The sequence below is a fragment of the Georgenia sp. Z1491 genome (assembly GCF_057652395.1).
Genome location: NZ_CM172729.1, coordinates 911285 through 1022103, shown reverse-complemented (window position 1 = coordinate 1022103; position 110819 = coordinate 911285). Strand labels below are relative to the sequence as shown.

General features: G+C 72.0%; 114 protein-coding genes, 2 tRNA genes, 8 pseudogenes and 1 other annotated feature (2 of these 125 running past the window's edge). Of the genes and pseudogenes, 61 read left to right on the top strand and 63 right to left on the bottom strand.

Translation table 11 applies throughout. The features are described 5' to 3' along the window. A protein-coding gene (locus AC24HA_RS04835; protein WP_425709760.1) for a GNAT family N-acetyltransferase crosses the window boundary here: on the top strand, nt 1-366 show its 3' portion. The gene continues 51 nt to the left of window position 1, outside the view; only the last 366 of its 417 coding nucleotides appear in the window; its start codon lies beyond the left edge, outside the window; its stop codon occupies nt 364-366. A 63-nt stretch (nt 367-429) separates the two neighbouring features. On the opposite strand, the gene AC24HA_RS04830 is transcribed toward AC24HA_RS04835, so the two are convergent. The 7 genes from AC24HA_RS04830 to cmtR form a co-directional block, all read right to left on the bottom strand. Next, nucleotides 430-1296 carry an AraC family transcriptional regulator gene (locus AC24HA_RS04830; RefSeq protein WP_425709759.1) on the bottom strand — a complete coding sequence of 289 codons (867 nt, stop codon included), beginning with the start codon at nt 1294-1296 and terminating at the stop codon, nt 430-432. Between the two features lie 76 nt (nt 1297-1372). Further along, nucleotides 1373-1834 (bottom strand): VOC family protein, encoded by a 462-nt coding sequence (locus tag AC24HA_RS04825; protein ID WP_425709758.1) that lies wholly within the window; start codon nt 1832-1834, stop codon nt 1373-1375. Between the two features lie 74 nt (nt 1835-1908). Then, nucleotides 1909-2298: a type II toxin-antitoxin system VapC family toxin gene (locus tag AC24HA_RS04820; protein ID WP_425709757.1), complete on the bottom strand. Its 390-nt coding sequence runs from the start codon at nt 2296-2298 to the stop codon at nt 1909-1911. Then, nucleotides 2295-2549, bottom strand: a complete 255-nt coding sequence (locus tag AC24HA_RS04815) for a type II toxin-antitoxin system Phd/YefM family antitoxin (RefSeq protein WP_425709756.1) — start codon at nt 2547-2549, stop codon at nt 2295-2297. The genes AC24HA_RS04820 and AC24HA_RS04815 overlap by 4 nt, the downstream gene beginning before the upstream one ends. A 217-nt stretch (nt 2550-2766) precedes the next feature. Beyond that, entirely contained in the window at nt 2767-3228 is a 462-nt protein-coding gene (locus AC24HA_RS04810) for a methyltransferase family protein (protein ID WP_425709755.1), read from the bottom strand. 22 nt (nt 3229-3250) lie between these two features. After that, the gene (locus tag AC24HA_RS04805; protein WP_425709754.1) at nt 3251-3958 is read right to left on the bottom strand and encodes a cation diffusion facilitator family transporter; all 708 of its coding nucleotides are present in this window, start codon (nt 3956-3958) and stop codon (nt 3251-3253) included. Continuing rightward, complete coding sequence (gene cmtR / locus AC24HA_RS04800; protein WP_425709753.1) at nt 3931-4290, bottom strand: Cd(II)/Pb(II)-sensing metalloregulatory transcriptional regulator CmtR; 360 nt, start codon at nt 4288-4290, stop codon at nt 3931-3933. Before cmtR ends, AC24HA_RS04805 begins: the two co-directional genes overlap by 28 nt. A gap of 64 nt (nt 4291-4354) precedes the next feature. Between cmtR and AC24HA_RS04795 the strand changes: the two genes are divergently transcribed. Then, complete coding sequence (locus AC24HA_RS04795) at nt 4355-4756, top strand: TraR/DksA family transcriptional regulator (RefSeq protein ID WP_425709752.1); 402 nt, start codon at nt 4355-4357, stop codon at nt 4754-4756. 37 nt (nt 4757-4793) lie between these two features. Here AC24HA_RS04795 and AC24HA_RS04790 read toward each other — a convergent pair whose 3' ends face one another. From AC24HA_RS04790 to AC24HA_RS04765, 6 genes are all read right to left on the bottom strand, one after another. Beyond that, nucleotides 4794-5189: a hypothetical protein gene (locus tag AC24HA_RS04790; protein WP_425709751.1), complete on the bottom strand. Its 396-nt coding sequence runs from the start codon at nt 5187-5189 to the stop codon at nt 4794-4796. Then, nucleotides 5182-5613 carry an SRPBCC family protein gene (locus AC24HA_RS04785; protein WP_425709750.1) on the bottom strand — a complete coding sequence of 144 codons (432 nt, stop codon included), beginning with the start codon at nt 5611-5613 and terminating at the stop codon, nt 5182-5184. Before AC24HA_RS04785 ends, AC24HA_RS04790 begins: the two co-directional genes overlap by 8 nt. Continuing rightward, nucleotides 5610-5948, bottom strand: a complete 339-nt coding sequence (locus tag AC24HA_RS04780) for an ArsR/SmtB family transcription factor (protein ID WP_425709749.1) — start codon at nt 5946-5948, stop codon at nt 5610-5612. Before AC24HA_RS04780 ends, AC24HA_RS04785 begins: the two co-directional genes overlap by 4 nt. A gap of 136 nt (nt 5949-6084) precedes the next feature. Further along, nucleotides 6085-7005 (bottom strand): alpha/beta fold hydrolase, encoded by a 921-nt coding sequence (locus AC24HA_RS04775; protein WP_425709748.1) that lies wholly within the window; start codon nt 7003-7005, stop codon nt 6085-6087. Between the two features lie 180 nt (nt 7006-7185). After that, complete coding sequence (locus tag AC24HA_RS04770) at nt 7186-7731, bottom strand: hypothetical protein (protein ID WP_425709747.1); 546 nt, start codon at nt 7729-7731, stop codon at nt 7186-7188. A 39-nt stretch (nt 7732-7770) separates the two neighbouring features. Beyond that, a complete protein-coding gene (locus AC24HA_RS04765) occupies nt 7771-8646 on the bottom strand; it encodes a LysR family transcriptional regulator (protein WP_463648579.1) in 876 nt (291 codons plus the stop codon). Nucleotides 8647-8715: 69 nt separating this feature from the next. Here AC24HA_RS04765 and AC24HA_RS04760 point away from each other — a divergent pair, with 69 nt between their 5' ends. Then, the gene (locus AC24HA_RS04760; RefSeq protein WP_425709745.1) at nt 8716-9636 is read left to right on the top strand and encodes an EamA family transporter; all 921 of its coding nucleotides are present in this window, start codon (nt 8716-8718) and stop codon (nt 9634-9636) included. Here the strand turns inward: AC24HA_RS04760 and AC24HA_RS04755 are convergent. Together AC24HA_RS04755 and AC24HA_RS04750 are read right to left on the bottom strand one after the other, a co-directional pair. Continuing rightward, nucleotides 9633-10454 (bottom strand): alpha/beta fold hydrolase, encoded by an 822-nt coding sequence (locus AC24HA_RS04755; RefSeq protein ID WP_425709744.1) that lies wholly within the window; start codon nt 10452-10454, stop codon nt 9633-9635. The genes AC24HA_RS04760 and AC24HA_RS04755 overlap by 4 nt on opposite strands. A 199-nt stretch (nt 10455-10653) precedes the next feature. Further along, nucleotides 10654-11724, bottom strand: coding sequence for an ankyrin repeat domain-containing protein (locus tag AC24HA_RS04750; RefSeq protein WP_425709743.1), 1071 nt, complete (start codon nt 11722-11724; stop codon nt 10654-10656). Between the two features lie 160 nt (nt 11725-11884). On the opposite strand from AC24HA_RS04750, the gene AC24HA_RS04745 reads away from it, so the two are divergent. Next, nucleotides 11885-12661: a DNA alkylation repair protein gene (locus tag AC24HA_RS04745; protein ID WP_425709742.1), complete on the top strand. Its 777-nt coding sequence runs from the start codon at nt 11885-11887 to the stop codon at nt 12659-12661. A gap of 34 nt (nt 12662-12695) precedes the next feature. Here AC24HA_RS04745 and AC24HA_RS04740 read toward each other — a convergent pair whose 3' ends face one another. Both AC24HA_RS04740 and AC24HA_RS04735 read right to left on the bottom strand, forming a co-directional pair. Further along, entirely contained in the window at nt 12696-13136 is a 441-nt protein-coding gene (locus tag AC24HA_RS04740; RefSeq protein ID WP_425709741.1) for a YtoQ family protein, read from the bottom strand. A gap of 120 nt (nt 13137-13256) precedes the next feature. Further along, nucleotides 13257-13403, bottom strand: a complete 147-nt coding sequence (locus AC24HA_RS04735) for a hypothetical protein (protein ID WP_425709740.1) — start codon at nt 13401-13403, stop codon at nt 13257-13259. Nucleotides 13404-13435: 32 nt separating this feature from the next. Here AC24HA_RS04735 and AC24HA_RS04730 point away from each other — a divergent pair, with 32 nt between their 5' ends. Beyond that, entirely contained in the window at nt 13436-13846 is a 411-nt protein-coding gene (locus tag AC24HA_RS04730; protein ID WP_425709739.1) for a hypothetical protein, read from the top strand. Between the two features lie 112 nt (nt 13847-13958). Here the strand turns inward: AC24HA_RS04730 and AC24HA_RS04725 are convergent, their stop codons facing one another. From AC24HA_RS04725 to AC24HA_RS04710, 4 genes are all read right to left on the bottom strand, one after another. Beyond that, nucleotides 13959-15275: a DUF6630 family protein gene (locus AC24HA_RS04725; protein WP_425709738.1), complete on the bottom strand. Its 1317-nt coding sequence runs from the start codon at nt 15273-15275 to the stop codon at nt 13959-13961. Between the two features lie 3 nt (nt 15276-15278). After that, entirely contained in the window at nt 15279-15860 is a 582-nt protein-coding gene (locus AC24HA_RS04720; RefSeq protein WP_425709737.1) for a DUF6357 family protein, read from the bottom strand. 201 nt (nt 15861-16061) lie between these two features. Beyond that, nucleotides 16062-16616: an aminoglycoside adenylyltransferase domain-containing protein gene (locus AC24HA_RS04715; protein WP_487563610.1), complete on the bottom strand. Its 555-nt coding sequence runs from the start codon at nt 16614-16616 to the stop codon at nt 16062-16064. A 363-nt stretch (nt 16617-16979) separates the two neighbouring features. Continuing rightward, nucleotides 16980-17327, bottom strand: coding sequence for a DUF1801 domain-containing protein (locus tag AC24HA_RS04710; RefSeq protein WP_425709735.1), 348 nt, complete (start codon nt 17325-17327; stop codon nt 16980-16982). Nucleotides 17328-17760: 433 nt separating this feature from the next. Between AC24HA_RS04710 and AC24HA_RS04705 the strand changes: the two are divergent. The 11 genes and pseudogenes from AC24HA_RS04705 to AC24HA_RS04655 all read left to right on the top strand — a co-directional run. Next, nucleotides 17761-18027: pseudogene (locus AC24HA_RS04705) on the top strand (transposase); the annotation flags it as partial. A gap of 142 nt (nt 18028-18169) precedes the next feature. Next, on the top strand, nt 18170-19477 hold the full coding sequence (locus tag AC24HA_RS04700) for an ISL3 family transposase (RefSeq protein WP_425709734.1): 1308 nt from the start codon (nt 18170-18172) through the stop codon (nt 19475-19477). A gap of 7 nt (nt 19478-19484) precedes the next feature. Continuing rightward, nucleotides 19485-19970, top strand: a pseudogene (locus AC24HA_RS04695) (IS3 family transposase); the annotation flags it as partial. Nucleotides 19971-20432: 462 nt separating this feature from the next. Further along, complete coding sequence (locus AC24HA_RS04690; protein WP_425709733.1) at nt 20433-20774, top strand: transposase; 342 nt, start codon at nt 20433-20435, stop codon at nt 20772-20774. A 681-nt stretch (nt 20775-21455) separates the two neighbouring features. Then, a complete protein-coding gene (locus AC24HA_RS04685) occupies nt 21456-21761 on the top strand; it encodes a helix-turn-helix domain-containing protein (RefSeq protein WP_242134952.1) in 306 nt (101 codons plus the stop codon). A gap of 359 nt (nt 21762-22120) precedes the next feature. Next, nucleotides 22121-24751 carry a DNA-directed DNA polymerase gene (locus AC24HA_RS04680; protein ID WP_487563585.1) on the top strand — a complete coding sequence of 877 codons (2631 nt, stop codon included), beginning with the start codon at nt 22121-22123 and terminating at the stop codon, nt 24749-24751. Nucleotides 24752-24779: 28 nt separating this feature from the next. Next, nucleotides 24780-25112 (top strand): hypothetical protein, encoded by a 333-nt coding sequence (locus AC24HA_RS04675; RefSeq protein WP_242134957.1) that lies wholly within the window; start codon nt 24780-24782, stop codon nt 25110-25112. 2 nt (nt 25113-25114) lie between these two features. Further along, entirely contained in the window at nt 25115-25438 is a 324-nt protein-coding gene (locus AC24HA_RS04670; protein ID WP_242134959.1) for a hypothetical protein, read from the top strand. 344 nt (nt 25439-25782) lie between these two features. After that, nucleotides 25783-26106, top strand: a complete 324-nt coding sequence (locus AC24HA_RS04665; RefSeq protein ID WP_487563584.1) for a hypothetical protein — start codon at nt 25783-25785, stop codon at nt 26104-26106. Further along, nucleotides 26103-26537: pseudogene (locus tag AC24HA_RS04660) on the top strand (relaxase/mobilization nuclease domain-containing protein); the annotation flags it as partial. The gene AC24HA_RS04665 and the pseudogene AC24HA_RS04660, both read left to right, overlap by 4 nt. Nucleotides 26538-26925: 388 nt before the next feature. Then, on the top strand, nt 26926-27870 hold the full coding sequence (locus tag AC24HA_RS04655; RefSeq protein WP_242134968.1) for a hypothetical protein: 945 nt from the start codon (nt 26926-26928) through the stop codon (nt 27868-27870). Nucleotides 27871-27919: 49 nt separating this feature from the next. Here AC24HA_RS04655 and AC24HA_RS04650 read toward each other — a convergent pair whose 3' ends face one another. From AC24HA_RS04650 to AC24HA_RS04620, 7 genes and pseudogenes are all read right to left on the bottom strand, one after another. Next, complete coding sequence (locus AC24HA_RS04650; RefSeq protein ID WP_242134969.1) at nt 27920-28126, bottom strand: hypothetical protein; 207 nt, start codon at nt 28124-28126, stop codon at nt 27920-27922. An 11-nt stretch (nt 28127-28137) separates the two neighbouring features. Beyond that, a complete protein-coding gene (locus tag AC24HA_RS04645) occupies nt 28138-28488 on the bottom strand; it encodes an antirestriction protein ArdA (RefSeq protein ID WP_242134972.1) in 351 nt (116 codons plus the stop codon). Continuing rightward, nucleotides 28485-29160 (bottom strand): annotated as a pseudogene (locus tag AC24HA_RS04640) (ISL3 family transposase); the annotation flags it as partial. The gene AC24HA_RS04645 and the pseudogene AC24HA_RS04640, both read right to left, overlap by 4 nt. Nucleotides 29161-29168: 8 nt before the next feature. Next, nucleotides 29169-30016, bottom strand: a pseudogene (locus tag AC24HA_RS04635) (IS30 family transposase); the annotation flags it as partial. A 34-nt stretch (nt 30017-30050) separates the two neighbouring features. Then, entirely contained in the window at nt 30051-31400 is a 1350-nt protein-coding gene (locus AC24HA_RS04630) for an IS256 family transposase (protein WP_463649307.1), read from the bottom strand. Between the two features lie 62 nt (nt 31401-31462). Continuing rightward, a pseudogene (locus AC24HA_RS04625) lies at nt 31463-31657 on the bottom strand (helix-turn-helix domain-containing protein); the annotation flags it as partial. Between the two features lie 141 nt (nt 31658-31798). Then, nucleotides 31799-32941: a calcium/sodium antiporter gene (locus tag AC24HA_RS04620; RefSeq protein WP_487563583.1), complete on the bottom strand. Its 1143-nt coding sequence runs from the start codon at nt 32939-32941 to the stop codon at nt 31799-31801. Between the two features lie 249 nt (nt 32942-33190). Here AC24HA_RS04620 and AC24HA_RS04615 point away from each other — a divergent pair, with 249 nt between their 5' ends. Then, nucleotides 33191-34498, top strand: coding sequence for an ISL3 family transposase (locus AC24HA_RS04615; RefSeq protein WP_425709734.1), 1308 nt, complete (start codon nt 33191-33193; stop codon nt 34496-34498). A 408-nt stretch (nt 34499-34906) separates the two neighbouring features. On the opposite strand, the gene AC24HA_RS04610 is transcribed toward AC24HA_RS04615, so the two are convergent. Then, nucleotides 34907-35941 carry a DNA modification methylase gene (locus tag AC24HA_RS04610; protein WP_487563582.1) on the bottom strand — a complete coding sequence of 345 codons (1035 nt, stop codon included), beginning with the start codon at nt 35939-35941 and terminating at the stop codon, nt 34907-34909. On the opposite strand from AC24HA_RS04610, the pseudogene AC24HA_RS04605 reads away from it, so the two are divergent. Then, a pseudogene (locus AC24HA_RS04605) lies at nt 35940-37188 on the top strand (IS3 family transposase). The gene AC24HA_RS04610 and the pseudogene AC24HA_RS04605 sit on opposite strands and share 2 nt — an antisense overlap. Beyond that, nucleotides 36218-36346, top strand: a sequence feature (AL1L pseudoknot). (Overlaps the previous pseudogene by 129 nt.) Nucleotides 37189-37203: 15 nt before the next feature. Here AC24HA_RS04605 and AC24HA_RS04600 read toward each other — a convergent pair. The 3 genes from AC24HA_RS04600 to AC24HA_RS04590 form a co-directional block, all read right to left on the bottom strand. Next, on the bottom strand, nt 37204-37359 hold the full coding sequence (locus tag AC24HA_RS04600; RefSeq protein ID WP_242134866.1) for a DNA methyltransferase: 156 nt from the start codon (nt 37357-37359) through the stop codon (nt 37204-37206). A 164-nt stretch (nt 37360-37523) separates the two neighbouring features. Next, the gene (ychF, locus tag AC24HA_RS04595) at nt 37524-38627 is read right to left on the bottom strand and encodes a redox-regulated ATPase YchF (RefSeq protein WP_425709417.1); all 1104 of its coding nucleotides are present in this window, start codon (nt 38625-38627) and stop codon (nt 37524-37526) included. A 46-nt stretch (nt 38628-38673) separates the two neighbouring features. After that, entirely contained in the window at nt 38674-39255 is a 582-nt protein-coding gene (locus AC24HA_RS04590; protein ID WP_425709416.1) for a DUF421 domain-containing protein, read from the bottom strand. A gap of 210 nt (nt 39256-39465) precedes the next feature. On the opposite strand from AC24HA_RS04590, the gene AC24HA_RS04585 reads away from it, so the two are divergent. Then, nucleotides 39466-40716, top strand: coding sequence for a DNA recombination protein RmuC (locus AC24HA_RS04585; protein ID WP_425709415.1), 1251 nt, complete (start codon nt 39466-39468; stop codon nt 40714-40716). A 9-nt stretch (nt 40717-40725) separates the two neighbouring features. Here AC24HA_RS04585 and AC24HA_RS04580 read toward each other — a convergent pair whose 3' ends face one another. The 4 genes from AC24HA_RS04580 to AC24HA_RS04565 all read right to left on the bottom strand — a co-directional run bounded on the left by AC24HA_RS04580 (nt 40726) and on the right by AC24HA_RS04565 (nt 44395). Continuing rightward, nucleotides 40726-41433, bottom strand: a complete 708-nt coding sequence (locus AC24HA_RS04580; RefSeq protein WP_425709414.1) for a hypothetical protein — start codon at nt 41431-41433, stop codon at nt 40726-40728. Nucleotides 41434-41652: 219 nt separating this feature from the next. Next, nucleotides 41653-41883 (bottom strand): hypothetical protein, encoded by a 231-nt coding sequence (locus tag AC24HA_RS04575; RefSeq protein ID WP_425709413.1) that lies wholly within the window; start codon nt 41881-41883, stop codon nt 41653-41655. Between the two features lie 229 nt (nt 41884-42112). Next, nucleotides 42113-43162, bottom strand: a complete 1050-nt coding sequence (locus AC24HA_RS04570) for a 4-hydroxy-3-methylbut-2-enyl diphosphate reductase (RefSeq protein WP_425709427.1) — start codon at nt 43160-43162, stop codon at nt 42113-42115. A 120-nt stretch (nt 43163-43282) separates the two neighbouring features. Then, nucleotides 43283-44395, bottom strand: coding sequence for a Pr6Pr family membrane protein (locus AC24HA_RS04565; RefSeq protein WP_425709412.1), 1113 nt, complete (start codon nt 44393-44395; stop codon nt 43283-43285). A 122-nt stretch (nt 44396-44517) separates the two neighbouring features. Between AC24HA_RS04565 and AC24HA_RS04560 the strand changes: the two genes are divergently transcribed. From AC24HA_RS04560 to AC24HA_RS04545, 4 genes are read left to right on the top strand one after another with little or no spacing between them, the layout of a single operon-like run. Beyond that, nucleotides 44518-44934 carry a DUF3151 domain-containing protein gene (locus tag AC24HA_RS04560; RefSeq protein ID WP_425709411.1) on the top strand — a complete coding sequence of 139 codons (417 nt, stop codon included), beginning with the start codon at nt 44518-44520 and terminating at the stop codon, nt 44932-44934. Beyond that, entirely contained in the window at nt 44931-46184 is a 1254-nt protein-coding gene (gene xseA / locus AC24HA_RS04555) for an exodeoxyribonuclease VII large subunit (protein ID WP_425709410.1), read from the top strand. Before AC24HA_RS04560 ends, xseA begins: the two co-directional genes overlap by 4 nt. Nucleotides 46185-46196: 12 nt before the next feature. Continuing rightward, nucleotides 46197-46568 carry an exodeoxyribonuclease VII small subunit gene (locus tag AC24HA_RS04550; RefSeq protein WP_425709409.1) on the top strand — a complete coding sequence of 124 codons (372 nt, stop codon included), beginning with the start codon at nt 46197-46199 and terminating at the stop codon, nt 46566-46568. Beyond that, a complete protein-coding gene (locus tag AC24HA_RS04545) occupies nt 46565-47290 on the top strand; it encodes a carbonic anhydrase (protein ID WP_425709408.1) in 726 nt (241 codons plus the stop codon). Before AC24HA_RS04550 ends, AC24HA_RS04545 begins: the two co-directional genes overlap by 4 nt. A gap of 21 nt (nt 47291-47311) precedes the next feature. Here AC24HA_RS04545 and phoH2 read toward each other — a convergent pair whose 3' ends face one another. Both phoH2 and AC24HA_RS04535 read right to left on the bottom strand, forming a co-directional pair. After that, nucleotides 47312-48565, bottom strand: coding sequence for an RNA 5'-3' helicase PhoH2 (gene phoH2, locus AC24HA_RS04540; RefSeq protein WP_425709426.1), 1254 nt, complete (start codon nt 48563-48565; stop codon nt 47312-47314). 471 nt (nt 48566-49036) lie between these two features. Next, the gene (locus AC24HA_RS04535; protein WP_487563609.1) at nt 49037-49792 is read right to left on the bottom strand and encodes an isoprenyl transferase; all 756 of its coding nucleotides are present in this window, start codon (nt 49790-49792) and stop codon (nt 49037-49039) included. Nucleotides 49793-49931: 139 nt separating this feature from the next. On the opposite strand from AC24HA_RS04535, the gene trhA reads away from it, so the two are divergent. From trhA to AC24HA_RS04520, 3 genes and pseudogenes are all read left to right on the top strand, one after another. After that, nucleotides 49932-50642 (top strand): PAQR family membrane homeostasis protein TrhA, encoded by a 711-nt coding sequence (trhA, locus tag AC24HA_RS04530; protein WP_425709406.1) that lies wholly within the window; start codon nt 49932-49934, stop codon nt 50640-50642. 32 nt (nt 50643-50674) lie between these two features. Beyond that, nucleotides 50675-51517, top strand: a pseudogene (locus AC24HA_RS04525) (PPK2 family polyphosphate kinase); the annotation flags it as partial. Nucleotides 51518-51948: 431 nt separating this feature from the next. After that, nucleotides 51949-52176 carry a hypothetical protein gene (locus tag AC24HA_RS04520; RefSeq protein ID WP_425709404.1) on the top strand — a complete coding sequence of 76 codons (228 nt, stop codon included), beginning with the start codon at nt 51949-51951 and terminating at the stop codon, nt 52174-52176. A 40-nt stretch (nt 52177-52216) separates the two neighbouring features. Here AC24HA_RS04520 and AC24HA_RS04515 read toward each other — a convergent pair whose 3' ends face one another. Next, entirely contained in the window at nt 52217-52561 is a 345-nt protein-coding gene (locus AC24HA_RS04515) for a hypothetical protein (protein WP_425709403.1), read from the bottom strand. Continuing rightward, nucleotides 52558-53532, bottom strand: a complete 975-nt coding sequence (gene mca / locus AC24HA_RS04510) for a mycothiol conjugate amidase Mca (RefSeq protein ID WP_425709425.1) — start codon at nt 53530-53532, stop codon at nt 52558-52560. The genes AC24HA_RS04515 and mca overlap by 4 nt, the downstream gene beginning before the upstream one ends. A 158-nt stretch (nt 53533-53690) precedes the next feature. Here mca and AC24HA_RS04505 point away from each other — a divergent pair, with 158 nt between their 5' ends. Together AC24HA_RS04505 and greA are read left to right on the top strand one after the other, a co-directional pair. Next, on the top strand, nt 53691-54161 hold the full coding sequence (locus AC24HA_RS04505; RefSeq protein WP_425709402.1) for a DUF4307 domain-containing protein: 471 nt from the start codon (nt 53691-53693) through the stop codon (nt 54159-54161). Between the two features lie 163 nt (nt 54162-54324). Next, a complete protein-coding gene (greA, locus tag AC24HA_RS04500) occupies nt 54325-54813 on the top strand; it encodes a transcription elongation factor GreA (protein ID WP_425709401.1) in 489 nt (162 codons plus the stop codon). Between the two features lie 90 nt (nt 54814-54903). On the opposite strand, the gene ilvA is transcribed toward greA, so the two are convergent. Further along, nucleotides 54904-56142: a threonine ammonia-lyase gene (ilvA, locus tag AC24HA_RS04495; RefSeq protein WP_425709400.1), complete on the bottom strand. Its 1239-nt coding sequence runs from the start codon at nt 56140-56142 to the stop codon at nt 54904-54906. 1 nt (nt 56143) lies between these two features. Beyond that, nucleotides 56144-57613, bottom strand: coding sequence for an AI-2E family transporter (locus AC24HA_RS04490; RefSeq protein WP_425709399.1), 1470 nt, complete (start codon nt 57611-57613; stop codon nt 56144-56146). Nucleotides 57614-57769: 156 nt separating this feature from the next. On the opposite strand from AC24HA_RS04490, the gene msrA reads away from it, so the two are divergent. Then, the gene (msrA, locus tag AC24HA_RS04485) at nt 57770-58417 is read left to right on the top strand and encodes a peptide-methionine (S)-S-oxide reductase MsrA (RefSeq protein WP_425709398.1); all 648 of its coding nucleotides are present in this window, start codon (nt 57770-57772) and stop codon (nt 58415-58417) included. A gap of 86 nt (nt 58418-58503) precedes the next feature. Here msrA and AC24HA_RS04480 read toward each other — a convergent pair whose 3' ends face one another. Then, nucleotides 58504-60714: an NADP-dependent isocitrate dehydrogenase gene (locus tag AC24HA_RS04480; RefSeq protein WP_425709397.1), complete on the bottom strand. Its 2211-nt coding sequence runs from the start codon at nt 60712-60714 to the stop codon at nt 58504-58506. 204 nt (nt 60715-60918) lie between these two features. Between AC24HA_RS04480 and AC24HA_RS04475 the strand changes: the two genes are divergently transcribed. Continuing rightward, complete coding sequence (locus AC24HA_RS04475; protein ID WP_425709396.1) at nt 60919-61155, top strand: type II toxin-antitoxin system Phd/YefM family antitoxin; 237 nt, start codon at nt 60919-60921, stop codon at nt 61153-61155. Beyond that, nucleotides 61152-61583 (top strand): type II toxin-antitoxin system VapC family toxin, encoded by a 432-nt coding sequence (locus AC24HA_RS04470; protein ID WP_425709395.1) that lies wholly within the window; start codon nt 61152-61154, stop codon nt 61581-61583. Before AC24HA_RS04475 ends, AC24HA_RS04470 begins: the two co-directional genes overlap by 4 nt. A gap of 24 nt (nt 61584-61607) precedes the next feature. Here AC24HA_RS04470 and AC24HA_RS04465 read toward each other — a convergent pair whose 3' ends face one another. Further along, nucleotides 61608-64115 (bottom strand): excinuclease ABC subunit UvrA, encoded by a 2508-nt coding sequence (locus tag AC24HA_RS04465; protein WP_425709424.1) that lies wholly within the window; start codon nt 64113-64115, stop codon nt 61608-61610. A gap of 147 nt (nt 64116-64262) precedes the next feature. Here AC24HA_RS04465 and AC24HA_RS04460 point away from each other — a divergent pair, with 147 nt between their 5' ends. Genes AC24HA_RS04460 through AC24HA_RS04445 form a run of 4 tightly spaced genes read left to right on the top strand, consistent with a single transcriptional unit; the run spans nt 64263 to nt 67756 of the window. Continuing rightward, entirely contained in the window at nt 64263-65528 is a 1266-nt protein-coding gene (locus tag AC24HA_RS04460) for an LURP-one-related/scramblase family protein (protein ID WP_425709394.1), read from the top strand. A 39-nt stretch (nt 65529-65567) separates the two neighbouring features. Then, nucleotides 65568-65786: a hypothetical protein gene (locus tag AC24HA_RS04455; RefSeq protein ID WP_425709393.1), complete on the top strand. Its 219-nt coding sequence runs from the start codon at nt 65568-65570 to the stop codon at nt 65784-65786. Next, a complete protein-coding gene (locus AC24HA_RS04450; protein WP_425709392.1) occupies nt 65762-66112 on the top strand; it encodes a type II toxin-antitoxin system PemK/MazF family toxin in 351 nt (116 codons plus the stop codon). The genes AC24HA_RS04455 and AC24HA_RS04450 overlap by 25 nt, the downstream gene beginning before the upstream one ends. 57 nt (nt 66113-66169) lie before the next feature. After that, a complete protein-coding gene (locus AC24HA_RS04445; protein WP_425709391.1) occupies nt 66170-67756 on the top strand; it encodes an aspartate:alanine exchanger family transporter in 1587 nt (528 codons plus the stop codon). A 28-nt stretch (nt 67757-67784) separates the two neighbouring features. On the opposite strand, the gene AC24HA_RS04440 is transcribed toward AC24HA_RS04445, so the two are convergent. Further along, nucleotides 67785-68246 (bottom strand): P-loop nucleotide/nucleoside kinase family protein, encoded by a 462-nt coding sequence (locus AC24HA_RS04440; RefSeq protein WP_425709390.1) that lies wholly within the window; start codon nt 68244-68246, stop codon nt 67785-67787. A 190-nt stretch (nt 68247-68436) separates the two neighbouring features. Between AC24HA_RS04440 and AC24HA_RS04435 the strand changes: the two genes are divergently transcribed. Both AC24HA_RS04435 and AC24HA_RS04430 read left to right on the top strand, forming a co-directional pair. Continuing rightward, a complete protein-coding gene (locus AC24HA_RS04435; protein WP_425709389.1) occupies nt 68437-69639 on the top strand; it encodes a GNAT family N-acetyltransferase in 1203 nt (400 codons plus the stop codon). 7 nt (nt 69640-69646) lie between these two features. Then, nucleotides 69647-70204, top strand: a complete 558-nt coding sequence (locus AC24HA_RS04430; protein ID WP_425709388.1) for a hypothetical protein — start codon at nt 69647-69649, stop codon at nt 70202-70204. A 49-nt stretch (nt 70205-70253) separates the two neighbouring features. Here AC24HA_RS04430 and AC24HA_RS04425 read toward each other — a convergent pair whose 3' ends face one another. Both AC24HA_RS04425 and AC24HA_RS04420 read right to left on the bottom strand, forming a co-directional pair. Beyond that, nucleotides 70254-70979, bottom strand: coding sequence for a M50 family metallopeptidase (locus AC24HA_RS04425; RefSeq protein WP_425709387.1), 726 nt, complete (start codon nt 70977-70979; stop codon nt 70254-70256). Nucleotides 70980-71078: 99 nt separating this feature from the next. Beyond that, nucleotides 71079-72050, bottom strand: a complete 972-nt coding sequence (locus tag AC24HA_RS04420) for a hypothetical protein (protein WP_425709386.1) — start codon at nt 72048-72050, stop codon at nt 71079-71081. 107 nt (nt 72051-72157) lie between these two features. Between AC24HA_RS04420 and AC24HA_RS04415 the strand changes: the two genes are divergently transcribed. The 3 genes from AC24HA_RS04415 to AC24HA_RS04405 all read left to right on the top strand — a co-directional run bounded on the left by AC24HA_RS04415 (nt 72158) and on the right by AC24HA_RS04405 (nt 74727). After that, complete coding sequence (locus AC24HA_RS04415; protein WP_425709385.1) at nt 72158-73510, top strand: sensor histidine kinase; 1353 nt, start codon at nt 72158-72160, stop codon at nt 73508-73510. Further along, nucleotides 73507-74136, top strand: coding sequence for a response regulator transcription factor (locus AC24HA_RS04410; RefSeq protein ID WP_425709384.1), 630 nt, complete (start codon nt 73507-73509; stop codon nt 74134-74136). Before AC24HA_RS04415 ends, AC24HA_RS04410 begins: the two co-directional genes overlap by 4 nt. A 180-nt stretch (nt 74137-74316) precedes the next feature. Beyond that, the gene (locus AC24HA_RS04405; protein WP_425709383.1) at nt 74317-74727 is read left to right on the top strand and encodes an FKBP-type peptidyl-prolyl cis-trans isomerase; all 411 of its coding nucleotides are present in this window, start codon (nt 74317-74319) and stop codon (nt 74725-74727) included. 94 nt (nt 74728-74821) lie between these two features. On the opposite strand, the gene AC24HA_RS04400 is transcribed toward AC24HA_RS04405, so the two are convergent. Next, nucleotides 74822-75724 (bottom strand): Bax inhibitor-1/YccA family protein, encoded by a 903-nt coding sequence (locus tag AC24HA_RS04400; RefSeq protein WP_425709382.1) that lies wholly within the window; start codon nt 75722-75724, stop codon nt 74822-74824. 347 nt (nt 75725-76071) lie between these two features. On the opposite strand from AC24HA_RS04400, the gene AC24HA_RS04395 reads away from it, so the two are divergent. The 5 genes from AC24HA_RS04395 (at nt 76072) to AC24HA_RS04375 (ending at nt 81527) form a co-directional block, all read left to right on the top strand. Then, a complete protein-coding gene (locus tag AC24HA_RS04395; RefSeq protein WP_425709381.1) occupies nt 76072-76998 on the top strand; it encodes an ABC transporter ATP-binding protein in 927 nt (308 codons plus the stop codon). Further along, complete coding sequence (locus AC24HA_RS04390) at nt 76995-77822, top strand: ABC-2 transporter permease (RefSeq protein WP_425709380.1); 828 nt, start codon at nt 76995-76997, stop codon at nt 77820-77822. Before AC24HA_RS04395 ends, AC24HA_RS04390 begins: the two co-directional genes overlap by 4 nt. An 8-nt stretch (nt 77823-77830) precedes the next feature. Further along, entirely contained in the window at nt 77831-79300 is a 1470-nt protein-coding gene (locus tag AC24HA_RS04385) for a sensor histidine kinase (protein WP_425709379.1), read from the top strand. Continuing rightward, complete coding sequence (locus AC24HA_RS04380; RefSeq protein ID WP_425709378.1) at nt 79297-80001, top strand: response regulator; 705 nt, start codon at nt 79297-79299, stop codon at nt 79999-80001. The genes AC24HA_RS04385 and AC24HA_RS04380 overlap by 4 nt, the downstream gene beginning before the upstream one ends. Nucleotides 80002-80405: 404 nt before the next feature. Further along, nucleotides 80406-81527 (top strand): type IV toxin-antitoxin system AbiEi family antitoxin, encoded by a 1122-nt coding sequence (locus tag AC24HA_RS04375; protein WP_425709377.1) that lies wholly within the window; start codon nt 80406-80408, stop codon nt 81525-81527. Between the two features lie 40 nt (nt 81528-81567). On the opposite strand, the gene AC24HA_RS04370 is transcribed toward AC24HA_RS04375, so the two are convergent. Next, a tRNA-Leu gene (locus AC24HA_RS04370) sits at nt 81568-81641 on the bottom strand. 268 nt (nt 81642-81909) lie between these two features. On the opposite strand from AC24HA_RS04370, the gene AC24HA_RS04365 reads away from it, so the two are divergent. The 7 genes from AC24HA_RS04365 (at nt 81910) to AC24HA_RS04335 (ending at nt 88098) form a co-directional block, all read left to right on the top strand. Next, nucleotides 81910-82038 (top strand): hypothetical protein, encoded by a 129-nt coding sequence (locus AC24HA_RS04365; RefSeq protein ID WP_425709376.1) that lies wholly within the window; start codon nt 81910-81912, stop codon nt 82036-82038. A gap of 80 nt (nt 82039-82118) precedes the next feature. Beyond that, nucleotides 82119-84962 (top strand): DUF4040 family protein, encoded by a 2844-nt coding sequence (locus tag AC24HA_RS04360; RefSeq protein ID WP_425709375.1) that lies wholly within the window; start codon nt 82119-82121, stop codon nt 84960-84962. Then, nucleotides 84959-85438: a cation:proton antiporter subunit C gene (locus tag AC24HA_RS04355; RefSeq protein ID WP_425709374.1), complete on the top strand. Its 480-nt coding sequence runs from the start codon at nt 84959-84961 to the stop codon at nt 85436-85438. The genes AC24HA_RS04360 and AC24HA_RS04355 overlap by 4 nt, the downstream gene beginning before the upstream one ends. Continuing rightward, on the top strand, nt 85435-87081 hold the full coding sequence (locus AC24HA_RS04350; RefSeq protein ID WP_425709373.1) for a monovalent cation/H+ antiporter subunit D family protein: 1647 nt from the start codon (nt 85435-85437) through the stop codon (nt 87079-87081). Before AC24HA_RS04355 ends, AC24HA_RS04350 begins: the two co-directional genes overlap by 4 nt. Next, nucleotides 87078-87440, top strand: a complete 363-nt coding sequence (locus tag AC24HA_RS04345) for a Na+/H+ antiporter subunit E (RefSeq protein WP_425709372.1) — start codon at nt 87078-87080, stop codon at nt 87438-87440. Before AC24HA_RS04350 ends, AC24HA_RS04345 begins: the two co-directional genes overlap by 4 nt. After that, complete coding sequence (locus tag AC24HA_RS04340; RefSeq protein ID WP_425709371.1) at nt 87437-87694, top strand: MrpF/PhaF family protein; 258 nt, start codon at nt 87437-87439, stop codon at nt 87692-87694. Before AC24HA_RS04345 ends, AC24HA_RS04340 begins: the two co-directional genes overlap by 4 nt. Further along, on the top strand, nt 87691-88098 hold the full coding sequence (locus AC24HA_RS04335; RefSeq protein ID WP_425709370.1) for a cation:proton antiporter: 408 nt from the start codon (nt 87691-87693) through the stop codon (nt 88096-88098). The genes AC24HA_RS04340 and AC24HA_RS04335 overlap by 4 nt, the downstream gene beginning before the upstream one ends. 35 nt (nt 88099-88133) lie before the next feature. Here AC24HA_RS04335 and AC24HA_RS04330 read toward each other — a convergent pair whose 3' ends face one another. The 10 genes from AC24HA_RS04330 to AC24HA_RS04285 all read right to left on the bottom strand — a co-directional run bounded on the left by AC24HA_RS04330 (nt 88134) and on the right by AC24HA_RS04285 (nt 98992). Next, on the bottom strand, nt 88134-88631 hold the full coding sequence (locus AC24HA_RS04330; RefSeq protein ID WP_425709369.1) for a hemerythrin domain-containing protein: 498 nt from the start codon (nt 88629-88631) through the stop codon (nt 88134-88136). A 186-nt stretch (nt 88632-88817) separates the two neighbouring features. Continuing rightward, the gene (locus AC24HA_RS04325) at nt 88818-89765 is read right to left on the bottom strand and encodes a Ppx/GppA phosphatase family protein (protein WP_425709368.1); all 948 of its coding nucleotides are present in this window, start codon (nt 89763-89765) and stop codon (nt 88818-88820) included. A gap of 34 nt (nt 89766-89799) precedes the next feature. Then, nucleotides 89800-90315 carry a DUF501 domain-containing protein gene (locus AC24HA_RS04320; RefSeq protein WP_425709367.1) on the bottom strand — a complete coding sequence of 172 codons (516 nt, stop codon included), beginning with the start codon at nt 90313-90315 and terminating at the stop codon, nt 89800-89802. 1 nt (nt 90316) lies between these two features. Then, the gene (locus AC24HA_RS04315; RefSeq protein WP_425709366.1) at nt 90317-91081 is read right to left on the bottom strand and encodes an FtsB family cell division protein; all 765 of its coding nucleotides are present in this window, start codon (nt 91079-91081) and stop codon (nt 90317-90319) included. Nucleotides 91082-91294: 213 nt separating this feature from the next. Then, nucleotides 91295-92575 carry a phosphopyruvate hydratase gene (gene eno / locus AC24HA_RS04310; RefSeq protein WP_425709365.1) on the bottom strand — a complete coding sequence of 427 codons (1281 nt, stop codon included), beginning with the start codon at nt 92573-92575 and terminating at the stop codon, nt 91295-91297. 217 nt (nt 92576-92792) lie between these two features. Continuing rightward, a complete protein-coding gene (locus AC24HA_RS04305; protein WP_425709364.1) occupies nt 92793-93329 on the bottom strand; it encodes a hypothetical protein in 537 nt (178 codons plus the stop codon). Between the two features lie 51 nt (nt 93330-93380). Further along, nucleotides 93381-93848: a hypothetical protein gene (locus tag AC24HA_RS04300; RefSeq protein ID WP_425709363.1), complete on the bottom strand. Its 468-nt coding sequence runs from the start codon at nt 93846-93848 to the stop codon at nt 93381-93383. Between the two features lie 26 nt (nt 93849-93874). Continuing rightward, a complete protein-coding gene (mfd, locus tag AC24HA_RS04295) occupies nt 93875-97534 on the bottom strand; it encodes a transcription-repair coupling factor (RefSeq protein ID WP_425709362.1) in 3660 nt (1219 codons plus the stop codon). Nucleotides 97535-97639: 105 nt separating this feature from the next. Then, entirely contained in the window at nt 97640-98242 is a 603-nt protein-coding gene (pth, locus tag AC24HA_RS04290) for an aminoacyl-tRNA hydrolase (RefSeq protein ID WP_425709361.1), read from the bottom strand. An 87-nt stretch (nt 98243-98329) separates the two neighbouring features. Beyond that, entirely contained in the window at nt 98330-98992 is a 663-nt protein-coding gene (locus tag AC24HA_RS04285; protein ID WP_425709360.1) for a 50S ribosomal protein L25/general stress protein Ctc, read from the bottom strand. Between the two features lie 307 nt (nt 98993-99299). On the opposite strand from AC24HA_RS04285, the gene AC24HA_RS04280 reads away from it, so the two are divergent. Beyond that, on the top strand, nt 99300-100058 hold the full coding sequence (locus AC24HA_RS04280; RefSeq protein ID WP_425709359.1) for a dienelactone hydrolase family protein: 759 nt from the start codon (nt 99300-99302) through the stop codon (nt 100056-100058). Between the two features lie 159 nt (nt 100059-100217). Here AC24HA_RS04280 and AC24HA_RS04275 read toward each other — a convergent pair whose 3' ends face one another. The 3 genes from AC24HA_RS04275 to AC24HA_RS04265 all read right to left on the bottom strand — a co-directional run bounded on the left by AC24HA_RS04275 (nt 100218) and on the right by AC24HA_RS04265 (nt 102894). After that, the gene (locus tag AC24HA_RS04275) at nt 100218-101192 is read right to left on the bottom strand and encodes a ribose-phosphate diphosphokinase (RefSeq protein ID WP_425709358.1); all 975 of its coding nucleotides are present in this window, start codon (nt 101190-101192) and stop codon (nt 100218-100220) included. Then, entirely contained in the window at nt 101189-102745 is a 1557-nt protein-coding gene (glmU, locus tag AC24HA_RS04270) for a bifunctional UDP-N-acetylglucosamine diphosphorylase/glucosamine-1-phosphate N-acetyltransferase GlmU (protein ID WP_425709357.1), read from the bottom strand. Before glmU ends, AC24HA_RS04275 begins: the two co-directional genes overlap by 4 nt. A 77-nt stretch (nt 102746-102822) precedes the next feature. Continuing rightward, nucleotides 102823-102894: transfer RNA gene (locus AC24HA_RS04265), tRNA-Gln, on the bottom strand. 80 nt (nt 102895-102974) lie between these two features. Here AC24HA_RS04265 and AC24HA_RS04260 point away from each other — a divergent pair. The 5 genes from AC24HA_RS04260 (at nt 102975) to AC24HA_RS04240 (ending at nt 108138) form a co-directional block, all read left to right on the top strand. Further along, on the top strand, nt 102975-103619 hold the full coding sequence (locus AC24HA_RS04260; RefSeq protein WP_463648548.1) for a TetR/AcrR family transcriptional regulator: 645 nt from the start codon (nt 102975-102977) through the stop codon (nt 103617-103619). A 173-nt stretch (nt 103620-103792) separates the two neighbouring features. Further along, nucleotides 103793-104845: an ABC transporter ATP-binding protein gene (locus AC24HA_RS04255; protein WP_487563608.1), complete on the top strand. Its 1053-nt coding sequence runs from the start codon at nt 103793-103795 to the stop codon at nt 104843-104845. Continuing rightward, nucleotides 104842-106044 (top strand): ABC transporter permease, encoded by a 1203-nt coding sequence (locus AC24HA_RS04250; RefSeq protein ID WP_425709355.1) that lies wholly within the window; start codon nt 104842-104844, stop codon nt 106042-106044. Before AC24HA_RS04255 ends, AC24HA_RS04250 begins: the two co-directional genes overlap by 4 nt. Before the next feature lie 360 nt (nt 106045-106404). After that, nucleotides 106405-106923 carry a MarR family winged helix-turn-helix transcriptional regulator gene (locus tag AC24HA_RS04245; RefSeq protein WP_425709354.1) on the top strand — a complete coding sequence of 173 codons (519 nt, stop codon included), beginning with the start codon at nt 106405-106407 and terminating at the stop codon, nt 106921-106923. Between the two features lie 144 nt (nt 106924-107067). Then, nucleotides 107068-108138 carry a tartrate dehydrogenase gene (locus tag AC24HA_RS04240; RefSeq protein ID WP_425709353.1) on the top strand — a complete coding sequence of 357 codons (1071 nt, stop codon included), beginning with the start codon at nt 107068-107070 and terminating at the stop codon, nt 108136-108138. Between the two features lie 88 nt (nt 108139-108226). Here the strand turns inward: AC24HA_RS04240 and AC24HA_RS04235 are convergent, their stop codons facing one another. Then, on the bottom strand, nt 108227-108865 hold the full coding sequence (locus AC24HA_RS04235) for an alpha/beta fold hydrolase (protein WP_487563581.1): 639 nt from the start codon (nt 108863-108865) through the stop codon (nt 108227-108229). Between the two features lie 196 nt (nt 108866-109061). On the opposite strand from AC24HA_RS04235, the gene AC24HA_RS04230 reads away from it, so the two are divergent. From AC24HA_RS04230 to AC24HA_RS04220, 3 genes are all read left to right on the top strand, one after another. Next, nucleotides 109062-109967 (top strand): LysR family transcriptional regulator, encoded by a 906-nt coding sequence (locus AC24HA_RS04230; RefSeq protein WP_425709351.1) that lies wholly within the window; start codon nt 109062-109064, stop codon nt 109965-109967. A gap of 130 nt (nt 109968-110097) precedes the next feature. Further along, nucleotides 110098-110661, top strand: coding sequence for a hypothetical protein (locus AC24HA_RS04225; protein WP_425709350.1), 564 nt, complete (start codon nt 110098-110100; stop codon nt 110659-110661). Beyond that, nucleotides 110658-110819, top strand: the 5' portion of a protein-coding gene (locus tag AC24HA_RS04220) for a hypothetical protein (protein WP_425709349.1). The gene runs 123 nt beyond the window's last position; the window shows 162 of its 285 coding nt (coding positions 1-162); the start codon lies at nt 110658-110660; its stop codon lies beyond the right edge, outside the window. The genes AC24HA_RS04225 and AC24HA_RS04220 overlap by 4 nt, the downstream gene beginning before the upstream one ends.

Genomic DNA, 110819 nt, shown 5'->3' with positions numbered 1-110819 from the left:
GAGCTGTACGACGCCGTCGGCTGGACCGCCTACACGAGGGAGCCCGACCGCCTTGCTGCCGCCGTCGCCGGCTCCGCCGCCGTGGCGACGGCCCGAGACTCCGGGCGTCTCGTCGGTCTCGCGAGGGTCGTCGGCGACGGGCACACGATCGCCTACCTGCAGGACATCCTCGTCGCCCCCAGCCACCGGCGCCGGGGCATCGCCGGGGAGCTGTTCCGCCGGGTCCTCGCCCCGTTCGCGCATGTGCGGCAGCAAGTCCTCATCACCGACGACGAGCCCGGACAGCGCGCCTTCTACGAGGCGATGGGATTTCGCGCAGCCCACGAGCTCGAGCACCCGGTCCGCGCGTTCGTCAGGTTCTCGTGACGGCCCCGCGCGGGGCCCAGCGCGACCCCGCGTGCGCGGCCGGGAACCCGGCGTAGCTCGCGGTCAGTCGCGCTCGACAGCCAGCCACAGCTGGCAGGTGGCCGTGCGGAAGTCGTCCGACCGCTCGAGGACCGCGACGATCGACGGTCCCGGCCGTAGGCGCCACGGGTTCGACGGGAACCACTCGGTGGCGGTCGCCGCCCAGACGTCCTGCAGCGCAGAGGGATGCTCGCCCGAGGTTCGGAAGACGGCCCACGCCCCGGCCGGCACCTCGATCGCGTCGAGGTCGTCCGGCACGCGCGCGTCGGCCCGGACCGCCACGCCGTGCAGGTAGGTCAGCGCGGTGCCCTCCGTGTAGTCGACGTCGACGTCGGCGCTGACCTGGAGCAGCCCCGGTGGTTCGGTCGAGCTCATCGCCTTGAGCCTGTCGTGCTCCTCGGCGGGGATCGCGGCGACGTGCTCCTGGATGTGCGGGTTGACGCCGACATGGATGAGTGGCACCCGGGCGGCGTGCCCGATCAGGCGGAAGGCGGGGCGGTCGGCGATGCGGACGTCCATGGGGATGCTCCCTTCGACGGTCAGGTGGAACCTGAGACGGACCTGGCTGCGAAGGGGGCCGCCGGCACGCCGGACCACGCTGTGGCTCACGCCGTGCACGGAGCGGAACGCCCGGCCGAACGCCTCGGTGGACCCGTAGCCGTGGCGCACCGCGATCGTCAGGACGTCGTCGTCACCGACCAGGTCGGCCGCGGCGAGAGTCATGCGCCGGCGCCGGACGTACTCCGAGACCGGCATCCCGGCCAACGACGAGAACATCCGGCGCAGGTGGTACCCGGTGGTCCCGAGTCCCCGGGCGCACCCGTCGAGGTCGACGCCGTCGCCGAGATGCGTCTCGATCTCGTCGACGAGGCGGTTGAGCTGATCGATCACTGCGGCTCCCTTCGGCCTCCAGCATCGTCACCCGGCACCCTGGCCGCCCGACCGTACGGGCCCGATCCGATCGTGCCTACCGACGAGCGGCGCGATCGTCGTCGGAGACGGTCGGCCCGCGCCACCCCGAGGCTGGTCGCTCGTGCTCGATCGGCGCCTTGAGGCCGACACGATGCCCGTCCGGGTCACGCACGATGGCGAAGCGCTGGCCCCACGGCATGTCGGTCGGCACCTTGATGACGTCGGCACCGACGCCGTCCGGCTCGGCGACGAGGTCGTCGAGCTGCCGCGCGGACCCGAGCTCCAGATCGATCTGAGGGCCGCCGGCTACTGGCCGTGGCGCCGTCTCGTCCCACCATGCGGCGAACGCGGTCGAGTGGATCACCATCGTCACGCCCGTGTTGGTGGCCACCCATGCTTCGGCAACGCCCTCCCCGTGCCGGTTCCGGCTACGGAACTCGACCCCGAGTCGTGCGTAGAAGGCGCGGCTAACCTCGATGTCCGCGACGATGAGGTTGATCTGGGCGACGACGACCATCTCTCCAACGTAGTCGGCGGCCGTGCGCCAGCCGGCGCGGTCCCGGCCCGGCCCGGCCCGGTGCGGCGCGGCAATCAGGGTGCCGGCGCACGGACCCGAATGCCCAGCTCCTCGGCCGCCTCTGCGAGGCGGATGTCATAGGTGACCAGGGCTTCGACGTCCAGGCGGATCGCGGCGGCCAGGTGCAGGGCGTCGAGAGAGCGCAGCGTCGCACCGGCCAGCAGCCCTGCCTCGCGGTAGAGGCTCGGCGGCAGATCGTGGAGGTCGACCCGGTCGAGGATCGATGACACTGCGGCCTGCGGCAGGTCGTGTCGGGTTGCGAACCGACGCAGCTCGGTCTCGAGGAGGTGCGTGGCTACCAGGCGGACCTCGGCATCGTCGGCCCACGCTGCAAGCGGGACGCTCTCGGGCTCCTCGACCAGCAGTTTGGCCGCTGCCGAGGTATCGAGATAGAACCTCGTCAACGCTCGCCCCGAAGGTCGTCGATCGAGTCGGCACTCGGGGTCGCGATCACGTGCCGGGGCAGGTGGGAGAACTCTCCGCGGATCGATGCCGGACGGTGCAGCGGCAGGGAGTCGGCGGCCTCGGCGATCGGGACCAGCCGCGCGACGGGCTTCCCCCGGTTCGTCACGGTGTACGACTCACCTGCCGCGACGGCATGCAGGACCTCGCCGCTGCGGTTGCGAAGGTCGCGGTGCGAGACGTTGGTGACCACAGGGAAAATGTAGCACCCGTAGCACCCGTAGCACCTTGCGCGTTCCTGTCGATCCCGCGTGCCGGTGAGCGGGCCGAGGCGGCCGGCGACACCGCGGCGCACCGCGACCGCGCCGCTCGACCGCCTCGACGCTGCGCTCGACGAGAAGGAGCGGGCCCTGACGCAGGGTCGTCACCAGCTGGTCGGTGATCGTGCCGGACAGGCCGTGCCGGACAGGTCACGCCGGGAGACGAGATATCAGCCAGCGCGGCGTCGCCCGGACGTAGGCGTCGTACTCGTCCCCGAAGAGCGACCGCAGCGCAGCCTCCTCGGCGGGGATCTGGACGCGGTCGATGACTGCCGTGAACAGACAGGCCGGTAGGACTGCCACCGGCGATCTCAGACTGAGCGCGTGAGCGACAAGGACTCCAGCCATGCCGAGGTACATGGGATTGCGGGTGAGACGGTTCGGTCCCGACGTGACCAACGAGCCGGCACCGATGGCGACCGGGTTGACTGTCGTGCGCCGGCGCCGGAACTCATGGATCGACCGGCCCATCAGCCAGGCCGATGCCGCCAGCAGAGCCGAAGCCCCGGCCCGCGTCGCTCCGGTCGCAACGCGCCTGCGAGCGATCAGCCGTTGCGCGCCGAACGCACCGATCATGAGCACGAGGGGCGGTATCCGGCCCTTCGGCGTCACCGGCACCTCGTCGGCACTCCCGTCAGCGCGCACAGCAGCCGTCCGTGCACGGGTCGGCCTCCTGCTCGCCGGACAGCACGGCGGCCGGCGCAGCGCAGCACGCGTTGCCCCGCCACGCCTCGACGCCCTCGCGGACGGCGACGGCGGCGATGACGAGCGCGACGACGGAGTCGGCCCAGGCCCAGCCGAGCAAGCTGTTGAGCACCAGTCCCACCAGGAGCGCCGCCGACAGGTACGTGCAGATCAGCGTCTGCTTGGAGTCGGCGACGGCGGAGGCCGACCCGAGCTCGCGTCCGGTGCGCCGCTCGAACCAGCTGAGGAACGGCATGACGGCGAGGCTGAGCGCCGCGATCGCGATACCGACCGGTGAGTGCTCCGGCTCGCGCGCCCCGAGCAGCGACAGTGCCGCATCGACCCCGACGTAGGCGGCCAGGGCGAAGAAGGACACGGCGATCACTCGCAGCGCGATCTTCTCGCGCCGCACGTGGTCCGGCACGGCGAACTGCCAGGCGACGGCCGCGGCGGAGAGCACCTCGACGAGAGAGTCGAGCCCGAACCCGATGAGCGCGGCCGACGAGGCCGCCCGACCGGCGAGCAGGGCGACGCCGGCCTCGATGACGTTCCAGCTGATCGTGATCGTGACGACGATCCGGATCCGCCGTCGCAGGATCTCGGTGCGGGCCGGGCTGAGCGCCGTGACCGTCACCGCGCCGCCTCGGGCTCGCAGCATCCCGGCACCGGGCACCGCGGGTCCACGCACGGGACACTCTCGTCGACGGCGAGTGTGACGTCGACCAGTGCCGTCAGCGCGGCGGCGATGTGCGGATCGGCGATCTCGTACCGGGTCTGCCGACCCTCGGGCTCGGCGACGACGATGCCGCAGCCGCGCAGGCAGGACAGGTGGTTCGACACGTTCGGACGCGTGAGGTCGAGGTCGCGGGCGAGGCGAGCCGGGTAGCCGGGCCCGTCGAGGAGCGCGAGCAGGATGCGGGACCGGGTCGGGTCCGCCATGGCCCGACCGAGCCGGTTCATCGCGTCCACCCGCGAAGCAATGGTCAGCATGCGCTGACCATACAGTGAGCGCTGACCTGAGGGGAAGAGGGCGACAACGGGGCAGACTGGGCCGATGAACGGGACATCGTCGTCGCGACCCACCGAACCGCGCAGGCCGGCCGCGGACGGCGCGCTCGAGGTCGCACCGACCGCGGGCGGACTCGACGCCCGCCGGGCGGAGGCGGCCGCGCGGCTCGCCGAGGTGGAGCAGGAGCTGGACGCCCTGCGCAGCGCACGCCGGGCAGGGTCCGACGACGACGAGCACGACCCGGAGGGCGAACCCCTGTCGGCGCAGTGGTCGCGGCTCGAGGGCCTGCGACGGATGCGGCTCGAGGCGCTGGCGGCGATCGACGACGCCCTCGCCCGCCGCGAGCGGGGCGAGGGCGGGCGGTGCACGGTCTGCGGGAACCCGATCCCGCCGGCACGGCTCGCGGTCCGGCCGGAGGCGACCACCTGCGTCGGGTGCGCGCGCTGAACCGAGAGCACGCCACCGGCGTCCTGGCCGGCTACTCCTAAGCCGTGCGCGGGACCTCCCCCTCGCGCAGCGGCCGCACACGCAGGGCCGATCGGGTGTCGGACCAGGAGACCTGGGAGACGGCGCGCCATCCGTACTCGGCCAGCTGGACCCACAGGGTGTCGCGGTTGACGTCGGTCCGGTTGCCCTTGGCGTAGACGATCCACACCGCGCCGACGTCGGTCAGCTCCTCGAGGTGGTCGGCGAGGACGGTGTCGACCGCCGCGCGGTCCTCGGTGAGCAGCACGGCGACGTCGGCCTCCGTCACCGGACCGGGCACGACCTCGTGGGCGCCGCGCAGCGCCTCGGGCAGGTCGTCCGACTCGGGCCAGGTCCACACGGTGGCGCCCGGCTTGGCCTGCAGCTTGCGCGCGAGCGCGGCGGCGTCAGTCATGGCTCGCCGCCGTCGTGCGCAGCGTGCGGGCGACCGCACGCAGGAGCGGCGTCGTCTTCTTCCAGCCGCCGCTGAGGAACACGCGGGCGAACTCGGCACCGAGGCCGGAGAAGCCCTCCTGGAGGAACTCGAAGCGGCAGGAGTCCGGCCCGGTCTCGACCACCTCGAACGTGACGATGGTGTCGATCGGCCCGCCCCGCCAGGACCAGCGCATGCGGTGCGGCGCCTCGATCTCGAGGACCTCGAGGTGGACGGTGCCGTCGAACATCGGCGCCGGCTCGGTCGTCATGGTGAACCGGTGGCCGACCTCGGGCCTGAAGTCGTTCGGCATCAGCCAGGTGGCCAGCAGCTCGGGCTCGGTCAGTGCGCGCCACAGCGTCGATGCCGGCACGTCGAAGTCCGCGGTCTTGTGGATGCGACTCATGTCTGGTCCTTCGTCTCGAGGTCGTCAAGGACGTGGCCGAGGAGGCTGATCCGCTCCGTCCAGAACCGGTCGAGCGAGGCGAGCCAGTCGGTCACCTCGCCCAACGGCCGGACCTGCAGGCTGTAGACGCGCTCCCGACCGTGCGTGCGGCTCACGACGAGCCCCACCTTCCGCAGCTCGCCGAGGTGCTCGGACACGGTGGACTGCGCCAGTCCGAGCGGCTCGACGAGGTCACGGACGGCCCGGTCCTCGGCGGCGAGCAGCGCGAGGATCTCGCGGCGCCGCGGGTGGGCGATCGCCGTGAACACGTCCGGCTGTGCCGTCGGCCTCCCCATGGCACGCATAATACATCGGTTGTTACCGATGAATCAAGGGTGCGCCGCATGGCCGTGCGGCGTGGCGGCCGAAACGTGCCGCACGGGGTGTCCTGCGCCGGACCCGGCACCGGCGCCAGGTCCGGAGCAGAGGCGGTCAATCGGCGCTACCGGCCAGCCAGTCGAGCACGTCGCGCGGGACCCGCGGGTCGCCGAAGAGCTGGACGTGCCCGACGCCGGGGTAGATCCGGTGGTCGGCCCCCGGGATGCCCTGGACTGTCGCCGTGAGCGCCTCGACGGGGAAGTAGCGGTCCGCCCCCCCGCCCAGGAGGAGGACGGGCGTGGCGATGCGGGCGAGCGTCTCGCGCGCGTCGTAGGCGACCTCCGCGGCGACCTCGACGAGAAGGTCGGACCTCGGGGTGCGCCCCCGCGCGAGCATCGCGCCCATCGCCCGCCCGGCGAGCGCGCGCACCCCGGGCAGGTCCGGGAGGTCGACGAGGAGCTCCACCAGCACCGCGTCGGCCTCGTGGGGATGTCCGGCACGATCGGCGGCGAGCAGCCGGCGGTCCAGGCTCTTCGCCCAGTCGCTCAGGGTGGCGGCGGCACCGACGACGACGAATCGATCGGCCACGCCCGGGTGGTCCGCCCCGAGGTGGAAGGCGATCATCCCGCCGAACGACTGCCCGAGGACGACGTCCGCGTGGCCCATCTCGTCGTCGATGAGACGCGCGTGGTCGGCGGCCATGTCCGCGACCGTGTGCCCGGGCGGCATGTGGCGCGGCCGGGTCGCCATCCACACCGTCCAGCCGGCCTCGACGTACGGCCACAGGCCCTTCTCCATCATCCGCCCGATGCCGCCGTCGGAGATCTCGCTGCCCGGGCCGCCCGGGATGACGAGCATCGTCCGCGGACCGTCGCCGAGGACGACGACGTCCATCCCGGTCGGAGTGGTGAAGGTCCGCCGCACGGCAGGCTCCGGCGGACCCGACCGCCGCCCGACCCGCGAGCGAGCCACGACTCCCCCGACGACGACGGCCGCGACGGCGGCTCCGATCAGCAGCGTGCGGCGGCTCGCCATGCGTGTCTCCTCAGGTCGGGTCCGGCCGGGTCGGCAGCGCCGTGGGGCACGGCGCGGACGGCACCCAGCGTGCGGCCCGGGGTCGGCACGGTCCACCGCAATTCCGACGGCGTCAGGGGTCGGGGCGGCCTCGCCACCCGTCCGACCCACCGGCGGGAGTGGGTATCCGGTGGGCACGCGTCACCAGGGCGAGCCGTACCTGACGAGGAGCACGACGGCGGACACCGCGGCAAGCAGGAGCAGGGTCACACCCATCGTCGGCCCGACGAGGCGGCTGGTCGCCACTGAGTCCCGGGCGAGCCGCGGGACGAGGACGGCGAGCGCCACCAGCTGGACGAGGCCGAGGACGGCGAGCGAGGCGTCGCCGAGGAAGAACGCGAGCGGGATGAAGTGCAGGGCGACGAAGACCGCCACCCACCAGGCCATCCAGCGCGTGCGGCGCACGCGCCAGAGCCACAGGCATCCGGCGCCCGCGAGGAGCACCTCGGCGGCGACGAGCGCCCCGAACCACGGGTATCGCCCCTCGAGCGCCGAGCCGCCGCCCCAGTGCACGGCGACGGACGCGCCGAAGGCGCCGGCCAGCACGAGGCCGAGCCCGGACCCGACGCCGAGGCGCCACCGCCAGCTCGCGGGCGGGTCCTCCTGGCCCCAGCCGAACCAGACGAAGGCCATGAGGCCGAACCAGGCGATCGTGAACGCGTGATCGCGCAGGTAGTCCGTCAGCATGCCCCTCCCCCGTCGGTGGTCGTGATCGCCCGAGGGTACTCAGGGCGCCGGAACGCGTCCGCCGGCGTAGAGCCGGGTCACCGCATCCACGAGCTCGGTGAGACCGCTCGGACGTGCATCGCGCCACCAGGCCAGGCGGACCGCTATTCGGGGCCCGTCCGTCACCGGCCGATAGGCGATGCCGGGCCGGGGATGGTGGTGCGCGGTGGCCTCGGCCGTGACGCCGACGGCGCGCCCGGCGGCGATCGTGTCGAGCCAGACGTCGACGTCGGACGTCTCGACGAGCTCGGGGCGGCCCCCTCCGTCGGGCCACAGGTCACGGGTCGTGGTACCGACGCGGGGGTCGACGGCCACCGTGCGTCCGGCGATCTCGGCCAGGGTCAGCCTGCGCCTCCTCGCCCAGCGCGCGTCGTCGTCCGCGTAGGCGACGAGGCGACGCTCCAGGCCGACGACGACGGACCCGAAGCGCTTCTCGTCGACGTCGCGGCGCACGACCGCGACGTCGCACAGCCCCTCGGCCAGTCCCGCCGTGGGCGACCTGTGGCGCACGAGCTCCAGCTCGATCTCTTGGTTCTCGCGAACCCAGGACCGCTGCAGCGTGGCCGTGTGGGCCCCGAGCGCGGCCCACGCGTACCCGAGGCGGAGCCGCTCGTGCCGCGTACGCAGGAGCTCCTCGAACCGGTCGGCCTCCGCGAGCACCCGGCGGGCGGGTGGGAGGAGCCGGCTGCCGGCCCCGGTCGGCTCGCAGCCCCGCGACACTCGGCGCAGCAGGCGGGTTCCCACGGTCCGTTCGAGGGAGGCGATCGTCCGGGAGACGGCGGCCTGGGACACGCCCAGCTCGATCGCGGCGTCCGTGAACGACCCCGCCTCGGCCGCGGCGACGAACACCCCCAGCTCGCGCAACGACCACTCCATGAGGAAAGCGTATGGCACGACCGCTCCATGCATGTGGTGGATCGGAACGGCCTTCCTAGCGTGACGGGCATGAGTCGGTCGTCGGTCGCAGATGCGCAGCAGGACCCCGCCCGCTCGTCAGCGACCGCGAGCCCGCGCCGGCGTGCGGCGGGGATCGCGACGATGCTCGGCAGCTCGGCCTCCAACCAGACGGGAGCCGCCCTCGGGGCGACGGCGTTCCCTGCGATCGGGCCCGTCGGGGTCGTCGCGGTTCGCCAGCTGGTCACGGCGGCGGTCCTGCTACCGACCGTCCGACCGCCGCTGCGCGGGCTGACGAGGGCCCAGTGGTCCCCGGTCCTCGGGCTCACGGTCGTGTTCAGCGTGATGAACCTCAGTCTGTACCTGGCCATCGAGCGCATCGGTCTGGGTCTGGCCGTCACGCTGGAGTTCCTCGGACCCCTGGCCGTGGCGATCGCCGGCTCGCGGCGGGCGCTCGACGTCGCCTGCGCGATCCTCGCGGGGGCGGGCGTCGTCGTACTCACGAGCCCGGGCCCGACGACGGACGTGCTCGGCATCGCGCTCGCTCTCGTCGCCGCCGTGGCGTGGGGGTCCTACATCCTGCTCAACCGCTCCGTGGGTCGGCGGCTGCCGGGACTCCACGGCACCGCGGTGGCAGCCGCCGTGACCGCGCTGGCGTGGCTCCCGGTGGCGGTGCTCTGGTTCGCCGCCCGTCCACCCACCGCGTCCGCGCTGCTGCTCGCGACCGCCTGCGGGCTGCTGTCGTCGATCGTCCCCTACGTCGCCGACCTGGAGGCCCTGCGCCGCGTCCCGGCGGCGCTGTTCGGGACGTTCACCTCGATCAACCCGGTCTGGGCGGCGCTCGCCGGGCTCGTCCTGCTGGGTGAGCAGCTCGCGGTGAACGAGTGGGCGGGTATCGCGCTCATCGTCCTCGGCAACGCGGTCGTCTCCGCACGTGGGCTGGGCCGATCGTCACGACGTCGGTGCGGCTAGCGCTGCCTGGCGACACCGGGGCCACGCGCAGCACCCCGGACCCGGCGCGACCACTCCCGGACCAGGGCCGAGACGACGTCCGGCTGTTCGAGGTGCACGTTGTGCCCGGCCCGGTCGAGAGTCGCGTAGGTCGCGGCCGCGTAGTGGTCGAGCAGCCCGAGCTGGTCGCGGTACCCGACCACGTGGTCCTGCCGGCCCGTGACGACGAGAGCGGGGCGGACGAACGGGGGTGACACCGCCTCCGGCACGTCGTCGAGGACGTACCGGGCCGCGAGCCGGGACATCGCCGTCGGGTCGGCGGACCGGATGCCCGGCAGCGCGTGGTCGCGGAACGCCAGCCACGACTCCGCCGTCTGGCGCGCGGCGATCCCGGTGAACTCTGCGCGGTCGTCAGCGGGCAGCGACGCGAGGAGCGCGTCGTCCCGTTCCACCACGAGACGGTCCGGCAGGGTGCGCCGGGCCGGGTCCGGGTCGACCACGGGCGCGATCAGCGCGATCCCGACCACCTGCTCGCCCAGCTGCGCAACGAGGTGCCGGGCGAGCAGCCCGCCGAGCGAGTTGGCGAGCAGGGCGAACGGAGCCGTCCCGACGAGCCCGCGGACCGCGTCGACGAGCCACCGCGCGAGGTCCGGCAGGTCGCCGTGGCCGGTCAGCGCGGGCGCGCCGCCGAACCCCGGGAGGTCGAGGTAGAGGCGTTCCCACCCGTCGTCGAAACACGGGTCGAGCGGCAGGAGCAGGCGATGATCCACGCCGTTGCCATGGATCGCCACCAACGGCATGCCGGTCCCGCGTCGCACCACGGACGCCTCGGGGTTCACGTGACTCCCTCCGGTCGGTGCGCGGCGGACGCCGGCACGGCGGGACGATACGCCGCGGCGTCGACATCGAGCAGCGACGCTCGCACTCCTGGCGGCCGGCGGCGGTCGCTCTGCGAGGTGGGTCGGCTCGGGCTCGCCACCGAGCGCAGCACGCGCGGTGTTCGGCGTCCGCCGCATCCGACGCCCTGACGGGGGCTGCTCAGCGGGCGTACGGCACGTCGCCGAGCGGGAGCGGCTCGGGGTTCCGCGTCACCCAATCGACCGCGAGCTCCGTGAGGCGCGCGAGGTCGGCGTCGGCGCCCCGGCCGGTGCGGGTCCGCTCGCCGAGGTCCCGCGCCTCGGCGAGGGCGTCCGGGGAGAGCGGTGCCTGAGTACCGATCGTGGTGACGACCGCATCGATCATCGCCCGGTAGTCGGGGCCCCAGTTCGCCCCACCGTTGCGGAACATCTCGTCGGCGACCTTGCCGGTGATGCGGATGACCTCCCCCTGACGGGTCGCCGCGGCCCCCGTCCCGGGCACGAGGAGCTCCCACAGCGCGGCGTGCTGCTCCCGCCAGCTGCCGGCCGGGACGACGATCGGGGAGGAGCCGTCGTGCATCACCCGCCTCGCGACGGGTTCGACGTCGAACATCGCGTACAGCTCACGCAGGGCCGCGTCGGTCTCGTCGACCTTGTCCGCGGCGAAGACATCGCGATAGTGCTCGAAGCTCGCGCCGATCCGCTCGACCCGGTCCCGCATCCCGTCAGTGACCGACGCCCCTCGTGCGACGAGCAGGCGGGCGATCGGCACGGCCTCGGTGACGGTCGCGTTCTCGACCCGACCGAGGGCCAGCTCCAGCAGCGTCGTCGGGTCCCAGCCGTCGCCGGAGACCGCCGCCCCGTACTCGGCGAGCAGCTCGGCGGCGCGGGCCCTCAGGAGGAGCACGGCATTCTGGAACGGGGTGCGGCCGTCCGTCCCGGTCGCCTCGATGTCCGCCCCGAGCGACAGCAGCAGCCCGATCTGCCGGACATGCCCCGGCATGGCGGACTGCGCCCGATCGGCCAGGGCCGTGCGACCCGCGGAGTCACGGGAGTCGACGTCGAGCCCCTGCTCGACGAGCCACACGATGAGCTCGTCGGGACAGTCCCGGAAGCCCAGGGCCGTCGACCTCCGGTACCCGCCGTACGCGTCGAGCTCGCAGGTGTCGTACACCGCGACGAGCTCCGTCAGCGATGCCGAGGTGAGCATCCGCTGGAAGTCCTTGGGGAGCGTCTTGCGCTTCCGTGCCATGCGCGTACACCTTTCCGTCGGCGGCTGTCGCAGGTCGTGGAGAGGCACGGTCCTCCAGCGACATGGTTCCCCCGCCCGACGCGCTCTCGCACGGAGTATCGCACCCGGTCATCGGTCCGGCAACGACGGCTCGGCCCGACACACTGGCTAGCCTCTCGGCATGGGTGACTCCCTGAGCACGGCGGACGACCTGGTCGACGCGCTGCACGGCGCGGCCGACGCCGGTGAGGTCTCTCGGATCCGCGCCCGCGTGGCCGACGACGAACCGGTCATCGGCGTCCGGATGGGCACGCTGTTCGACATCGCGAAGCGGGCCACCGACGTCCCGCGGACGGAGCTCGAGGCACTGTTTGCGCACCCTGCGTACGAGCCTCGCCTCGCCGCCTTCTGCATCCTGGACTTCCGCGCCCGACGACGCCTCGACGACGAGGGGCGGGCGGATCTCGCCGGCCTCTACCTCGACCACCACGATGCCGTCAGCACGTGGGACATGGTCGATCGCGCAGCGCCCCGCGTGCTCGGCTGGCCGGTCCTCGTCGGCGCGACCGCCTTCTCCGTCCTTCAGGACCTCACGCGATCGCGGGACCCCCTGAGGCGACGGTCGGCGATCACCGCCCCGCTGTGGTTCATCAAGAAGGGGTCCGATGCCGACGTCAGGCGCGGGCTCGAGATCGCCGACCGCCTCGCGGAGGACCGGCACCCACGCGTTGCCTCCGCCGTGACGATCTACCGCAAGCACGCGTCGGGTAAGAGGCGCGTCGTCGTCATGCGGTGCAAGCCGGTCGGCGTGTCCCTCGGCCTCGGCGGACCAGCCCTCGGCGCGCAACCACTCGCGCGGCTCGCGGGACGCTCCTACGAGAGCCTCGGCTTCGCCCGCATGGGGAAGCGCCAGGTCGGCGAGCTGTTCGAGGTCATCCTGTGGGAACGAGGCATCTAGAAGGTCCGACGCCGTGACCGTCGATACGGATCCTTCAGGGCCGGAGGACGTACCGCAGGGTCTCGACCACCTGGTCGGTGGTCGTGCACCAGGCCTGGGCCGCGGCGTCGACCTCCTTGAGCGCATGGATGATGTCCGCGTCGTGGAGCGTCACGTACGGCTTGCCGAGCGCGGCGCAGTAACCGGCGTCGAAGGCGGCGTTCCACTGCTTGTACTGATCCCCGAAGCGCACCACCACCAGGTCGCTCTGCTCGATGAGGGTGCGCGTGCGGATGGCGTTGACCTTGGCGGACCGGTGGTCGCGCCAGAACTGGCTGTCCGTCGGGCCCAGGTGGTCGCCGGCGGCGTCGCTCGCAGGGTGGTCGGTCACCGGGGCGGTGAAGGCGACGTCCAGGCCGGCGGCCTCCGCACCCCGCCGGATCTCATCACGCCACTCGGTGTGGATCTCGCCGGACAGGTAGACGGAAAAGCTCATCGTCGAAGACTCCTCGGGGGCGTGCGGTCGGGTGCGGCCCGCTCTCGTCCCCACCATGCCACGGGTTCGACACGAGGAGCCAACGCGGTCGATGCCCGGCTCTCCGCGCGGCGGTCCCACCTACGCCGCACGCGCGCCCCGACCCGTCAGCACCCGCACGGCACGGCACCAGATCACCGAGCCGACGAGCACCGGCACGAGCCAGGCCGCGAAGCACCAGATGACCACGACCGCACTGGTGACGAGGGGCGCGGATGTCGTGGGCACACCCCGATGTGGCGCTGGGTACGGTGCGGCCCATGGCGTGGACACGTGCTCAGGAGACCTTCATGAACGCCGCTCTGCGCAACCCGCAGCGCGGCGGGAAGCATGAGCTCGACGTCGCCACGAAGGTGCTGGAGCCCGACGAGGTCGTCTACGAGTACCTCCTCTGCGCACTCAAGGGCGACTCGTGGCCACTCCTGGTCGTCACCGACCGCCGCATCGTCCACACCGTCGACCGCATGGTCGCCTGGTGGCACGTGCGTGAGGAGGTGCCGGCCGCCCAGGTGGCCGGCGCCGAGCTCGAGCCCAAACTGCTCTCCTGGCGACTGCACGTGCACCGGCACGGCGGCGACCCGCTCACGGTCAAGGTCGCCGACCGCAAGTGGTCGGAGCACGTCGTCGCGCTCGTCAACCACCTCGCCGCCGGCGGTGCGCCGCCGCTGTGAGGCCTCAGGCACGACCGATGAGGCGGGCGACCGGGGCGACGGCGGACGGTGCGCGGTCTGCGGCCAGACCATCGCATCGGCCCGTCCCACAGGACATCGTCGACGCCGACAGCTATCTATGGTCGGCGACGAACTGTTCGACCGACCGCAGCCGGATCGTGTCGCTCGCCCGATCCGCGAAGCTCTCGTGATCCGCAACGAGCACGGGCGCCACGATCAGGTCGTCGGAGTCCAGGTCGAGCGTGACGAGTCGCGCGCCGTTGACGGTCAGCCACTCATCGAACTTCTGCACCCCGTCGGGCACGGTCATCGTGGCCTTCCACGGCACGCGACCCGGAACCGGGATGCCCAGATCGCGACACGCCGACTTCAGCAGCTCACCGGTCTCCTCGGGCACCACGCCCTTCCAGTCGATGACGAGCACGGTCCCCGCCTCGACCGCGGCATCGAGGAGCGCGTGGTCGGTCGTCGCGCCCAGCGGGCCACCGCCGACCGGCGTCAGCAGCGCGGCCAGGTCGTCGCGCGACACGGTCCCGGACAGCTCGACCGGCTCGCGGGCCACCTCCGGTTCGATGACTCTCGGCGGCTTGGGCTTCTTCCACGGACCGGGCAACCGGATGTCATCACCCAGACGCGGGAGCCCCGCCTCACGCGCGTGATCGGCGAGATCGACGGGGTACTCCGGCACGTCACGCACCGGCCCGTCGTCGAGCCCGTACGCCTGCGCCAGAACGACCGCCTCGAACACCCACTCACCGGTGAAGAACTCACTGGTGGGTGGAATCAGCCGGCGGACCTTCTCGTTGTCCGCGCGCCAACGTCGCACATAGCGCTCGAACGCGACCTGTCGGCGACCACGCGTCGCGCTTCCGACCTTCAACCACCCCTCGTACGCCCGCGACAGGGTGTCGTTCTCGCTCACCGGCCGCGGAACCCCCTGGATGACCGCGAGCGCATCGAGGACGCGCGAAGGCAGCGCCGCCACCGAGGGATGTGACAGCACGGTCGTCGCGACATCCGCGCGGCCGAGGCTCGTCGCGATCAGAGCACAATCAATCGCCCCCCGGTGTATGTCCCTGTCCTGGAACACCGCCCGGAGGTTCGGATCTGCCCCGGCCATCAGGGTCTGCAGCCGCAACGAGAGCAGCAGGTCGTCACGCCATGCGTCACACAGGTCCGCCGCCAGCTCCGGAACCGGCACCCCCGCCGCATAGCACCGGCTGAAGTACGTCACGTAACCACGGCACAGACCGGGCGCATCCCCCACCGATCCCCTCAGCGCCGCAGCTCCGGAGGCAGGATCCGCATCGATCCGCGCCAGGGACTCGATGACTCCCTGACGGTCCCGGTCGATCCACTCACGTTGCCTCGCCAGGCTGTTCTCGAGCTCGTCGAGGTCGATGCGGTCGTCGCGAACGGCGTGTCCCACGAGTCAACCCCCATGACTTAAGGCGTGATCGCCACGAACCCTACAGCGCTGCTCCGCACTCATGTCGGCGAGCAGTGCCCCCTCGCCTGCCTGGCGATGATGCCGCGGTCGCGGCGTGGCCAGGGGTCCTCGTCGACGCTCCTCGTACTCGCGGACGAGGTCCCACGAGGTCGATGCCACTGCCGACTGCGCCGCGGCATACGCCTTCCCCGCATCGAGGAGCACCGGGTCCGCGCCGTGGGAGATGAGCGTGTGCGTGCTGTCCCCGGGGGAGGTCTCGAACACGGCGTCGACCTCGCCCTCGTCGCCGTACAGAACCGATTCCAGCAGTCGGACCGCCGCTGGTTCGTCCATACGACCCATGCTTCCTGCCGCGTAGCACAGCGGCAGCAGAGCAGCGCGCAGCAGCACGTGTCGAGGCAGGTCCTCCCGGATCCGCGCGACGTGCGCCTCGGAGAAGGGGATGGTGAACCGCCGAGCGTCGCCGAGAGCATCGGCGCCGCCGATGATCTCCAGACGCAGCCGTCCGTCCTCGCGCAGCACGTCGGGCAACCAGCGGCCACGAGCGAACACGACCTCGGTCATGACGCCAACGTACTCGGGTCCGTCACGGATGACCGACTGAGGACGCTGCTCCCACCACGCGATGGACGCGGGTCTGCGACCTGGGATGTCGTTCAGCGCAAGGGCGGCTCGGGGTGCTGGGGGGCAGCGTCCTGAGGTGGCGTACGCGCGAAAGGTGTGCACCTCCTCGGGTGCAGCAGACCGGACTCCATGCACGACCTGTCAGGTGGAGCCCGATGCCGAACCCGGCACCGGGTCGTCCGCGGCGTCGTGAACGAGACGTCGAAGTGTCTGCACGACACCGAGCGTCCGGTGTCGTTCCCGGGACCAGTCCACCCGGACCCGCCCGAGGTACTCCTCCCTGGCGAGCGCCAGCAGACCGGCCCCAGCTTCATCCAGGCGATGGCGAATCCGCTCAGCAGCATCGCGCTTCGGAAGCAGCTGTCCCGATTCAGCCGTCACGGCCATCCGCGCCAGGGTCAGCAGGACGTTGCGCTCGTCGCCGACCAGGCCGTCGAGCACGTCGGGGAGAAGATCGAGCTGAGCCTGCCGAAGCAGAGCAGGAGGGACGCGAGGCACGACGTCACGCAGCGACGCCCCCTGCAGCACCCGGTGCGCACCCAGCGCTGCGGACAGGAGGACCACCACATCCGGATCACGCTCCGGCACGGGAACGACGCCGTCGACGAGCTCGCTGCGCATCCATTCCCCGAACTGGAAGTCGCGACGCGGCTGCTCAGTCAAGGGGACCACGTCGTCCACGACCACGCTGGTCACTTCCAACGGCCGACGGTCGACGACCGCGGGGAACTCGCCCTCGTGCCCACTCCACCCCGAGACGTCGAGCAGGAGCGAGACCAACGGGGCCCGCTCCGCTGTGGTCAGCGATCTGCGGGTGAGGACGAGCAGGTCGACATCGCTGTCGGGATACAGCCCGGTCGTCGCACCCGAGCCACAGAGGTACACGCCGACCACGCCGCCGGGGTCCTGGCTGCGCAGATGACCGAGTACGGATCGGATGAGATCGTCGTCCACCGCGACGGGGCTACTGCTCACGCCACCTCCAGAGGCACCATCGCGGCGATCTGATCCACGGGCGCACACTCTCCCTCGGAGAGTCCGAGAAGGGGCGTGCCAGCCTCAGCCGACCACCGAGCGGATGATCTCCGCAATGCGCTTCTCCGTGTGCGCGTCCACCGCCTCGAAGTACCAGGCGGCCGGCATCAGCGTCCCGTCGGCGCCTCCCGCCGGCCGGTGGTCGACCTTCTCGGTGAGCGCGAGGTTCAATCGCTCGTCGTTGCGCAGCGTCACGAGTGCGGGAGTGCTCGCCGACATCGCATAAGCGGGCATTCCGTACCAGATCCGCGGCTTGAGATCGGGGGCGGCAGTCACGATGATGTCGTGCACACGCCGCACGATCGACCGCTCCTCCATGCTTGAGATCCTGTCGATGACCTGAGTCAGGTTCTTCTCGTCCTTCGACGACATGTCATGTCCTTTCGTGGCCGATGTCGCATCGGCGGAATGAAGTTGGCGCATCGTGCGCCGCACCCCATCCGGACATGTCCTGAGCGTCTCAGGCCTCTCCGCGATGATTCACGTGTCCTCACGTGGAAGCGCAGTCGGTGGCATGCCACCGAGCGGCAAAGGTACCTGCCCTCGAGTCAGCGGGTCCAGTCCGATTCGTTGCGCGCGGGCTCCGCTGCTCGTCAGGGATCAGGCCGTCGTGCGCGACGACACGGATCGTCGGGCTCGAACGAATACAACCGCCCCGCTCACCGCGTGTCGTCCCACCTTCGGTTCGCTCATCTGCGAGACCGGTCAGACGTTGAACCGGAATTCCACCACGTTCGGGTCTGCTGCACGGATAGGTGACACCTGATCTGTGGTGCCGGAAGGTGCTGCTGGAAGGATGTCGATCGTGCCCAGACCTCATCCCAAGGAGTTCCGCGACGATGTCGTGGCCGTGGCCCGCCGCGGGGACGCTCCGATCAAGGACATCGCCAAAGACTTCGGGATCAGCGAGTCCTGCCTGCGTAACTGGCTACAGGCCGCCGATGTCGAGGACGGCAACCGCCCCGGCGTGACCCGGAGCGAGTCGGCCGAGCTGCGCGAAGCGAAGAAGCGTGTCCGCCTGCTCGAGCAGGAGAACGAGGTCCTGCGCCGCGCAGCGGCCTACCTCTCTCAGGCGAACCTGTCGGGGAAATGAGGCTCTTCACAATCGAGGGTGTAGTGCCGTGAGGGGGCGGGGTGGCGCGTCGGTGCCTGGGTAGGGGTCGAGGTCTTCCGATGATGGGGGTTCCTACGCCTCCCATCGGGAAGACCTCGACGTGTCTGACGCTACCTTCGCCTGCCCGGACCTGACCACGTTCGCTCGGCTCGACGAGCTTGGCCTCGAGGCCGTCGGGCAGTGTCTCGAGCCCGATCGTGCGGTGATCGCCTGCCGCGTCGTCGAGCCCGATCAGTGGTGCCGGTGCTGCGGCTGCGAGGGCGTCCCGCGTGACACGGTGACCCGCGAGCTGGCCCATGAGCCGTTGGGTTGGCGCCCCACGACGCTGCTTGTCACGGTGCGTCGCTATCGGTGCACTGGGTGCGGGCACGTGTGGCGCCAGGACACCACCGCGGCTGCGGAGCCGCGAGCTCGGCTCTCCCGCCGCGGGCTCCGGTGGGCGCTGGAGGCCGTCGTGGTCCAGCACCTCACGGTCGCTCGGGTCGCCGAGGGGCTCGGGGTCTCGTGGAACACCGCCAACGCCGCGGTCCTGACCGAAGGACACCGGGCATTGATCAACGACCCGGCCCGGTTCGACGGCGTGCAGGTCCTGGGGGTCGATGAGCATGTGTGGCGCCACACCAGGCGCGGCGATCGGTACGTCACCGTCATCATCGACCTGACCCCGATCCGTGACGGGACAGGGCCGGCCAGGCTCCTGGAGATGGTCGCGGGCCGTTCGAAGCAGGCGTTCACGACGTGGCTCGCCGGCCGCCCTCAGGCCTGGCGAGACGGCGTGGAGGTCGTCGCGATGGATGGGTTCTCCGGCTTCAAGACCGCAACCACCGAAGAGCTGCCCGACGCGGTCGCTGTCCTGGATCCGTTCCACGTGGTCCGTCTCGCCGGCGAGGCACTCGATGACGCCCGGCGCCGTGTCCAGCAGGACACTCATGGGCATCGGGGCCGTTCCGGGGACCCGCTCTACGCCGCCCGCCGGACGTTGCACACCGGTCTGGGCCTGCTCACCGAGAGACAGCACCAGCGCCTGAACAGACTGTTCGCCGGCGACACGCACGTCGAGGTCGAGGCCACCTGGGCCGTCTACCAGCAGATGGTCACTGCCTACCGCGAGCCCGACCGGGCTCGCGGTCGCGTCTTGATGACTCAGCTGATCGACTCGCTCAGCCGGGGTGTCCCGGCGGTGCTGGCCGAGATCCGTCGGCTCGGCCGGACCCTCAAACGTCGGGCCGCTGACGTGCTGGCCTACTTCGACCGGCCCGGCACGAGCAACGGTCCCACGGAGGCCATCAACGGGCGGCTCGAGCACCTGCGCGGCTCCGCCCTGGGCTTCCGCAACCTCACCAACTACATCGCCCGCGCGCTCCTCGAGACCGGCGGCTTCAGACCCCAACTACACCCTCGATTGTGAAGAGCCCGATATCACCGAGCACCCCACCGGTGAGGGCAAGATCTATCTCTGCGCGGTCAAGGACGTCTACTCGGGACGGATCGTGGGGTACTCGATCAGCGATCGCATGAAGACCCGCCTCGCGGTCGACGCTCTGGTATCGGGGGTCTCCCGCCGCGGCGGTGATGTCGCCGGTTGCGTTGTGCATTCGGACCGCGGCTCCCAATTCAGGTCGCGCCGATTCCTGGCCGCCCTACGCTGCCACGACCTCGTGGGCTCGATGGGCCAGGTCGCCTCCGCGGGGGACAACGCCGCGATGGAGTCCTTCTTCTCGCTCCTGCAGAAGAACGTCCTGAACCGCCGTCGTTGGGCCACTCGGGCCGAGCTGCGGATCGCGATCGTGACCTGGATCGAACGGACTTACCACCGCCGAAGGCGACAGGACCGGCTCGGTCGCCTGACCCCCATCGAGTACGAGACCATCATGACCACTCAGATCGCACTCGCGGCCTGAGAACACCTGTCACGTATCCGTGCAGCAGACCCGTTCGAGGCCGGACGAAAGCGATGGTCATCGGAAGGTCTGTACCAGCCGTATGACGCCTTCGCCGCCGGCGAGCCATGCCGCGCGTGCCACCGAGCACTGCGCGATGTGGAAGGCATGGCCGAAGAGCCGCCAACACTCGACGCCGTGTCCGACGACGACGCCTTCCGCTCAGCACACACGGCGTGCGGGTTCGGGTTCTGGAGGATTCAGGACTGCTCGACGGACCATTGCCATCGATGCTGCCCTCCACCACCGTTGAGCCCTCGCCAGATCGACGTTCTGCGCGAGCTCCTGTCCCCCGCCTCATCTGGCCCACTGTTCAGCTGGTACGTCGAGCTCACGTGCGAGCACGCCGAGTTCGTGACAACCGGTCGAGCAGACGAGCCTCCACACACAGCCCGATGCACGGAGTGCGACACGACGCGCGGCGTGATCGTCGCCGCTCGCAGCAGCAATCAGCGTGCCGACGACGCCTCGCCCGGGGCAGCTGAGAACACAGAGACAGCCAGTCCCCATTTTCAGCCGCTCACTGACGAGCAATGGCAACGGGTCGCGCGCATCGTGCAGCCGGAGAACCCAGCGCACCGCGGCCGCCCCAGTGCGGACGCACGCACCATCGTGAACGCTATCCGCTACCGCGCGCACTACGGCATCCCCTGGCGTGAGCTCCCACCGTCATTCGGGTCGTGGCAGACGGTGGCGCGTCGATATCGACAGCTCGTCACCGACGGCCGATGGGAGCAGATCATGCGAATGCTCGGCGAAACCTGATCATCGACGGCTGGCTCCGATTTTTGAGACGCGTCAGATATTGAGACAGCAGATTGACGCCTCGGCGAAACAGCAACGCCCCTGAGCATCGCTCGAAGAGTGCCAGCCCTTTGCCTTCGCGAAAGGAAGCAGGACAAGCCATCGGCCTCACAGCGTCCGCCGAGAGGGCCCCTATTGAGACAGCCAGCACGCAGTCCACCTGCGCGATCACGCGCCTCGACTTGTGTTCAGATGTTAGATCGGAACTGCCTAATGTATTGAAACTCGGGATCTGAGGGTGAATCTTCGTCTCGTAAAGTACGAAACCCCAGGTCAGAGGCTATTTCTAAACATTGAATCTGAATTCGACCACGTTATGGACACCACTACGATCAGTGGCACTCCAACTTGACCCCGCTTGACAGACTAGATAGGATCGCTTCAAGTCTTTGATCACCGCGACCGCAAGGTGTTCGAGGAGGGATCACCCCACGTGGGCTGTGGTGAGCAGCGCATAGTCAGCACCGGGTAGCGCCGGGAACCACGTCGAGATTGAGATACAGACGACCCGGCAGGGAGTGACTTCTCCCGTAAGGCACGGAGGCTCAACAGGGCCCAGTGGAGCATCGCGCACGGCGACCGGGAAAGTAGCCGGACAACTATTCCCCCGTCTCCGGACAGTTCAAGCTGTCTGGAGTTGCCATGGGGTACTCCCCGCCTCCTTCGTCCGATCTCACTCACTACATCACGCTCCAGGAAGCCGTCTCGCTCGGCTACGGCGCGTATCAGACCCTCCGGAAGTGGATCGCTGACGGTCGGCTGCCCGCCGTCAAGATCGGTTCCCGCATCAAGGTGCTGCGCACCGACCTCGACGCTCTCGCGGTCGCCGTCAGGCCTGCAACCTTCGAGGAGATCGAGGCCGCCGCAGAACGGCTCGCCGCCTCCGCTCCCCCGCTGAGCGACGCCCAGGTTCGTCGTCTCAGCACGATCTTCGGCGGTGCATCATGAGCGCCGCGGCTCCTGGCTGGGAACACCACGAGATCACCGATGGTGCACGGCACGGCATCGTCTTTGAGGTGCTCGTGCGGCGGCGCGCGCGAGCAGCGGTCAACGGTGGCGCGGGTGCGCCCAGCGACGCCTCGAACGGCGGGGCGAAGAGGTCTCAGACGCCCGCCACTGAGTGTGACGGTTCCGAACTGTCACACCTTTTCAACCCGTCCGAGACGCACGTTTCCCCTGGTCAGGAGGGCGATGGTCGGGCACGGTCATTAGCCCCTATGGGGAGCCCCGAGTTTCGACCGTGTGACCGTGGCTCTGCGACCGGCTGGGCGCCGCCTGCGCCGGAAGCCGTCGCAGGGGGCGTGTCGGTGCCTACGACCGCGTTCGGCGAGCTCCCGTCGGTGAAGGCGATGGGCACGGGCCGCGCCGGGATCGTCGTCGGATTCGACACCGAGTTCACGACCGTGGGCGGCGCTCGGGTCGTCGACTCTTACCAGCTCGCCGTACCTGATCCGCTCGACCCGTCGGTGATGGTCGAAGTCGTCATCCTGCCGCCGCTGGGCTCCGGCGCCCGCATCTCCCTGCACACGGCGCTGTGGACCGTAGTCGCAGCCGCTGAGCTGTGGCGCTCCCCTCTGGTGCCTACCGGGGTGGGTCCGCGCGGCGTGCCTCGCTCGGTGTTCTGGACGGACGACTGGGAGGAGCGCCGGGAGGCGCTGGCGAAGCTGAGGGTTCCCCTCGTCCTCGCCTGCCACTACGGCTCTGCCGACCTGACGACGTTCCGCTCGGGTGGTCAGTCCCGGGAGCTGGACCCCCTCGTCCGCCTGACCTCGGCGGCCGGTGGCCTCGTGACTCTCCTGCCGTTTCGCTCGCAGCGCGGCAACGAGAACGGGCATTGGTGGCAGAGCCTGTCAGTGACCGTGCGCGACACCATGTCGCAGGCTCCGGCAGGGAAGAAGACGCTGGCAGCGCTCGGCGAGGCGTGCGGAGTCGCGAAGCTCGACGTGCCGGATGGCTGGATCTCCAGGATGACCGACTATCGCCGTGAACACCTCGCGGAGTTCCTGGAGTACGGCGTCAACGACGCGGTGATCGTCGTCGAGTACCTCGCCCGACTGTGGGGCGACGGCACCGTTCCGCCGATCACTCTCAGCGGTGGTGCTGCCGCTGCCCTCGTCAACTCGGGCAGTGCCTACCTCGGTGCCTCCACTCCGGCCGAGTTCCGTCGGCTGTTCGCCGGGCTGGTGGACGAGGACGAGGGTGTCGAGGCCGTCGAGGAGGGCGACCGCCTGAGCTTCTACGCGAAGCGTGGACGGAACCCGCTGGACGGCGCTGCTGCTCAGCTGTCGTCGGCGTTCGCCCGTGCCTACCACGGTGGTCTCAACAGCTGCCCGATGCCTGGCTACAACCCGGTACCGACCGTGGACATCGACGCACAGAACGCATACCCGACGGCGATGGCGCTGGTCCGTGACATCGACTGGGAGGCCGGTGCTATCGAGGAAGTCGTGCATGAGCGGGTCCTCTCCGTTGATGACGTGCCGACGGCCACGACGCCCTTCGTCGGGTTCGTGTCCTTCACGTTCCCGACCGACGTGCTGCACCCGTGCCTGCCCATCGTCGCCGACGGGACGCTCATCTACCCGCGCACATCCGAGGGTGTCGCCGGGACATGGGTGTGCGGCCCGGAGCTGTGGCTCGCGCTCACCCTGGGTGCTGAGGTGCACTGCCAGATCGGCTATCTCGGCCGTGAGCGGCAGCACGACGGTGGCCCGAGCTTCTCCCTCCGGCATGGCGTCAAGCAGCTCATCGACGACCGCAACGCCGCCAAGACCTTGTTCGGCAAGGGATCTCTGGAAGAGCAGACCCTCAAGACCGGCGTGAACAGCATCTATGGGAAGACGGCGCAGGACGTGGCTGAGCAGCGGTCCTGGGATGCACGTGCGCAGGAGATGGACAACGTCGGCGGTTCCGCCGTGTCCAGCCCCTACCACGCGGCCACCACCACGTCACTGGTGCGGGCGCAGCTGCTGGCGACGATGAACCAGCTGAGCGAGAACGGTAGGGATGTCTACTCGGTGACGACCGACGGTTTCATCACGGACGCCACCGTGGACGAGGTCGCTGCCCTCGACCTTTACGGTCTGGAAGAGGTGCTCGGCGATGCCCGGGTTGCCCTGACCGGGGACGCGTCCATCTGGGAGACCAAGCACGCGCAGTCCGACCTGGTGAACTTCACGACGCGCGGGAACGTCTCTCTCGACCTCGGCGGCGTATGCGCTCACAACGGGCTCAAGGCCCCGAAAGATGTTGTCCCTGACAGTACCGAGGATCGCGAGCTGTTGCTGGCCTCCGTCGTGAGCAGGGAAGGTCGGGTTCCCAACGGGTACACGCGGTTCCCGTCGTTCCAGGAGTTGTCACGCAAGGAGGACCGGAAGGACTTCCTGCCGTCCTGGGTCGAGCGCTCGGTCAGCATGGACTACGACCTCAAGCGCCAGCCCGTCATGTCCTCCATGACACCCGAGATGGTGCCCCTGCCGGACGGCTCGGTTGAGGAGATGGCGACCTTCACCACGCAGCCGTGGGAGCGGGTCGAGGACTGCCTGCGCGCTCGCCAGATCGCCCGCGACATGGCCGACACCGGATGCCTGCGCACCGTCGCTGAGTGGCGCGACTGGAACCTGAAGTGCACGCACGGTAAGGGCCGCCGCATCAGTACCCCGCAGCGCGCGGTGCTGATGTCCATCGTCATGGCTCATCGCCAGGGCGTGGCCACCATCCCGACTCTCGGTGACCGTTCGCTGTCCATCGCCGAGCGGCTCGACTGGCTCGGCGAGTGGGGGCTCGGCACCGTCTCGCGCGGTGACTGGGACAACGCCCGCCGGCCCGAGCGGGCGTCCCAGATGCTCCCCATCGACACGCTCGACCCGTATCTCGGCCGGATGACGTCCATGGCGTCCGGCGAACATCCCACGGACGCCGACCGGCTCCCGTACTGACCAACTCAACTACCCGAAAGGAACGACCATGAACACCGACGACCAGATGCTCGTCGACCTGATGAAGGACATTCAGGACAGGGGCGCCGCGCGCGTCGCGCTGACGGACTGGCTCATCAGCGGACGCGCACCCGGCGACGCCTGGCGGGCCCGCGACCCCCGGCGCACCACGATCGAGGGCTCCCTGCGCTCTGAGGCACTCGTGCTTGGCGCAGCGCTCGACCTGCTCCGCGAGGACGTGCAGGAAGCACGAGACGAAGGCCTGCCCGAAGACACGATCATCGCTGCCCTCGACCTCCCGTCCGAGATCGCGTCGCTTGCCCTCGGAGAGGGCCACCCTCTCAACGGGAAGGAGAACTGACCATGAGCAACAAGACCACGACCAACCTCGACGAGCTGATCGAGCAGGAGCGCCGCCGTGCGTCCGAGCGCATCGCCAAGCTCAAGCGTGCTGCCGCCGCCGAGCAGCGCCGCATCGACGGGAAGGTCATCGATCTGCTGCGCGACCAGAACCCCGACCTCTACGACCGGCTCTCCCAGGAGGCAAGCGAAGCTCTGATGGCAGAGAAGACGAAGCGGTCGAGGCGTGCGAAGAAGGCGGCATCGTCCGCGGGCGCAGTGAACGACGGGACTGCCTCGCAGACCGTTGATCCCAAGCATGAGGAGGTAGGACCGTGGAACGGCTGACGACTCCGCTCCGGGACCTGCGCCCGCGACCCGGGACCCCTCCGCCCGCAGGGAGCGCAGCGCCCGAGGACGGAGGCCAGCGGTTCTTGGGAGACATGAGCGCCAGCGAATTGTCGGACAAGAACCCTGCTGGCCGTCTTCCGTACCCCCCGGAGAGCGAGCCCGACTCCCCAAGCAGCGCTGGTCGGGCTCGTGCGGAGGGGTGTGCGGAAGACCCGGCCCTGGCAGCGGAGAAGCACCACGACTCCCAGGTGAACACCGGTCGTGGTGCTGCGCAGAGGACAGGGTCGGCCGAGGCTCCGGCGGAGCCCCGGAACAGCCGTCGTCGGGAGGTCTCTCTCGACGTGCGGCTGACGGTGGCTGATCGCGATGCGATCCGCCGCCGTGCCCACGTGCTCAGCGTCAAGCCGAGCGCATGGGCTCGTGCCGTCATGCTCGACGCGCTGGACTCGAGGTCCTCGAAAGTCGATCAGCTGGAAAACAACGCGGGAGTGAAGGAGACGGCGCCTACGTCTCTTGCTCCGGCAGTAGAGCAGCTGCGTCGAGTAGGTGTGAACCTGAACCAGGCGCTCCGCAAGGGTGCTGCCGTCGATGACAGTCTCCTTCACGCGGTGATGGTTGCGGTGGACGAGGTGCGTGCCTCGCTCGGCGATCGGACACGGGTATGAGCACTGTGAACGTCCGCCCCTCGACCAACGCTTCAGGAGCCGTTGGGTACATCCTCTACGGGCGTGACCCTGAGGTGCGAAAGGAGCTCCTCAAGGTCGGATCGACACGTGCAGCCGCGTATGCGATGTCCATGGTCGACGGCGGGACGACCCCGTCGGAGTTCATAGCGTGTGCCGAGGCGCACGCCGCTGCTCATGGTCGGACGAACCAGCTTCAGAGCTATGTGCTGGCGTTCCACCCCGACGAGTTCGACGTGACCTCGCAAGCCGACCTTGAGCGCATCCGGGACGTGGCAGTCGAACTCGCCGAACGCATGCACAGCGCTGACTACATGGTCGCGGTGCACTCTGACTCTGCCGGAGGCCATGGGCACGCGCACATCCTGGTCATCAACCACGACAACCTCACCGGTAAGAGCCTCCAGCGGTACACATCGTGGAAGCACGGACTGCGCCAGCTGAACGACGAGCTGATGGCAGACGAGGGCCTGCGGGTGCTCCCCGATCCCGAGGAACCGAAGCCCGACTGGGAGCTGCGCCGCGAGGCCTTCTCTCCGGGCGGGTTCGAGCAGGTCCTCGGCGACAAGGTCTACGACGCACTGACCGACTCACGCTCGACGAATCGCGAGGCGTTCGAGCATGTTCTCGCCGGGCACGGGGTCACGCTGGCGGTGACGAACCGCGACGGCTGGAGTTACAAGATGCGCCGGGATGACAACGGGAAGCTTGGACGGAAGAAGGCCTCGGCGCTGACACCCGAATTCACCGCCGAAGGTGCTCAAGAGATCTTCGACTATCACGCACAGAAGGGACAGGCTCATGGGAGCGCTGGACAGGATCAAGCAGGCCGACGAGCAGCAGAAGACTACGGAGCTCCTGGAGGCCTTGATCTCACAGCACGACACCGACATGCAGCAGATCGCGAAGCTGACGAAGACCGTCGCCGACCTGACCGAGTACGTGAAGGTGATGGACGAGGAGCAGATGACGCGGCTGGATCGCCTGTCGACCTCGCGGCAGCACGAGCTTCCCTCCACGCTGCCGCTCGACGCCGAGACGAAGAAGCGGCTGAACGAGATCGAGAAGACGCTGAGCGCCGTCGCGCAGCAGCTGAGCAGCAACGAGGTCGTGAAGCTGCCCGACGGGTCCTCGGTAACCCGGGAGGACCTGGCCGCATACACGATGACGCAGAAGATCAGCGAGGAGCTGAAGACGACGACTTCAGCCTCGGCTGACCTCGCCGAGGCCGTCCGTAAGCGCGGCAACGTCCGTATCGACACGGACAAGCTCACCGAGCACGCTGTGAAGGTGCTTGATCAATGTCTGGCGAAGGCTGTCGAAGCTCCAGTCCAGAGGGTCGAGCAGACCGTCGCGGGGCTCGAAGATCGGGTGGGCAGGCTCGGCACTGAGAAGCTCGCTGAGGTGACCGGCCGCGCCCACGAGGTGGTCGGTGCTGTCGGGCGGGCCGAGCGGCGAGTCGAGCGGCTCTCGGCGAAGGTCACCTGGACATCGGTCGGTCGTATGTGCCTTGCCCTCATCCCGTTCACTGTCGCGTTCATCATGCTCACGGGGATGGTCGGCGGGATCACGCAGGTGCTCGGCCTCGGGCCACTGCTCGGATGGGCCTGGGACTCGTTCGCCACCGCGAGCGCCTGGTGGGCGAAGGGACTCATCGCTCTCGCCGCCCTCGGCGGATGCGCTCTGTTCGGTTGGCTGCTCTGGTGGCTCGGGAAGAAGCTGTACGAGAGCTATCGTGGCTGGTAGCCGAGAGAAAGTGAGTGCCCCGTAGCCGAAGCTACGGGGCACTCTGAACTCAGTCGACTTCGGGGTCATCACCGAACAACTCGGCATCGGTGTCGTAGTACGCGAGAAGGTCCCGCTGCTGGCAGATCAGCTCGACGGTTGCCTTGTGCAGGGCGAGCAGGTCATGGAGGTGTGCCTCCTCATCGCTCATTTCGGGGTCGCCGATCCACCACCGAAACGACTCGGCGTGGCTGTCGGCGTTGGTCTCAGCGCTCATGTTCGTTCCCTTCACAGGTTCCTGAAGACGTACACGGAGATCGCGTCGGCTCGGACAACCGTGTAGTCGTGTTCGAGGTCGCGGGTCCAGGCAACCCAGTTGAAGTAGCGCACAAGCTCTTCCGGCGCGTCCTGCGGGATGAGGCCGATCTCCTCGGCGAGAGTCTCGGCGTAGTCGCGGAAACTGCCCCATGTTCCGCAGAAGCGCTCTTCGAAGTCGGAAACAGACGGCAGGTCTCCAGTGCCTTCTGCGACGTAGCTGCCGGAGGCCGTCCAAGCGCACAGAGCATCGCGCTGGTGCTCAGGGACCGCGAGGAGGACGCGAGCCCACTCTGCGGCCTCCGACGGACTTATCTGGCTCATCGCATTTGAGGGTGTAGCAAGGGTCTGAAGCCGCCTGATTCGAGGAGGCTGCAGGCGATGTAGTTGGTGAGGTTGCGGAAGCCGAGGGCGGAGCCGCGCAGGTGTTCGAGCCGGCCGTTGGTCGCCTCCGTCGGACCGTTGCTGGTGCCGGGGCGGTCGAAGAACGCCAGCACGTCGGCGGCGCGTTTGGTTGGTCAGCGTTCGGCCGAGCTTGGCCAGGTCGGGCAAGGCTTCAGGCACCTTTTTGCTCAGCGCGGTGATGAGCTTGTCCATCATTGCTTTGGCCTTCACCCGGTCGGGTTCTCGGTAGGCGGTGACCATGGCCTGGTAGATCTCCCAGGTCGCTTCGACCGCGGCGTGCTTCTCGTGGGCGAAGAGGACGCTGAGGCGTTCTTTTTGGCGGTCGGTCAGCAGGCTCATCCCGGTGTGGAGGGTGCGGCGCGCCTTGTAGAGCGGGCCGTCCTTGCGGTCTCTGCGCTGGTGGAGCTGTTGCTGGACGCGTCGTCGGCAGTCGTCCAGAGCGTCTCCGGCCAGGCGAACGACGTGGAAGGGATCCATCAGCGCTACCGCGCCCGGTAGGGCCTCGCTGGCGGCGGTCTTGAACCCGGAGAATCCGTCCATCGCTACCACCTCGATGCGGTCCTTCCGTTGCTTGGGGTGGGCCTCCAGCCAGGGTGGTGTCAAAGCGTGGAAGCAACATGGGGTTCGCCGGCCAGTAGTCGGGCGAAGGATTCTGTCGGTGTCAGGAAGCCCAGTCGGCGGCGGGCCGGTTGTTGATCTCCTCCGCGATGGTGGCGAGGTAGGGCTGGTGGTCGGGGATCGCCGTGCCCTTGGGGAGGTACTCGCGGTAGAGCCGGTTCGTGTTCTCGTTCGATGGCCGCTGCCACGGCGAGTGGGGGTCGGCGAAGTAGACCGGCATGTCTGTGGCCGGGGAGACCTTTGCGTGGTGCGCCATCTCGCTGCCCTGGTCCCTTACCAGCGAGGTCTGCATCATCCGGGGCAGCTCGGTGAAGTACTCGATCACCGCGTCCGCGGGGCCCTCGGCGTGTTTCGAGGGCAGGGCGAGCGGGCCGGTGAACCCGCTCATCCGCTCCACCAGCGTCGCCGCGCACGAGGACCCGTTCTTCCCGATGATCAGGTCGCCCTCCCAGTGCCCGGGTACCCGCCGCTTCGCCGCGTCCTCGCCACGCTCCGCGATCGGGACCATCCCCACGATCGGCCCGCCTCGGGAGCAGCCGTGCGTGCGGGGCCGGCGCTTGGTCCGTTTGGACTGCAAGAAGATCCCACGCTTGGCGAGTTCTCCGCGGGGGATCGCGTAGATGTACTGGTAGATCGCTTCTCCGCTGACGGTGCGGCCCTGAGCGTCGGGAGAGTTCGCCATGCGTTCAACGGTCGGGTCTGCGGCCTCCAGACGCAAGCGACCCGCGATCTCGTTCGGCGTCCATGACGCTGCGAGGTCGGCGTTGACGCGGGCCTCGAGTACCGGGTCCTTTGCCACTTTCCGGACCTGTGGGCGAGAGCGCTGGCGGAGCCTGTCAAGTTGTCTGTGTAAGGGGGCCGGGTCAGAGGTGGGGGTTGATTCGGTCGGGGTAGACCAGTGAGAGCTGTTGGAGGGCCGTCTTCCAGTTCGTGGTGACAGCGCCCTCGACGAGCCGGCCCGAGGCTCGTCGCTCGGCGGCGGGTCGTCCTCGTTCCTTGGCTCGCTCGCGCGCTCTTTTGTCCTCGATGTTGCAGATCGCCAGCCACAGCAGCTTCACTGCCGCGGCGTCGTTGGGGAAATGGCCCCGGTTCTTGGTGACCTTGCGGAGCTGGTAGTTCAGCGACTCGATCGCGTTGGTCGTGTAGATGACCCGCCTGAGTTCGGGCGGGAACGCCAGGAACGGGGTGAACCGCTCCCACGCGGCGCGGAACGTCTTGACCGCCGAGGGGTAGCGACGGCCGAGCTCGCTGGCCTCGAAGGCCTCCAGCACCTCCAGGGCGGCCTCAGCGCTGGGCGCCTGGTATATCGGCCGCAGCGCGGCCGTCAGAGCCTTACGGTCCTTGTAGTTCACGAACCTCGTCGCGGCCCGGATCAGGTGGACCACGCAGGTCTGCACGGTCGCCTGGGGCCAGGTCGCTTCGACGGCCTCGGGGAACCCCGTGAGCCCGTCGCAGCACACGATCAGCACGTCACGCACGCCCCTGTTGGCCAGCTCGGCGCAGACGCCGGCCCAGAACTTCGCTCCCTCGCTGGCCTGGACCCAGATACCCAGGACGTGCTTGATCCCGTCCATATCGACGCCGATGGCGAGATGGGCGGACCTGTTGCGCACGTGTCCGCCATCGCGGATCTTGACCACGATCGCGTCGAGGTAGATCACCGGATACAGCGCCTCCAACGGGCGGTGCTGCCAGGCCAGGACCTCCTCGCTGATCTGGTCCACGACCTTGGAGATCGTCTCGTAACTGATCTCGGTGCCGATCGTGGTCGCGAGGTGGTGCTCGACGTCCCGCAACGTCATCCCGCCTGCGTAGAGGCTGATGATCATGCCGTCCAGGCCATCGAGACGGCGCTGCCCCTTGGGCACCAGCATCGGCGTGAACGTCCCGTCCCGGTCCCGGGGGACGGCCAGATCGACGTCCCCGATCTGGGTCGCCACGGTCTTCGGGCTGGTCCCGTTACGCGAGTTCGGGTGCTCGGCAGCGTCCGCGTCGCCACGGTCGTAGCCCACGTGCTCGGTCAGCTCGGCACCCAGACCCCGCTCGAGCGCGGCCTTGAGCATCCCGCCGAGCAGGCCCTGCTCACCCGTGAGCGGCTCGCCGGCATCGATCTTGGCGAAGATGTCGTCCAACGCTCCAGAGCCCTTCAGACCGTCCGCGATCTCCTTCTGCCGCCGTCTGCGTTCCGCACGCTCCGGACTCTCCTTGGTCATGGTCACAGCATGTTCTCCTTCGAACGCTGACCCCACCCCTTACACAAACCATCTGACACGCCCCGCTGGCGTTGCGCTTTCACGTCCGCGGTCACGGCTTGATAGCCGCGCGTCTTCGTCGAGTTCGGTCGAAGCTCTCTGGAGACCACCGAAGGGCATCTACCCAGGTGAGACGCGATCTTCCGGACTCCCCACCCGGCCTTCGATCCCGTCGAGATCTCCATCCGCTCCGTGAACGTGAGTCGCCGCCGCACCATCCCAGGCCTCCTCGCCTCGAGCCCCCACGGACCGGGAGTGTTGCTACGACGCTATGACACCACCAACCGACAGTCATCTCTTGCCGATTTACATTCAGCCGACGACCTGAATGAAGCCAGCAGCCGAATGCACTCGACGGTCTACGTCGAAGTCGTGGTCTGGTCCAGGTCTCGGCGTCCCTTGCGGAGCCCGATTTCGTAGGCTGTAAAGGAAATGAGCGTCAGTGCGATTAACGGCAGCACGAACCACGCCATGGCTACGGTGAATCCCTCCAGTGCATCGTGCGCTGTGGCAGCCAGCACAAGGTATCCGGTGTAGGCGGCGTACAAAACCACGAACAAGCCGCCCTCCCAACGCGCCACCGCGAAGCCCGTGAACGCGATCGGCAGTAGTGCCACTGCGGCCGCCAGCATTACTGGGATATCGAAGGCCACTGCGGCGCCGGATACGGGAATGCCCTCAAGAGAGATGAGCGCGGTTAGTCCTAGCACTACCCCTATGTTGAAGATATTGCTGCCGACCACGTTGCCCACCGCTAGGTCCCGTTCACCGCGACGCACGGCAATGATGGACGTCGCCAGCTCGGGCAGCGATGTCCCGACAGCCACAACGGTCAGTCCGACCACGAGGCTGCTTACGCCCAACGTGGTGGCTATGTTCACTGCTCCTTCCACGAGCAGCGTGGCACCGGCGACCAGCAACGCGACCCCCAGCAGCACAAAGAAGAGCGACCTGCTGACCGAGGCGCCTAGCGCAGCCCCTTCCTCGTCGGCTGGATCGATGGTTGCCGAATCTCCTGTCCCTTCCCGGGCATTCACCGCGGTCTTGGCGTCCCGCCGACTAATCACCACGGACATTATGGTGTGGACCACCACACCGAAAAATAGTATCAGCCCGTCCACCGCACTGATCCTCCCATCCATGGACACAAGGAGCAGTAGAACTGACAAGACGACCATCAGGGGCAGGTCAAAGCGGATCAGCCTCCGCTTTACAGCGAGGGGAACGACCAGCGCGGACAGTCCCAGGATGAGCAGGACATTAATGATGTTGCTGCCAACCGCATTGCCCACGGCAAGCCCCGGTTCATCACGCAGTACAGCACCGACGCTCACTGCGAACTCTGGTGCCGACGTCGCCGCTGACACTACGGTGAGACCGATCACCAATGACGAAATCCCGAAACGTCCGGCCAGTGCTGACGCCCCACGCACCAAAAATTCCCCACCCAAGACCAGCAGCACCAGTCCGGCCACGATCCGTCCAATATCAAGCGCATCCATGAGTAGGAGTGTACGGACCACAGTTCAGGCCCTGCCACGAGCACCCGCTGACCTCGAGATTTCACTGGGGTGTGGTCTCGACGGGTGGGCGTCATAGAGAAAGGTGCTCCTGGCCTGGGATGATACGGGGCTCTTCACAATCGAGGGTGTAGTGCCGTGAGGGGGCGGGGTGGCGCGTCGGTGCCTGGGTAGGGGTCGAGGTCTTCCGATGATGGGGGTTCCTACGCCTCCCATCGGGAAGACCTCGACGTGTCTGACGCTACCTTCGCCTGCCCGGACCTGACCACGTTCGCTCGGCTCGACGAGCTTGGCCTCGAGGCCGTCGGGCAGTGTCTCGAGCCCGATCGTGCGGTGATCGCCTGCCGCGTCGTCGAGCCCGATCAGTGGTGCCGGTGCTGCGGCTGCGAGGGCGTCCCGCGTGACACGGTGACCCGCGAGCTGGCCCATGAGCCGTTGGGTTGGCGCCCCACGACGCTGCTTGTCACGGTGCGTCGCTATCGGTGCACTGGGTGCGGGCACGTGTGGCGCCAGGACACCACCGCGGCTGCGGAGCCGCGAGCTCGGCTCTCCCGCCGCGGGCTCCGGTGGGCGCTGGAGGCCGTCGTGGTCCAGCACCTCACGGTCGCTCGGGTCGCCGAGGGGCTCGGGGTCTCGTGGAACACCGCCAACGCCGCGGTCCTGACCGAAGGACACCGGGCATTGATCAACGACCCGGCCCGGTTCGACGGCGTGCAGGTCCTGGGGGTCGATGAGCATGTGTGGCGCCACACCAGGCGCGGCGATCGGTACGTCACCGTCATCATCGACCTGACCCCGATCCGTGACGGGACAGGGCCGGCCAGGCTCCTGGAGATGGTCGCGGGCCGTTCGAAGCAGGCGTTCACGACGTGGCTCGCCGGCCGCCCTCAGGCCTGGCGAGACGGCGTGGAGGTCGTCGCGATGGATGGGTTCTCCGGCTTCAAGACCGCAACCACCGAAGAGCTGCCCGACGCGGTCGCTGTCCTGGATCCGTTCCACGTGGTCCGTCTCGCCGGCGAGGCACTCGATGACGCCCGGCGCCGTGTCCAGCAGGACACTCATGGGCATCGGGGCCGTTCCGGGGACCCGCTCTACGCCGCCCGCCGGACGTTGCACACCGGTCTGGGCCTGCTCACCGAGAGACAGCACCAGCGCCTGAACAGACTGTTCGCCGGCGACACGCACGTCGAGGTCGAGGCCACCTGGGCCGTCTACCAGCAGATGGTCACTGCCTACCGCGAGCCCGACCGGGCTCGCGGTCGCGTCTTGATGACTCAGCTGATCGACTCGCTCAGCCGGGGTGTCCCGGCGGTGCTGGCCGAGATCCGTCGGCTCGGCCGGACCCTCAAACGTCGGGCCGCTGACGTGCTGGCCTACTTCGACCGGCCCGGCACGAGCAACGGTCCCACGGAGGCCATCAACGGGCGGCTCGAGCACCTGCGCGGCTCCGCCCTGGGCTTCCGCAACCTCACCAACTACATCGCCCGCGCGCTCCTCGAGACCGGCGGCTTCAGACCCCAACTACACCCTCGATTGTGAAGAGCCGTGATACCCCCCCCTGGGTCCACTCGCCAGCAACTAGGGCACCCAGGAAGGGCCGGTCGAATCGAAAGGTCCGGAGAAGCGGGACAAGCGCGTTCGCGATCTCACCGGCCTTGTTGACAGAGTGCTTCGTGTATCGTCGCCACGCGCTCTCGATGAAAGCTGCCGGTCTTCCGGGCATGCTTGACGAGCCGCCTCGCTCCAGCACACAGTCCAAGTCGTGCTTGTTGTCATGATCGTCGACCCAGGTGACCTTCTTTCTCGTTCCGCGAGCAGGTCGGGGCCCTTGGCGATCCACGAACAGGTCGAACTCATTTGCGACCGGGAGGATCATGTCGAAGAACGCTTGCTCCATCATGTAGCCAGCGATCTGCCCAAGCGCGTGGGAGGGAGAAACTGCCATTTTCAGCCTTCGATCCAGAGGTAGCCCTCGTGCAGAGGGTGACGGTGCTTGCGGTTCTTCCACTTGGTGTTGCGGTCTCTGACCTTCGTAAAGGACCAGGCCTTGAACCCGGCGGCGACGGCGAGCTCACCGAGCCACTTCTCCACCGGCGCATGGACGCCGTAAGGAGCCGAGTCACCGACGACGTAGCAGACCTTGGCGCCCTGCACGGTCTTGCGTCGCAGGGCCTGGAAGACCTGGGCGTTGTCGTAGAAGTAACCGGCGAGCATGACGTTGTACGCCTTGTTCCCGGCACGCTCCTTACGCACCTGGGTGAGCTCTTCGTACACCGGCACGAACTCGTCGATGATAGGAGCCATCAAAGGCGATTCGAGCGCTTCGTCGGCCTTCCAGCGCCCCACATTCTGCGTTGCCGACCGCAGGAGGACGTCGCGCAGGTTACGGAGATCCTTCCACCCCTCGATCTCTCCGAGGAGAATCTGCTCCAGGCGGAGGGTGTCGGCATAGTCATAGTTGTTGGCGTACGGCGGCGACGTGATCACCGCGTCGGCCCAGCCGTCCTCGACCCCATTGAGAGTCCTGGCATCGGTATGTAGCACCGACGCAGCCACCGGGTCGTCGCCGAGCAGGAAGCGCCTCATCTCCATGTCGGCAGCGAAAGTCTCCCCTGCAGCCTCGAACGCGCTCATCGGCTCGGCGACGCGGCTCTTGGTCTTGTTCGGCAGGACGTACTGCCACTGAGCCGTCCCAGCAGGGGAGCAGGCACGGATGATCGAGACGAACGCGAGCCAGAGGAGCTCGGCGATGCCGTCCCTGCCCTGCTGTTCAAGCACCGCGTCTCGAATCCTCAGCAGATCGTGCAAAGACTCGGCGTCTGGGAAGCACTTACCAATAAGGGGCGCAGTGGGAACCTGGACGGAATGCTCAAGCTCGACAACGCCGAGAACCTCGCGCACACGGTGACGCAACTCGTCGGGGTCCTCTGAATCGCTCCGGGTCTGGTGGAGGCTCTGATCCAACGGAAGGATGCCGAGCATGCCCGCACCACGGAAGTACCCCGACGAGCTCCGCGAACGCGGCACGCGGATGACGCTGGAAGCCCGTCAAGACCCCGCCACGAGGACCGGAGCATTCCGCCGCGTAGGAGAACAGCTCGGGATCAATCCCGAGACGCTGCGCAACTGGGTCCGCCAAGCCGAGATCGACCACGGCCACCGCCCCGGAATCACGACCAGCGAAGCCGCCCGGGTGGCCGAGCTGGAGAAGGAGAACCGTGAACTACGGCGGGCGAACGCGATCCTGCGCTCGGCGTCGGCTTTCTTCGCGGCGGAGCTCGACCGCCCACAGCGCTGATCGTGGACTACATCGACGAACACAAGCACGAATTCGGTGTCGAGCCGATCTGCGCCACACTCTCCGCAGCGGGCACGCAGATCGCACCGAGCACGTACTACGCGGCCAAGACGCGCCCTCCTTCAGTGCGCAGCCTGCGCGATGAGCAGGTGCTCGTGGAAATCCGGCGGGTGCATGAGGCCAACTACGGGCTCTACGGGGCCCGGAAGGTCCACGCACAACTGCGGAGGGAGGGCCTGCAGGTGGCCAGGTGCACGGTGGAGCGGCTCATGCGAGCCGCAGGCCTGCGCGGGATCAGCCGCGCGAAGGGACCGAGGACCACGGTCCCAGGCCGCGGCCCGGATGAGCGTCAAGACCTGGTCCAGCGAGACTTCACCGCGGCGGCTCCGAACCAGCTGTGGGTCGTAAGACATCACCTACTGCCGCACCTTTCAGCGGATGGGTGTACGCCGCGTTCATCATCGACGTGTTCTCCCGCCGGGTGCTGGGCTGGCAGCTGTCGAAGTCGTTGCGCACGGACCTGGCCCTGGACGCGTTGGAGATGGCGTTCTGGACGCGTCAGCGTGCCGGCCAAGACGTGGCCGGGCTACGGCACCACAGTGATAGAGGAGTCCAGTACGTCGCCGTGCGATACACCCAGCGGCTCGCCCAGGCCGGCGCAGTCGCCTCAGTCGGCTCGACGGGGGACTCGTATGACAATGCCCTCGCGGAGGCGTTCAACTCGCTGTTCAAGGCGGAGCTGATCCGGAACAAGGGGCCATTCAAGTCCATCGAGGACCTGGAGATCGCGGTCGCGGAGTACATCGACTGGTTCAACCATCGTCGTGTGCACGGCGAGATCAGGCTGGTCCCTCCGGTCGAGTTCGAGGACGTCTACCATCATGAGAACCCCGTGCCGGCGCCTGCCGGGGCGGCACTTACGAGCCTCTAACAAACCCGGGGCGATTCACTCCGTCCACAGGAGCTTGGCGTTGGCGATGCGAGCAACCATCGGGTGGACCTCGGTGGCGACGGACTCGACTTTCTGCTCCTGCGCCACGAGGGACGTCGTGCCGGAACCGCCGAACGGGTCGAGCACTCTCCGGACGCCCCAGTGTCGCATCAGACCGCTCGCCCAGTCCGCGGATTAGCCGGCGCTATACCGGAACCACCGGTGGACCGGGAGTTTCATGTTGTCGGTGAACGTCGTCGTGTTCCTGGACCCTCCTCGCACATCGAAGAGAAACTCCTGAGTCGACTCCGCAAAAGAAGGCGTGACCAGCGCGCTCACTTCTTGCCACCAGACGTAAGGCCTGTACGGAACTCCACCACGTCGCCGTCCTGCATGACGTAGTCCTTACCCTCCATGCGCGCCCGGCCGCGGGAGCGCGCCTCGGCCACCGACCCGGCGTCGACGAGGTCGTCGAAGCTGATGACCTCCGCCTTGATGAAGCCCTTCTCGAAGTCCGTGTGGATGACCCCGGCGGCCTGCGGGGCCTTCCAGCCCTGACCGATGGTCCAGGCGCGGGCCTCCTTCGGCCCGGCCGTGAGGTAGGTCTGCAGCCCGAGCGTGCGGAAGCCGACCCTCGCGAGCTGGTCGAGGCCGGCCTCGTCCTGCCCGGACTCCGCGAGCATCTCGGCCGCCTCGTCCTGCTCGAGCTCGACGAGCTCGGACTCGAACTTCGCGTCGAGGAAGATCGCCTCCGCGGGAGCCACGAGCTCGCGCAGTCGCGCCTGCATCTCGGCGTCGGCGAGCCCGTCGTCGTCGGTGTTGAAGACGTAGATGAACGGCTTCGTCGTCATCAGCTGGAACGAGGCGAGGATCTCCGGGTCGAGCCCGGCAGCCGAACCGGACGCCGACAGCGTCTCGCCGCGCTCGAGGATCTCGACCGCGGCCTTCGCCGTGGCGAGCACCTCGGGCTCCCCCTTCTTGATCCGGGCCTCCTTCTCGAGGCGCGGGATCGCCTTCTCGAGCGTCTGGAGGTCGGCGAGCACCAGCTCGGTCGTGATCGTCTCGATGTCCGACGCGGGGTCGACCTCGCCGTCCACGTGCACGACGTCCGGGTCGGCGAACGCCCGCGTGACCTGGCAGATCGCCTCGGCCTCACGGATGTTGGCGAGGAACTGGTTGCCGAGCCCCTCCCCCTCGCTCGCACCCTTGACGATGCCCGCGATGTCGACGAAGGACACGGTCGCCGGCAGGATCCGCTCGCTGTCGAAGATGTCGGACAGGACCTGCAGGCGCGGGTCGGGCAGCGGGACCACCCCGACGTTCGGCTCGATCGTCGCGAACGGGTAGTTCGCGGCGAGAACGGTCGCGCGGGTCAGTGCGTTGAACAGGGTCGACTTGCCGACGTTGGGCAGGCCGGCGATTCCGATGGTGAGTGCCACCAGGAGAGTCTAGGTGCGCCGACGGCCCGCACGAGCAGTCCGCCCCTCACGGCCGCCGCGCCTCGATGAGCTCGCGCAGCTCGGCCACGGCGCGCTCGAGATCGGCGACGCTCACCGCCTGCTCGCCGTCCCGGATGTCGACACCAACCTGACCGCCCTGGGTGATGGTCGCCCGCTCCACCTCGGCGGCGGAGTCGGCACCCTGCATGCGCAGGGCGATCGAGAGCTCCTCACGGGTCATGCCGAGCCGGTGCAGCGCCGCGTCGTCGATCCTGCCGTCCTCGGCGAGAACCGTCGAGCGCCCCTCCAGCAGCACCCTGGCCCACTCCCAGCGGGCGGCCAACCGTTCCAGCCCGGCGTTCACCGACACCAGCACGACGATCCCGAGCACCGCGCCGGTCACCGAGAAGTCGTCACCGATGATCGCGTTCTGGATGGCCTCGCTCAGCAGCAGGACCACCACCAGGTCGAGACTGTTCATCTGAGCCAGCATTCGTTTGCCCGCGACACGCACGACGAGGACCACCGCGAGGTAGACGCCCACCGTGCGCAGGATCTTGTCCAGCGGTGGGATCTCCATGACGAGAAGCTCCTGCACGAGCGACTGGCTGACGAGCTCGAGGGTCACGACGGTTCGCCTTCGCCTGCACGCACGGAGCACGGCCGCCGACCTCGGCGATCGTGCCGGAGCGCCAGCCTGGCACCGTTCGCACCGCGCCGCGAGGCGCCTGCCGGAGCGGGACGACCGGGCGGGCACGGTTCGGCGCGAGGTGGCCGGGCAGCGCAGGGTTCGGCACGACGGGCGCCCGGTGTCGGCGGCGCCTGTGACGATGGCGGCATGACGCTCTCGACGCCCGTGCTCGTCCTCGTCGTCCTGCTCTGCCTGGCTGCGGGGGCAGCGCTCGGCGCGGGCGGGCACGCCCTGATCACCGGCCGTCGCGAGTCGGAGCGTGCGCAGGGCACGCACGAGCGGGCCACCACCGACGCGGCAGAGCTGGGCGCGGCCCGCGCCCGTGCGGACGAGCTCGCCGCCCAGGTCGCAGACCTGCGGGAACGCGCCTCGGCCGACGCCGACGTCCTGCAGGCCCTCGCCCCGCTGCGCTCCGGCCTGGCCGACGTCGGGCACCAGGTCCAGCGGCTCGAGCGCGAGCGGGCGGCCCGCGCCGCGGCGCTGGACGAGCAGCTCGCCGCGGCCCGACGGGCGGACGCCGAGCTCGTCGCCGCGACCGGCGAGCTGGGCCGCGCGCTGCGGGCGGGCGGCTCGCGCGGGCAGTGGGGCGAGGTCACGCTGCGGCGCGTCGTCGAGGCGAGCGGGATGCTCGCCCACGTCGACTTCGACACCCAGCGCACCGCGGGCACCATCTCAGGCTCCCGGTCCGGCGCTCGGCCGGATCTCGTGGTCCACCTGCCGGGCGGGCGAACGCTCGCCGTCGACGCCAAGGTCCCGATGGACGCCTACCTCGAGGCGAGCGCGATCGACACCGGTGCGAGGGGCGCGGACGCCGAGCGCCGCGAGCGACTGCTGGCCGCGCACGCGAAGGCCCTGCGCGGGCACGTCGACGCCCTCGCGTCCCGCGGCTATCACGCGGAGCTGCCCGGCAGCCCGGAGCTCGTCGTGCTGTTCCTGCCGTCCGAGCCGCTGCTCGGTGCGGCGCTGGAGGCCGACCCCGGTCTGCTGGAGCACGCCCTGGCACGCGGGGTCGCGCCGACCTCACCGTCGTCACTGCTCGCCCTGCTCCGCGCCGTGGCCGCTGTGTGGAGCGGTGAGAAGGCGGCCGACGAGGCCGGCGAGCTGCTCGAGCTCGGTCGCACGCTCGCCGACCGCCTCGCCACGGTCGCCACGCACCTGGGTCGGGTGGGATCGTCGCTGCGCTCCGCCGTCGGGCACTACAACAGCGCGGTCGGCTCCATCGAGGGGCGCCTGCTCGTGACCGCCCGATCGCTGGAGTCGCTCGGCGCGCGGGACCTCGAGCTGCGCCCGCTGGACGCGGACGACGCGCAGGTGCGGGCCTTCACCGCACCCGAGCTGGCCGAGGCGGACGCGGAGCCGGCCCAGGTGCGGCCCGAGCGCGAGGAACGCGCGGGCTGAGGTGGCCCCTCAGACGTCCCGCTTCTGCGCGATGGCCCAGATCCCGCCGATGAGCGCGACGACACCTCCGACGACGACGGCGTAGAGGCCGATCCCGATGTCGATCATGTCCTGGGCGCCCTGCTCGTCGATCTGGTTCATCGCGTCGACGAGGTCGATCACGCCGATTCCGGCGACGACGAGTGCGAGGATCGCGCTGACGATCCCGACCCAGGCGCGGCCCTTCCCGAGTCCGATGAGCACGCCGCCGACCGCGGCGAGGATCGCGAGCGGGAGGATGAGCACGCCGTCCCTGCCGTCCTCCATGCCGTTGATGGACTCCGACACCCCGAACATCGACACCTCGAGCCAGGGCAGGAAGCAGCCGATCGCCGCGACGACGCCGCCGAGCACGAGGATCCAGCCGGCGATCGGTGTCGAGACGCGCTTACGCGTGCCGGCGCCGTAGCCCTGCGGGGATCCGTACCCCTGCGGAGCGCCGTAGGCCTGGGCACCGTGGAAGCCCTGCTGACCGCCGGGCGCACCGTACGGGGACTGACCTCCGTACGGCGACTGGCCGCCGTAGGGGGAACCCGCCTCGTACGGCGACGGGGCGCCGTACCCGGGCTGGGCGCCGTACCCGGGCTGAGCGCCGTAGCCCGGCTGCGCCCCGTAGCCGGGCGTCCCGCCCTGCTGGGGGTGGTTCCAGCCCTGACCCCCGTACTGCTGATCACTCATCGCGAGACCTCCGCTCCGTCGGTACGTGGCGACCCGGACGGTGGTGCCCGGGTCCGACCGCGCCGCGGCGCAGCCCACTCCCAGGAGCGTAATCCGCGCACGCCGCGCGGCCCCCGCCGAGGGATGGGTACCTCAGGGCGGGGGCTCGCGACGCCCCCACCAGGGCCGGTCCGGCTCGGGGCCGGGTTCCGGCGCGGGCGGGTCAGACCTGCGCGCGGATCAGGCGTTCGACCGGCTCAACCACCTGCGCAGTGCGCGCACCGTGGTCTCGACGACGCCGGTACCGCGCTGGGCGTGCGGCTGGTCGTTGAACGGGGCCACGGCCTGGTTGTGGGCACCCTGGCTCCGGTTCGCGAACGCCTTGCCGCGCGGGTCGAACGTGTGGTCGGACTGCGGCAGGTTCCAGCTCGCGCCGGACCACCGCCCACCGGACCTCTGGGACTCGGACATGTCCTCACCTCCGGACCGCCGCGTGCGGTCGGCCACCTCGACGTGATCCTGACGGTCGCACGCGTGCGAATGACGGTGATTCTACCGCGCGGCAGCGCTGATCGGAATGATTCTCGCTACCGCGCGGCGCGTGCTGCGGACCGCAGCCGGCCACGTCGGCGGGCACGGCGGGCGCGACGCTACCGGGCGGCGCGGGCCCGACGTCACCGGTCGGGCCGAGCCGGCCGCGTCACTCGCCGGCGCGAGCGGCGCGAGCCCGGCGCGGCTGGTCGACCGAGAATCCGGAGGCCTTGAGGTCGGACCGCAGGTTCTTCGGCAGCGAGAACAGCACGTCCTCCGTGGCCGTGCGCACCTCCTCGACCCCGAGGAACCCCAGCTCCTGCAGGCGCAGCACGACGTTGCGCACGAGGATCTCCGGAACCGAGGCGCCCGAGGTGACGCCGACCGACGTCGCACCCTCGAGCCAGGTCGGGTCGAGCTCGTCGGCGGTGTCGACGCGGTAGGCCGCGCCGGCACCGGCCTCGAGGGCGACCTCGACAAGGCGCACGGAGTTCGACGAGTTCGCCGACCCGACGACGATGACGACGTCCGACTCGGGCGCGAGCTTCTTCACCGCGACCTGCCGGTTCTGGGTGGCGTAGCAGATGTCGTCGCTCGGCGGGTCCTGGAGCGCGGGGAACCGCTCGCGCAGCTTGTTCACCGTCTCCATCGTCTCGTCGACGCTGAGCGTGGTCTGCGAGAGCCAGATGACCTGCTCCGGGTCGCGCACCTCGACCTGGTCGACCTCGTGGGGGCCGTTGACGACCTGGATGTGCTCGGGCGCCTCGCCGTACGTGCCCTCGACCTCCTCGTGGCCGTCGTGGCCGATGAGGAGGATGTCGAAGTCGTCGCGGGCGAAACGCACGGCCTCCTTGTGCACCTTGGTCACGAGCGGGCACGTCGCGTCGATGGTCGCGAGGTTCCGAGCGGCGGCCTGGGCGTGGACGGCCGGGGAGACACCGTGGGCGGAGAAGACGACCCGCGCGCCCTCCGGCACCTCGTCGGTCTCGGCGACGAAGATCGCGCCGCGCCTGGACAGGGTCTCGACGACGAACTTGTTGTGGACGATCTCCTTGCGCACGTACACGGGTGCGCCGTACAGCTCGAGGGCCTTCTCGACGGCGTCGACGGCCCGGTCGACGCCGGCGCAGTAGCCGCGCGGGGTGGCCAGGAGGATGCGCTTCCCGTCCGGGGAGTCGAAGGACTCGACCTGCTGCGGGAACGCCGACGCGCCGGCCAGGGACTGGATCGTGTCGGTGTCGGTGGAGGTCACGCCTCCAGGATAGGTGGCCGGCGCAAGGGCCGGCCGGGGAGGAGGCTGCTCTCACACCGCGCGGGCGCCCGGCCCTCGGGTGACCGCTCAGCGCCCCAGCGCGGCACCGCGGAGGCGGCCGATCCCCCACACGAGGAACCCGCAGACGAGCCAGGCGCCCAGCAGCATGGCGGCGGTGCGCAGGAAGTCCGAGGCACCCGGGTCGAGGAAGGGGTAGAGCGGGTACCCCAGACGGTCGGACTGCCACATGTACACGGCGAGGTAGCCGAACATCGGCAGCACCCACAGCACGGGCCAGAAGCCCGGCACGCGGTCCTGGTTGCGGCCCACGACCAGCCAGTCGAGCACCATCGCGGCCGGCAGCACGAGGTGGACGACGAGCGAAAGGCGGTCCTCGAGCGATCCCTCGAGGACGCCGACGAAGATGACGGCGGTCATCACCGAGTACGTCGTCACCAGCCCGCGGAACCATCCGTGCCGGCCCTCGAGCCGGTGCCGGGCGGAGCCGGGCGAGAGTGCCCGCAGCACGGACGCGGCCATGACCAGCGCCACGAGGATCGTGCTCACCGTGGTGAAGAACGACAGCTGGTCGAGCAGCCCCGGCCATCCGCCGACCTCGTAGGTCGGGACGAGCAGCTCGTACACGGCCCAGATCGCGACCGCCGCCACGGCGAGGCGCCAGAGGACAGAGATCGCCACGACGCCCCCGTTCGCGGGAGGGAGCCCTCTGCGCCCCCCGAGGCTCTGCGGGCCCCGGTACGGGACCGCACCCGACGGCGGCCGGCCGGCTGCGTGCGGCGCTCCGGGTCCGTAGGGCGAGCCCGGCGCATGTCCGGGACCGGGCGCGTAGGGCGGGCCGGGGGCGTGTCCTCGACCGGGCGGGGGCACTGCTGCCGCCGGCCCCCACCCGGGTCCCGGCGCGGGCTCGGACAGGGCGGGGAGCTCGGCGGTGGTCACGCGCGCCTCCGGATCCTGCGGGGTCGCGGCCGAGTCGAACCGGGCGGCCCCGCCGGGGCGGGGCTCCGGGGCGACCGGGGCCATGGCCTCGGTCCGCGCCGGATCCTCGGACACGGGGCGGCTACCCGTGCCCGCCGGCGGACGGCCCGACGACCCGCCCCTCGAGGCGCGCACCTGAGCGGCCATGGAGCCCGGGACGGCGACGGTCGGGTCGATGTCGTCCTCGTCGTGCGGGTGCGTCATGTCGGTTCCTCGTCGGTCGTCGTCGCTGTGGTCCGACGTCGAGCGTAGGCATCCCGGCCGTTCCCGGCAGGCCGCGGCGCGGACCGAACGCACGCGCAGGGGCTCGGTGCGACGATGGGGCCATGGCAGACAACCTTCTCGCGCCCGACCCCGTCCGTCTCCCCGAGGACGGCCCCGACGCGGCCGCCTCCGCCGCGCTCGAGGCCGGCACCGACCCCCGCGAGGTCGCGGCCGCCAACCCCGCCTCGTCCCTGGCCTGGGCCACGCTGTCCGGCTCCGCCCTCGACGGCGACCCGGTCGCCGCGTACGCGTTCGCCCGCACCGGCTACCACCGTGGGCTGGACGCGCTGCGCAAGGGCGGCTGGCGCGGCCAGGGCCCGGTCCCGGCCTCCCACGCACCCAACCGCGGCGTGATCCTCGCCGTGCTCGCGCTCCGCGAGGCAGCCCGGGCGATCGGCGAGACGCCGGAGGTCGAGCGGCTCTCCGCCCTGGCGGACGACTTCGACCCCGACGCCGAGGCGATCCTCGCCCGCGCGTGACCACGGGCGACGCCGGCGAACGCGCGCCGCTGCCGGCCACCGCGGCCGCGACGACGCCGGAGGCTCCGTGGCCGGTCCGTCTGCTGTCGCAGAAGATCGCGGACTACGTCGACCGCATGTCGGCGCTGTGGGTCGAGGGCCAGCTCGTCGAGGTCAACCGCCGGCCGGGGGCGCGCACCGCGTTCCTCACGATGCGCGACACCGACGCGGAGATGTCGCTGCGCATCTCCATCGCGGCACGCGCCCTGCCGGCCGAGGTCGCGCCAGGTGCCCACGTCGTCGCGCACGCGAAGCCGAGCTTCTGGACGAAGAACGGGAGCTTCAACCTCTGGGCCGACGACCTGCGGGCGATCGGCGTCGGCGGCCTGCTCGCGCGCATCGAGGCCCTCCGGAAGGTCCTCGCCGCCGAGGGGCTCTTCGACGACTCGCGCAAGCGGCCGCTGCCGTTCCTCCCCCGCGCCGTCGGGCTCGTCTGCGGCCGCGACGCCAAGGCGAAGGACGACGTCCTCACCAACGCGCGCCTGCGCTGGCCGGCCGTCCGGTTCGAGGTCCGGGAGGTGGCCGTCCAGGGCGTGAGCACGGTCCCCGAGGTGAGCGCCGCGCTCGCCGAGCTCGACGCGATCGACGAGGTCGACGTCGTCGTCGTGGCTCGCGGCGGCGGGTCGGTCGAGGACCTCTTCCCGTTCTCCAACGAGGCACTCGTGCGCGCGGTCGCCGGGTGCCGGACGCCGGTCGTCTCGGCGATCGGGCACGAGGGCGACTCGCCCCTGATCGACCTCGTCGCCGACGTGCGCGCGTCGACGCCGACGGACGCCGCCCGCCGGGTGGTCCCGGACTTCGCACGGGAGAGCGCCGGCGTGGCCGACGCGCGCGAGCGGGTCCGCCGCGCGGTCGTCGCCCGGCTCGAACGGGCCGGTGCCGAGCTCGCGACGCTGCGCGGCCGCCCCGTCCTCGCCAGGCCCGAGAGCATGCTGGAGGGCCCGACCGCCGAGGTCGTCGCCCTGCGCGGCCGCAACCGAGGGGCGTTCGACGGGCGGCTCACCGCCGCCTCGGCCGAGCTCGCCCGGGCGCACGGCGGCCTGCTCGCCCTGTCCCCGGCGTCGACGCTGGCACGCGGGTACGCGGTGCTCCGGCGGCAGGACGGCACGGTGGTACGGGACCAGGCCGAGGTCGTCGCCGGCGACCGGCTCGAGGCGATCCTCCACGCCGGCCGGCTCGGCGTCGAGGTCGTCGCCACCCGCGAGGTGTAGTTGACTGACCGGGTGAACGTCCGGATGCAGCACCCCGACTCCCTCGACCCTCAGCGCCAGGCGCGGCCACCTGCCGAGGCGGGGCCCACCGCCGACGACTCCGCCCCGACGGCCCCGGCGACGGGCGACGGGGCCGCCGACGACGGTGTCGACCAGCTCACCTACGAGCAGGCTCGCGACGAGCTCGTCGGCGTCGTGAGGCGCCTCGAGTCCGGTGAGCTCCCCCTGGAGGAGGCGCTGCGGCTGTGGCAGCGGGGCGAGGCCCTCGCGGACCGGTGCCAGGACTGGCTCGACGGCGCCCGCCGGGCCCTCGACGAGGCGCGCGGGGATCGGGGCGACGAGGCGGACGACGCCGGGACCACCCCCGCGGACGGCCGCGCATGACCGCGCACCCCACCCCGGGCGAGGCCTGGGCCCGCCTCCGTCAGGGCAACCACCGGTTCGTCGCCGACACCATGGAGCACCCGGACCAGTCCGCCGCGCGGCGCACGGAGGTCTCGGTCGACCAGACCCCGTTCGCGGTCGTCCTGGGGTGCTCGGACTCCCGGGTCGCCGCTGAGCTCGTCTTCGACCAGGGGCTCGGCGACCTGTTCGTCGTGCGCACGGCCGGGCACGTGCTCGACACCACCGTCATCGGGTCGATCGAGTACGGGGTCGGCATCCTCGGCATCCCGCTGATCGTCGTGCTCGGCCACGACTCGTGCGGGGCGGTCGGTGCCGCGGTCAAGGCGCTGACCACCGGCCGGATGCCGACCGGGTTCGTGCGCGCCGTCGTCGACCGGGTGATCCCCTCGCTCGTCACGCGCGCCGTCCTGCCGGGCGAGACCCCCGACGGCGAGGCGGCCCCGGCCGGCGCCGAGGGGACGCCGACCGACGACGACTCCCGGCTCACGCTGCCGCCGGCGGGCGACCTGCGCCGTCAGCACGTCCGCTCGACCGTGGAGATGCTCGTCGACTACTCGGCCATGGTGCGCCAGTCGATCGCTGCCGGCGAGACCGCCGTCGTCGGGGTGGAGTACACGCTCGCCGAGGGGACCGCGATGCTCGTCGACGTCGTGGGGGACGTCGGTGAGGCCCCGCTCGCCACGGGCGCTGCCGCCGGCTGACCCGCCCGGCGTCCGGGCCCGTCAGACCTCGTAGTTCTCCAGCAGGTCGGTGACCAGGGCGGCGACCGCGGACCGCTCGGACCGGGTGAGGGTGACGTGCGCGAAGAGCTCGCGCCCCTTGAGCGCCTCGACCACGGACGCGATGCCGTCGTGCCGCCCCACCCGGAGGTTGTCCCGCTGGGCGATGTCGTGCGTGAGGACCACCCGGGAGTTCTGCCCGATGCGGGACAGCACGGTCAGCAGCACGTTCCGCTCGAGGGACTGGGCCTCGTCGACGATGACGAACGCGTCGTGCAGGGAGCGTCCGCGGATGTGGGTCAGCGGCAGGACCTCGAGGAGGTTGCGGCCCATGACCTCCTCGACGACCTGGGAGTCGACGACGGCGCCGAGCGTGTCGTAGACGGCGTCCGCCCACGGGTTCATCTTCTCGGCCTCGGTGCCGGGCAGGTAGCCGAGCTCCTGACCACCGACGGCGTACAGCGGGCGGAACACGAGGATCCGCTTGTGCTCGCGGCGCTCGAGCACCGCCTCCAGGCCCGCGCACAGGGCGAGCGCCGACTTGCCGGTGCCCGCCCGGCCCCCCAGGGAGACGATCCCGACGTCGGGGTTGACGAGGTGGTCGATCGCCACGCGCTGCTCGGCCGAGCGACCGCGCATCCCGAAGATCTCCCGGTCGCCGCGCACGAGCGTGAGCCGACCGCCGGCCGAGGTCCGCGCGAGGGCGGAGCCGCGCGGGGAGTGCAGGACCACGCCGGTGTTGACGGGCTGCTCGAGCAGGTCGCCGGGGGTGGCGAGGTCGGCGACCTCGAGCGCCTCGGCGCTCCACAGGTCGGACATCTCCGACTCGGTGAGGTCCGCCGTCGTCATCCCGGTGTAGCCCGAGTCGACGACCTGCCCCGCGCGGTACTCCTCGGCGTCGAGGCCGACCGCCGAGGCCTTGACCCGCATGGGCAGATCCTTGGACACCACCGTGACGGCGTTGCCCTCGGCGGCCAGGTTCGCGGCGACGGCGAGGATGCGCGTGTCGTTGTCGCCCAGGCGCAGCCCCGACGGCAGGACCGCGTCGTTGGAGTGGTTGAGCTCGACCCGCAGCGTGCCGCCGTCGGTGCCGACCGGGACCGGCCGGTCGAGGTGGCCGTGCCGGACCCGCAGCCCGTCGAGCATGCGCAGCGCGGCGCGGGCGAAGTAGCCGAGCTCGCTGTGGTGACGCTTGGCCTCGAGCTCGGTGACGACGACGACCGGCAGGACGACGTCGTGCTCGGCGAACTTCGTCATCGCGCGGGGGTCCGACAGCAGGACCGACGTGTCCAGGACATAGGTGCGCAGCGCGGTGCCCTGGGGCTCCGGGACGCCGAGCTCTGCGGCGACCTCGCTCCCGGTGCTGGTGACGGCCTCGGACGCGGTGTGCTGGGCGGCGGTGGTGCTCACGTCGTGCTCCCTCCGGCGCAGGTGCGCGGGTCAGGACCCTCGGCCGGGCACGCGATGCGCCGGCCTCGGACTCGGGGCGGGCGGACGGCCCACGGGGGCCGGCCGGCCCCCGTCGTGCGCAACGTGTGCGCCATGGGCGACCTCCCGGAGGACGGCGGTCGTGCCGTCCGTCGGACACGAAACTACGCCGCGCCCGGCCCCGGGGGCGGAAGGCTCGCGCGCGCGTCGAGCAGGTTCGTCAACTGTTCACGTGAGCGACACGCGGGTGTCATGGAGGTCACGGGTCAGCGGCGTCGACCGCACTCCCGGCGGAGGCGTTCAGCGGCCGAGACGGCGCTCGCGGTGGGAGAAGTCGCGCAGCGCCCGCAGGAGGTCGACGCGCCGGAAGTCCGGCCAGAACGCCTCGCAGAAGTACAGCTCGGAGTGCACCGACTGCCACAGGAGGAACCCGCCGAGGCGCTGCTCGCCGGAGGTGCGGATCAGCAGGTCGGGATCGGGCTGACCCGAGGTGTACAGGTGCCCGTCGATGTCCGCCACGGTGAGGCTCGCGGCGACCTCCTCCAGCGAACGACCCTCCGCGGCGCGCTCCGCGAGGAGCGAGCGCACGGCGTCGGCGATCTCCTCGCGACCGCCGTACCCCACGGCGATGTTCACCACGAGACCGTCCCCGACCGGCGAGGCGGCCGCGCGCAGCCGGTCGGCGATGTCGGCGGGCAGCAGGTCCAGGGAACCGACGAGGCGGACGTTCCACCGCGCGGTCGCCCCGATCGAGGCGACGGAGCCCACGATGATCTCCAGCAGGTCGGCGACCTCGGCCGGGTCGCGCCGCAGGTTGTCCGTGGAGAGCATCCACAGCGTGACGACCTCGACGCCGACGTCCTCGCACCACTCGAGCAGCTCGTGGACCTTGTCCGCGCCCCGACGATGGCCGTCGGCGGTCTGCGCCCCGACCGACCGGGCCCACCGCCGGTTCCCGTCGAGCATGACGCCGACGTGCTTCGGCATCCGCGACCGGTCGATCTCGCCGAGGAGGCGGCGCTCGTACAGCGAGTACAGCACGTCGCTCGAGCGCACCGTCCACCTCCGTCCGATCGTCGCCGGGTGCGACATACCCGGCAGCGTAGCGACCGTGGCGAGGGAGTCGCGCCACGGCACGTCCACGCGGCGGCATCCGTCCTTCCACCCCTACCTACAGTCCTGTAGGTTGAGTCGCATGAGCCTCGCCCAGGGCGGCCCCGCACCGGTGGACCGTGGCGCGCCCGCACCGGCGCCGCCGCGCCCGGTCAAGCCGCTCGCCCGCGGATGGATCCACCTCGTCACGGCGCCGCTCGCGTTCGTCGTGGGCCTTGCGCTCGTCGCCACCGCTCCCACCCTCGGCGGGCGGATCGCGTGCGCAGTCTTCGCTCTCACCGCCGTCCAGTTGTTCGCGACCTCGGCGGTCTACCACCGGGGCGTATGGAACGACCGGCTCGGCGTGCTCCTGCGCCGGCTCGACCACACCAACATCTTCCTGCTCATCGCCGGCACCTACACGCCGCTCGCGGTCATGCTCCTGCCGGCCCGCACGGCGACGGTCCTGCTCGCGGTCGTCTGGGGCGGCGCGCTGCTCGGCACGCTGAGCCGGCTGTTCTGGCTGTCCGCGCCGCGCTGGGTCTACACACCGGTGTACGTCGCCCTCGGCTGGGTCGCGGTGTGGTTCATGCCGGACTTCTGGCGTGCGGCCGGCCCCGGGGTCGTCGTCCTGCTCGTCGTGGGCGGCCTGGCGTACACCGCCGGTGCGGTGGTCTACGCGCTCAGACGCCCGGACCCGGTCCCGCGTGTGTTCGGGTTCCACGAGATCTTCCACGTCGGCACCGTGATCGGGTGGGCCTGCCACGCGGGTTCGGTCGCGCTCGCCTCCCTCGCCGCGGCCGGCGCCCACTAGGGTCGGAGGCCCACCTCGACAAGGAGCTCACCGTGGCCGACGACCTCGCCTGGACCGCACCGCCCGCCGGCCTCCTCAGGCCCGGCCCCGACTTCGACCTCGCGACGTTCGACCGGGCGTCGACCCCGGGGTTCGACGGCGGCAAGGCCGACGGCAAGGCGCTGACCGCCGAGCGCGGCCTGCTCATGTCCGAGCTGCAGGAGCGGCTGTTCGCCGAGGGACGCTCCGGCGGCGAGCGCTCGGTCCTGCTGGTCCTCCAGGGGCTCGACACCGCGGGCAAGGGCGGGATCGTGCGGCACGTCATGGGCATGGTCGACCCGCAGGGGATCGATCTGCACTCGTTCGGCGTCCCGACCGAGGAGGAGAAGCGGCACAACTACCTGTGGCGGATCCGCCGGGCGCTCCCCCGGCCGGGCCGCATCGGCGTCTTCGACCGCTCGCACTACGAGGACGTGCTCGTGGCGCGCGTCGACCAGCTCGTCGAGGAGGAGGTGTGGCGCCGCCGTTACGCCGAGATCAACCGGTTCGAGCGCACCGTCACGTCCCGGGGCACGACCATCGTCAAGGTCGCCCTCATGGTCTCGAAGCAGGAGCAGGGGCTGCGGCTGCTCGAGCGGCTGGACCGCCCCGACAAGCACTGGAAGTACAACCCCAGCGACGTCGCCACCCGCAAGAAGTGGGACGACTACCAGGAGGCGTACTCCGACGTCCTGGCCCGGACGAACACCGACATCGCTCCGTGGCACGTGATCCCGGCGGACAAGAAGTGGTACGCGCGCCTCGCCGTGACCGAGCTGGTCACCCAGGCGCTCATCGACCTGGACCCACGGTGGCCGCGCCCCCGATGGCGGGTCGCCACGCAGGTCGCCGCGCTGCTGCGCACGATGGACCCGGAGAACGTGCCCACGGACGACGAGCGCAGCGAGACCGTCGAGGACTCGCTCGCCGACGAGCGGGAGTTCGCCGAGGCGGTCGCGGGCGCTACGCCCTCCGCGGCGCCGGCCCCCGAGAAGGGGTCCGGTGGCAGCGAGGACGCGAGGTCGGACGGGAAGAACGACAAGAAGAAGGACAAGAAGAAGGACAAGAAGAAGGACAGCAAGAAGAAGGACAAGAAGAAGGACGGGAAGAAGAAGGGCGGCAAGAAGTCCGACAAGAAGTAACGGCCATCACACGTTTCGGCGTCCCGATCATGTGATGTCGGCCCATCACGTCAGTTGACCCGGCTTTCGGACTACCCACGGGGACACGAGCACGAGAACATGTGTCCGTGTGCGCGACCGACGCACCACGCCCCCAGGAGGACACCATGTTCGTTGCCGACGCCCCGCCCGCCGACCTCGCGGTCGACCAGTCCCAGATCGTGCTCGTCGAGCTGTCGGGCGCCGCCCGCACGGCCGGCGACTCGGAGCTCACGGTTCTGGTCGAGCCCGAGACCGACCCCGCAGCGCTGCCGCTCGCCGCCGCCGACGACACGTCCGCCACCCCCGACTCGGGCAAGGGCAAGCCGGGCAAGATCGGCATCCGCTGGCCCTGATCCTCACCCGACGACGGAGCGCGCGAGAGGGCGAGGACGCCTACCTCTCGGCTCCGCCGGCCGGGCCGGACGCGTCGTCACTCTGCCCGGCCGGCCCCGGTCCGGGGTCGCTCCCGTCCGCCCCCGGGCCGGAGCCGGCCTCGTCCGGGCCTCGGTCACGACGGTCGGCCGCCTCCTGAGCGGCGCGCACGCGTGCGTTCTGGTCGACCCTGCGCATCGTGCGCACCACCAGCACGCCGAGCACGACGATGACCGCGGCCAGCGCGAAGAAGGCGAAGAAGCCCTCGATGCCGGGCGAGACGTCCCACGGCTGCAGCTCGCCGGACGGTGTCTCGGCCCCGGCGAGCCAGGCGACCGTCGCGTCGGGCGCGCCCCCCGGCCTCACCGCGTGGTCCGGTCGCGCCCGTGCCCGGTGCCGACCGCGTCGGAGTCGGTTCCGCCGTCGGCGAGATCGGCCCCGACCACGACGACGGGCGCACCCTGCGGCAGCCCGTCCGGCACGACCCCGGCGAACAGGTCCTCCTCGACCTCGTCGGGGACCTGCACCCGGGCGAGGACGAGCTCGAACTCCTCGACCGGCCACACCTCGGCCTCCAGGTCGCGCGGGACCGAGAAGAAGAACCCGTCCGGGTCGATCTGCGTGGCATGCGCACGCAGCGCCGCGTCCCGGGCGGCGAAGTGCTCGGCCACCTGGATGCGGGCCGTCGCGTCGCGCCGTTCGCGCCCCATGTCCCGGTCACGCTCCTCGCGACGCTCGATCCACTCGGCGAACGGCGACTCCCCACCGCGGGCGAGGAGCGCGTCGTGGACGGCCTGGATGCGCCCGCCCGAGAACGAGACGTCGTAGTACACCTTCTGCACGGCCCACGGCTCGCCCGCGTCGGGGAACCGGTCGGGATCCGCGGCGGCGTCGAAGGCGAGCATCGAGATCTCGTGTACCCGCACGTGGTCGGGGTGCGGATAACCGCCGTTCTCGTCGTAGGTCGTCAGCACGTGGGGGCGGAACTCACGGATCTGCGCCACGAGCGCCCCGACCACGACCTCGTCGGGCTCGAGCGCGAAGCATCCCTCGGGCAGTGGCGGCAGCGGGTCACCCTCGGGCAGCCCGGAGTCGACGAAGCCGAGCCACGCGTGCTCCACGCCCAGCGCGTCCGCGGCGGCCGCCATCTCCTGCACGCGCAGCTCGGACATGTTGGCCTCGACGTCGGGGTCGCCCTGGAGCCTGGGGTTGAGGACGGAACCTCGCTCGCCGCCGGTCGCCGTGACGACGCGCACCCGGTGCCCCTCGGCGGCGTACCGGGCCATCATCGCGGCACCCTTGCTGGCCTCGTCGTCGGGATGGGCATGCACGGCCATCAGCCGGAGCGGGCTGGTCGTCACGTCGGTACTCCTCGTCTGGTGCGGTCCGCGGGGCGCGGCCCGGACGGCGGACCGCCGTCGGGGACAATGGTCCAACACCCGACCCCCGGTGCGCGAACGGCCCCGGGTGTCGGACCCACGACGGAAGCGTAGGCATGACGAACAGGACGACGCCGGGCGGGACCGATGAGGGACCGGACACGCCACGCGGGCACGGCGCCCCGGCCATCGACCCCGACCTCGTGCGCCGACGCTACGGGCGGGCTCGGCCGGGCGGGTCCCGGCGCGCGCAGTGGCTCGTCCCGCTCGTGGGCGCCCTCGTCCTGGTCGCGGGCGCGGTCGGGATCAGCCTGGCGATGAACCAGGAGGAGGACGTCCTGGTCGAGCACGTCGGGTACACGGTGACCCGGCCGGACGAGGTCGAGGTGCGGTTCGTCGTCGTGGCCGAGCCCGGGACCGAGGTGGTGTGCACGCTCCGCGCGGTCAACGTGGACTTCACCGAGGTCGGGGTCCGCGAGGTGCACATCGGTCCGGTCGTGGAACGACGCACGGCGGCCGTCGAGCCGATCGTCACCTCGGAGCGCGCGGCGTCGGGGCACGCCGAGTCGTGCCGGCCGGCCGGATGATCCGCCCTGGCCGCAGCCGTGACGCGGTCCACTCCTGCGGGCGTGGATCGGTGTCATGGTGCTAGAATGGCCGCTTCACTCACCGCCCGGACCCACCTGGGGCCGGGCGGTTTCCGTCCGTCGCCGCGCGGCGGGCACCGCCACACGACTGTAAGGAGCCGTGATGTCCCAGCAGACCGGGACCACCTGGCTGACCCAGGAGGCCTACGACCGTCTCAGCGCCGAGCTCGAGGAGCTGTCGGGGCCCGGTCGGCAGGAGATCGCCGAGCGAATCGAGCAGGCCCGCTCCGAGGGTGACCTCAAGGAGAACGGTGGCTACCACGCGGCTCGCGAGGAGCAGGGCAAGCAGGAGGCCCGCATCCAGCAGCTGACCGCGCTCCTGCGCACCGCCCAGGTCGGCGAGCCGCCCGCGGACGACGGCGTCGTCGAGCCGGGCATGGTCATCACCGCGAAGATCGCGGGCAAGAAGCGCACGTTCCTGCTCGGCTCGCGCGAGGCCGCCGAGGGGCTGGACGTCGAGGTCTTCTCGGAGTCCTCGCCGCTGGGCCAGGCCGTGCTCGGTCGCAGCGCCGGCGAGACCACCTCCTACGAGGCGCCCAACGGGGCGACGATCACCGTCGACCTCGAGACCGTCAAGCCGTTCACGGTCTGACGCAGCACCGCACCGCCGCGCGGACCTGGACCCGGTCCGGGCGCGAGCACCCCGTCGGGCCCGGTCGCCACGCGCGACCGGGCCCGATGCTCAGCCGTCGAGGACCTGGGTGCCGTCGGCGGCCAGAGCGGCGCGGATCTCCTCCCCGTGCTCGGGGCCCTTGGTCTCGACCTCGACGCTGATCTCCACCTCGTCGACCGCGAGGCCCGGTGCGGTGCGCGAGTGCTCGACCGACGCGACGTTCGCGCCCAGGTCGCCCAGGAGGGCGAGGATCCCGGCGAGGGTGCCCGGGGCGTCGGGCACGCGCACGCGCAGCGACACGAAACGTCCGGCCGAGGCCAGGCCGTGCCGCACCACCCGTAGGAGCAGCAAGGGGTCGACGTTTCCCCCGGAGAGCACGACGACGGTCGGTCCGTCGGAGAAGTCGCGCGGCCGGCCGGTGACCGCGGCGACGCCGGCAGCGCCGGAGGGCTCGACCACGAGCTTGGCGCGCTCGACCATGAGGAGCAGCGCGCGGGAGAGCTCCTCCTCCCCCACCGTGCGCACGTCCTCCACCAGCGCGTGGACGATCCCGAAGGGCACGGTTCCAGGCGTCCCGACGGCGATGCCGTCCGCCATCGTGCGCACCTCGGTCAGCGGCACCGGCCGACCGTCGGCGAGCGAGGCCGGCCAGGCGGCCGCCTTCGCCGCCTGGACACCGACCACTCGGACCCCGGGTCGCACGGCGTGCGCCGCGGCCGCGATCCCCGCCAGGAGACCGCCTCCGCCGGTGGGGACGACGATCGTCGCCACGTCCGGGACCTGCTCGAGGATCTCCAGGCCCACGCTGGCCGCGCCGAGCACGATGTCGATGTGGTCGTAGGGGTGGATGAGCGTGCGGCCGGACGCCGCGCAGTCGTCCTCCGCCTCGGCGAGGCAGTCCATGAGGTGCCGGCCCGTGAGGACGACCTCCGCGCCGTAGGCCCGGGTGGCCTCGACCTTGGGCAGGGCCGCGTCCGCCGGCATGTAGATCCGGGCCGGGACGCCCAGCTCCCGGGCGGCCAGCGCCACGCCCTGGGCGTGGTTCCCGGCCGAGGCGGCGATGACGCCCCGCTCGCGCTCGGCCGCGTCCAGCCGACCGAGCCGCACCGCGGCACCGCGGATCTTGAACGAGCCGGTCCGCTGCAGGTGCTCGGCCTTGAGGTGCACCGGGGCCCCGGTGTGCTCCGCCAGGGACCCGAAGGACAGCACCGGCGTCTCGCGCGCGACGGGCCGCACGATCGCCCGGGCCGCGTCGAGCTCGTCGAGGGTGGGCAGCCCGGGAGGCAGCTCGGCGGGCTCGGCGGTCATGTCAGCGTCCTCCTGGGGATCGGTCGTCGTCGGCTCGACCGGCGTCCGGCACGTCCGTCGGGTCGGGCCCGTCAGGGTACTGGCCCGCGCCCGCGCTGAAGACGTCCGCGAAGGGCTCCTCCTCGGGCTCGTCCGCCGTCGGGGCGTACTCCAGCACCGCGGACGGCGGGCCGCCCGTGCGACGGACGTCCACGGCCAGGTGGGGCTGCGGGTCGCGGCCGGCGAGGTAGAGGCCGACCGAGTTGACGACCGCCACCACCGGCACGGCGAACAGCGCCCCGACGAGCCCTGCCACGGCGGTGCCGCCGGCCACGGCGAGCAGGACGGCGATCGGGTGCAGCTGGACGGCGCGCGACTGGATGACCGGCTGGAGGACGTGGCTCTCGATGAACTGCACGAGCAGGACGGCGCCGAGCATGGCCAGCGCGATGTAGAAGCCGGAGTCGACGACCGCGACGAGCACCGCGACGGTGCCGGACACGAGGGCACCGATGATGGGGATGAAGGCGCCCAGGAAGACGAGGATCGCGATCGGCAGGGCGAGCGGCACGCCGAGGAGCGCAGCGGCCAGGCCGATCCCGACGGCGTCGACGAAGGCGACGAGGATCTGGCCGCGCGTGTACCCGCTGACCGTGTACCAGGCCCGGATGCCTGCCTCGTGGATCGTCGGACGCGCGCGCGTGGGCGTCAGCCGCACCGCCCAGCTCCACAGCGAGCGGCCGTCGGACAGGAAGAAGAAGGTGCAGAAGATCGCGATGAAGAACCCGGCGAGCACCTCGACGACGGACGAGGTCACCGTCAGCACCCCCGTCGCGAGGAACTCCGAGTTGTCCTGGAGGGTCTGGCCGCCCTGCTCCATCGCCGCGTCGATGTCCGTCTGGTCCAGCCCGAGCGGGCCGGTGCCGAGCCAGGAGACGAGCTGGTCGAAACCCGCGAGGGCCTCGTCCGCGAGCCGCTGGAAGCCCGAGGCGATCGACTGCCCCGCGAGCGCGAGGAGCCCGACGACGAGGACGACGAGGACCAGCAGCGACGTCAGCGCCGCGATGGCCCGGGGGAACCGGAGCCTGCGGCGCAGGAAGGCCGCCACCGGCGCGAGCAGCACGGACAGGAGCATCGCCACCATGAGGGAGACGACGATGGTGCGGAGCTGGACGAGCAGCCACCCGATGATGGCCGCCGCCGCAGTGATGACGATGATCCGCCAGGACCAGGAGGCGACGGCGCGCATCGTCCACGGCACCGTGCGGTCGGGGGCCGCGCGGAGCTCGTCGTCGGCGTCCGCGGCGCCCGAGTCGATGTCGCCCGGGGAGAGCCCCGCCGCGGTGCGGGTGTAGGGCTCGCGCCCCTGCTCGGGCGGCCCGTCCTCCTCGCGTCCGCGTGGCGCCGGGCGCGCGGCGGCAGCCACGGCGGCGGTGGCACGGCGTGAGGTCGACCCCCATACGGAACGGATCGAGCGTGGGAGGCGAACCATGGGCGTCCTTCGTCGTCGGTGGGTGCTTCAGCGTAGTTCGGGAACAACGTCCGCACCGGACCGGTTGGACCGGGCGACGCTCCGCCCGCGACCGCGGGGGGCGCACCGCCGCACGAGGGACCCAGCGCCGCGAGGCGCCCGACCAGGAGAGGGTTCATGAACCTGTTCGCCCGCACCCCACGACCGACCTCGCCGGAGACCGCGCTCCCGGGTCGGTCCTCGCCCGCCTACACGCCGCCCGCGCGCAACATCGTCCTCGACGCTCCCCTGACCGGCCCGTGGCCCGAGGGCACCCGGGAGCTCTACGTCGCCATGGGCTGCTTCTGGGGCGTCGAGCGCATCTTCTGGCGCATCCCCGGGGTCGTCGGCACCGCGGTCGGCTACACCGGCGGCTACACGCCGCACCCCACCTACGAGGAGGTCTGCACCGCGATGACGGGGCACGCCGAGGCCGCCCTCGTGGCCTACGACCCCGCGGTCGTGTCGGCCGACGAGCTGTTCAAGGCCTTCTGGGAGAACCACGACCCGACGACGAAGGACCGCCAGGGCAACGACGTCGGCTCGCAGTACCGCTCAGCGATCTGGTGGACCACCGAGGAGCAGCGCGAGGCCGCCGAGCGCACCCGCGCGACGTTCCAGGCCGCGATCGACGAGGTCGGCGGCGGGGCGATCACCACCGAGATCGAGCCGTTCGGCGACCGCCCGTTCTACGCGGCGGAGGACTACCACCAGCAGTACCTGGAGAAGAACCCGGCCGGCTACTGCAACCACGGTCCCAACGGGCTGACCTGCAACGTCGCCTGACAAGGCCGACGCACCCCGGACGCGACCGCGGCCGCCCACCTCGTGGTGGGCGGCCGCGGTCGCGTCGACCAGGGTCGGCCCGGTCCTCAGACCGCGTCGATGATCGCGTTGAGGGTCGTGGACGGGCGCATGACTGCGGACGCCTTGGCCTCGTCGGGCCGGTAGTAGCCGCCGATGTCGGTCGGGTCGCCCTGGGCGGCGATGAGCTCGGCGTCGATCGACTCGATCTGCTCGGCCAGCTGCGCGGCGACCGGGCCGAACCGCTCGGCGAGGGCAGGGTCCTCGGTCTGCGCCGCGAGCTCGGCCGCCCAGTAGGTCGCCAGCCAGGCGTGCGAGCCGCGGTTGTCGATCTGGCCCAGGCGCCGCGCCGGTGACCGACCCTCGTGGAGGAGCTTCTCGGTGGCGCGGTCGAGCGCGTCACCGAGGACCCGCGCGCCGGCGTTGCCGTCGACGCCCGCGAGGTGCCGCAGCGACTCGGCCAGCGCGAGGAACTCCCCCAGCGAGTCCCAGCGAAGGTAGTTCTCCTTCACGAGCTGCTGCACGTGCTTCGGGGCGGAGCCGCCGGCACCGGTCTCGAACAGGCCGCCGCCGTTCATCAGTGGGACGACCGAGAGCATCTTCGCGCTCGTGCCGAGCTCGAGGATCGGGAAGAGGTCGGTGTTGTAGTCGCGCAGGACGTTGCCGGTCACGGAGATCGTGTCCTCGCCGCGGCGGATGCGCTCCACCGAGTACCGGGTCGCGGCGACCGGGTCCATGATCTCGATCGTCAGGCCCTCGGTGTCGTGCTCCGCGAGGTAGGTGCGCACGAGTCCGATGAGGTTGCGGTCGTGCGCACGCGACTCGTCGAGCCAGAACACCGCGGGCACACCGGTCGCGCGGGCACGGGCGACGGCGAGGCGCACCCAGTCGCGGATCGGGGCGTCCTTGGTCTGGCAGGCCCGCCAGATGTCGCCGGCCTCGACGTCGTGGGACATGAGTACCGCCCCGGCCGAGTCGACGACCTCGACCGTGCCCGGCGCCCGGATCTCGAAGGTCTTGTCGTGCGACCCGTACTCCTCGGCCTTCTGCGCCATGAGCCCCACGTTGGGCACGGTGCCCATGGTCGTCGGGTCGAAGGCGCCGTTGGCGCGGCAGTCCTCGATGACGGCCTGGTAGACGCCGGCGTAGGACGAGTCGGGGATGACGGCGAGCGTGTCGTGCTCGTCGCCGTCGGGGCCCCACATGTGTCCCGACGTGCGGATCATCGCGGGCATGGACGCGTCGACGATGACGTCGGACGGCACGTGCAGGTTGGTGATGCCCCTGTCCGAGTCGACCATCGCGAGGTCCGGGCCGTCGGCGATCGCGGCGTCGATCGCGCTGCGGATCTCCTCGCCGTTCGGGAGGTCGGCCAGGCCGGCGTAGATCGCGCCGAGGCCGTCGTTCGCGCTGAGGCCGGCGGCGGCGAGGTCGTCGCCGTAGCGACCGAAGACGTCGGCGAGGAAGGCGCGGACCACGTGGCCGAAGATGATCGGGTCGGAGACCTTCATCATCGTGGCCTTGAGGTGGACGGAGAACAGGACGCCCTCGTCCTTGGCGCGCGCCACCTGCTCCGCGAGGAACAGGTCGAGCGCGGCCGCCGACAGGAACGAGGAGTCCACGACCTCCCCGGCCAGGACGGGTACGCGCTCCTTGAGGACGGTGGCGGTGCCGTCGGCCGCGACGTGGCGGATCTGGAGGACGTCCTCGGCCGGGACGACGACGGACTGCTCGTTGTGCCGGAAGTCCGCGGCGTCCATCGTTGCGACGTTCGTGCGCGAGTCGGCCGACCACTCCCCCATGCGGTGCGGGTGGGCCTTGACGTAGTTCTTCACGGCGGCGGGCGCCCGGCGGTCCGAGTTGCCCTCGCGGAGGACCGGGTTGACCGCCGAGCCCTTGACGGCGTCGTAGCGCGCGCGGACGTCGGCGTCCTCGGGGGTGTCCGTGGACTCCGGGTAGTCGGGCAGGTCGACGCCCTGCTCGCGCAGCTCGGCGATCGCGGCGCGGAGCTGGGGCTGGGAGGCCGAGATGTTGGGCAGCTTGATGATGTTCGCCTCGGGGCGACGCGCCAGCTCGCCGAGCTCGGCGAGGGAGTCGGAGACGACCTGGTCGGCGGGGAGCCGGTCGCTGAACGCCGCGAGGATGCGGCCCGCCAGGGAGATGTCCCGGGACTCGACCTCGATGCCCGCGGCGCGCACGTAGGCCTCGACGATCGGCTTGAAGGAGTAGGTCGCCAGGCGCGGCGCCTCGTCGGTGAGCGTGAAGATGATCGTGGACATCGTCGTGCTGCCTCTTCCTCGGGTGCCGGGGATGGTTCGATGTCGAGATTATCCGATCGGCGCCCGGCGCACGTCCGCGCGACTGCGAGCCAGGTGCAGGGACCCGCGCAGGTTCGGTCGTGAACGATCGCCGATGTGCGTCCGCTGCACGTCGTCGCCGAGGCGGACCTATCCCGAACGTATCACCGGTGATACGTTGGGGCTGTGGACGGAGTGACGGTGCGGGACCTACGGAACCGCAGCGCAGAGGTGCTGCGCCGGGTCGAGCGCGGCGAGACGCTGATCGTGACTCGGGACGGCTCCCCCGTCGCCTCGGTGTCTCCGCTTCCCCGCCGCGCCTCCCGCGTGGAGGAGCTCATCGCGCGCCGCGCCTCCCTGCCGCGGGTAGATCCGGTTCGTCTGCTCGACGACCTCGACGAACGCATCGACCCGTCCCTGTGACTCACGCGAGCGAGCACGGGGTGCTCGACACGTCGGCGCTGATCGACCTCGCGCTCCTGGACCCCGAGAGCCTCCCCGCAGAGCCGAGCATCACAGCAGTCTCTCTCGCCGAGCTCTCGGTGGGGCCCCACGTCGCACGGACCGACGACGAACGCGCAGCGCGTATGGCACACCTGCAGCAGGCCGAGGCGGACTTCGAACCGATCCCGTTCGACGCGGCCGCTGCGCGGACGTTCGGGATCGTCGCCGCCTCTCTGCGAGCACAGGGTCGGAAGCCGGCGGCGCGCGCCTACGACGCCCTGATCGCGGCGACGGCGATGTCCCGAGGGCTTCCCCTGTTCACCGCGAACCCGCGCGACGTCGTTCGGATCGACGGGCTCGTCGTCCATACCGTGCGCTACGTCGACTCGCCCTCCCCGCAGCAGTGACGGCGTCGCCTGCCGGCCCTTGTCTCACTCCTGCCCGAGGTGGCGAGCGAGGTAGCGGCCGGTGAGGCTGGCCGGCTCTGCGGCCACCTGCTCGGGCGTCCCGGTGACGACGATCCGCCCGCCGTCCTCGCCCCCGCCCGGCCCCATGTCGATGACGTGGTCGGCGTTCGCGACGAGGTCCAGGTCGTGCTCGATGACGACCACGGTCGCCCCGCGGTCGACCAGCCGCTGCAGGACGGCGAGGAGGACGCGGACGTCGAGCGGGTGCAGCCCGACGCTGGGCTCGTCGAGGACGAACATGGTGCCGCCCTGCCGGCGGCCGAGCTCGGTGGAGAGCTTGAGGCGCTGCGCCTCGCCACCGGACAGTGCGGGCGTGGCCTCGCCGAGCGTGAGGTAACCGAGCCCGAGGTCCGTCAGCGTGCGCAGGCGCCGCGCCACGGGTGCCACGTCGTCGAGCGCGTCGGCCGCCTCGGCGGCGGTGAGGGCGAGGACCTCCGGCAGGGAGATCTCGCCGCCGCCCGGTACGGGTCGCCGCACGAGGAACGCCTCCGGCGCGTACCGGGTGCCCTCGCAGTCGGGGCAGGCGATGTCGACGTCGGGGAGGAACTGGACGTCGAGCGTGATCTGGCCGGTGCCCTCGCAACGCGGACACCGCAGCGAGCCGGTGTTGTGCGAGAGGTCAGCCGCCGTGAGGCCCTGCTCGACGGCGGACGGCGCCTTTGCGAACGTGCGCCGCAGCTCGTCCATCGCGCCGCTGTAGGTGGCCACGGTCGAGCGGACGTTGATGCCGATCGGCGTGGCGTCGACGAGCTGGACGCGCTCGATGCCGGCCGGGTCGACGTCGGTGACGTGCGCCGGGGGCCGCTCCCCCGCGGCGACGGCGGCGAGCGCCGGGACGAGGCCCTCGAGCACGAGGGTGGTCTTCCCGGACCCGGAGGCACCGGTGACGGCGGTGAGCCGGGCGCGCGGCACGTCGACGGTGAGCGGGTGGACCGTGTGGATCCACTCGGTGCCGAGGTGGATCGCGCCGTCGGCGAAGACGTCCCCGGCCGGGGTCCGCTCGCGGACGAGCACCGGCTCGCTGCCGTCGAGGAACCCGCCGAGCCTCGACGCCCGTGCGCCGGTGACCTCGGCGACGCTGCCCGATGCGACCACGCGACCGCCGTCGGCCCCGGCTCCCGGTCCGATCTCGACGAGGTGGTCCGCCTCGCGGAGCACCGCGACGTCGTGGTCGACGAGCACCACCGAGTTGCCGTCCGCGAGCAGGTCGCGGACGACCCCCAGCAGCCCCTCGACGTTCGCGGGGTGCAGGCCGATGGACGGCTCGTCGAGCACATAGAGCACGCCGGTCGTCCGGTTGCGCACCGCACGCGCGAGCTGGGCGCGCTGCCGCTCGCCGGTAGAGAGCGTCGAGCCCGCGCGGTCGAGCGAGAGGTAGCCGAGGCCGAGCTCGACGAGACGGGCGCCCATGTCGCGGAAGCTCGTCACCAGCGAGCCGGCCATCGGGCGCATGTCGGCGGGCAGGGCGGACTCGACACTCGCGGCCCAGTCGAGGGCGTCGTCGAGGGTGTACGCGGTGACCTCGGCCAGGCCGGCCGGCCCGATGCGCGGCGCGCGGGCCGCCTCCGACAGGCGGGTGCCGCCGCACGCGCGGCACACACCCACGGTCAGGAACTTGCCGACTCGGGCGAGCCGCTTCTCGTCGGTGGCGCGCTCGAGCTGCTTCGTCACGGTCAGGCGCGCGTTGCGGAACGTGAAGTCGAGCTCGTGCACGCCGTTGCGGGTGGAGACGGTGATGTGCCGCTTCTCCTCGGGGCCGTCGAGGACGACGGCCCGCTCGTCGTCGGTGAGGTCGCGGTAGGGCACGTCGGTGCGCACACCCATCTCGCGGACGATGTCGGGCTGGACGTTGAAGTTGAAGGTCCGCCAGGGCAGCACGGCCCCCTCGTCGATCGTCAGGGAGGGATCGGGCACGAGCGTGGCGTCGTCGACGTCGCGCACGACCGACGTGCCCGCGCACGTGGGGCAGGCGCCGGCCGAGTTGAAGGAGAGGTCCTCGGCGCCCGGCGGGTCGAAGACCACGCCGCAGTGGGGGCAGGTCAGGGGGACCTCGGCGGCGACGTCGAGGGTCGGTGGGTGCGCGTGGCCGTTCGGGCAGCGGTGGCTCGCCAGCCGCGAGAACATCAGCCGTAGGACGCTCAGGAGCTCGGTGGTCGTGCCGAAGGTCGAGCGGACGCCGGGCACGCCGGGCCGCTGCCGCAGGGCGAGGGCCGCCGGCACGTGCTCGACCGAGTCGACGGCGGCGCGCGGCGCCTGCGCGAGGCGACGACGGGTGTAGGTCGAGAGCGCCTCGAGGTAGCGGCGGGAGCCCTCGGCGTAGAGCACGCCCATCGCGAGCGAGGACTTCCCCGAGCCCGAGACGCCCGCGATGCCGACGAGTCGCCGCAGCGGGATGTCGACGTCGACGCCCTTGAGGTTGTGGACCGCGGCGCCCCGGACACGGATCTCGGCCGGCTGGTCGTCGGACTCCATCACACGTCGATCGTGCCAGCACGTACCGACGCGGGCAGCCCCGGGGTCCTGTGCGGCGGTGCGGACGCGAGGGGGCAGGTCGGAGCGCGGACAGCGCTCCCCCGGTGAACCGGGTCGGCGGTCGCCTCGCCTGGCTACCGTGACGGCGTGGAGTCCTACCTCGAGAGCCTCGCCCCCCGACTGCGCGCGGCCCTCGCCCGCGTGTTCCACGAGCTGGTCGCCGGCCGGGAGCCCGGGACCGTTCCGGGGGCGGCCGTCGTGCACTCGTCCGGCAGGTCATGGGTGCCCGTGCTAACGCCGGCCACCGCGCCCGGCTCCGACACCACGGTCGACACCGCCCCCGGCACCAGCACCGATGCCCACTCCAGCACCGACGCCCGGGCCCACTGGTGGGCCGCCGGGTGGCCGGCCGTCGATACCCCGGCATCGGCCGAGCTGCGCGCCATCGAGACCGAGCTCGACCACTGGGCGCGCACGAACGTCACCGACGCCGAGCGCGAGGAGTGGGAGTTCCAGCTGTTCGCCGCCCTCGGCTCGGCACTGGGCTCGCCCGAGGTGCGCGGCGAGCTCGGTCCCACGCCGGTGCTCCTCGTGACTGACCGCCGATCCGCACCCCACCTGAGCGTCGTCAGCCTGCAGATGCTCAACGAGGACCACCCGCACCCGGACCGGGTTGCCGAGGCCCTCACGTTCTGGTCGACCGACCCGGAGCCGCTGCCCGAGGAGACGGTGGATCCCGCACCCGCGGCGGACGGCACCGCCGTCGCGACGGCCGGCACGTGGGAGGCGGCCGCTGCCGGCCACGGCCCCACGACCACCCCCGACGACGCGGCCTCGCCCGTGGACCACGCGCACGTCGACGGGGCACCGGCCTCCGGCGGCCGGAGCACCGCTCTGCTCGAGCAGGACGTCGTCGTCATGCACCAGGTGACCTCGTTCCTGTCGAACGACTTCGACATCCTCGACGAGCACGAGCAGGTGGTCGGACACGTCCGCACCACGGGCTCGAGCATGTTCGGCAGCCGGTCGTTCGAGGTCGCCGACGCGGACGACACGCTCCTCATGCACGTGGTGGACACGCTCGCCTGGGGCAGCGACCGGTACACCCTCACCGACCCCGACGGCTCCCCGCTCGCGGAGGTCGTCCAGCGCATGGCGTTCTTCTCCACGCGGGTCGAGATCGCAGTGACGGACGGCCCCCTGCTCGAGATCGGCGGCCGAGGGTTCGACCAGGACTTCGAGATCCTCGACGGCGAACGCCCGCTGGGAGCGGTCTCGAGGCAGCCGGCCGGCTTCTTCTCCGGGAAGGACCGCTACGTCATCCGGCTCGAGGACGACGCCGGTCCGCGCGAGCGCCTGGCGCTCATCGGCGGGACCCTCGCCCTGGACCTCATCCGCGCCAAGAAGGGGTAGCTGCGCGGCCCGATCACGGGTCGGTGTCATACTCGGAGTATGACCACGACGATCAAGGTCACCAGCGACCTGCGCGACACGCTGAAGGCACAGGCGGCGGCCCGCGGACGCACGCTCGGTGAGCACCTCGCCGCACTCGCGGAGGAGGAGGCGCGCCGCCAGCGATACGCCCGCGTGCGCGAGGCCATGGCCGCGAACCCCCCGGACCAGGACTACCTGGACGAGGTCCGCGAGTGGCAGAGCGACGCGTGGACCTGAGCCCGGGAGACGTCTGGTGGGCGAGTCCTCGCCCGACGATCGGGCGAAAGCAGGGTGGCCGGCGCCCCGTGCTCGTCGTCGCGGGTCACGAGTACCTGGCAACAGTCACCACCCTCGCCCTGGTGGTCCCGCTGACGAGCTCGGACCGGGGGTGGCCGAACCACGTCGAGGTGCGCGGCCACGTCGATCTGCCGCGGACGAGCTTCGCGATGACCGAGCAGGTACGCGTCGTCTCGCGCGACCGGCTCGCGGCCCCGCTCGGGCGGGTCTCGCCTCGCTGCCTGGTCGAGGTGCGGTCCTGGCTGGTCGACCACCTCACCGACTGAGCGGCAGGGCGGCCGACCTCACAGCCGGGTCCTCGGGCCGCGGGCTAGCGTGACGGAGTGTTGGACATCCTGGCGGCGGCCCCTCTCCTCACGGTCTTCGTCGTCGTCGCGCTGGGCACCGCGCTCGGCGCCGTCCCGTTCGGCCCGCTCCGGTTCGGCGCCGCCGGTGCCCTGTTCGTCGGGCTCGCGCTCGGCGCGCTCGACCCCCGCCTCGGCGAGAGCCTCGGGCTCGTGCAGGCCGTCGGACTCACCCTGTTCGTCTACACGATCGGCATCGCCGCCGGCCCCTCGTTCTTCCGCGACCTGCGACGCCAGGCCCCCCTCATGGGTGGCGCGACCCTGCTCGTCGTCCTCTTCGGCGCGCTCGCCGTCGTGGCCGGCACGGTCCTCGACCTCGGTGCCGGGACCACGGGCGGCCTCTTCTCCGGCGCACTGACGGCGACGCCCGCGATGGCGGCCGCCACGGACGCGCTGGGCGGCTCGACCGACCCTGCCGTGGGCTACGCGATCAGCTACCCGATCGCCGTCGTCGTCACCCTGCTCGTGCTCTCGCGCGTGGCACGCACCCCGCTCCCGGGCACGCGCGACCCGGCGCCGCTCTCGGCGGCCGGGCTGCTCACCGTGACCGTCGACGTCGAGCGGCCGCGGCCCATCGCCGACATCCCCGGCATCGCGTTCCTGCCGGGCGACCCGGCGGGCGTGCGCGTGAGCTACCTGCTGCGCGGCGGCGCGGTGACCGTCGCGGACCCGGAGGACTCCCTGCGCGGGGGCGACCGGGTCCTGCTCGTGGGCGTGCCCGACGCCGTCCGCACGGCCGCGCGGTCCCTCGGCACCGCGGCACCCACGGACCTCGCCGACGACCACTCGGTCGTCACCTACCGGCGGTTCGTCGTCTCCGACCCGGGCGTGGCGGGCCGCACGGTGGCCGACCTGCGGATCCCCGCCCGGTTCGGGGGCGTCATCACGCGCGTGCGCCGCGGCGACAAGGACCTCCTCGCCCAGCACGACATGACCCTCCAGCTCGGCGACCGCATCCGTATCGTGTTCCCGCGGGAACGGCTACAGGACCTGCGGGCACTGTTCGGCGACTCCGAGCGCCGGGTCACGGAGGTCGACTTCCTCCCGTTCGGCCTCGGGATCGCGCTGGGCCTCGCCGTCGGCCTGCTCGCGCTGCCCCTCGGCGGTGGGGCGAGCCTCGCGCTCGGGAGCGCGGCGGGGCCCCTCGTCGTCGGGCTCGTGCTCGGCCGGCTCGAGCGCACGGGACCGCTCGTGTGGACGATGCCGCTCGCGGCGAACCTCACGATCCGGCAGTTCGGGCTCATGTTCTTCCTCGCCACCGTCGGCCTCGCGAGCGGCCAGGCGTTCGCCTCGACCGCGTTCACGCTCACCGGGCTGGCGGTCGCCGGGACCGCGGTCGTCCTGCTGCTCCTCGTGCTCGCGCTGCTGTGGGGACTCGGGCGGCTCGTCGGACTGTCGGCGCCCCGCACGGCGGGCGCGATGGCCGGGTTCATCGGTCAACCCGTCCTGCTGGGGCACGTCACGTCGATCGCCGACGACGACCGGGCCGAGTCCGGCTACTCCGCCCTGTTCGCGCTCGGCGTCGTCGTCAAGATCGTCGTGGTGCAGGGCGTCGTCGCGCTGTGAGCACACCGCGGCACGGCCGGGGCGAGATTCACCGCAGGACCGTGAGCGGACCCTCGTCCGGCGTCGGCACCTCGAGGTGGTCGTGGTACTGCCCGGCGAGCTCCGGGTCGAGGGCGAAGTCGTCCGGGTGCGCCGCCGAGCGGGCTCGCAGCCGCGCGAGGCACACGTCCCTCGGCGTGGCCAGGTAGATCGTCTCGGGCACCACCCCGGTGCCGCTCAGCAGCGCGCGGTACGTCTCCCGCATCGCGCGGGACCAGAAGGAGAGGTCGACGACGACGTCGCGGCCCGCACGGACGAGGTCGAGCAGCCGGACCTGGAGGGCACTCTCGATCTCGCCGAGCACCCGCGGGTCGAGCGGCATCGAGCGTTCCCCGCGCGCCCACGCCTCGGCGTCGATCGACAGCCGCACCATCCCGTCGCGCTCCAGCCCGCGGGCGACGGTCGACTTGCCGGAGCCGGCGGGACCGCACATGAGGACGACGCGGGGCATGGCGCCGAGGCTACGGGACGTCCGACGGCGGCGCGGGAGCCGTGGGGGCGCCGGGCGGCGGCACCGGAACCGTGGTGCCGCCGGTGAACCCGGCCGATGCGGTGGCAGCCGTGAACGCTGGGGCGCGGGGCATGCGATGGCGCCTGGATTGCGGTGGCGCGGGGCCGCGATCGCGCGCGAGGCTGGGTCCGTGCCCGACCCGATCTTCGAAGACGCCCGACTCGCCCCGCTGTACGACCCGTTCGACCCCGACCGCTCCGACCTCGACGCCTACGTCGAGATCGCCCGCACCTCCGGGGCTCGGCGCGTGCTCGACCTCGGGTGCGGCACGGGCACGCTCGCGGTCCGGCTCGCGGACGAGGGGTGCGACGTCGTCGGGATCGATCCTGCCGGTGCGTCGATCGACGTCGCCCGCGGCAAGTCGGGTGCCGACGCCGTGCGGTGGGTGGTCGGTACGGCCGAGGACGCGCCCACCGGGTGGGCGGATCTCGCGGTCATGACGGCGAACGTCGCCCAGGTCTTCCTCACCGACGACCACTGGTCGGCGACGCTGAAGGACCTGCGGCGCGCGCTCGTGCCCGGCGGGTTGCTTGCGTTCGAGACGCGGCGGCCCGAGACCCGGGCGTGGGAGAGCTGGGCGCAGCGGTACGCGCCGACCACGCTCGACGTCCCCGGGGTCGGTGAGGTGACGCAGGCGTACTCGCTCACCGACGTCGCCCTGCCGCTGGTGAGCTTCCGCCTCACCCACACCTTCCACGCGACCGGGGAGGTGATCACGTCCGACTCGACGCTGCGCTTCCGCGACCGGACCGAGGTGGAGGCCGACCTGCTCGGCGTCGGCCTCGACGTCGAGGACGTGCGCGACGCCCCGGACCGGCCGGGCCGCGAGCACGTGTTCCTCGCGCGCAGCCGGCCGTGGTCGGTCCGGCCCGCCGACGCCGACGACGCCGGTCACCTGTGGCGCGCGCTGGCCCACGCCGCGGGCTGGCGGAGCGGCGACGTGCCGGTGGCGGGACTGCGGGACGACGACGCGCTCGCGCGCTACGTCGACGGGTGGACCCCGGACCAGGGCGGGGTCGTCGCGGTGGACGACGACGGAACGGTCCTCGGGGCCGCCTGGCTGCGCCTGATGCCCGCCGTGAGGCCTGGGTACGGGTTCGTCGCCGAGGACGTCCCCGAGCTGTCGATGGGCGTCGAGCCGCCCGCGCGCGGTGGTGGCGTCGGGTCCGCGCTGCTCGCCGTGCTCCTCGAGCGCGCGCGGCGCGACGGTCGCCGCGCGGTGAGCCTGAGCGTCGAGCGCGACAACTCCACCGCGCGGCGCCTGTACGAGCGCGCCGGGTTCGTCCGGATCGGCGGGGCCGGCGGCGCGGACACCCTCCTGCGCGAGCTGTGAGCTGCTCGTGAGCGCCCGGTACGCGGTGGTGGTCCGCACCGTGCTCGACCCTGCGCAGGCCCTCGCCCGGGTGCTCGACCCGGAGCTGCACGCGTCCGTCGTGCCCCTGACGACCCTGCGCGGGCGCGACCGCCGCGGACCGCTCCGGCTGGGCGAGCAGTTCACGATGCGCACCGCGCTTGGCCTGCTGCGGATGGACGACACCATGGTGGTGGACCGGCTCCGTGTGGCTGCGGTGGAAGGTGCCGGCGTGACCGAGGACGGTCGGTCGGGCAGCGCCGGTGGTGCCGTCCGGTTCGTCAAGACCGGGCGGGTGCTGCGGGGCGTCGTGCTCGCGCGGGTCGGTGACGACGCCCGGCCGGACGACCCGCCGCCTCGAGGCGCCCACGGGCGGGCCGGCGCCAACGACGCCCGACTGCAGGGCGCGATCGTGCGCTGGGACGCCGAGCTCGCGGTCCGCGGCGTGCCCCGGCTGCTCGACCCGGTGGTCGCCGTCGTCGCCCGCCTCGCCTACGGGGCCGCGCTGCGACGCCTGCTGCGAGTTCGGTCCGTTCCGAGAGCCTGATCGGGTCCGGTGGCCCCGGCAGCTCCGCCGGTCCCCGCGGCACGGTCGGTCAGAACGGCAGGTCGGCCGGGAGGACCGGGGACAGTGCGGTCCACGCCCACCACGTGCAGGCGGCGCAGACGACCGCGAACGTCGCGGTCCACACCCACGCCGGCAGGCTCGTGAGGTCGGCGAGCTGGGCGGGGTCGTCGCCGCGTCGGCCCGACGTCGCCACGGCCGCGAGGTGCCGCCACGCCCCCAGCAGCAGGACCACGCCGGCGGCGAGCGTGAGCACGGCGGCCCACTCCGGGCCGCCCCACCACCACACGCCCCCGACGACGGCCGCCGCGCCGAGCACCGCCAGCACCGTGTGCACGGAGCGGGAGAACGCGAGGGACACGAGCAGCACGACGAGCGCGGCGAGCAGCGCGGCGCCCGCCCCTCCGCGCAGGGCGACGTTGACCAGTGCTGCGCCGATGAGGGCCGGCGCCGGGTAGCCGGCCCACGTGGTGGCGACCCGTCCGGGCCCGCGCCGCGGCCCGACGGTCACCGCGTGACCGGACATGTCCGAGCTGACGACGAAGCCGGTGAACCGGCGGCCGACGATGATGCCGACCCCGGCGTGGCCGAGCTCGTGGGCGATGGTGACGGCCGGCCGCACGACACGCCAGAGCACGGGGACCAGGACGATGACGAGCGCCGCCCCGAGGGCGAGCAGCGCCCAGTCGCCCACCTCGGGGGTCCCGGTGGGCCGGGTCCGGTCCACCACGGCCTGCCAGATCTGGTCGACGTCCACGCGCCCATCGTCGCAAGGACGAGGGGTGCGTGGACGTCGGGTCCGGGCCACGGCGGGCGATCGTGCCGCGGTTCACGGCTCAGGTCGGGCGGTGCACACTCAGGGTCGGCCGCGCAGCCGGGCGAGCAGCGCGAGCCCGCCGACGATCCCGGCGAGCGCCCGCAGCGCGGAGGCCACGACGGTGCCCCACGGAAGGTCGTCATAGACGACGAGGTTGTTGGGCACGACCGTGACGACGCCGAGGTAGGTGCCCCATGCCGCCAGCGCGCCCGTGCCGGCGAAGGCGAGGACGACGACCACGCGGGAAACCTGGTCGCCGCGCAGCGCCCACAGCGCGACGGCCGCCACCGCCCCGACGACGATGTCGACCACCCGGTGCAGCACGGGGACGTCGGCGACGACGAGGTGGACCACGCTGGACCCGAGCACGGCCGCCGCAGCGACGGCAAGCCACGTCCGCGCCACCCCGGTGCTCGACGGGACCGGTCGGCTCCCCCACCGCTTCCAGGCGTAGAGGGCGAACGCGCCGAGGAGGCCGACACCGAGGCCCGCGAACCCGGCGTAGACCATGCCGAAGACCCAGCCCTCGATCGGCGGGACCTCGGTGGTGGGCTCGGGCGGGTCGATCAGCCCGGCCACGAGGTGGACGGGCAGGGAGACGAGGATGAGGCCGAGCAGTCCGGCGCCGATCCACAGGGGCGGGACGACGAGCCACGCGGGCGCGCGGAAGCCGCGCCGCGTCAGCAGCACGACGGCGAGCGCGAACGCGACGACGTCGAGGCCCGCGGTGGCGACGTTGAGGGCGATCATCCCGGGGCTGTGCCCGAAGCCGGGCACGGAGAGCCCGACGTCGGAGCCGGTGAGCCACGCGATCTTCAGCCCGAGGTACGGGAGCGTCATGAGGACGGCGAACGTCGCCAGGGCGCGCTGCACCGGCCCGACGGTCGGGAGCTCCGCGACCGGCTCTCGGTCGGGCGGGTGCCGGTCGGGCGGGTAGGAGTCGGTCAGGGTCGGGCGACGGCGGTTCTCGTCGTCGTACGTCGGCGGGCTCTGCGTGTCGGTGGTGTGCATGCCGGTACGGTCCCGCCGGCCGGAGCGCCCCCACCACCCCCGTGCGGGTGGACGTGCTCCCTCGCGCGAGGGATCCCGTGCGCGGCGAGGGCTGCCACGATGGACCGGTGGCGGGCCGCTGGATCCGAGGGCTGCTCCACCTCATGGTGGGCGGCGCCTGCGGCGCGCTCGTCGGGTGGCTCGCGTTCGGGTTCGTGAGCACGATCCTCTCCTCCGACGGCCCCGCGCGGGTGGCGGTGACCGTTCTCGTGCTCGCCTCGGTGGCGGTGATCGGGGCGCTGCTGCTCGCCCCGCCGGTCCGCACGGCCGAGGTCGCGCTCGCGCGCGGCCTGCTCAAGGTCGACCTGCCGGAGCCCGTCGACACCACGTCCCTCGAGGCGCGGACGCGCGGCCTGCTGTGGGCGCTCGTCGTCATCGTCCTCGGGACCCTCTCCCTCGGTGCGCTCCTGTGGGCGGTTCCGCAGGGGGTGGTGCTCGTCGTCGCCGCGCTGGCACCCGGGTCCCGCGCGGGCACGCTGCCGTTCATCCTTCTCGGCGCGCACCAGGCGGTGCTGGTGGGGCTCGGGGTGGTGTGCCTCGTCGCGGGGCTCGCCCTGCAGCCGCTGCTCGTGGTGCTGCTCGAGCGCCTGGCCCTGCGGGTGCTCTCCCCGACGCCCGCGGACCGGCTCGCGCACGCCGAGCGGGAGCGCGCCCGCCTGGTCAGGGCCAACGACCTCGCCCGCGAGCTGCACGACTCCGTGGGGCACGCGCTGACCGCCATCGGTGTCCAGGCGGAGGCCGGGGCACGGGTCGCGGACGACGATCCGGCGTTCGCGCGCGAGGCGCTCGGGCGGATCGCCGAGACCACGCGCCGCGCGGTGGCCGAGCTCGACGAGGTCCTGGGGACGCTGCGCAGGGCCGACGCCCCCGGGCCGGACGCGGCACCCGCGCCCGGGTCGGCGTCGGGGATCGGGCCGTCGCGGACGACGCCGTCGGGGGCAGGTCCGGGGGCGGCCGACCCGGCGTCGGGCGCGGTGCGCGGGCCCTCCGGCGACCTGGGCCGGGTGGTCGACCTGCTCGGCGACCTCGGGCCGGACGGGACGGGTGCGGTCGTCGTCGACGTCGACGTTGCTCTCGACCCCGGACCGGCCGCCACCGCCTACCGGATCGTCCAGGAGGGCCTGACCAACGCCCGGCGGCACGGTGACGGCGCCACGTCCGGGCACGTGCGGGTCGTCGACGGCCGGATCGAGATCCTCCTCGTCAACGGGCTGCCCGCGGACCGCGAGACGGACCGTGGCCCCGATCCCGCGGCCGACCACGGGGCCGACCGCCGGCGCGGCGGTCGCGGGCTTGTCGGCATGCGCGAGCGACTCGCCGGCTGCGGAGGGAGCCTCGACGTCGGACCGGCGGACACCGGGTCCGACCCGGTCTGGCGGCTCGAGGCGCACCTGCCCGCACGCACCGGGGAGGCAGCATGACCACGGTCCTCGTCGTCGACGACGACGCGATGGTGCGCTCCGGCTTCACGGCGATCCTGCGGGCCGAGGGCCTCGACGTCGTCGGGGAGGCCGAGGACGGGGCGGCCGCCGTCGAGGTCACGCGCCGGCTCGCCCCCGACGTCGTCGTCATGGACGTGCGCATGCCGGGGATCGACGGGATCGAGGCCACCCGGCGGCTGCTGCGGCTCGACGGCGCACCGCGCATCCTCGTGGTCACGACGTTCGAGCACGACTCGTACGTGCTCGACGCGCTCGAGGCCGGCGCGCACGGGTTCCTGCTCAAGCGGGCGGGCGCGGATCAGCTGGTCCACGCCGTGCGCACGGTCGCCACCAGCGACGGGGTCCTCCTGCCCCGGTCGATCAAGGACCTCGTGCGCCGCACGGGCCCCGAGCGGTCCCGGCTGCCCGCGCTGTCGGCGCGCGAGGAGGACGTCCTGCGACTGCTCGCCCAGGGGCTGAGCAACGCCGAGATCGGGGCCGAGCTGTTCCTCGGGGTCGAGACCGTGAAGTCCCACGTCCGCTCGCTGCTGACCAAGCTCGACGTCCGCGACCGCACGCAGGCGGTGGTGCGGGCGTTCACCTCGGGCTTCGTCGACCCGGGGTGACGGTGGGGCTCGCCCCGCCGGGCCGCGGTGCACGGCGGGGACGTCTCCGCGGACCTGTACGCCGTGGGCCCCACGCGTCGCGGTTCCGCGCTCCGCGGATCCGTGCTCGGCCGGAGCCGCCCCTCACGTAGCGTGGACGCACCCGCCGCCCCGTGCGGCTCCCCAGACGAGAGGACGTCCATGTCCGAGCAGCTGCCCACCGCGTCCGGCTCCTTCGGTGAGAGCCCGACGCTCACGTTCCCGACCCCCGCCGCACCCGAGGGCCTCCAGGTCGAGGTCCTGTCCGCCGGCGACGGCGAGGTCGTCGAGGCCGGCGACACGATCGTCGTCAACTACCACGGGCAGGTGTGGGGCGGCGGCGTCTTCGACAGCTCGTACCCGCGCGGCGAGACGATCTCGTTCCCCATCGGGATGGGCGTCGTCATCGGCGGCTGGGACGAGGGCCTGCCGGGCAAGACCGTCGGCTCGCGGGTGCTGCTGTCGATCCCGCCGGAGCACGGCTACGGCGAGCGGGGCGTCCCGCAGGCCGGCATCGGCGGCGGCGACACTCTCGTGTTCGTCATCGACATCGTGGGCGTCGAGCGCCACTGACACAGCTGTCGCCGCCCGGGAGCGGGCGGACGACGAACGACGGCGGCCGGTCACCCGAGGGTGACCGGCCGCCGTCGTCAGCGGGTGGGCGGGATCAGTCGCCGCCCCGGATGATCGCGAGGATGCGCAGGATCTCGAGGTAGAGCCAGATGAGCGTGACGGCCAGACCGAAGGCCGCGGCCCACGCGTACCGGCTCGGCACGCCCGCCTTGACGCCGCGCTCGATGGAGTCGAAGTCGTGCAGCAGGCTGAAGCAGGCCAGCAGCACCGCGAACGCGCCGACGAGGATGCCGAGCGGGATGCCCATGATCTCGACGCCGGTCCGCAGGCCCCACGGGTCGTCCGAGACGCCGAAGAGCATGAGACCGAGGTTGACCAGGGAGAACAGGCCGTAGCTGACCATGCCGATGAGCATGAAGCGCGTGAGCTTGGGCGTCACGCGCACCGCGCGGGACGTGTAGAGCAGCAGCGTGACCGTGGCGACCGCGAACGTGGCGAGGACCGCCTGGATGACGATGCCCGGGAACATGCCCTCCATGACCATGGAGAAGGCACCGAGGAACAGGCCCTGGAGCCCCGCGTAGGCGAGGATGAGGCCCGGGCTCGGGTTGCGCCGGAAGGCGTTGACGAGCCCCAGAACCAGCCCACCGATCGCACCGATGAGCATCGGGGCCATCGCGGACTCGATCGGCACGAGGAACGCGGTGGCAAGGCCGACGAGGATGACGGTGCCGAGGACGATCCCGGACTTGACGATGACGTCGTCGATCGTCAGACGACCGGTGTCGACCGGTCCGGCCGCGGCACCGGCGTACTGCTGCTCGAACCCGCCCATGGGCGTCGCGCCCGGCTGGGTCTGCTGGCCGTAGCCCTGGCCCGGCTGGCCATAGCCCGGCTGCGCGTAGCCCTGCTGCACCGTGCTGGTGCCGGCACCGGCACGACTGCGCTGGCGTGGATCGTCGGAGAACACGCTCCGGTTGAAGTATGGGTTGCTCAAGGGATCCTCCTACCCGCTGAGGCACGGGGGCGTTCTGGGTGTCGCTACCGACGTCGTCCGCCGACGGCGTGTCTCCACCCCAGAGTATCGGTTCTCGCGCGCGAGGACAGCGTGCGTCCGGGTGAGTTCACCCCAGGGCGTAGCGCGTCGTGCCACGCGCCCGTGCCCGGCGTCGTGCCCGGCGTCGTGCCGCGCCTCCGTGCCGCGCCTCCGTGCCGCGCCTCCGTGCCGGGACACCGTCCGGTGCGGTCCTGGGTGCCGGTCGGCAGGGGCCACGTACTAGGTTGGCGGGCAACACACCGCCGGCAACGGCCGCGCGGACGGACCGACCCGCGAGGGGACGCCAGATGATCGAGGCCCAGGGACTGACGAAACGGTACGGGCACACGCTCGCCGTCGACCAGGTGAGCTTCCAGATCCACCCGGGGACCGTGACCGGCTTCCTCGGCCCGAACGGATCCGGCAAGTCGACGACGATGCGGATGATGATCGGGCTCGACCGGCCCACCGCCGGGAGCGTGACGATCGACGGGAAGCGCTACCAGGACCTGCGGGCGCCGCTGCACGAGGTCGGCGCCCTCCTCGAGGCGAAGGCCGTCCACCCCGGTCGCAGCGCGCGCTCGCACCTGCGGGCGCTGGCAACCACGCACGGCATCGGCCGCCGACGCGTCGACGAGGTCATCGAGCTCGCCGGCATCGGCAGGGTCGCGAAGAAGCGGGTCGGTGGCTTCTCCCTCGGCATGGGGCAGCGCCTCGGCATCGCCGCCGCGCTGCTCGGTGACCCGAAGGTCCTCATCCTCGACGAGCCGGTCAACGGCCTGGACCCCGAGGGCGTGCAGTGGGTCCGCACGCTCGTCCGCCGGCTCGCGGAGGAGGGCCGCACCGTCTTCATCTCCTCCCACCTCATGAGCGAGATGAGCATGACGGCGGACCAGCTCCTCGTCATCGGCAAGGGCCGCATCATCACCGGGGGGCCCGTCAAGGACGTCATCGACGCGTCCGTTCGGCCCGTCGTCGTCGTCCGCTCCCCCGGGATCGACCAGCTCCTCGGCACCCTCCCGCAGCAGGCGACGATCCGCCGGGTCGACGCCGAGACGATCGAGGTCGAGGACGTCGCCGCGCCGCAGATCGGCGACGCCGCGCTGCACGCCGGCGTCGCGCTGCACGAGCTCAGCCCCCGCAGCGCGAGCCTGGAGCAGGCGTTCATGACCCTCACGCACGACTCGGTCGAGTACCGCGCGGGCGAGACCGGACGCAGCGAGGTGGCCCGATGAGCACCGCCGTCGCACCGCCGGCACCCACCGGCAGGGTCACCTGGTTCGGCACGCTGAGGGCCGAGCTCATCAAGTTCTTCTCGCTGCGCTCGACGTGGTGGGTCCTCGGCATCGGCGTGGTCCTCTACGTGGCGTTCCAGTGGGCCACCGTCTGGGGCATCACCGACTCGATCGACCAGGCCGGGTTCCCGGGGCTGGGGGACATCGACGGCGTCTACCTGCTCGTGCTGGTGGCCGGGCTCCTCGCGACGACGTCCGCCATCCTCGGCGTGCTGACGATGACGTCGGAGTACTCCACCGGGATGATCCGCTCCACGCTCGCCGCGCAGCCGAGCCGCATCGCCGTGCTCTCCGCCAAGACGGTCCTCATCGTCATCGCCCTCGCGGTGCAGACCCTGGTCGCGTTCCTCGCGACGTGGGCCGTCGGCAACCCCTACATCAGCGACGCCCTGGGGCAGGGCGTGAGCCTGACCGACAGCGGCACGTGGCAGGTCATCGCCCTGTTCGTCCTCTACACCGTGACCTGCGGGATCGTCGGGGTGGGCTTCGGCGCGATCTTCCGGTCCACGGCGGGGGGCATCTCCGCCGTGCTCGTGCTGCTCATGCTCGTGCCCATCATCCTCGAGCTGCTGCCGTGGGAGTGGGTGGCCACGATCCGTGACCTGCTGCCCTCCAACGTGGCCGCGGACTACCTCGCGCCCGAGGTCGGGATGCTCGGGATGGAGAAGGCGTACTCCGACGGGGTCGGCGCGTTGGTCTCGACCGCCTGGGCGGCGGTCTCCCTCGCCGTCGGCGGAGCAGTCCTGGTCCGCCGGGACGCCTGACGGCGCTGGTGGCGGTCGACGAGGTCACGCCCGGCGGCCCGCCCGGGGCGCCGGCCGGACGGCCGGTCGCGCCGGGCACGGTCCGCGGGGCTCCCGCCCAGGTGCGTGCGGACCTCGAGGCACGGGTCGCGACCGGGTCGGAGACCGACGCCGACCCCGTGCCGCTCGGGGCGCTCGGGCGGGCCGTCGCCCGCAACCCGGTCGTCCTCGACCTCACGCTCGCCACCGCCTACGTCGCCGTCATGCTGGGCCTGGCGATCATCGCGGCGCTCGAGCAGTACACCCCGGTCGCCGTGCTCGGCATCATCCAGACCCTCGTCCTGGGATCGGCTGTCCTCCTGCGCCGCCGCGCACCGCTCGTGCTCCTCGGCACGGCCCTCGTCGTCCCCGTCCTCGCGCGCCTCGGCGACTCCGGGCTCGAGCCCGACCCGGCGGTCGTCACCGTCTGGTCCTACGACCCTTCGGTCCCGATGCCGGTCTTCGACGTCCTGTCGACGCCGCGCATCGCGCCGGTCGAGATCATCGCCGTCGCGGTCCTCATCCTCACGATCGGCCTCGACCGGCCCGGCCGGACCACGCTCGTCGCCGCCGTGTCCGCGAGCGCCTTCGCGGTGCTCGCCAACCTGTCCTTCGGTGGGGAGGGCACCCGGCTCCTCGACGGGGCCGAGGCCGCCGGCATCGTCACGGTCGCCGCGCTCGTGGGCTCGAACCTGCGCGAACGCCGGCGACGCGTCGTACAGCTCGGCGACCGGGCCCGCCGCCTCGCGCTCGAGCGGGACCAGCGTGAGCAGCTCGCGGTGAGCTCGGAGCGCACCCGGATCGCGCGCGAGATGCACGACGTGCTGGCGCACTCCCTGTCCGTCATGGTCACGCTCGCCGACGGTGCGGTACGCACGATGGACCGCGACCCCGCTCGTGCGCGCGCGGCCCTCGAGCGACTGGCCGGCACCGGGCGTGAGGCCCTCGGCGACACCCGACGGATGGTGGGCATGCTCCGCGACGACGCGGGGACCGGACCGGCCGTCGGGGCCGGGTCGGGCCTGCCTGGCGCCCACGCCCCTCTGGCACCGCAGCCCGTGGTCGGGGACATCGAGACCCTCGTCGAGTCCTTCCGTGGGGCGGGCCTCCCGGTGACGGTCACCATCACCGGCCCGCCGCTGCCCGACGACACGACGCTCAGCCTCACGGTCTACCGCATCGTCCAGGAGTGCCTGACCAACGTGCTGCGCTACGCGCCCGGCTCGCCCTCGATCACGGTGACGGTGGCGCGCACGGCCGGGCAGGTGACGATCACGGTGGAGAACGTCTCCGGCGACGAGCCGCCCGCGTCCGGCGGGTCGGGCCGAGGTCTCATCGGCATCCGCGAGCGCGCCGCCGTGTTCGACGGCAACGTCGTGGCCGGACCGACGGATACTGGGTGGCGGGTGGAGGCGCGCCTGCGAGTGGGCGCCGGGACGACGGAGGCACGGACGACATGACCGAGATGGACGCAGGTACCGACGGCGGCGTGATCACCGTCCTGCTGGCGGACGACCAGGCCCTGCTGCGCATGGGCTTCCGCATGGTGCTCGACGCCGAGGACGACATCGAGGTGGTCGGCGAGGCCGGGGACGGCCGCACGGCGGTGGCCCAGGCGGCAGCGCTGCACCCCGACGTCATCCTCATGGACGTTCGCATGCCGGAGCTCAACGGGATCGACGCGACGGCCCGTATCGTCCGGTCCTACCCGCAGGCCCGGATCCTCATCCTCACGACCTTCGACTTCGACGAGTACGCGTTCGCCGGGCTGCGCGCCGGGGCCTCGGGGTTCCTGCTCAAGGACACGCCGCCCGGTGACCTCGTCGAGGCGATCCGCCGGGTGGCCGGCGGCGACGCCGTCATCACGCCGCGCATCACCCGCCGCATGCTCGAGATGTTCGGGCCCCGCCTGCCCGCCACGGGCCGCGAGCGCACGCCGGCCGAGCGCGACCCGCGCATCGCCAGCCTCACCTCCCGCGAGCTCGAGGTGTTCACGCTGCTCGCCCAGGGCCTGTCCAACGCGGAGATCGCGGGCGAGCTCGTCGTCTCGGAGACCACGGTCAAGACCCACGTCGGCGCCGTGCTGGGCAAGCTCGCCCTCCGCGACCGGGTCCAGGCCGTCGTCCTCGCCTACGAGACCGGGATCGTCCAGCCGGCCTGAGCGGCGGGGTCGGCGGCGGCGGAGTGGTCGGCGTCGGCGTCGGCATCGGTGTCGGCGGCGGCATCGCCAAGGACGCGGTGTCCCGCCGAGGTCCCGTGCAGCCGTCGAGAGCGCGGTCCGCCACCGAGGACCCTGACGAGGTGTCGAAAGTACCGACGGCGGGGGTCCACTCGACGTGTCCACCGCGCCCTCGACACACAACCCGCGCCCTCGAGGCCACCGCCCTGACGCGACGGGCGGCAACCGGCCGACCTCGGCGATGGCAGCCCCCCAACCTCGCGCCGGCAGCTCACTCGACCTACCCGCCACCACCAGAGCCCCACAGGTGCCGCCCGTCCGTTCCTGTCCACAGGAACTGTCGGGTTTCGACAACCCCACCGTTGGCACCGGTCAGGCTCCGATGCATGACGCGCGCAGCTCAGGCTCCCCGACCGACGACGCCACGCCTGCTGATGGGGGACGTCCGCCACTGCCTGGATCCGCTCGCGGGCGACCATGAGAACGAGGCGGTCAAGGTTCGACGCGGCGCTGTCGCCGTCGTGCGGCGCGATCTTCGCGGTGCCGATCGGCAGCGTGAGCTCTACCGAGCGAGGAGCGTCGCGGTGCAGCAGCAGTCCCGATCGGTGCGGGCGCTGGCTCTCGAGTCGGCCGCGGCGTTCCACGGCCTCTACCTGTGGGAGTTTCCGACGACGGTGCCCGTGCTGTACCCGGGGCGTGCGAGCGGGGAGTCCGCCGACGACGTGGAGATCCACCGATTCTCGGTACGGTCCGACGACGTCGAGTCGATCGCCGGCATCCTCGTCACCACCCTGGAGCGGACCGCGATCGATCTCGCCCGGCTGCGCGACCCGGAGCACGCGATGGTTCCTCTGGATCACGCGTTCGCCAAGCTCTGCCACGCAGATCGGCGGGAGCGTGAGCGGGTGGACCGAGAGGCCGAGCTTCTGCGCGCCCGCCTGATCGGACGCCTCCGAGAGCACTTCGCCGGGGTTCGCGGCGTCCGGCGCGCCATCCGACTGATCCGCTGGGCCTCACCGTGGTCGGAGTCGGCGTGGGAGTCCCGCCTCCGGTGGATCGTGCTCACCTGGGGCGTGCGTGACGCGGTCCAGCAGTGCAGGATCGAGACCGAGCACCACCGCTGGTGGGTCGACCTCGCCATCAGGATCGGCACGTCGGACGACGGCCGGCCGCTGTGGCTCGTCGTCGAGTTCGACGGACGGACCAAGTACGGCACCGATCCCGCAGCGACGTCGGACGCCCTCGTTCGAGAGCGCCGACGGGACCGCGACCTGGAGCGAGCAGGGCACAAGGTCCTCCACCTCACCGCCGCGGAGGCCGCCGAGCCGTCCGTCGCGATCCGCCGCATCCGCGAACGCGTGCCGGACGGGACGGAGCTGGCCCTCGTCCCTGTCGTCGAGCTCATGAGCAGCGCACCAAGGCAGGTCCGGCCGGCGGAGAAGGTCCGGCGGGCGGAGAAAGCCCGGCCGGCGCAGCAGTCCCGGCCGGCGGAGGAGGTCCGGCGGTGAGCGCGCGCCCCGTGACTGGGGTTGCGCCGGAACCCTCCGGTGCCCCCAGCGGGACTCGAACCCGCACTGGGCCGGGTTTAAGCCGGCTGCCTCTGCCGTTTGGGCTATGGGGGCGCCCCCGGACCGCGGGGCAGGTGACCATCGTGCCGCACCGGTGGACTTCTGACCGGCCCCGACGACGAGCGACCCGCGAACAGTCCTGACCGGCCCCGACGACGAGCGACCCGCGAACAGTCCTGACCGGCCCCGACGACGAGCGACCCGCGAACAGTCCTGACCGGCCCCGACAAGACGTGACCCCCGAACCGGTCGGAGCGGCCCCTGCGAGACGTGACCCGCGAACGGGCCGGAGCGCCGCCGCCGAGTGGTTAGACTGCCGCCGATGCTCGTCACCGCCGAACTCAGCACCGCAGCCGAGACTGCGGTCTGCACGCTGCCGGTACACGTGGGGACCAACGGGCAGGTCTCGAGCTGGGGCGCCGCACTGGCGGGCATCCCGCCCACGGGCTGACGACGGCCGAACCCGCCCTCACCGGGCGCACACCTCGGCCGGAGGCAGACCAGTCCCCCCACACGACCTAGGCGGCACCGTTGCTCACCCTTGCTCTCCTGGCCACGCTCCTCGCGTGCGCGGCCGCGATCCCGCTCGGGCGCGTCCTCGGTCGCCGTGCCGGCCTCCCCCTGGCCCTCCCGCTGCTCGCCGGTGCCGGTCTGATCGTCGCCGCCTACGACGGCGTCGACGAGCCGGTCGGTGAGGTGTGGTCGTGGATGCCCACGCTCGGCATCGACCTGGCGCTGCGGCTGGACGGCCTGGCGCTGGTGTTCACGCTGCTCGTGCTCGTCATCGGTGCCGCCGTCCTGGTCTACTCGGCGCGCTACCTCGGCCACGGGACGCACTCGCGGTTCTACCTCCTCATGACGCTGTTCGCCGCGGCCATGACGCTCCTGGTGCTCTCGGACGACCTCGTCGTGCTGTTCGTCGCCTGGGAGATCACCACCCTGTGCTCCTTCTTCCTCATCTCCCGCTCGGGGCCGCACGCACACGAACCCGCGATCCGCACGCTGCTCGTCACGGTCGCCGGCGGGCTGAGCCTGCTCGCCGCCGTCGTCGTGATGATCGTGCAGACCGGCACGAGCAGGTTGAGCGAGGTCCTGGCCGACCCGGCGTGGACGGAGGACGCCACCTTCACGACGACGGTCGCAGTGCTGATCGCCGTCGCCGCCTTCACCAAGTCCGCGCAGTTCCCGTTCCAGGCGTGGCTGCCGGACTCGATGGTCGCCATCACGCCCGTCTCGACCTACCTGCACGCCGCCGCGATGGTCAAGGCCGGCATCTACCTGCTGCTGCGCTTCTCCCCCGCGCTGTCCGAGGTGCCGGTCTGGTCGTGGCTGCTCATCACGTCGGGCCTCGTCACGGCGCTCCTCGGAGCGGCGGGCGCGCTGCGCCGGCTCGACCTCAAGGAGCTGCTCGCCTTCTCGACGATCAGCCAGCTGGGCCTGCTCGTCGCCGCGATCGGCGTGGGGACCGAGGCCGCACTCACCGCGGCGGTCGTGCACACGATCGCCCACGCGCTGTTCAAGGCCACCCTGTTCATGCTCGTGGGCGTCATCGATCACGAGGCGGGCACCCGCGATCTCCGCGAGCTCGCGGCGATGCGGGTGCGCATGCCGGTGACCGTGGGCGCCGCGGCCGTCGCGGCGGCATCGATGGCGGGCGTGCCGCTCCTGCTGGGGTTCGTCTCCAAGGAGTCGCTGCTCGACGCGTTCCTCGCGGCCCCCGGTCCCGGCTGGGTCCCGATCCTCGTGACGACGGCGGCCGCCGCGACCTCCGTCCTCACGTTCGCCTACTCGGCCCGTCTCGTGCTGGGCGCCGCGGGGCGTGGCACCGGGCGCGACGCCCGGGAGGAGCACCGCCCGACCCGAACCACGCAGAGCCCGCAGACGCCGCCCGCACAGGTGCACGACGGCCACCCCGCATTCCTCGCCGCTCCCGTGCTCGGTGCGCTGGTGACTCTCGTGCTCGGCCTGGCGCCGGCGCTCCTGGACACCCTCGGCACCGCCGGCGCGAGCGGGGCCGTCGGCTCCGAGGTCGACGTCCACCTGGCCCTGTGGCACGGCCTGACGCCCGCACTCGGCGTGTCCGCCGCGGTGCTCACCCTCGGCACCGTCCTCGTGCTCGCGCGCCGTCGGGTCGACCGGCTGACCGGCCCGCTCGCCCTCCCGGTCTCCGGGCTCGACCTGGTCGACGCGATGCGGCGCGGCACCATCGCCCTCGGCACCGCGATCGGTCGCCTCACCGATCCGATGAGCCCGCGCCGGCACCTGGCGCTGCCGGCCGCCTCCCTCGCCGTGATCGCAGCCTGGATGCTCCTGCGGACCGACGGCCTGCCGGCCCTCGTGGGCGACCCCACCAGGCCGCTGGACTGGGTGCTCGTCGCCCTCGTCGTCGCCGGCGTGGTGGCGGCGGTGCGGGCGCGCTCCCGAGTCTCCGCCGTCGTCGTCACCGGCGTCGCCGGCTTCACCGTCAGCCTGTGGTTCGTCGTCCTCGGCGCCGCCGACGTCGCCCTGACCCAGCTGCTCGTCGAGATCCTCACCGTCTGCGTCATGGTGCTCCTGCTCCGCCGGCTGCCCGAGCACTTCCGCAGGTCCCCGCTCCGCCGGCGCGTCCCGGCCGCCGTCGTCGCCGTCGGGGCCGGCCTCGCCACGTTCGCCGGGGTCTTCGTCCTCACGGGTCGCCGCGAGCCGTCGACGGCGAGCACCTACTACCTGACCGAGGGCGAGGCGACGACCGGCGGCGCCAACATCGTCAACACGATCCTCGTCGACTTCCGTGCCCTCGACACCCTCGGCGAGCTCACGGTGCTCGGAGTCGCCGGCCTGGTGGTCGCCGTCGTGGTGAGATCCCGTCGCCTCACGCCCATCCGCCCGTCCCCGATCGACGCCCGCTCCCCGATCGCCGACGCGCGGGAGAACACCGTGTTCGTCCGGACCGTGGCACGCCTCGTCGGCCCGCTCGCCGTGGTCCTGTCCGCCGTCCTCCTCCTGCGTGGCCACCAGGAGCCCGGGGGCGGGTTCATCGCGGCCCTCGTCGGCGGCGCAGGGTGTGCGCTCCTCTACCTCGCCGCCCCCTCGGACCGGTCGGCACCGATCCGCTGGCCCTACCTGCTGCTCACGGGCCTCGGCATCGTGATCGGCGCAGGTTCGGGACTCGCCGGATACCTCGACGGCTCGTTCCTGGCCCCGCTGTCGGTCGAGGTCCTCGGGTACAAGCTCATGTCGTCGCTCATCTTCGACATCGGCGTCTACCTCGCCGTCCTCGGAGTCGTCCTGGCCTCTTTCAACCTCCTGGGCCGGCCGGGCTCGGAGGATGCACGACGCCCGGCGCACGGCCCTCCGGCGGAGCCCGCCGATGCAGCGAAGGAGAACGCACGATGACCGTCGCCATCACCGCCGCGGTGCTCGTCGCCGGCGCCGTCTATCTCATGATGCAGCGCGAGCTGCTGCGCGTCGTCCTGGGCTTCGTCCTGCTCGGCCACGCCGCCAACCTGGTCCTCATCGCGGCGGGCGGGACCTCACGTCGGGGCCTGCCGTTCGGCACCCCGGACGACCCGTCCACGGCCGCCGACCCGCTCCCCCAGGCGTTCGTCCTCACCGCGATCGTCATCGCCTTCTCGATCACCGTCGTCATGCTCGTCCTGGCCGTGGCCGGCGGCGAGGACGACGACACGGACGACGGCGCCGGCCAGGACGACGACGACACGGACCCCGAGCACGTCGGCGCGGTGGACCCGGGCTCCGGCGGCGACGCCGACCGGGACCAGGACCGTGTCGCGGCCCGCCCCGTGGAGCAGGACGACGCCGCACGCCGGACGTCCGACCGGTCCCACGACGAGAGGGCGGTGACCTCGTGAACGCCGCCGCGCTGCCGCTGTTCGTCGCCGTCCCGCTCCTCGTCGGCGGGCTGCTCGTGATCGTCGGCGACCGCCGACGTCTCCAGGCCGCGACGACCTTCACGGTCCTGGTGGCGTCCCTCGCCGGGGCCGTTGCGCTCGTGGCGGGACTCCGCGACGGCGGGGCGATCGCCCACGGGGTCGGGATGTGGGAGACGGGGATCGCCATCCCGTTCGTCGCCGACATGTTCTCCGCGCTCATGCTGGTCGTCACCGGCATCCTCACCGTCGCGTGCACCGCCTTCGCCCACGCGTCCGGGCGCGCGGGCTCGCGCTTCTTCGGACCGCTGGTCCTCGTGCTCACGGCGGGCGTCAACGGCATCCTGCTCACGGGCGACCTGTTCAACATGTTCGTCTTCATCGAGGTCATGGTGCTGCCGGCGTACGGCCTGTACGTGCTGGCGCGCCCGGGCTCCGCCACCCGGCGGCAGATCGCCGGCGCCCGCCTCTTCGTCACGGTCAACATGCTCACGTCCACGCTCTTCGTCGCCGGCGTCGGCCTCGTGTACGGCGTGGCCGGCACCGTCAACCTCGCGGAGCTGCAGGGGGCCGCCGCGGAGAACCCCTTCGTGGCGGCCGCGGGCGCCGTGTGCCTGTTCGCGCTGAGCATCAAGGCCGCCGTCGTCCCGGTGCACGGCTGGCTCTCCAAGGCGTACCCGGGGACCTCGCCGGCCGTCACCGCGCTGTTCTCCGGACTCAACACGAAGGTCGCGATCTACGCGATCTACCGGATCTACGCCGTCCTCTTCGACGGCGACGCGCAGTACCTGTGGATCGGCGTGGTGCTGTTCTCCGCCACGATGGTGCTCGGCGTGCTCGGCGCCGTGGGCGAGACGACCACGCGCTCCATCCTCGCCTTCCACATGGTCAGCCAGATCGGCTACATCCTCCTCGGGGTCGCCCTGTTCACCCTCGGCGGGCTCACCGCCGGGATCTTCTACCTGCTGCACCACATGATCGTGAAGGCCTCCCTCTTCCTGTCGACCGGAGCGATCGAGGTCCGCCACGGCACGGGGCGGATCGGCGCGCTGAGCGGGATGGCGCGGCGGGAGCCCGTGCTCGCGATCGCCTTCTTCGTCGCAGCGCTCTCGCTCGCCGGCATCCCGCCGTTCTCCGGGTTCGTGGCCAAGCTCTCGCTCATCACCGCATCGGTGGGTGCCGGTCAGATCGGGGCCGTCGTCGTCATGCTCGTCGTCAGCCTCGTCACGCTGCTGTCGATGCTGAAGATCTGGTCGGGCGTGTTCTGGGACCGAGCACCCGACACCGCCGGGCGGAGCACCGCCGAGGAGGCGGACGGGACCCCCACCGGGCCCACGGGCACCCATGGCCGCTCGACGCCGGGGACTGTGACAGCGCCGGGGACAAGGGCGGCGACGGCAACGGCAGGCACAGCGACCGAGGCGACCACCACAGAGGCGCGAAACGCCGCCACGACCGACGACGGACGACGCATCGGTGCCGCCCTGGCCGCCCCGGCCGTGGTCCTCGCTGCCATCACGGTCGCCCTCGGGCTCGGTGGTGAGGTCCTCCTCGACCTCTCGGAGACAGCCGCCCAGGGCCTGCTCGACACCTCCGCGTACGTCGAGGCGGTGCTCGGTCGATGAGCTGGCTGACCTGGCCCTTCCGCATCCTGTGGTTCGCCCTGTGGTACGCGTGGCAGCTGGTCACGTCCAACGTGGCCGTGCTCAAGGACAATCTCACCCCGGGGCAGGACTCGACCCCGGGCATCGCCCGGTTCGCCACCAGGTGCCGAACGGATCTGGAGGTCACGCTGCTCGCCGCGCTCATCACCCTGACCCCGGGCACCCTGACGATCGGCACCGAGCGCGCAGGGCCGGGAGACACGCGTGTCCTGTACGTGCACGGTCTGTACAGCGCGACCGCCGAGGAGATGTGCGTCGAGCTGCGCGACATGGAGTCCCACCTCCTGCGCGCGGTGCGACGTCAGGAGGAGGCTCCGTGACCGGCATCGTCATCGCCATCGTCATCGTCGGGGTGACCGCGCTCGTGGCCACCTATCGGATGCTCGTCGGCCCGAGCGACGCGGACCGGGCCGTCGGTGCCGACCTGCTGACCTTCGGGGTCATCGGTCTGGTCGTGCTCGGCGGGGTGCTCACCGCCATGACCTACGCCTTCGACCTCCTCCTCGTCGTCGCGCTCGTGGCGTTCCTCAGCGCGATCTCGCTCGGACGTGCACTGACGAGGGGGCAGCGATGACGGAGATGGCGGCGGTGGTGGGCAACGTCGTGGTGGTCGTCGGGGCGCTCGTCTTCGCGACGGCCGGGCTCGGCATCGTCCGGTTCCCCGACGTGTACACCCGGATCTCGGCCGTCGGGACGGCCGGCGGCTTCGGCATCATCCTCGTGGTGGTCGGGTGCGTGCTCGTCGCGCCGTCGTGGCGCAACCTCGTGCTGGCGATCCTCGTCGTCGGCCTGCACCTGGCGACGTCGTCGGTGGGCACCATGGTCGTGGCCCGCTCCGCGTACCTCACCGGTGTCCCCCTCCTGCGCAAGAGCTTCGACGAGCTCGCGGACGAGACGGGACGCCGGGCCGAGACCCACGGGGCCGGCCCGGGCACGGACACCGACGACGCCGCGCGCCCGGACCGTCCCGCATCCTGACGCGCGCCCGCGTCCCGGGACGGTGCCGCGACCTCTCAGAGCGGCCCCAGGACCTCGCGCGGGTCCGCCCGCAGCGCGAGCGTGTCGAGCACCGGGAGCAGCCGGCGCTCCTCGTATCGGAAGTGGGACTCCATGATCGCGGCGAGGCCCTCGAGGTGCCGGTCCAGCTCGGCGGGCGACGCGGGGCGCTCCACCGCTGCCTGCAGACCGGCGATGAGGTACCCCATCATCGAGTGGTCCTGCTCCAGCCGCCGCAGCGTGTCCCGGAGGTCGGGCCGGGCGGCGGCGATCGCGGGAAACAGCGAACGGTCCTCACCCTCGTGGTGGCCCGTCAGCGCGGTGCAGAAGCCGTGGCAGAACAGCAGCAGCTCCCGCGTGGCGGGCGCCGCCTCCTCGCCGTGGGCGACGGCCCCCCGGGTCACCCGCAGCGCCTCGCGGAGCCTGTCGTGCACCGCTCGCAGCTCGCGTCCCCAGGCGACGAGCCTGGCCTTCTCGTCCTCGGCGTCGCGAGAGGTGGTCCCGCCCTCAGTCACGTGAGGGCGAAGGGATCGACGACGACATCGTCGGCCTCCTTCGTGTCCGGCGCCTCCATGCCTGGCACGGTCTGCCACCGGCACGCGACGCTCGGGGCAGGTTAGCCGAGAACCCTCACTCGTCGGACAGAACCCCGCTCACCGCGTCGGGCAGAAAGCCCCTCACTCGCCGGGAAGCGCGACGCGTCAGGCGAGGGCGATCGCGATCCCGTCGAGGATGTCGTGCTCGGAGGTGACGACGCCCGCGGTCCCGGTCCCCGAGGTCCGCTCGGACACGTAGCGCACGACCTCGCTCCACACGAGGGCTCCCCCACCGATGACGTCGATGCGACCGGGGTGCATGAACGGCATGGCGGCGCGCTCCTCGCGGGTCGCGGACAGCAGCGAGTCGCAGGCGGCCAGCACCGCGTCCTCGGGAAGGACGGAGCCGTGGATGCGCGCGGGGTCGTAGGCGTCCAGTACCAGCGCGTGGGCGGTGACGGTCGTGACGGACCCGGCGACCCCGACGAGCGAGCGGACGTCGTCGAGCGGGAGCGCGGCCGACTCGAGCAGCCGGCGCACGTCGGCGCGGGCGGCTGCCTCCTGCTCGGCGCTCGGCGGGTCGCCCGCGAGGTGCCGCTCGGTGAGGCGGACGCACCCCATGTCGAGCGAGACGGAGGCCTCGGGAACGGGCGAGCGCGGGTCGCCGACGACGAGCTCGGTGCTCCCGCCTCCGATGTCCACCACCACGACCGGTCCGGGCGTGCCCTCCGGCAGCACCGACGTCGCACCCGCGAACGACAGCGCCGCCTCGGCCTCGCCGGTGACGACCTCGGGCTCGACGCCGAGGATCCCGCGGATCCCGTCGACGAAGTCCTGTCGGTTCTCGGCGTCCCGCGTCGCGGAGGTGGCGACGAACCGGATCCGCTCGGCGCCGTGCCGCTCGCACAGCCGCGCGTAGTCGCGGGCGGCGTCGAAGGTCCGCGCGAGGGCCTCGTCGGAGAGCCGGCCGGTCCGGTCGACACCCTGGCCGAGGCGGACGACCCGCATCTCGCGGACCACGTCGTCGAGTGCCGCGCCGCCCGCGCCCGGTACGTCCGCGACGAGGAGGCGGATGGAGTTGGTCCCGCAGTCGATCGCTGCCGCTCGTGTCACCGGGTCATGCTGTCACGCGCCGCCGACACCGTGCTCAGCAGGTGCAGGTCGCGGGACTCCACATGCCGCGCGCGGCGAGCACGTCGAGCGTCTCGTCGCCGAAGGGGTTGACGCCCCGGCCGACCGCGAGCGAGTGGGCGAGCAGCGCGTGCAGGCACTTGACCCGCTCGGGCATGCCGCCGGCGGAGATACCGGCGATCTCCTCGACGTGGCCGAGCTCGCCGCGTCGGGCGAGGTAGTCCTCGTGCGCGGCCGCGTAGGCGGAGGCGAGCTCGGCGTCGTCGGCGAGGCGGGCCTGCATGTCCGCCATGAGGTGCTCGGCCTCGAGCGTGGAGACTGCCCGGGCCGCGGGCGGGCACGTGAGGTAGAAGGTGGTGGGGAACGGCGTGCCGTCCTCGAGCCGGGGCGCGGTGCGCACGACCGTCGGACGTCCGTGCCGGCACCGCGCGGCGATGGAGACGACACCGCGGGGCACCCGGCCGAGCTGGTCGCGCAGCGCGTCGAGATCGGCCGGGTCGACGGCATCCGGCGGCACGGGACGGTCCGGCACGTCAGTCCGCCAGCGGGTCCGAGGACGGCAGCTCCTGCTGGCTCGGCGACTCCGGCGGCAGGTCGGGCTCGGGGAGATCACCCTCGCGCTCGGCCTCCTCGCCCGGCGTCTCGCCAGGGATCGCGCCGGCCTCCTCGACGGACTCCTGGAGGTTGAGGTACCAGGGGCGCGACGCGGCGATGGCGTCCTCGCGCGCAGCCTCCTCGACCTCCTCCTGCGATCGTCCGCCGGTCACCGACTCGGGGTCGACGACGACGAACGGCGTCTGCCCCGGCATCGTGTACCCGAGGCGCGCGCGTGCCTGCGACTGGACGTAGGCGGGGTCGTCCCACAGGGCGAGCTCGTCCGTGAGGCGCTGCTCCTCGTCCTCGGCGCGCGCGAGCGCGTCCTCCGCGCTGCGCAGCTGCTCGGCCTGCACGAGGGCGTGGCGGGCGGTCGGCGCGACGATGGCGAAGGCGACCAGCAGCACGAGCACGAGGGCGAGGGCGCGCAGGGAGAGGATCGGACGTTCGCCGTCGGCGGTGGCGATCGCGAGGCGGCGGTTGCCGCGCGGCCCTCCGCCGGCCCCGCCGGCAGCAGGTCGCGAGGTACCGCGCGAGCCGCCCGCTGCGGACCCGTTGGTGGTGGTGCGGCCGCGCCCCGTCGCCGGGCGACCGGCGTGCGTGGTGCCGGACGCGGTGCGCGTTCCGGGGCGCGAGCGGGCGCCGCGCGCCGACGACGATCGGGGCGCTCCGGGCTTGCGCGGTGCTGCGGGCGGACGACTCACCGCGTCATCGTCCCCCACGCGTCCCGCAAGGTGGTGGACCGCCGGGTCGCGAGTCGCCCGCTACCGGACGGACCCGGCCTGCCGTCGGCACCCTCGACGGTGCTGCAAGGACCTGCCGACAGTGCGGTCAGGACGCGCCGACGATGCCGGCGAGACCTGCCGAGAGTGCGGTCGGGGCGGCCCGACCGCACTCTCGGCGAGGAGACGGTCCGGTCAGGCCTGGTGGCGGGGGAAGGCGCCGCGGCCGGCGTACTCCGCCGCCTCGTCCAGCTCCTCCTCGATGCGGAGCAGCTGGTTGTACTTCGCCACGCGCTCGCCGCGCGCCGGCGCCCCGGTCTTGATCTGACCGGAGTTCACGGCCACCGACAGGTCGGCGATCGTCACGTCCTCGGTCTCGCCCGAGCGGTGCGACACCATCGCCGTGAAGCCGCTGCGCTGCGCGAGCGCGACGGCGTCGAGCGTCTCGGTGAGCGAGCCGATCTGGTTGACCTTGACGAGCAGCGAGTTGGCCGCCTTCTCGGCGATGCCGCGGGCCAGGCGCTCGGGGTTGGTGACGAACAGGTCGTCGCCGACGATCTGCACCTTGTCCCCGACCGCAGCCACGAGGCTGCTCCACGCGCCCCACTCGTCCTCGCTCAGCGGGTCCTCGATGGACACGAGCGGGTAGTCCGCCACGAGCTGCTGGTAGTAGGCCACCATCTCGTCGCTCGAGGTCGACTTCCCCTCGAACTGGTAGGCGCCGTCGGAGAAGAACTCCGTGGAGGCGACGTCGAGCGCGAGGGCGATGTCCGTGCCGGCCGAGAGGCCGGTCGTGGAGACGGCCTCGAGGATGAGGTCGAGCGCCTCGCGGTTGGAGCCGAGGTTCGGCGCGAAGCCACCCTCGTCGCCCAGGCCGGTGGCCAGCCCGCGCTGCTTGAGCACGGACTTCAGCGCGTGGTAGACCTCCGCACCCTGGCGCAGGGCGTCAGCGAACGTGCCCGCGCCGATCGGCGCGATCATGAACTCCTGGATGTCCACGTTGGAGTCGGCGTGGGAACCACCGTTGAGGATGTTCATCATCGGGACCGGCAGCAGGTGCGCGTTCGGGCCGCCGATGTAGCGGTAGAGCGGCAGGCCCGCGGACTCGGCCGCGGCCTTGGCGACGGCGAGGGAGACGCCGAGGATCGCGTTGGCGCCGACCTTGCCCTTGTTGGCCGAGCCATCGAGGTCGAGGAGGGTCTGGTCGATGAGGCGCTGCTCGGAGGCCTCGAGGCCGAGGATCTCGGGGGCGAGGATCTCCAGCACGTTGTCGCGCGCCTGCTGCACGCCCTTGCCGCCGTAGCGCTTGTCGCCGGCGTCACGAAGCTCGACGGCCTCGAACGCGCCGGTCGACGCGCCGGAGGGGACGGCGGCGCGGGCGACGATTCCGTCGTCCAGCCCGATCTCGACCTCGACCGTCGGGTTGCCCCGGGAGTCGAGGATCTCGCGTGCCGCTACTTCGAGGATGGTGGCCACAGGTTCTCCTTGTGTCGGGGATGCCCGGATGATGTCGGGCTCCACGCTAGTACCCGGGCGCGCCGCGGACAGGGCCGTCCGTCCCGGCGGGAGAGGGTGCACGGGTCCGGCGACGAACGTCACCGATGCGCGCCGCGCACCGGCCGGGCCGGCAGCCGTCGGGCAGCGAGATCAGGTCCGGCCCTGCAGCGGGATCAGGGCCGCTCTCCCCGACCGGTCACGGCGCGACCGGCATCTCCGCGTCCGACGGCGCGGCCTGCAGCCACGGGTGCGCGGGCGCCGCGTACTGCCCGGTCTCGATGGTGCCGTACCGAGGGTTGAGCTCGATGTCGACCTCGCCCAGCTGCTCGGAGAGCTGCGCGGACAGCTCGGGGTCGTTCTGCAGCTGCCCGCCCACCATGAGGGACTCGACGATGTCCAGCGTCTGGGGCAGGTACTCGCCGTCGGGCGTGTAGCCGCTCTGCTCGGTCAGCGTCGCGAGCTGGTCCTGGACGTCGGCGTCGGAGACCGTGAGGCCGTTCTCGGCCGCGACCCGGACGAACGTCTCGGAGTAGGCGTAGTTGAGGACCGCGTCGACGGTGGTCAGGGGCTGCCCGAACACTCCCGAGAGCTCGCCCGCGACGGACTGGGCCTCCCGCTCCGACAGCTCCTCGCCGTCGATGACGGCCGCGGTACCGGGATTGGCCGAGCAGCCGGCGAGCAGAGCGCCGAGCGCGAGAGCCGGCAGGACCGCCGGTCGGATGGTGCGAGCCACAGTTCCTCCTGATCGTCCACGCCCCCGGCACGGCCGTGGGCGACCCCCATGCTATCCGCGTCGGCGACGCGGTCGGCGCGGCCCCGACGTCGCGGCCAGCACGACGCCGATGCCCGCCAGCGCGAGCGTGGTCACCGTGGCGACGCGGACGAGCCAGGGTTGCAGGCCCAGCGGCAGCTCGGCGGCGCTGACGACCTCGAAGGGCGGCTTCGACGAGCCGTCCGACGCGGCGGAGCCGTCGAGCAGCCCGCCGCTGCCCGCCTCGGCCGGCGCCGACCCGCCGGAACCGGCGTCGTCGGAGGCTGCTTCGTCGGGCTCGCTCGTCGATCCGGACCCGTCGGGCTCGCTCGTCGCGGTGGCGGCAGGGGAGGCGGCGACCGGACCCGCCCCGGCGGCGTGCGCCGCACCGGCCGCGTCGTCGCCCGCCGGTGCGGCGACCAGCAGGACGGCGGTCAGCAGGGCGGCGCCCAGGGGCGGGACGAGAGCCGGGCGACCGGCGCACTCACGGGAGGTCCGCACGGACCCAGCATCGCACCGTCCGGCGGTCATGCTCCTGCGGCGGCGGCCTGGACCGGCGTGCCGATGAGCGCGACGACCTGCTCGACCCACTCGAGGAGGTCGACGTCGCTGAGCGGCCGACCACCCACGGGCTGCGTGAGCGGCCACGGCACGAGCGCGGTGCGCACGGCAGGCTTGAGGACGGTCCCGCGATGGACGCGGGTGAGCCGCAGGGACTGCGACTCGGCGAGCTCGACCGGGAAGAACCGCACGTTCTTCCCCTGGGCGGTGATCTCCTGCACGCCGGCCGCGCGGGCGTGCGCGCGGAGCCGTGCGACGGCGAACAGCCGCTCGACGCTCGGCGGCACGGGCCCGTACCGGTCGACGAGCTCGGCGCGGACCGAGTCCAGGGTCTCGTCGTCGTCGGCGGCGGCGATCTTCGCGTAGACCTCGAGTCGCAGGCGCTCGGTGTCGACGTAGTCCGTGGGCACGTGGGCGTCGACGGGCAGCTCGACGCGGACGTCGACCCGCTCGGGCTCGACCTTCCCGTCGCGCCAGGCGGCCACGGCCTCCGAGATCATCCGGACGTACATGTCGAAGCCGACGCCCTCGATGTGCCCGGACTGGTCGGAGCCGAGCAGGTTCCCGGCCCCGCGGATCTCCAGGTCCTTCATCGCCACCTGGATGCCGGCGCCCAGCTCGGTGTGCGAGGCGATGGTGGCGAGGCGGTCGTGGGCGGTCTCGGTCAGCGGCTTGTCCGGGTCGTAGAGGAAGTACCCGTAGGCGCGCTCCCGCCCGCGACCCACGCGGCCGCGCAGCTGGTGGAGCTGGGAGAGGCCGAACGTGTCGGCGCGCTCGACGATCAGGGTGTTCGCGTTGGCGATGTCCAGGCCGGTCTCGATGATCGTCGTGCAGACCAGGACGTCGATGGACCGCTCCCAGAAGTCCTGGATGACGGCCTCGAGCTGGTGCTCGTTCATCTGGCCGTGCGCGACCCCGATCCGCGCCTCCGGGACGAGCTCGGCGAGGTGCTGCGCGGTCGCGTTGATCGAGCGGACCTTGTTGTGGACGTAGAACACCTGGCCCTCGCGCAGGAGCTCGCGGCGGATCGCGGCGCCGACCTGCTTGTCCTCCTGCGGCCCGACGTAGGTGAGGATCGGGTGCCGCTCCTCGGGCGGGGTGGCGAGGGTCGACATCTCCCGGATGCCGGTGACCGCCATCTCGAGGGTGCGCGGGATCGGCGTGGCGGACATCGCCAGCACGTCGACGTTCGTCCGCAGCTGGGTGAGCGTCTCCTTGTGCTCGACGCCGAAGCGCTGCTCCTCGTCGATGACCACCAGTCCGAGCTCCTTGAACCGCACCTGGCCGGTGAGCAGGGTGTGGGTCCCGATGACGACGTCGATCGACCCGGCCAGCAGCCCGTCGCGGACCTCCTTGGCCTCGGCCGCGCTCTGGAACCGCGACAGGGCCGCGACCCGCACCGGGAAGCCCGCGTACCGCTCGGAGAACGTGTCGAGATGCTGGTTGACGAGCAGCGTCGTGGGGACGAGGACCGCCACCTGCTTGCCGTCCTGGACGGCCTTGAAGGCGGCGCGCACGGCGATCTCCGTCTTGCCGTAGCCGACGTCGCCGGAGATGAGGCGGTCCATCGGCATGGCCTTCTCCATGTCGGCCTTGACGTCGTCGATCGCGCCGAGCTGGTCGGGGGTCTCCGTGTACGGGAAGGCGTCCTCGAGCTCGCGCTGCCACGGGGTGTCCGGACCGAAGGTGTGGCCGACCGTCGCCTGCCGCGCGGCGTAGAGGCGCACGAGCTCGCCGGCGATCTCGCGGACGGCCTTGCGGGCCTTGCGCTTGGCCGCCGCCCAGTCCGAGCCGCCCATCTTGTTGAGCGCGGGCGCCTCTCCCCCGACGTACCGGGAGACCTGGTCGAGGGAGTCGGTCGGGGCGAAGAGCCGGTCGCCGGGCTGACCCCGCTTCGACGGCGCGTACTCGATGACGAGGTACTCGCGCGTGGTCGCGGTCTCGCCCTTGCCGACGGTGCGGGAGACGAGCTCGACGAAGCGGCCCACCCCGTGCTGGGAGTGCACGACGAGGTCGCCCGGACGCAGCGACAGCGGGTCGACCGCGGTGCGGCGGCGGGCCGGCATCTTGCGCATCTCGCGCGTCGAGCTGCCGGGCCGGCCGGTGAGGTCGGACTCGGTGAGGACGGCGAGCCGCCGGGCCTCGACGACGAAACCACGGTCGAGTCCCGGGTGGGTGATCGTCACGAGCCCCGGCTCGGGGGCCTCGGGCAGGTCGCCGACCAGACGCGCGGGGACGTCGGCCTCGGCGAGCGAGTCGCGCAGGCGCCGGGCCGGGCCGGCGCCCTGGGTGGTCAGCAGGATGCGCCACTCGTCGTGGACGAGCGCGGCGAGGTCCTGCAGCGCGCCGGCGACGTCACCGCGGTAGCGCCGGGTCTCGCGCGCGGCGACGCTGCGGGTGTCGTCGTCGGGGCCGGCCGTGGCGTCAGCGACGGTCGCCGCGCCGGAGCCCGTAGCGCCGCCGGTGGTCTCCTCGGCGGGGCGCACCGGCGCGGCGAGGGTCTCGTCGTCGAGCGCGTCGTCGGTGGGCAGCGAGCTGACGCTCCACCAGCCCTGCCCCCTCGTCAGGGCGAGCGCGCGGGCCTCGGCGAGCTCCGCGAACGCCGCGGCCCGCAGGTCGAGCGGCACCTCGGCGCCGGACGCGGCCGAGGTCCAGGCCGCGGCGAGGAACTCCTCGGTGGTGGCGGCGAGGTCGGCGGCCCGGCGACGGATCCGCTCGGGGTCGACGAGGACGACCAGCGCCCGCTCCGGCAGGAGGTCGAGGAGGGGCTCGAGACCGTCCGCGAGCACCGGGCTCAGCGCCTCCATGCCCTCGACGGCGACGCCCTCGGCGATGCGCTCGAGCATCGGCGCGGCCGACGGGACGGTGGCGACGAGGGACCGGGCACGCTCGCGGACCTCGGGCGTGAGCAGCAGCTCGCGGCAGGGCGGCGCCCACAGCCCCTCCTCCGCGACCTCGAGGCTGCGCTGGTCCGCCACCGAGAAGCGGCGGATCTCCTCGACGTCGTCGCCGAAGAGCTCGAGGCGCAGCGGGTGTGGGTCGGTCGGGGGGAAGACGTCGACGATGCCGCCGCGCACGGCGTACTCCCCGCGCCGCTCGACCATGTCGGTGCGCGTGTAGGCGGCGGCCTCGAGGGCGCGCACGAGGTCGTCCAGGCCGACCGTGTCCCCGACCTGCACCCGCACGGGCTCGAGGTCGGCGAGCCCGCGCACGACGGGCTGCAGCAGGGCGCGCACCGGCACGGTGACCACGCTGGGCCGGGCGGTGCGCGGCTCGGGGCCGGGATGGACGAGTCGGCGCAGCGTGGCCAGGCGCCGGGCCACGGTGTCCGAGCGCGGTGAGAGCCGCTCGTGCGGGAGCGTCTCCCAGGCCGGGAAGGTCGCGACGTCGTCGGCGGGGAGGAACTCGCGCACACCGGCGGCGAGGTCGTCGGCGTCGCGGCCGGTGGCGGTGACGAGCACGACCGGGCGACCGGTGGCGGCGAGCTCCGCCGCCAGCGCGGGGCGGATACCGACGGGTGCGGTGGTCGCGCGGTGCGGCTCGAGGACGGGGGCCGAGGCGGCCGCGACGAGCGCGGCGATCGCCGGGTCCTCGCGCAGCAGGGGAAGCAGTCCGGTGAGGGACACGTGTCCTCCGGTCGAGGAAGTGGGGAGCGGGAGGCAGTCTACGACCGGCACCGCGTCAGCCGCCCGGGGGTCCGGGCCCGCGACCGCCGACGGGCGGCGGCGTCGTCAGTCCGCCGTGTGCAGCCGCATCTGGGTCCTCTGCAGACCCTCGGCGACGACGTCGGCGACCGTGTCGCCGGCGATCTCCAGCGTGACTCCGAGCTCGCCGTGCTCCGCGGCGGAGAAGTTCTGCAGCACGTAGTCGGCCGCGTCCATCCGGCCCGGGGGGCGGCCGATACCCACGCGCAGCCGGGCGTAGTCCTTGGTGCCCAGCGCCCGGGTGATCGAGCGCAGGCCGTTGTGGCCACCCTCGCCGCCGCCGACCTTGAGGCGGAGCGAGTCGGGGGCGAGGTCGAGCTCGTCGTGCGCCACGAGGATCCGGCCCGGCTCGATCGAGTAGAACTGCGCGAGCGCGGCGACCGGCGGGCCCGAGACGTTCATGTACGTGCCCGGCCGGGCGAGGATCACGCGCGGGCCCGGGACGCCACCGGGGCCGGTACCCAGCCTCGTGTCGGCGACGCTCGCCCGGGACCTGTGGGTGGTGAGCTCGGCGCCGGCGCGGCGCGCGAGGAGCTCGACGATCATCTGGCCCACGTTGTGCCGGTTGCCCGCGTAGCGCGGACCGGGATTGCCGAGCCCGACGACGAGCCACAGGTCGCTGTCAGCCACGCGCGCTCATCTCCTTGCGCAGGGGCCGGCGCGCGCCGGCCCACGGATAGGGCCGCCCCGGCCCGCGTGGGCCGGGGCGGAAAGGGGTCAGTCCTCGCCGTCGGAGGAGGACTCGCCCTCGGCGGACTCGTCGGAGCCGCCCTCGGTCTGCTCGCCCTCGGTCTCCTCGTCGCCCTCGGCGGCCGGGGTCTCGAGGTCGGACTCGTCGACGCGCGGCACCGTGACGACGACGACCGGGGTCTCCGGGTCGTCCTCGAACGTGGCGCCGGGGATCGCCGGGAGGTCCTCCACGCGGACGGTGTGCCCGTCCTCGAGACCCTCGATGTCGACGACGACGCTCTCCGGGATGGCGGTCGCGTCGGCCGTGACGGTGAGCGTCTGGCTCTCGACGGTGTGGATCGTGCCGGGGAAGGTCTCGCCCTCGGTGTGCACGGCGATGTCGACGGTGACCTTCTCGCCCTTGCGGACGATGAGGAGGTCGACGTGCTCGATGGAGCGCTTGACCGGGTCCACCTGGACGTCCTTGGTCAGCGCGAGCTGCTCGCTGCCCTCGATGTCGAGGGTGAGCAGGGCGTTGGCGTTGCCGCGCAGCGCGAGGAACGTGTCGTGCGCCGGCAGCGAGAGGTGCTGCGGCTCGGTGCCGTGGCCGTACAGGACGACGGGGATGCGGCCCTCGCGGCGGGTGCGGCGGGCCGCGCCCTTGCCGAACTCGGTCCGGACGGCGGCGGTGATGACGGTCTTGTCGGCCATGCGTGCTCCAAAGGGGGTTCGTGGCGGGACGGGGCGGCGGGCCTCGGCGCGGGACGGCGGACGGACGCGCGTGGCTCCGCCGCGTCGAATCACGGACGACCGGACCAGCGGTCCGGATGCGGGCACCAGCCCGTCCGTCGTCCCTCGCCGAGGCAACCACAGGAGTCTAGCGGCTCGTCGGGCGGGCGACAGGCCCCCGCGCTGCGGCCTGCGGCACACTGGGCCCTGTCGGCGCCGCGGGGGTCCCGGCGCGCCGGCGCACGGGCACCCCGGTCCCGCGGGGGTCCCGGCGTACCGAGGAGGAGACATGACGACGACGGAGCGCGTGCACGTGACCACCGACGCAGGGCCGATGCCCGCCGACCTGCTGCGGCCCGACGCCGGGTCGGGCGGGGCCGACGCCGGGTCGCGCCCCTCCCCCGGTGCGGGACCTGCGCGGGCGGGCATCGTCGTCGTGCAGGAGATCTTCGGGGTGACCGGGTACGTGCTCGACCGGGCCGCCGACCTCGCCGCGCTGGGCTACACGGTGCTTGTGCCGCACCTGTTCTGGCGCTCGGGCGACGAGGTCGTCGAGGGCGGCGGGCAGGCCGAGCTGGCGCGGGCGATGGAGCTGGCGGGCGCCACGGACTGGGCGGGCGCCGTGTCGGACACCCGGGAGGCGCTCGCGCACCTGCGCGGGCTCGTGGGGGACGGGTCCGTCGGGCTGCTCGGGTTCTGCTGGGGCGGCGGGGTCGCGTTCGACGCCGCGTCGCGGGAGGTCGACGCCGTCGACGCCCTCGTGGCGTACTACGGCTCGGCGCTGCCGGCGCTGCTCGACCGCGCGCCGGAGGTCACCGCGCCGTCCTTGCACCACTGGGGCACCGAGGACACCTTCATCCCGGTGGAGCAGGTCGACCTCATCGAGGCCGCCGTGGCGCGCGACGGCGTCCGGCTCGTGCGGCATCCCGGCGCCGGGCACGCGTTCGACAACCCGCTCCCGGAGTTCCACCACGCGCGGGCGTCGGCCGACGCGTGGGCGACGACGACGGACTGGCTCGCCGGGACCTTGGCTGCCGGGCGGAGCTGACCGGGACTACCAGCGGCACCGCCCCGGCAGCCCGTCGAGCTGGACCGGAACGGGTCCAGATCGACCGCGCAGAGGTCATGCTCGGACCACAACAGTCGAGCTCGGCGAGGAGTGTGCCGCGAGGTCGGGCGGCAGGGAAGCCGCACGTGCAGATCCGACCTAGGAGCGTCCCTCGAACAGCGAGGTGACCGACCCGTCGTCGAACACCTCACGGATCGCCCGGGCCAGCAGCGGGGCGATCGGGAGCACAGTGAGCTGCGGGAAGTCCTTGGCGATCGGCAGGGTGTCGGTGACGACGATCTCGCGCGCGCCGCAGTCGGACAGCCGCTGCGTCGCCGGGTCGGACAGCACACCGTGCGTGGCGGCGACGATGACGTCCTTCGCCCCCGAGGCGAGGCAGACCTTGACGGCCTCGGCGATCGTGCCGCCCGTGTCGATGAGGTCGTCGACGAGCACGGCCGTGCGCCCCTCGATGTCGCCGACCACCCGGTTCGCCACGGCCTGGTTCGGCCGTGTGATGTCACGGGTCTTGTGGACGAACGCCAGCGGCACGCCGCCGAGCTTCTCCGCCCACTGCTCGGCGACCCGGATGCGACCGGCGTCCGGCGACACGACGGCGGCGCTGGAGAGGTCGATCCGCCCGCGCACGTAGTCCACGAGGATCGGCATGGCGAAGAGGTGGTCGACCGGTCCGTCGAAGAAGCCCTGCGTCTGCGACGCGTGCAGGTCCACGCTCATCAGCCGGTCGGCGCCGGCGGTCTTGTACAGGTCGGCGACCAGACGCGCCGAGATCGGCTCCCGCCCGCGGTGCTTCTTGTCCTGCCGGGCGTAGGGGTAGAACGGCGCGACCACCGTGATGCGCTTGGCCGAGGCCCGCTTGAGCGTGTCGACCATGATCAGCTGCTCCATGAGCCACTGGTTGATCGGCGTGGTGTGGGACTGCAGGACGAAGGCGTCGGTGCCGCGCACGGACTCGTCGAACCGCACGTAGATCTCGCCGTTCGCGAAGTCGTAGGCGGTCGTCGGCAACGGGTCGATGCCGAGCTCCCGGGCGACGTGGTCGGCGAGCTCGGGGTGCGCGCGGCCCCCCACGAACACCAGTCGCTTCTCACCGCTCGCGTGGATGCCGGTCATCGCGCGCTCCCTTCGCCGGGCGCCGATGCGCCGTCCTGGGTCCCGGTGGTCTCCGGTCCCGCACCGATGCTCTCACCGCGCGGGCCCTCACCGCTCGCCCCGCCACCGGCGGTACCGCTCGCGCCCGCGCGCGCCGCGGCGGCGGCCTCGGCGGCCTTCGTGCCCGGCCGACGCTCCTCGACCCAGCCCTCGCGGACCTTCTGGCCGAAGTCGTTGAGCGCGAGCGCGCCGGCGGGGACGTCGTGGCGGACGATCGTGCCCGCGCCGGTGTACGCACCGTCGCCCACGCTGACCGGCGCGACGAACATGTTGTCCGCGCCGGTGCGAGCGTGCGCCCCGATGCGCGAGCGGTGCTTGTGCACGCCGTCGTAGTTGACGAAGACCGAGGCGGCCCCGATGTTCGTGCCCTCGCCGATGTCCGCGTCCCCGACGTAGCTCAGGTGCGGGACCTTCGCTCCGCGCCCGAGCGTGGAGTTCTTCAGCTCGACGAACGTGCCGACCTTCGCCTCCTCGCCGACGACCGTGCCGGGCCGCAGGTAGGCGAACGGCCCCACGCTCGCGCCGTCGCGGACCACCGCAAGCTCGGCGTGCGTGCGCACGACCGTCGCGCCCGCACCGATCTCGCAGTCGGTGAGGGTGGTCTCGGGGCCGACGGTCGCGCCCTCAGCGACCACCGTGGTCCCGTGCAGCTGCGTGCCGGGCAGGATCGTCACGTCGCGGCCGAGGTCGACGTCGACGTCGATCCACGTGGTTCCCGGGTCGACGATCGTCACCCCGGCGCGCATCCAGCGCGCCAGCAGGCGGTCGTTGAGCCGGGCGGCGATGGCAGCGAGCTGGACGCGGTCGTTGACGCCCTCGACCGTGGCCGGGTCGTCCACCGTGAGCGCCCGCACCGGAAGGCCGCGGCCGTGGGCGGCCGCGACGACGTCCGTGAGATAGACCTCGCCCTGGTCGTTGTCGGAGCCGAGGCCGGCGAGCGCCTCGCGCAGCACGGACGCCTCGAAGACGTAGGTCGAGGTGTTGATCTCGGTGATCTCACGCTGCGCGTCGGTCGCGTCGCGCTCCTCGACGACGCCGACCACCCGGTCGCCCTCCCGCAGGATCCGGCCGTAGCCGAACGGGTCGTCGATCCGCGCGGTGAGGACCGTGATCGCGTTGCCAGCGCCGGTGTGCGCGTCGAGGAGAGCGGCGAGGGTCTCGCCGTCGAGCAGGGGGGTGTCCCCCGCCATGACGAGGAGCGGTCCGTCCGACGCAGCGGCCCGGTCGAGGGCCTCGAGTGCGCACTGGACAGCGCGACCGGTGCCGGGGATCTCGTCCTGGTCGACGAGGAGGGCGGCCGGGTCGGACTCGCCGACGAACGCGGCGACACGCTCGCGCTCGTGACGCACGACGACGGCGAGACGCTCCGGGTCGACCGCGCGGGCGGCCGCGAGCGCGTGACCGAGCAGCGTGCGACCGCCGACGGCGTGCAGGACCTTCGGGGTCGACGAGCGCATCCTGGTCCCCGCCCCGGCAGCGAGCACGACGACGGCAGCCGGACGGGTGGAAGTCACGCGGGTTCTCCTCGGGTACGACGTCCTTGGGGTGCCGCCGCGACTCGCCGCGGGGCGCGGCCACTGTACCGCCGAGGCTCCGCCCCCAGGACTCGAACCCGGACCTCAAGGCACCAAAGGCCTGCGTGCTGCCGTTACACCAGGGCGGACCGCCACCGACCACCGCGGGGTGGTCGGAGCGCTGTCCCATCCTGCCAAAGCCCGGGGCGACCGGGACCGCGCGGGCACAATGGCGGGCGTGGCGAACGAGACGAGACGGCAGCGCACCCGGATGACGGCCGGACAACGGCGCGAGCAGCTCGTCGCCGTCGCCCGCACCCTGTTCGCCGAGAAGGGCTTCGACTCGACATCGGTCGAGGAGATCGCGCAGCGCGCCGCGGTCTCCCGCCCGGTGGTCTACGAGCACTTCGGTGGCAAGGAGGGGATCTACGCCGTCGTGGTCGACCGCGAGGTCCAGCTCCTCGAGAGCGTCCTCATCGGCTCCATCCGCGACGGCGGGCACCCCCGCACCATCGTCGAGCGCACCACGCTCGCGCTGCTGGACTACATCGAGGAGCACACCGACGGGTTCCGGATCCTCGTGCGGGACTCCCCCGTCGCCCAGGCGACCGGCACGTTCTCCTCGCTCATCGGCGACGTCGCCACGCACGTCGAGCACCTGCTCGCCGCGCAGTTCAAGGCGCGCGGCTTCGACACGAGCGCGGCGCCGCTGTACGCGCAGATGCTGGTCGGCCTCATCGCGCTGACCGGCCAGTGGTGGCTCGACAACCGGTCGCCGGGCAAGCAGGACGTCGCCGCGCACGTGGTCAACCTCGCGTGGCACGGCCTCGAGGGGTTGCGGCGCGAGCCGCGCATCCACGACGCCGGGCGCTGAGTGCCGCCACGGACCGCCTCTCCACGGACCGCCTGTCCGTGGTCCGCCCCCACGCATGGCCGGGCCGGACCCGCGGCTGCGAGGACGAACCTCACGGACGACTCGTGACGGACGTCAGGCGGTCACCGAGGTCACACCCCGTACGGTTGACCCCGACCACAGCCGGCAGGGACATGCACCCCTTGACGTCGGCCAGAGCGGACGAAGGGGGACACGTGGGCGACCTCGAGCTCAACGGGCTCAGCAAGGCGTACGGCAACGTCCGGGCGCTGACCGACCTGTCGTTCACCGTGCGGGCCGGGGAGATCTTCGGCTTCGTCGGATCGAACGGCGCGGGCAAGACCACCGCGATGCGGATCATCCTCGGCGTCCTCGCCGCGGACTCCGGCGAGGTCCGGCACGACGGCAGCGTCCTCGACCTCGACGCCCGGCGTCGGGTCGGCTACATGCCGGAGGAGCGCGGCCTCTACCCGAAGATGAAGGTCGGCGAGCAGCTCGTCTTCCTCGCCCGGCTGCACGGCATGTCGAAGCAGGAGGCGACCTCCGCGATGGAGAGGTGGACCGAGCGCCTCGGCGTGGCCCACCGGCGGGGCGACGACGTCGAGAAGCTCTCCCTGGGCAACCAGCAGCGCGTGCAGCTCGCCGCCGCCCTGGTCCACGAGCCCGAGGTGCTGGTCCTCGACGAGCCGTTCTCCGGCCTCGACCCCGTCGCGGTCGACGTGATGAGCGACGTCCTCAAGGAGCGCGCCGCCGCGGGCGTCCCCGTCATCTTCTCCTCGCACCAGCTCGACCTCGTCGAGCGCCTGTGCCACCGGGTCGGGATCATCGCCGCGGGCAAGATGGTCGCGCTCGGCACGATCGACGAGCTCCGCACGGTGGGCCAGCCGGTCTGGCGGGTCGTCGTCGACGCCGAGGGTCTGGACCTCGCCCCGATCGCCGGCTCGGTCCCCGGCGCCGTCGCCGAGAACATCGAGGTGGGGGCCGGCAAGTCCGCCGCGCAGGTCATGCTCCCCGAGGGATCGGCCGGGGCCGAGCAGGCACTGATCACCGAGGCGCTGCGCCACGGCCCCGTGGTCGAGTTCGGTCCGGTGCGCCCCGCGCTCGCCGACCTCTTCCGCGACGTGGTCTCCGACAGCTCCGCCGCGGAGAAGGACGGCAGCGCCGGGCGCGACGGGCACGAGGACGCAGGCTCGGGCAGGAAGAAGACGAAGGAGGCGCGTCGATGAGCGCGGTCGGTCTGGTCATCAAGCGGGAGCTCCGCACGCGGCTGCTCGCCAAGTCGTCGATCATCTCGATGATCGTCATGCTCGTCGTCATCCTCGCCGCGGGCGTCGGCTACAAGATCTGGGACTCGAGCCAGGGCGAGGACACGGGCACGGTCGTGGCCGTCGAGGAGTCCGCCGCCTCGCTGGTGCCCTACCTGCAGACGACGTCGAGCACGCAGGACGTCCCCCTCGACATCCAGGAGACCGCCGACGGCACCTTCGCCGAGGAGCTCGAGCGGGACGAGGACCCTGCCGAGATCGTCGTCTCGCGCGACGGCGACGCGCTGACCGTCCACGCCCGCACCGACCCCGACCAGCAGCTCCTCGGGACCGTCGCCGGCGCAGCGCAGACCGAGGCGCTGAGCACGCAGATCACCGAGCTCGGCGGCGACCCCGCCGAGGTGCAGGGTGCGATCGCCGCGAGCGCCCCGCAGGTGGAGATCCTCGAGGGCGCGGCCACCGGGTTCAACAGTCCCGACTTCGACGGGCAGGCCTACGCCGCCGGGATCGCGACGATCTCCCTCATGCTCTTCGCCATCCTCACGGCGGGGGCCACGGTGGCGACCGGCGTCGTCGAGGAGAAGACCTCCCGCGTGGTGGAGGTCCTGCTCGCGACGATCAAGCCCACCCAGCTGCTCACCGGCAAGGTGCTCGGCATCGGCCTGTACACGCTCGTCTACATGGTGGTGATCGTGGGCGGCATGATCGGCGCCCTGGCGATCGCCGGGCTCCTGCCCTCGCTGAGCATCCCGATCGGCACCGTCACCGTGTGGGCGTTCGTGTGGTTCCTCGTCGGGTTCGGGATCTGGACCGTGGTCTTCGGCGGCTTCGCCGCGCTGGTCTCGCGCCAGGAGGAGATCGGCTCCGTGACGACGCCGCTGATGTTCGCCCAGTTCGTCCCGTTCTACGTGGCCATGTACCTGGTCCCGAACCAGCCGGACTCGCTGCTCACGCAGATCCTCGGCTACATCCCGTTCCTCTCGCCGTTCATCATGCCGATGCGCCAGGGGTTCGGAGCCAGCACGGTCGAGGCGCTGATCGCCGTGGCGATCGCTGCAGCGACGATCCCGTTCCTCATCTGGATCGCCGGCCGCGTCTACCGTCGCGGCATCCTGCACACCGGTGGGCGACTCAAGCTGAGCGAGGCCCTCAAGGGCTGACGGAGGGGCGGCCGAGGGGCTGGGGGCTGCCCGAGGGGCCGACGGCACCCAGGACGGCGGGGGCGGGCGCGGATGCGGCCGCCCCCGCCGTCGTCGTTCCCGCGTCTGGTCCGCCGTCGCCGTCGCCCCCTCGTCCGCCCCCCCCTTCGTCGTCCCCTTGCCGGTCCCTGTCGGCGAGTCAGCCGGGTAACTCTCGAGTCAGTCGACCCGGGGGACTGCCTCGGTGGATTGCTGATTGACTCGGCGACGACGCAGCACAGCGCGGCCCAACGCGTCTGCCCCGCCGGCATCGTCCGACCGGACAGCGCTCGCTCGCCCGTGGGACGGCGGGGTTGTCTCGACGTCGAGTAATCTCTCGCCATGGAGGAACGGGGCACCGACGAGGTCGACCGCATCGTGGCGGCCTGGCGTCGGGAGCGGCCGGACCTCGACGTCGCGCCGCTGGAGGTCTTCTCCCGCGTCACCCGGCTCGCCCGCCACCTCGACCTCGCCCGACGGCGTGCGCTCGCCGGCCCCGACCTCGAGATCTGGCAGTTCGACGTCCTGTCCGCGCTGCGCCGCGCCGGCGCCCCCTACCGGCTCACGCCCACGCGGCTCGTGGCCGAGACGCTCGTGTCGTCCGGGACGATGACGCACCGCATCGACAAGATGGTCGCGGCCGGGCTCGTCGAGCGCACCCAGGACGACGCCGACAAGCGGGTCGTCCACGTCCGCCTCACCGAGGAGGGACTGGCCCGCGTCGACCGGACGATGACCGACCTGCTCGACGCCGAGCGCGGGCTCCTCGCCCAGACCTCCCCGCGGGACGCGGAGGCGCTGGCCGACCTCCTGCGCTCCCTCACCGCCCAGTTCGAGCCCGACCGGACCGAGCGGCACTGACGAGAGGCCCGCGTGCGCGCGATTGCGCCGCGCGCAACCCGGCCTTTCCTCCCGCGTCACGACGCCGGCGCCGCCGTCCCCCTACCGTGGGCGGCACAGCGGCGCGGCACCCGGCCCCGCCGGACCGGCAGCGACGAGGACCCCATGAGCACCTACCGGATCGCAGTCGTCCCCGGCGACGGCATCGGCACCGAGGTCGTCCCCGAGGGCGTCAAGGTCCTGCGCGCGGCGGCCCAGCGCTTCGGCCTCACGCTCGAGCTCGAGGACTTCGGCTTCGCCAGCGCCGCCTACTACCAGGAGCACGGACAGATGCTCCCGGACGACTGGTTCGAGACCCTGCGCACGTTCGACGCGATCTTCTTCGGCGCCGTCGGCTGGCCGGAGATCGTCCCCGACCACGTCTCGCTGTGGGGCTCGCTGCTCCAGTTCCGCCGGCACTTCGACCAGTACGTCAGCCTCCGCCCCGTCAAGCTGCTCGAGGGCATCCCCTCGCCGCTGGCGGGCCGCGCGCCCGGCGACGTCGACTACCTCGTGGTCCGGGAGAACACCGAGGGCGAGTACTCGTCGATCGGCGGGAAGATGTTCGAGGGCACCGACCGCGAGACCGTGGTCCAGGAGACCGTGATGACGCGTACCGGCGTCGACCGGATCCTGCGCTACGCGTTCGAGCTGTCGCAGCAGCGGAAGAAGCACCTCACATCGGCCACGAAGTCCAACGGCATCTCCATCACCATGCCGTACTGGGACGAGCGGGTCGCGGAGATGGCGAGGTCCTACCCCGACGTCGACGTCGACAAGTTCCACATCGACATCCTCACCGCCCAGGTGGTGCTGCACCCGGACTGGTTCGACGTCGTCGTCGCGTCGAACCTGTTCGGCGACATCCTCTCCGACCTCGGCCCCGCCACGACCGGCACCATCGGCATCGCCCCGAGCGCCAACATCAACCCCGAGCGCACGTTCCCGTCCCTGTTCGAACCGGTCCACGGATCGGCCCCGGACATCGCCGGGAAGGGCCTCGCCAACCCCATCGGACAGATCTGGTGCGCCGCGATGATGCTCGACCACCTCGGCGAGACCGAGGCGGGCACAGCGGTGGTCGAGGCGTTCGAGGGGGTCATCGCCGAGGCGGAGACACTCACCCCGGACCTCGGAGGCACGGCCACGACCGCGCAGCTCGGCTCAGCGATCGCGGAGCGCGTCGCGCAGGGCTGACCCGGCAGGCACTACCGGCGCCGAGCTGGACCGCGCCGCTTCGAGCTCGACCGTGCTGAGGTCCAGCTCGGCGACCTCCTGCAGCTGGTCAGGTCCGGCCGAAGAAGTCCAGCATCTCGGCGAGGACCTGCACCGGTGCCACCTCGGGCAGGTAGTGCCCGCAGTCGACGGCGCGGCCCGAGATCGACTCGGCGACCTGGTCCCACAGGGCGAGCGGGCCGAAGAGCCGCCCGACGACCCCGTGCCTCGCCCACAGCACCCGTAGCGGCACGGAGGTCCGGCGCCCGGCCTTCCGGTCCGCGCGGTCGTGCTCGAGGTCGATGCCGTTCGCCGCGCGGGAGTCGTTGGCGGGCCCGGACGCGTTGCTCTCGCCGTCGAGGCACGCGACGTACTCGTCGAGGACCTCCGGCGGGAACGGCCCGAGGCCGGCGTGCCGGGCGCCCATCACACCCTCGACGTAGCCGCGGGGGTTGGCGCCGACCAGCGCCTCCGGCATCGGGGCGGGCTGGATGAGGAAGAACCAGTGCCGGTACGCGCTCGCGAGGTCGCGGTCGGTGGCCTCGTACATGTCGAGCGTAGGCGCGACGTCGAGCAGCATCGCAGCGCTCACCCGTCCCCGGTGGTCCACGACGAGCCGGGCGGCCACGGGTGCGCCGCGGTCGTGACCGGCTACCGCGAAGCGCTTGTGCCCGAGCGCGGACATCAGCTCGACGGCGTCGCGCGCCATCTCCCCATTGCTGTACGCCGCGTGGTCGGGGCCCGGGTGAGGTCCAGGGGTGAGAAGTCGGCGAACACCGCGGGGCTCCTTCGCTCGTGGACTCGGCACGGGCACCGCCCGCAACCTCGAGGTTAGGGTTGCCTCCAGCGATACGACAGCGCGGTCTCCGCACACGGTGCTTGCGCACGAGGCAAAGGGGTCGGACGTGGCGGCGGACGTCGACGATCTCGAGTTCTTCGCCGTCCTGGCCTCGGCCGGGACGATGACCGCGGCGGCCCGCCACTGGGGCATGTCCGTCTCGGCCGTGAGCCGGCGACTCCGCGGGCTCGAGGAGCGGCTCGGTACGCCGCTGGCGCACCGGCGCGCACGCGGCCTGGAGCCCACTGCCGAGGGGCGGCGCTACGCCGAGCGCGGCGCCGAGCTCCTGCAGGCCGTCCGCGACCTCGAGGAGTCGCTGCACCCGGACACGGCCACGCTCGCGGGACCGCTGCGCGTCATCAGCACCGTGGGGCTCGGTCGCGCGCACCTCGCTCCGCTGCTGCGCGAGCTCCACACGCTCCACCCGGGGCTGGAGATCCGCCTCGAGCTGTCCAGCCTGCCCCTGGGAGCCTCGCTGCCGGGCTTCGATCTCGCTGTCCGGGTCGGCCGCGTCCCGGACTCCACGCTCGAGCTGGCGCCGCTTCTGCCGAACCGGCGCATCGTCGTCGCCTCCCCCGACTACCTGGCTGCGCACGGCACCCCGGCCACGGTCGACGACCTCGCCCGTCACGCGTGCCTCGTGGTCCACGAGGGCGAGCGCGACGGCTGGGAGTTCGAGCTCGACGGGCGCGAGGTGGTCGTCCCGGTGAGCGGGCCGCTCACCTGCACCGACGGGCTCGCCGTCACGCAGTGGTGCCTCGACGGCGCCGGGTTGGCCATGCGGTCCACCTGGGACGTCGCTGAGCACGTGCGCAGCGGGGCCCTGATCCAGGTGCTGGCAGACGTCCCGACGCCGGAGGCGAACGTCGTCGCGCTGCACGCCGCCGGTGGCCGTGCACCGGCGCGCGTGCGCGCCGCCGTCGAGCACCTGCGCCGGGGGCTCGCGAGCCGGTGCGCGCCCCTGGCCGGCTGACCGACGGCGGACGGCGGACGGCGGACGGCGGACGAACGTGCGTGGACGACCGTGGCCACCGCCGCCCGACCGGTCCCCGAGCGGGCGGTACGCTGGCGGGCAGCACCGAGACGTCGAGAGGGGACAGCGCGTGAGCACCGGGATCGAGGCGGGCACCGCCACGGGTGCCCCCGCCGTCGCGCCGGACGTCCAGGCGACCGCCCCGTTGCCCAGGCCCGCGCGAGCGGCGTCGTCGGGAGTCGGACCTTCGCGAGCGGCGTCGTCATCGCCGGTGGCCACGCCCGCGGGCGCTGCGCCGTCGGGAACCACGCCCGCGTACCCCGTGGACTCCCGCGAGACCGCGGCGGACCGCTTCATGCGCCGCCTGCTCCGCGTGCGACGCACGAACCGCAACCTCGACGCGGCGGCGCACCGGCGCCTGCGGCTGTCACTGTTCGTGTCGGCGATCCGCTGCGTCGTCACCTACGTGCTCATCCCGGTGCTCGTCCCCCTGCTGAGCATCGCCGGCGTCCTCGCGGCACCGGTCGGCATCGCGTTGTGCGCGGTGGCGGTCGTCTCCGGCATCGCCGCGCTGCGCAGGTTCTGGGCGACGGACCACAAGGGGCGGTGGATGTACACGTGGTTCATCGCCGTCGTGTTCCTCGTCCTGGCGGTCGGGCTGGTCGCCGACGTCTCGCACCTGGTGTCGGCATGAGCGCGCGGCGCGAGGCGGGCCGGCGGCACGACGCCGTCCCCGTGACGTCCGAGGAGATCGGCGACGGGGCGCCCGGCCGTGACCCGCGCGACGACCCCGACCGACCGGACGACCTCGAGCGGCGCGAGGACGTCGACCACCCGGACCTCGACGACCTC

What these genes read in the sequence shown, in the direction of transcription:
- AC24HA_RS04280 (WP_425709359.1), top strand. Translation starts at nt 99,300, where the DNA reads ATGACGACGACGGAGCGCGTGCACGTGACCACCGACGCAGGGCCGATG.
- AC24HA_RS04560 (WP_425709411.1), top strand. Translation starts at nt 44,518, where the DNA reads ATGGCAGACAACCTTCTCGCGCCCGACCCCGTCCGTCTCCCCGAGGAC.
- AC24HA_RS04395 (WP_425709381.1), top strand. Translation starts at nt 76,072, where the DNA reads ATGATCGAGGCCCAGGGACTGACGAAACGGTACGGGCACACGCTCGCC.
- AC24HA_RS04650 (WP_242134969.1), bottom strand. Translation starts at nt 28,126, where the DNA reads ATGAGCGCTGAGACCAACGCCGACAGCCACGCCGAGTCGTTTCGGTGG.
- AC24HA_RS04380 (WP_425709378.1), top strand. Translation starts at nt 79,297, where the DNA reads ATGACCGAGATGGACGCAGGTACCGACGGCGGCGTGATCACCGTCCTG.
- cmtR (WP_425709753.1), bottom strand. Translation starts at nt 4,290, where the DNA reads ATGCTGACCATTGCTTCGCGGGTGGACGCGATGAACCGGCTCGGTCGG.
- AC24HA_RS04285 (WP_425709360.1), bottom strand. Translation starts at nt 98,992, where the DNA reads ATGGCCGACAAGACCGTCATCACCGCCGCCGTCCGGACCGAGTTCGGC.
- AC24HA_RS04255 (WP_487563608.1), top strand. Translation starts at nt 103,793, where the DNA reads ATGCACCCCTTGACGTCGGCCAGAGCGGACGAAGGGGGACACGTGGGC.
- AC24HA_RS04545 (WP_425709408.1), top strand. Translation starts at nt 46,565, where the DNA reads ATGACCGCGCACCCCACCCCGGGCGAGGCCTGGGCCCGCCTCCGTCAG.
- AC24HA_RS04630 (WP_463649307.1), bottom strand. Translation starts at nt 31,400, where the DNA reads ATGACCAAGGAGAGTCCGGAGCGTGCGGAACGCAGACGGCGGCAGAAG.
- AC24HA_RS04420 (WP_425709386.1), bottom strand. Translation starts at nt 72,050, where the DNA reads ATGCACACCACCGACACGCAGAGCCCGCCGACGTACGACGACGAGAAC.
- AC24HA_RS04365 (WP_425709376.1), top strand. Translation starts at nt 81,910, where the DNA reads ATGCTCGTCACCGCCGAACTCAGCACCGCAGCCGAGACTGCGGTCTGC.
- AC24HA_RS04240 (WP_425709353.1), top strand. Translation starts at nt 107,068, where the DNA reads ATGAGCACCTACCGGATCGCAGTCGTCCCCGGCGACGGCATCGGCACC.
- AC24HA_RS04805 (WP_425709754.1), bottom strand. Translation starts at nt 3,958, where the DNA reads ATGCTGCGAGCCCGAGGCGGCGCGGTGACGGTCACGGCGCTCAGCCCG.
- AC24HA_RS04335 (WP_425709370.1), top strand. Translation starts at nt 87,691, where the DNA reads ATGACGGAGATGGCGGCGGTGGTGGGCAACGTCGTGGTGGTCGTCGGG.
- AC24HA_RS04760 (WP_425709745.1), top strand. Translation starts at nt 8,716, where the DNA reads ATGAGTCGGTCGTCGGTCGCAGATGCGCAGCAGGACCCCGCCCGCTCG.
- AC24HA_RS04575 (WP_425709413.1), bottom strand. Translation starts at nt 41,883, where the DNA reads ATGTCCGAGTCCCAGAGGTCCGGTGGGCGGTGGTCCGGCGCGAGCTGG.
- ilvA (WP_425709400.1), bottom strand. Translation starts at nt 56,142, where the DNA reads ATGACCGCCGAGCCCGCCGAGCTGCCTCCCGGGCTGCCCACCCTCGAC.
- AC24HA_RS04645 (WP_242134972.1), bottom strand. Translation starts at nt 28,488, where the DNA reads ATGAGCCAGATAAGTCCGTCGGAGGCCGCAGAGTGGGCTCGCGTCCTC.
- AC24HA_RS04585 (WP_425709415.1), top strand. Translation starts at nt 39,466, where the DNA reads ATGACGCTCTCGACGCCCGTGCTCGTCCTCGTCGTCCTGCTCTGCCTG.
- AC24HA_RS04745 (WP_425709742.1), top strand. Translation starts at nt 11,885, where the DNA reads ATGGGTGACTCCCTGAGCACGGCGGACGACCTGGTCGACGCGCTGCAC.
- AC24HA_RS04580 (WP_425709414.1), bottom strand. Translation starts at nt 41,433, where the DNA reads ATGAGTGATCAGCAGTACGGGGGTCAGGGCTGGAACCACCCCCAGCAG.
- AC24HA_RS04465 (WP_425709424.1), bottom strand. Translation starts at nt 64,115, where the DNA reads ATGGAGTCCGACGACCAGCCGGCCGAGATCCGTGTCCGGGGCGCCGCG.
- AC24HA_RS04520 (WP_425709404.1), top strand. Translation starts at nt 51,949, where the DNA reads ATGTTCGTTGCCGACGCCCCGCCCGCCGACCTCGCGGTCGACCAGTCC.
- AC24HA_RS04565 (WP_425709412.1), bottom strand. Translation starts at nt 44,395, where the DNA reads ATGACGCACCCGCACGACGAGGACGACATCGACCCGACCGTCGCCGTC.
- AC24HA_RS04260 (WP_463648548.1), top strand. Translation starts at nt 102,975, where the DNA reads ATGGCGGGCGTGGCGAACGAGACGAGACGGCAGCGCACCCGGATGACG.
- AC24HA_RS04480 (WP_425709397.1), bottom strand. Translation starts at nt 60,714, where the DNA reads ATGTCCACGATCATCTTCACGCTCACCGACGAGGCGCCGCGCCTGGCG.
- AC24HA_RS04795 (WP_425709752.1), top strand. Translation starts at nt 4,355, where the DNA reads ATGAACGGGACATCGTCGTCGCGACCCACCGAACCGCGCAGGCCGGCC.
- greA (WP_425709401.1), top strand. Translation starts at nt 54,325, where the DNA reads ATGTCCCAGCAGACCGGGACCACCTGGCTGACCCAGGAGGCCTACGAC.
- AC24HA_RS04410 (WP_425709384.1), top strand. Translation starts at nt 73,507, where the DNA reads ATGACCACGGTCCTCGTCGTCGACGACGACGCGATGGTGCGCTCCGGC.
- AC24HA_RS04710 (WP_425709735.1), bottom strand. Translation starts at nt 17,327, where the DNA reads ATGTCGTCGAAGGACGAGAAGAACCTGACTCAGGTCATCGACAGGATC.
- AC24HA_RS04245 (WP_425709354.1), top strand. Translation starts at nt 106,405, where the DNA reads ATGGAGGAACGGGGCACCGACGAGGTCGACCGCATCGTGGCGGCCTGG.
- AC24HA_RS04750 (WP_425709743.1), bottom strand. Translation starts at nt 11,724, where the DNA reads ATGGCACGGAAGCGCAAGACGCTCCCCAAGGACTTCCAGCGGATGCTC.
- trhA (WP_425709406.1), top strand. Translation starts at nt 49,932, where the DNA reads ATGAGCCTCGCCCAGGGCGGCCCCGCACCGGTGGACCGTGGCGCGCCC.
- AC24HA_RS04675 (WP_242134957.1), top strand. Translation starts at nt 24,780, where the DNA reads ATGAACACCGACGACCAGATGCTCGTCGACCTGATGAAGGACATTCAG.
- AC24HA_RS04730 (WP_425709739.1), top strand. Translation starts at nt 13,436, where the DNA reads ATGGCGTGGACACGTGCTCAGGAGACCTTCATGAACGCCGCTCTGCGC.
- AC24HA_RS04405 (WP_425709383.1), top strand. Translation starts at nt 74,317, where the DNA reads ATGTCCGAGCAGCTGCCCACCGCGTCCGGCTCCTTCGGTGAGAGCCCG.
- AC24HA_RS04505 (WP_425709402.1), top strand. Translation starts at nt 53,691, where the DNA reads ATGACGAACAGGACGACGCCGGGCGGGACCGATGAGGGACCGGACACG.
- AC24HA_RS04455 (WP_425709393.1), top strand. Translation starts at nt 65,568, where the DNA reads ATGACCACGACGATCAAGGTCACCAGCGACCTGCGCGACACGCTGAAG.
- AC24HA_RS04620 (WP_487563583.1), bottom strand. Translation starts at nt 32,941, where the DNA reads ATGGATGCGCTTGATATTGGACGGATCGTGGCCGGACTGGTGCTGCTG.
- AC24HA_RS04765 (WP_463648579.1), bottom strand. Translation starts at nt 8,646, where the DNA reads ATGGAGTGGTCGTTGCGCGAGCTGGGGGTGTTCGTCGCCGCGGCCGAG.
- AC24HA_RS04440 (WP_425709390.1), bottom strand. Translation starts at nt 68,246, where the DNA reads ATGCCCCGCGTCGTCCTCATGTGCGGTCCCGCCGGCTCCGGCAAGTCG.
- AC24HA_RS04770 (WP_425709747.1), bottom strand. Translation starts at nt 7,731, where the DNA reads ATGCTGACGGACTACCTGCGCGATCACGCGTTCACGATCGCCTGGTTC.
- AC24HA_RS04655 (WP_242134968.1), top strand. Translation starts at nt 26,926, where the DNA reads ATGGGAGCGCTGGACAGGATCAAGCAGGCCGACGAGCAGCAGAAGACT.
- AC24HA_RS04790 (WP_425709751.1), bottom strand. Translation starts at nt 5,189, where the DNA reads ATGACTGACGCCGCCGCGCTCGCGCGCAAGCTGCAGGCCAAGCCGGGC.
- AC24HA_RS04235 (WP_487563581.1), bottom strand. Translation starts at nt 108,865, where the DNA reads ATGGCGCGCGACGCCGTCGAGCTGATGTCCGCGCTCGGGCACAAGCGC.
- mca (WP_425709425.1), bottom strand. Translation starts at nt 53,532, where the DNA reads ATGGCCGTGCATGCCCATCCCGACGACGAGGCCAGCAAGGGTGCCGCG.
- AC24HA_RS04600 (WP_242134866.1), bottom strand. Translation starts at nt 37,359, where the DNA reads ATGCGACACTGGGGCGTCCGGAGAGTGCTCGACCCGTTCGGCGGTTCC.
- msrA (WP_425709398.1), top strand. Translation starts at nt 57,770, where the DNA reads ATGAACCTGTTCGCCCGCACCCCACGACCGACCTCGCCGGAGACCGCG.
- AC24HA_RS04780 (WP_425709749.1), bottom strand. Translation starts at nt 5,948, where the DNA reads ATGGGGAGGCCGACGGCACAGCCGGACGTGTTCACGGCGATCGCCCAC.
- AC24HA_RS04250 (WP_425709355.1), top strand. Translation starts at nt 104,842, where the DNA reads ATGAGCGCGGTCGGTCTGGTCATCAAGCGGGAGCTCCGCACGCGGCTG.
- AC24HA_RS04825 (WP_425709758.1), bottom strand. Translation starts at nt 1,834, where the DNA reads ATGGTCGTCGTCGCCCAGATCAACCTCATCGTCGCGGACATCGAGGTT.
- AC24HA_RS04375 (WP_425709377.1), top strand. Translation starts at nt 80,406, where the DNA reads ATGACGCGCGCAGCTCAGGCTCCCCGACCGACGACGCCACGCCTGCTG.
- AC24HA_RS04345 (WP_425709372.1), top strand. Translation starts at nt 87,078, where the DNA reads ATGAGCTGGCTGACCTGGCCCTTCCGCATCCTGTGGTTCGCCCTGTGG.
- AC24HA_RS04490 (WP_425709399.1), bottom strand. Translation starts at nt 57,613, where the DNA reads ATGGTTCGCCTCCCACGCTCGATCCGTTCCGTATGGGGGTCGACCTCA.
- AC24HA_RS04275 (WP_425709358.1), bottom strand. Translation starts at nt 101,192, where the DNA reads ATGACCGGCATCCACGCGAGCGGTGAGAAGCGACTGGTGTTCGTGGGG.
- AC24HA_RS04775 (WP_425709748.1), bottom strand. Translation starts at nt 7,005, where the DNA reads ATGGCGAGCCGCCGCACGCTGCTGATCGGAGCCGCCGTCGCGGCCGTC.
- AC24HA_RS04610 (WP_487563582.1), bottom strand. Translation starts at nt 35,941, where the DNA reads ATGCTCGGCATCCTTCCGTTGGATCAGAGCCTCCACCAGACCCGGAGC.
- AC24HA_RS04740 (WP_425709741.1), bottom strand. Translation starts at nt 13,136, where the DNA reads ATGAGCTTTTCCGTCTACCTGTCCGGCGAGATCCACACCGAGTGGCGT.
- AC24HA_RS04720 (WP_425709737.1), bottom strand. Translation starts at nt 15,860, where the DNA reads ATGACCGAGGTCGTGTTCGCTCGTGGCCGCTGGTTGCCCGACGTGCTG.
- AC24HA_RS04685 (WP_242134952.1), top strand. Translation starts at nt 21,456, where the DNA reads ATGGGGTACTCCCCGCCTCCTTCGTCCGATCTCACTCACTACATCACG.
- AC24HA_RS04785 (WP_425709750.1), bottom strand. Translation starts at nt 5,613, where the DNA reads ATGAGTCGCATCCACAAGACCGCGGACTTCGACGTGCCGGCATCGACG.
- phoH2 (WP_425709426.1), bottom strand. Translation starts at nt 48,565, where the DNA reads ATGACGAAGTTCGCCGAGCACGACGTCGTCCTGCCGGTCGTCGTCGTC.
- AC24HA_RS04355 (WP_425709374.1), top strand. Translation starts at nt 84,959, where the DNA reads ATGACCGTCGCCATCACCGCCGCGGTGCTCGTCGCCGGCGCCGTCTAT.
- AC24HA_RS04390 (WP_425709380.1), top strand. Translation starts at nt 76,995, where the DNA reads ATGAGCACCGCCGTCGCACCGCCGGCACCCACCGGCAGGGTCACCTGG.
- AC24HA_RS04670 (WP_242134959.1), top strand. Translation starts at nt 25,115, where the DNA reads ATGAGCAACAAGACCACGACCAACCTCGACGAGCTGATCGAGCAGGAG.